General features: G+C 59.8%; 104 protein-coding genes and 5 pseudogenes (2 of these 109 running past the window's edge). 36 read left to right on the forward strand and 73 right to left on the reverse strand.

Annotated elements, in window-relative coordinates; translation table 11 throughout:
• Both JOE65_RS09180 and leuS read right to left on the reverse strand, forming a co-directional pair.
• Positions 1 to 339, reverse strand: partial view of a DegV family protein gene (locus JOE65_RS09180; RefSeq protein ID WP_205162904.1) — the beginning only. 645 nt of this gene lie to the left of the window's left edge; 339 of the gene's 984 nt are visible here — the first part of the coding sequence; the start codon lies at positions 337 to 339; its stop codon lies off the left edge, out of view.
• 9 nt (positions 340 to 348) lie between these two features.
• Positions 349 to 2847: a leucine--tRNA ligase gene (leuS, locus tag JOE65_RS09185; RefSeq protein ID WP_338021599.1), complete on the reverse strand. Its 2499-nt coding sequence runs from the start codon at positions 2845 to 2847 to the stop codon at positions 349 to 351.
• Between the two features lie 322 nt (positions 2848 to 3169).
• Between leuS and JOE65_RS09190 the strand changes: the two genes are divergently transcribed.
• Positions 3170 to 6643 carry a bifunctional proline dehydrogenase/L-glutamate gamma-semialdehyde dehydrogenase gene (locus JOE65_RS09190; protein ID WP_205162905.1) on the forward strand — a complete coding sequence of 1158 codons (3474 nt, stop codon included), beginning with the start codon at positions 3170 to 3172 and terminating at the stop codon, positions 6641 to 6643.
• A gap of 74 nt (positions 6644 to 6717) precedes the next feature.
• Here JOE65_RS09190 and glpK read toward each other — a convergent pair whose 3' ends face one another.
• Both glpK and JOE65_RS09200 read right to left on the reverse strand, forming a co-directional pair.
• Entirely contained in the window at positions 6718 to 8232 is a 1515-nt protein-coding gene (gene glpK, locus JOE65_RS09195; protein WP_205162906.1) for a glycerol kinase GlpK, read from the reverse strand.
• A 70-nt stretch (positions 8233 to 8302) separates the two neighbouring features.
• On the reverse strand, positions 8303 to 9052 hold the full coding sequence (locus JOE65_RS09200; RefSeq protein WP_205162907.1) for an MIP/aquaporin family protein: 750 nt from the start codon (positions 9050 to 9052) through the stop codon (positions 8303 to 8305).
• Between the two features lie 198 nt (positions 9053 to 9250).
• On the opposite strand from JOE65_RS09200, the gene JOE65_RS09205 reads away from it, so the two are divergent.
• The 3 genes from JOE65_RS09205 (at position 9251) to JOE65_RS09215 (ending at position 12092) form a co-directional block, all read left to right on the forward strand.
• Complete coding sequence (locus JOE65_RS09205; protein WP_239536669.1) at positions 9251 to 10102, forward strand: aldo/keto reductase; 852 nt, start codon at positions 9251 to 9253, stop codon at positions 10100 to 10102.
• A gap of 122 nt (positions 10103 to 10224) precedes the next feature.
• Complete coding sequence (locus tag JOE65_RS09210) at positions 10225 to 11001, forward strand: alpha/beta fold hydrolase (protein ID WP_205162908.1); 777 nt, start codon at positions 10225 to 10227, stop codon at positions 10999 to 11001.
• Positions 10986 to 12092 carry a glycosyltransferase gene (locus JOE65_RS09215; RefSeq protein WP_205162909.1) on the forward strand — a complete coding sequence of 369 codons (1107 nt, stop codon included), beginning with the start codon at positions 10986 to 10988 and terminating at the stop codon, positions 12090 to 12092. Before JOE65_RS09210 ends, JOE65_RS09215 begins: the two co-directional genes overlap by 16 nt.
• A gap of 10 nt (positions 12093 to 12102) precedes the next feature.
• On the opposite strand, the gene JOE65_RS09220 is transcribed toward JOE65_RS09215, so the two are convergent.
• From JOE65_RS09220 to pyrR, 13 genes are all read right to left on the reverse strand, one after another.
• On the reverse strand, positions 12103 to 14187 hold the full coding sequence (locus JOE65_RS09220) for a primosomal protein N' (protein WP_205162910.1): 2085 nt from the start codon (positions 14185 to 14187) through the stop codon (positions 12103 to 12105).
• Positions 14188 to 14191: 4 nt separating this feature from the next.
• Positions 14192 to 15397 (reverse strand): methionine adenosyltransferase, encoded by a 1206-nt coding sequence (gene metK / locus JOE65_RS09225; protein WP_205162911.1) that lies wholly within the window; start codon positions 15395 to 15397, stop codon positions 14192 to 14194.
• Between the two features lie 17 nt (positions 15398 to 15414).
• A complete protein-coding gene (gene coaBC, locus JOE65_RS09230) occupies positions 15415 to 16626 on the reverse strand; it encodes a bifunctional phosphopantothenoylcysteine decarboxylase/phosphopantothenate--cysteine ligase CoaBC (protein WP_205162912.1) in 1212 nt (403 codons plus the stop codon).
• Positions 16627 to 16649: 23 nt separating this feature from the next.
• Positions 16650 to 16916, reverse strand: coding sequence for a DNA-directed RNA polymerase subunit omega (gene rpoZ, locus JOE65_RS09235; RefSeq protein WP_205162913.1), 267 nt, complete (start codon positions 16914 to 16916; stop codon positions 16650 to 16652).
• Between the two features lie 34 nt (positions 16917 to 16950).
• Positions 16951 to 17520 (reverse strand): guanylate kinase, encoded by a 570-nt coding sequence (gene gmk, locus JOE65_RS09240; protein ID WP_205162914.1) that lies wholly within the window; start codon positions 17518 to 17520, stop codon positions 16951 to 16953.
• An 11-nt stretch (positions 17521 to 17531) separates the two neighbouring features.
• On the reverse strand, positions 17532 to 17864 hold the full coding sequence (gene mihF / locus JOE65_RS09245; RefSeq protein ID WP_205162915.1) for an integration host factor, actinobacterial type: 333 nt from the start codon (positions 17862 to 17864) through the stop codon (positions 17532 to 17534).
• An 89-nt stretch (positions 17865 to 17953) separates the two neighbouring features.
• Positions 17954 to 18802, reverse strand: coding sequence for an orotidine-5'-phosphate decarboxylase (gene pyrF / locus JOE65_RS09250; protein ID WP_205162916.1), 849 nt, complete (start codon positions 18800 to 18802; stop codon positions 17954 to 17956).
• Positions 18795 to 22094: a carbamoyl-phosphate synthase large subunit gene (carB, locus tag JOE65_RS09255; RefSeq protein ID WP_205162917.1), complete on the reverse strand. Its 3300-nt coding sequence runs from the start codon at positions 22092 to 22094 to the stop codon at positions 18795 to 18797. The genes pyrF and carB overlap by 8 nt, the downstream gene beginning before the upstream one ends.
• Positions 22095 to 23273, reverse strand: a complete 1179-nt coding sequence (gene carA, locus JOE65_RS09260; protein ID WP_205162918.1) for a glutamine-hydrolyzing carbamoyl-phosphate synthase small subunit — start codon at positions 23271 to 23273, stop codon at positions 22095 to 22097.
• The gene (locus tag JOE65_RS09265) at positions 23270 to 23770 is read right to left on the reverse strand and encodes a PH-like domain-containing protein (RefSeq protein WP_205162919.1); all 501 of its coding nucleotides are present in this window, start codon (positions 23768 to 23770) and stop codon (positions 23270 to 23272) included. Before JOE65_RS09265 ends, carA begins: the two co-directional genes overlap by 4 nt.
• Positions 23758 to 25098 carry a dihydroorotase gene (locus JOE65_RS09270; protein WP_205162920.1) on the reverse strand — a complete coding sequence of 447 codons (1341 nt, stop codon included), beginning with the start codon at positions 25096 to 25098 and terminating at the stop codon, positions 23758 to 23760. The genes JOE65_RS09265 and JOE65_RS09270 overlap by 13 nt, the downstream gene beginning before the upstream one ends.
• The gene (locus JOE65_RS09275; protein WP_205162921.1) at positions 25095 to 26093 is read right to left on the reverse strand and encodes an aspartate carbamoyltransferase catalytic subunit; all 999 of its coding nucleotides are present in this window, start codon (positions 26091 to 26093) and stop codon (positions 25095 to 25097) included. The genes JOE65_RS09270 and JOE65_RS09275 overlap by 4 nt, the downstream gene beginning before the upstream one ends.
• Positions 26090 to 26665, reverse strand: a complete 576-nt coding sequence (pyrR, locus tag JOE65_RS09280; RefSeq protein ID WP_205162922.1) for a bifunctional pyr operon transcriptional regulator/uracil phosphoribosyltransferase PyrR — start codon at positions 26663 to 26665, stop codon at positions 26090 to 26092. The genes JOE65_RS09275 and pyrR overlap by 4 nt, the downstream gene beginning before the upstream one ends.
• A gap of 118 nt (positions 26666 to 26783) precedes the next feature.
• On the opposite strand from pyrR, the gene JOE65_RS09285 reads away from it, so the two are divergent.
• Positions 26784 to 28019: a PrsW family intramembrane metalloprotease gene (locus JOE65_RS09285; RefSeq protein WP_205162923.1), complete on the forward strand. Its 1236-nt coding sequence runs from the start codon at positions 26784 to 26786 to the stop codon at positions 28017 to 28019.
• Positions 28020 to 28047: 28 nt separating this feature from the next.
• Here the strand turns inward: JOE65_RS09285 and nusB are convergent, their stop codons facing one another.
• The 14 genes from nusB to aspS all read right to left on the reverse strand — a co-directional run bounded on the left by nusB (position 28048) and on the right by aspS (position 42411).
• Entirely contained in the window at positions 28048 to 28470 is a 423-nt protein-coding gene (gene nusB / locus JOE65_RS09290; protein ID WP_205162924.1) for a transcription antitermination factor NusB, read from the reverse strand.
• Entirely contained in the window at positions 28467 to 29030 is a 564-nt protein-coding gene (gene efp / locus JOE65_RS09295) for an elongation factor P (RefSeq protein WP_205164118.1), read from the reverse strand. Before efp ends, nusB begins: the two co-directional genes overlap by 4 nt.
• A gap of 109 nt (positions 29031 to 29139) precedes the next feature.
• Positions 29140 to 30267, reverse strand: a complete 1128-nt coding sequence (aroB, locus tag JOE65_RS09300; RefSeq protein ID WP_205162925.1) for a 3-dehydroquinate synthase — start codon at positions 30265 to 30267, stop codon at positions 29140 to 29142.
• Entirely contained in the window at positions 30268 to 30750 is a 483-nt protein-coding gene (locus JOE65_RS09305; RefSeq protein ID WP_239536671.1) for a shikimate kinase, read from the reverse strand.
• A 43-nt stretch (positions 30751 to 30793) separates the two neighbouring features.
• Entirely contained in the window at positions 30794 to 31993 is a 1200-nt protein-coding gene (gene aroC, locus JOE65_RS09310) for a chorismate synthase (protein ID WP_205162927.1), read from the reverse strand.
• Positions 31994 to 32025: 32 nt separating this feature from the next.
• Complete coding sequence (locus JOE65_RS09315; RefSeq protein WP_205162928.1) at positions 32026 to 32910, reverse strand: shikimate dehydrogenase; 885 nt, start codon at positions 32908 to 32910, stop codon at positions 32026 to 32028.
• Positions 32901 to 34187, reverse strand: a complete 1287-nt coding sequence (gene mltG, locus JOE65_RS09320) for an endolytic transglycosylase MltG (RefSeq protein ID WP_205162929.1) — start codon at positions 34185 to 34187, stop codon at positions 32901 to 32903. The genes JOE65_RS09315 and mltG overlap by 10 nt, the downstream gene beginning before the upstream one ends.
• Complete coding sequence (ruvX, locus tag JOE65_RS09325) at positions 34184 to 34762, reverse strand: Holliday junction resolvase RuvX (protein WP_205162930.1); 579 nt, start codon at positions 34760 to 34762, stop codon at positions 34184 to 34186. Before ruvX ends, mltG begins: the two co-directional genes overlap by 4 nt.
• Positions 34763 to 34769: 7 nt before the next feature.
• On the reverse strand, positions 34770 to 37451 hold the full coding sequence (gene alaS, locus JOE65_RS09330; RefSeq protein WP_205162931.1) for an alanine--tRNA ligase: 2682 nt from the start codon (positions 37449 to 37451) through the stop codon (positions 34770 to 34772).
• A gap of 91 nt (positions 37452 to 37542) precedes the next feature.
• Complete coding sequence (locus JOE65_RS09335) at positions 37543 to 37761, reverse strand: hypothetical protein (RefSeq protein WP_338021600.1); 219 nt, start codon at positions 37759 to 37761, stop codon at positions 37543 to 37545.
• A gap of 20 nt (positions 37762 to 37781) precedes the next feature.
• Positions 37782 to 38156, reverse strand: coding sequence for a DUF948 domain-containing protein (locus JOE65_RS09340; RefSeq protein WP_205164120.1), 375 nt, complete (start codon positions 38154 to 38156; stop codon positions 37782 to 37784).
• A gap of 154 nt (positions 38157 to 38310) precedes the next feature.
• Positions 38311 to 38937, reverse strand: a complete 627-nt coding sequence (gene rpsD / locus JOE65_RS09345; RefSeq protein WP_205162932.1) for a 30S ribosomal protein S4 — start codon at positions 38935 to 38937, stop codon at positions 38311 to 38313.
• A gap of 241 nt (positions 38938 to 39178) precedes the next feature.
• Positions 39179 to 40567, reverse strand: coding sequence for a replication-associated recombination protein A (locus JOE65_RS09350; protein WP_205162933.1), 1389 nt, complete (start codon positions 40565 to 40567; stop codon positions 39179 to 39181).
• 68 nt (positions 40568 to 40635) lie between these two features.
• Positions 40636 to 42411: an aspartate--tRNA ligase gene (gene aspS, locus JOE65_RS09355; protein WP_205164121.1), complete on the reverse strand. Its 1776-nt coding sequence runs from the start codon at positions 42409 to 42411 to the stop codon at positions 40636 to 40638.
• 182 nt (positions 42412 to 42593) lie between these two features.
• On the opposite strand from aspS, the gene JOE65_RS09360 reads away from it, so the two are divergent.
• Positions 42594 to 43832: an APC family permease gene (locus JOE65_RS09360; RefSeq protein ID WP_205164122.1), complete on the forward strand. Its 1239-nt coding sequence runs from the start codon at positions 42594 to 42596 to the stop codon at positions 43830 to 43832.
• Here the strand turns inward: JOE65_RS09360 and hisS are convergent.
• Positions 43807 to 45162 carry a histidine--tRNA ligase gene (hisS, locus tag JOE65_RS09365; RefSeq protein ID WP_205162934.1) on the reverse strand — a complete coding sequence of 452 codons (1356 nt, stop codon included), beginning with the start codon at positions 45160 to 45162 and terminating at the stop codon, positions 43807 to 43809. The genes JOE65_RS09360 and hisS overlap by 26 nt on opposite strands.
• Before the next feature lie 208 nt (positions 45163 to 45370).
• On the opposite strand from hisS, the gene JOE65_RS09370 reads away from it, so the two are divergent.
• Positions 45371 to 46843 carry a DUF349 domain-containing protein gene (locus tag JOE65_RS09370; protein ID WP_338021601.1) on the forward strand — a complete coding sequence of 491 codons (1473 nt, stop codon included), beginning with the start codon at positions 45371 to 45373 and terminating at the stop codon, positions 46841 to 46843.
• 115 nt (positions 46844 to 46958) lie between these two features.
• Positions 46959 to 47651, forward strand: a complete 693-nt coding sequence (locus tag JOE65_RS09375) for a hypothetical protein (protein ID WP_205162935.1) — start codon at positions 46959 to 46961, stop codon at positions 47649 to 47651.
• On the opposite strand, the gene JOE65_RS09380 is transcribed toward JOE65_RS09375, so the two are convergent.
• The 3 genes from JOE65_RS09380 to secD form a co-directional block, all read right to left on the reverse strand.
• Positions 47623 to 49986: a RelA/SpoT family protein gene (locus tag JOE65_RS09380; RefSeq protein ID WP_205162936.1), complete on the reverse strand. Its 2364-nt coding sequence runs from the start codon at positions 49984 to 49986 to the stop codon at positions 47623 to 47625. The two genes, JOE65_RS09375 and JOE65_RS09380, sit on opposite strands and share 29 nt — an antisense overlap.
• A gap of 61 nt (positions 49987 to 50047) precedes the next feature.
• The gene (gene secF / locus JOE65_RS09385; protein WP_205162937.1) at positions 50048 to 51067 is read right to left on the reverse strand and encodes a protein translocase subunit SecF; all 1020 of its coding nucleotides are present in this window, start codon (positions 51065 to 51067) and stop codon (positions 50048 to 50050) included.
• A complete protein-coding gene (gene secD, locus JOE65_RS09390) occupies positions 51067 to 52830 on the reverse strand; it encodes a protein translocase subunit SecD (protein ID WP_205162938.1) in 1764 nt (587 codons plus the stop codon). The genes secF and secD overlap by 1 nt, the downstream gene beginning before the upstream one ends.
• Between secD and JOE65_RS09395 the strand changes: the two genes are divergently transcribed.
• On the forward strand, positions 52787 to 52930 hold the full coding sequence (locus JOE65_RS09395; RefSeq protein ID WP_205164245.1) for a hypothetical protein: 144 nt from the start codon (positions 52787 to 52789) through the stop codon (positions 52928 to 52930). The two genes, secD and JOE65_RS09395, sit on opposite strands and share 44 nt — an antisense overlap.
• Here the strand turns inward: JOE65_RS09395 and JOE65_RS09400 are convergent.
• From JOE65_RS09400 to pdxT, 6 genes are all read right to left on the reverse strand, one after another.
• Positions 52927 to 53421, reverse strand: coding sequence for a preprotein translocase subunit YajC (locus JOE65_RS09400; protein ID WP_338021602.1), 495 nt, complete (start codon positions 53419 to 53421; stop codon positions 52927 to 52929). The genes JOE65_RS09395 and JOE65_RS09400 overlap by 4 nt on opposite strands.
• A gap of 113 nt (positions 53422 to 53534) precedes the next feature.
• Entirely contained in the window at positions 53535 to 54587 is a 1053-nt protein-coding gene (gene ruvB, locus JOE65_RS09405; protein ID WP_420827521.1) for a Holliday junction branch migration DNA helicase RuvB, read from the reverse strand.
• A gap of 40 nt (positions 54588 to 54627) precedes the next feature.
• Positions 54628 to 55257 (reverse strand): Holliday junction branch migration protein RuvA, encoded by a 630-nt coding sequence (gene ruvA, locus JOE65_RS09410; RefSeq protein ID WP_205162940.1) that lies wholly within the window; start codon positions 55255 to 55257, stop codon positions 54628 to 54630.
• A gap of 109 nt (positions 55258 to 55366) precedes the next feature.
• Complete coding sequence (gene ruvC / locus JOE65_RS09415) at positions 55367 to 55963, reverse strand: crossover junction endodeoxyribonuclease RuvC (RefSeq protein ID WP_205162941.1); 597 nt, start codon at positions 55961 to 55963, stop codon at positions 55367 to 55369.
• A gap of 37 nt (positions 55964 to 56000) precedes the next feature.
• The gene (locus JOE65_RS09420) at positions 56001 to 56759 is read right to left on the reverse strand and encodes a YebC/PmpR family DNA-binding transcriptional regulator (RefSeq protein ID WP_205162942.1); all 759 of its coding nucleotides are present in this window, start codon (positions 56757 to 56759) and stop codon (positions 56001 to 56003) included.
• Positions 56760 to 56762: 3 nt separating this feature from the next.
• Complete coding sequence (pdxT, locus tag JOE65_RS09425; RefSeq protein ID WP_205164125.1) at positions 56763 to 57464, reverse strand: pyridoxal 5'-phosphate synthase glutaminase subunit PdxT; 702 nt, start codon at positions 57462 to 57464, stop codon at positions 56763 to 56765.
• A 108-nt stretch (positions 57465 to 57572) separates the two neighbouring features.
• Between pdxT and asnB the strand changes: the two genes are divergently transcribed.
• Together asnB and JOE65_RS09435 are read left to right on the forward strand one after the other, a co-directional pair.
• Positions 57573 to 60272, forward strand: a complete 2700-nt coding sequence (asnB, locus tag JOE65_RS09430; RefSeq protein WP_239536673.1) for an asparagine synthase (glutamine-hydrolyzing) — start codon at positions 57573 to 57575, stop codon at positions 60270 to 60272.
• A gap of 29 nt (positions 60273 to 60301) precedes the next feature.
• Complete coding sequence (locus tag JOE65_RS09435) at positions 60302 to 62314, forward strand: M3 family metallopeptidase (RefSeq protein WP_205162943.1); 2013 nt, start codon at positions 60302 to 60304, stop codon at positions 62312 to 62314.
• 103 nt (positions 62315 to 62417) lie between these two features.
• On the opposite strand, the gene pdxS is transcribed toward JOE65_RS09435, so the two are convergent.
• The 8 genes from pdxS to JOE65_RS09475 all read right to left on the reverse strand — a co-directional run bounded on the left by pdxS (position 62418) and on the right by JOE65_RS09475 (position 72259).
• Positions 62418 to 63332 carry a pyridoxal 5'-phosphate synthase lyase subunit PdxS gene (pdxS, locus tag JOE65_RS09440; protein WP_205162944.1) on the reverse strand — a complete coding sequence of 305 codons (915 nt, stop codon included), beginning with the start codon at positions 63330 to 63332 and terminating at the stop codon, positions 62418 to 62420.
• A gap of 72 nt (positions 63333 to 63404) precedes the next feature.
• Complete coding sequence (pgsA, locus tag JOE65_RS09445) at positions 63405 to 64016, reverse strand: phosphatidylinositol phosphate synthase (RefSeq protein ID WP_205162945.1); 612 nt, start codon at positions 64014 to 64016, stop codon at positions 63405 to 63407.
• Positions 64017 to 64038: 22 nt separating this feature from the next.
• The gene (locus tag JOE65_RS09450; RefSeq protein ID WP_338021603.1) at positions 64039 to 64605 is read right to left on the reverse strand and encodes an HIT family protein; all 567 of its coding nucleotides are present in this window, start codon (positions 64603 to 64605) and stop codon (positions 64039 to 64041) included.
• An 11-nt stretch (positions 64606 to 64616) separates the two neighbouring features.
• Positions 64617 to 66629, reverse strand: a complete 2013-nt coding sequence (gene thrS / locus JOE65_RS09455) for a threonine--tRNA ligase (protein ID WP_205162946.1) — start codon at positions 66627 to 66629, stop codon at positions 64617 to 64619.
• Positions 66630 to 66744: 115 nt separating this feature from the next.
• Entirely contained in the window at positions 66745 to 70131 is a 3387-nt protein-coding gene (locus JOE65_RS09460) for a DNA polymerase III subunit alpha (protein ID WP_205162947.1), read from the reverse strand.
• A gap of 7 nt (positions 70132 to 70138) precedes the next feature.
• Positions 70139 to 70453, reverse strand: a complete 315-nt coding sequence (locus JOE65_RS09465; RefSeq protein ID WP_205162948.1) for a DUF6504 family protein — start codon at positions 70451 to 70453, stop codon at positions 70139 to 70141.
• Positions 70454 to 70593: 140 nt separating this feature from the next.
• Positions 70594 to 71331 carry an SOS response-associated peptidase gene (locus tag JOE65_RS09470; protein ID WP_205162949.1) on the reverse strand — a complete coding sequence of 246 codons (738 nt, stop codon included), beginning with the start codon at positions 71329 to 71331 and terminating at the stop codon, positions 70594 to 70596.
• Between the two features lie 46 nt (positions 71332 to 71377).
• Positions 71378 to 72259 carry an alpha/beta hydrolase fold domain-containing protein gene (locus JOE65_RS09475; protein ID WP_205162950.1) on the reverse strand — a complete coding sequence of 294 codons (882 nt, stop codon included), beginning with the start codon at positions 72257 to 72259 and terminating at the stop codon, positions 71378 to 71380.
• A gap of 444 nt (positions 72260 to 72703) precedes the next feature.
• On the opposite strand from JOE65_RS09475, the gene JOE65_RS09480 reads away from it, so the two are divergent.
• A complete protein-coding gene (locus JOE65_RS09480; RefSeq protein WP_205162951.1) occupies positions 72704 to 73948 on the forward strand; it encodes an IS30 family transposase in 1245 nt (414 codons plus the stop codon).
• A gap of 330 nt (positions 73949 to 74278) precedes the next feature.
• Complete coding sequence (locus tag JOE65_RS09485) at positions 74279 to 75307, forward strand: ion channel (protein ID WP_239536676.1); 1029 nt, start codon at positions 74279 to 74281, stop codon at positions 75305 to 75307.
• Between the two features lie 328 nt (positions 75308 to 75635).
• Here the strand turns inward: JOE65_RS09485 and JOE65_RS09490 are convergent, their stop codons facing one another.
• Positions 75636 to 76208, reverse strand: coding sequence for a recombinase family protein (locus JOE65_RS09490; protein WP_205162953.1), 573 nt, complete (start codon positions 76206 to 76208; stop codon positions 75636 to 75638).
• Positions 76209 to 76657: 449 nt separating this feature from the next.
• Positions 76658 to 78181, reverse strand: coding sequence for a SulP family inorganic anion transporter (locus JOE65_RS09495; protein ID WP_205162954.1), 1524 nt, complete (start codon positions 78179 to 78181; stop codon positions 76658 to 76660).
• Between the two features lie 178 nt (positions 78182 to 78359).
• Between JOE65_RS09495 and JOE65_RS09500 the strand changes: the two genes are divergently transcribed.
• Positions 78360 to 78737 (forward strand): MerR family transcriptional regulator, encoded by a 378-nt coding sequence (locus JOE65_RS09500; RefSeq protein WP_205162955.1) that lies wholly within the window; start codon positions 78360 to 78362, stop codon positions 78735 to 78737.
• Positions 78738 to 79158: 421 nt separating this feature from the next.
• Here the strand turns inward: JOE65_RS09500 and JOE65_RS09505 are convergent, their stop codons facing one another.
• Positions 79159 to 79560, reverse strand: a complete 402-nt coding sequence (locus JOE65_RS09505; RefSeq protein WP_205162956.1) for a hypothetical protein — start codon at positions 79558 to 79560, stop codon at positions 79159 to 79161.
• A 453-nt stretch (positions 79561 to 80013) separates the two neighbouring features.
• On the opposite strand from JOE65_RS09505, the pseudogene JOE65_RS09510 reads away from it, so the two are divergent.
• Positions 80014 to 80169, forward strand: a pseudogene (locus JOE65_RS09510) (IS3 family transposase); the annotation flags it as partial.
• A 22-nt stretch (positions 80170 to 80191) separates the two neighbouring features.
• Here JOE65_RS09510 and JOE65_RS09515 read toward each other — a convergent pair.
• On the reverse strand, positions 80192 to 81481 hold the full coding sequence (locus JOE65_RS09515; RefSeq protein WP_205162957.1) for an ISL3 family transposase: 1290 nt from the start codon (positions 81479 to 81481) through the stop codon (positions 80192 to 80194).
• Between the two features lie 268 nt (positions 81482 to 81749).
• Between JOE65_RS09515 and JOE65_RS15325 the strand changes: the two genes are divergently transcribed.
• Complete coding sequence (locus tag JOE65_RS15325) at positions 81750 to 82028, forward strand: hypothetical protein (protein ID WP_205162958.1); 279 nt, start codon at positions 81750 to 81752, stop codon at positions 82026 to 82028.
• A gap of 462 nt (positions 82029 to 82490) precedes the next feature.
• On the opposite strand, the gene JOE65_RS09525 is transcribed toward JOE65_RS15325, so the two are convergent.
• Complete coding sequence (locus JOE65_RS09525; protein WP_205162959.1) at positions 82491 to 83822, reverse strand: serine/threonine-protein kinase; 1332 nt, start codon at positions 83820 to 83822, stop codon at positions 82491 to 82493.
• Between the two features lie 46 nt (positions 83823 to 83868).
• On the opposite strand from JOE65_RS09525, the pseudogene JOE65_RS09530 reads away from it, so the two are divergent.
• Positions 83869 to 83997 (forward strand): annotated as a pseudogene (locus JOE65_RS09530) (IS3 family transposase); the annotation flags it as partial.
• 457 nt (positions 83998 to 84454) lie between these two features.
• On the opposite strand, the gene JOE65_RS09535 reads toward JOE65_RS09530, so the two are convergent.
• Positions 84455 to 84790, reverse strand: coding sequence for a hypothetical protein (locus tag JOE65_RS09535; protein ID WP_205162960.1), 336 nt, complete (start codon positions 84788 to 84790; stop codon positions 84455 to 84457).
• Positions 84791 to 85037: 247 nt separating this feature from the next.
• Between JOE65_RS09535 and JOE65_RS09540 the strand changes: the two genes are divergently transcribed.
• From JOE65_RS09540 to JOE65_RS09550, 3 genes are all read left to right on the forward strand, one after another.
• A complete protein-coding gene (locus tag JOE65_RS09540; RefSeq protein ID WP_205162961.1) occupies positions 85038 to 85604 on the forward strand; it encodes a sigma-70 family RNA polymerase sigma factor in 567 nt (188 codons plus the stop codon).
• Positions 85605 to 85925: 321 nt separating this feature from the next.
• Positions 85926 to 86702 (forward strand): CHRD domain-containing protein, encoded by a 777-nt coding sequence (locus JOE65_RS09545; RefSeq protein WP_205162962.1) that lies wholly within the window; start codon positions 85926 to 85928, stop codon positions 86700 to 86702.
• Positions 86703 to 86744: 42 nt separating this feature from the next.
• Positions 86745 to 87422 carry a class F sortase gene (locus JOE65_RS09550; RefSeq protein ID WP_205162963.1) on the forward strand — a complete coding sequence of 226 codons (678 nt, stop codon included), beginning with the start codon at positions 86745 to 86747 and terminating at the stop codon, positions 87420 to 87422.
• Positions 87423 to 87514: 92 nt separating this feature from the next.
• Here the strand turns inward: JOE65_RS09550 and JOE65_RS09555 are convergent, their stop codons facing one another.
• The 7 genes and pseudogenes from JOE65_RS09555 to JOE65_RS09585 form a co-directional block, all read right to left on the reverse strand.
• Positions 87515 to 88102 (reverse strand): methyltransferase, encoded by a 588-nt coding sequence (locus tag JOE65_RS09555; protein ID WP_205162964.1) that lies wholly within the window; start codon positions 88100 to 88102, stop codon positions 87515 to 87517.
• A gap of 345 nt (positions 88103 to 88447) precedes the next feature.
• Positions 88448 to 88927, reverse strand: coding sequence for a hypothetical protein (locus tag JOE65_RS09560; RefSeq protein ID WP_205162965.1), 480 nt, complete (start codon positions 88925 to 88927; stop codon positions 88448 to 88450).
• 212 nt (positions 88928 to 89139) lie between these two features.
• Positions 89140 to 89457, reverse strand: a complete 318-nt coding sequence (locus tag JOE65_RS09565) for an SHOCT domain-containing protein (protein WP_239536677.1) — start codon at positions 89455 to 89457, stop codon at positions 89140 to 89142.
• Between the two features lie 287 nt (positions 89458 to 89744).
• The gene (locus tag JOE65_RS09570; protein WP_205162966.1) at positions 89745 to 91100 is read right to left on the reverse strand and encodes an MBL fold metallo-hydrolase; all 1356 of its coding nucleotides are present in this window, start codon (positions 91098 to 91100) and stop codon (positions 89745 to 89747) included.
• A gap of 67 nt (positions 91101 to 91167) precedes the next feature.
• Positions 91168 to 91464 (reverse strand): rhodanese-like domain-containing protein, encoded by a 297-nt coding sequence (locus JOE65_RS09575; protein WP_205162967.1) that lies wholly within the window; start codon positions 91462 to 91464, stop codon positions 91168 to 91170.
• Positions 91465 to 91498: 34 nt separating this feature from the next.
• Entirely contained in the window at positions 91499 to 92293 is a 795-nt protein-coding gene (locus tag JOE65_RS09580; RefSeq protein WP_338021604.1) for a sulfite exporter TauE/SafE family protein, read from the reverse strand.
• Positions 92262 to 92886, reverse strand: a pseudogene (locus JOE65_RS09585) (rhodanese-like domain-containing protein). Before JOE65_RS09585 ends, JOE65_RS09580 begins: the two are co-directional and overlap by 32 nt.
• Before the next feature lie 131 nt (positions 92887 to 93017).
• Between JOE65_RS09585 and JOE65_RS09590 the strand changes: the two are divergent.
• The 3 genes and pseudogenes from JOE65_RS09590 to JOE65_RS15160 all read left to right on the forward strand — a co-directional run.
• Positions 93018 to 93275: a metal-sensitive transcriptional regulator gene (locus JOE65_RS09590; RefSeq protein WP_026531430.1), complete on the forward strand. Its 258-nt coding sequence runs from the start codon at positions 93018 to 93020 to the stop codon at positions 93273 to 93275.
• A 50-nt stretch (positions 93276 to 93325) separates the two neighbouring features.
• Positions 93326 to 93736 carry a DUF302 domain-containing protein gene (locus JOE65_RS09595; protein ID WP_205162968.1) on the forward strand — a complete coding sequence of 137 codons (411 nt, stop codon included), beginning with the start codon at positions 93326 to 93328 and terminating at the stop codon, positions 93734 to 93736.
• A gap of 233 nt (positions 93737 to 93969) precedes the next feature.
• Positions 93970 to 94059, forward strand: a pseudogene (locus tag JOE65_RS15160) (recombinase family protein); the annotation flags it as partial.
• 132 nt (positions 94060 to 94191) lie between these two features.
• On the opposite strand, the gene JOE65_RS09600 reads toward JOE65_RS15160, so the two are convergent.
• Entirely contained in the window at positions 94192 to 94773 is a 582-nt protein-coding gene (locus tag JOE65_RS09600; protein WP_205164129.1) for a recombinase family protein, read from the reverse strand.
• A 549-nt stretch (positions 94774 to 95322) separates the two neighbouring features.
• On the opposite strand from JOE65_RS09600, the gene JOE65_RS09605 reads away from it, so the two are divergent.
• Entirely contained in the window at positions 95323 to 95574 is a 252-nt protein-coding gene (locus JOE65_RS09605) for a hypothetical protein (protein ID WP_205162969.1), read from the forward strand.
• Positions 95575 to 95605: 31 nt separating this feature from the next.
• On the opposite strand, the gene JOE65_RS09610 is transcribed toward JOE65_RS09605, so the two are convergent.
• On the reverse strand, positions 95606 to 95902 hold the full coding sequence (locus tag JOE65_RS09610) for a hypothetical protein (protein ID WP_205162970.1): 297 nt from the start codon (positions 95900 to 95902) through the stop codon (positions 95606 to 95608).
• 54 nt (positions 95903 to 95956) lie between these two features.
• Here JOE65_RS09610 and JOE65_RS09615 point away from each other — a divergent pair, with 54 nt between their 5' ends.
• The 6 genes from JOE65_RS09615 to JOE65_RS09640 all read left to right on the forward strand — a co-directional run bounded on the left by JOE65_RS09615 (position 95957) and on the right by JOE65_RS09640 (position 102233).
• On the forward strand, positions 95957 to 96280 hold the full coding sequence (locus JOE65_RS09615) for a hypothetical protein (protein ID WP_205162971.1): 324 nt from the start codon (positions 95957 to 95959) through the stop codon (positions 96278 to 96280).
• A gap of 180 nt (positions 96281 to 96460) precedes the next feature.
• Positions 96461 to 98125: an ABC transporter substrate-binding protein gene (locus tag JOE65_RS09620; protein WP_205162972.1), complete on the forward strand. Its 1665-nt coding sequence runs from the start codon at positions 96461 to 96463 to the stop codon at positions 98123 to 98125.
• 26 nt (positions 98126 to 98151) lie between these two features.
• Positions 98152 to 99087: an ABC transporter permease gene (locus JOE65_RS09625; RefSeq protein WP_205164130.1), complete on the forward strand. Its 936-nt coding sequence runs from the start codon at positions 98152 to 98154 to the stop codon at positions 99085 to 99087.
• A 5-nt stretch (positions 99088 to 99092) separates the two neighbouring features.
• Complete coding sequence (locus tag JOE65_RS09630; protein ID WP_205162973.1) at positions 99093 to 99938, forward strand: ABC transporter permease; 846 nt, start codon at positions 99093 to 99095, stop codon at positions 99936 to 99938.
• Positions 99938 to 101722 (forward strand): dipeptide ABC transporter ATP-binding protein, encoded by a 1785-nt coding sequence (locus JOE65_RS09635; protein WP_205162974.1) that lies wholly within the window; start codon positions 99938 to 99940, stop codon positions 101720 to 101722. The genes JOE65_RS09630 and JOE65_RS09635 overlap by 1 nt, the downstream gene beginning before the upstream one ends.
• A 109-nt stretch (positions 101723 to 101831) precedes the next feature.
• The gene (locus tag JOE65_RS09640) at positions 101832 to 102233 is read left to right on the forward strand and encodes a hypothetical protein (RefSeq protein ID WP_205162975.1); all 402 of its coding nucleotides are present in this window, start codon (positions 101832 to 101834) and stop codon (positions 102231 to 102233) included.
• Positions 102234 to 102496: 263 nt separating this feature from the next.
• Here JOE65_RS09640 and JOE65_RS09645 read toward each other — a convergent pair whose 3' ends face one another.
• Positions 102497 to 102850 (reverse strand): hypothetical protein, encoded by a 354-nt coding sequence (locus JOE65_RS09645; RefSeq protein ID WP_205162976.1) that lies wholly within the window; start codon positions 102848 to 102850, stop codon positions 102497 to 102499.
• A 94-nt stretch (positions 102851 to 102944) separates the two neighbouring features.
• Between JOE65_RS09645 and JOE65_RS09650 the strand changes: the two are divergent.
• The 3 genes and pseudogenes from JOE65_RS09650 to JOE65_RS09660 all read left to right on the forward strand — a co-directional run.
• A pseudogene (locus tag JOE65_RS09650) lies at positions 102945 to 103247 on the forward strand (IS3 family transposase); the annotation flags it as partial.
• Between the two features lie 25 nt (positions 103248 to 103272).
• Positions 103273 to 103755 (forward strand): helix-turn-helix domain-containing protein, encoded by a 483-nt coding sequence (locus JOE65_RS09655; protein ID WP_205161507.1) that lies wholly within the window; start codon positions 103273 to 103275, stop codon positions 103753 to 103755.
• 2 nt (positions 103756 to 103757) lie between these two features.
• Entirely contained in the window at positions 103758 to 104576 is an 819-nt protein-coding gene (locus tag JOE65_RS09660; protein ID WP_205161506.1) for an IS3 family transposase, read from the forward strand.
• Positions 104577 to 104579: 3 nt separating this feature from the next.
• Here the strand turns inward: JOE65_RS09660 and JOE65_RS09665 are convergent, their stop codons facing one another.
• The 6 genes from JOE65_RS09665 to JOE65_RS09690 form a co-directional block, all read right to left on the reverse strand.
• The gene (locus JOE65_RS09665) at positions 104580 to 105830 is read right to left on the reverse strand and encodes an IS30 family transposase (protein ID WP_205162977.1); all 1251 of its coding nucleotides are present in this window, start codon (positions 105828 to 105830) and stop codon (positions 104580 to 104582) included.
• A gap of 6 nt (positions 105831 to 105836) precedes the next feature.
• On the reverse strand, positions 105837 to 106202 hold the full coding sequence (locus JOE65_RS09670) for a hypothetical protein (protein ID WP_205162978.1): 366 nt from the start codon (positions 106200 to 106202) through the stop codon (positions 105837 to 105839).
• A 145-nt stretch (positions 106203 to 106347) separates the two neighbouring features.
• Positions 106348 to 106605 carry a ParB family protein gene (locus JOE65_RS09675; RefSeq protein WP_205162979.1) on the reverse strand — a complete coding sequence of 86 codons (258 nt, stop codon included), beginning with the start codon at positions 106603 to 106605 and terminating at the stop codon, positions 106348 to 106350.
• Positions 106606 to 106613: 8 nt separating this feature from the next.
• Positions 106614 to 107201: a DNA-binding protein gene (locus tag JOE65_RS09680; protein WP_205162980.1), complete on the reverse strand. Its 588-nt coding sequence runs from the start codon at positions 107199 to 107201 to the stop codon at positions 106614 to 106616.
• 63 nt (positions 107202 to 107264) lie between these two features.
• Positions 107265 to 107462, reverse strand: coding sequence for a helix-turn-helix domain-containing protein (locus tag JOE65_RS09685; protein WP_205162981.1), 198 nt, complete (start codon positions 107460 to 107462; stop codon positions 107265 to 107267).
• Positions 107463 to 107956: 494 nt separating this feature from the next.
• Complete coding sequence (locus JOE65_RS09690; RefSeq protein ID WP_205162982.1) at positions 107957 to 108166, reverse strand: hypothetical protein; 210 nt, start codon at positions 108164 to 108166, stop codon at positions 107957 to 107959.
• Positions 108167 to 108321: 155 nt separating this feature from the next.
• On the opposite strand from JOE65_RS09690, the gene JOE65_RS09695 reads away from it, so the two are divergent.
• A complete protein-coding gene (locus JOE65_RS09695) occupies positions 108322 to 108564 on the forward strand; it encodes a hypothetical protein (protein ID WP_205162983.1) in 243 nt (80 codons plus the stop codon).
• Positions 108545 to 108901: a GNAT family N-acetyltransferase gene (locus tag JOE65_RS09700; protein ID WP_205162984.1), complete on the forward strand. Its 357-nt coding sequence runs from the start codon at positions 108545 to 108547 to the stop codon at positions 108899 to 108901. Before JOE65_RS09695 ends, JOE65_RS09700 begins: the two co-directional genes overlap by 20 nt.
• Positions 108902 to 109304: 403 nt before the next feature.
• Here the strand turns inward: JOE65_RS09700 and putP are convergent, their stop codons facing one another.
• Both putP and JOE65_RS09710 read right to left on the reverse strand, forming a co-directional pair.
• Positions 109305 to 110831 carry a sodium/proline symporter PutP gene (gene putP, locus JOE65_RS09705; protein ID WP_205162985.1) on the reverse strand — a complete coding sequence of 509 codons (1527 nt, stop codon included), beginning with the start codon at positions 110829 to 110831 and terminating at the stop codon, positions 109305 to 109307.
• 500 nt (positions 110832 to 111331) lie between these two features.
• Positions 111332 to 115063 carry a bifunctional proline dehydrogenase/L-glutamate gamma-semialdehyde dehydrogenase gene (locus tag JOE65_RS09710; RefSeq protein WP_205164131.1) on the reverse strand — a complete coding sequence of 1244 codons (3732 nt, stop codon included), beginning with the start codon at positions 115061 to 115063 and terminating at the stop codon, positions 111332 to 111334.
• A 62-nt stretch (positions 115064 to 115125) separates the two neighbouring features.
• On the opposite strand from JOE65_RS09710, the gene JOE65_RS09715 reads away from it, so the two are divergent.
• Positions 115126 to 115343, forward strand: the 5' portion of a protein-coding gene (locus JOE65_RS09715; protein ID WP_205162986.1) for a LysR family transcriptional regulator. Its footprint extends 193 nt past the window's final position; 218 of the gene's 411 nt are visible here — the first part of the coding sequence; the start codon lies at positions 115126 to 115128; the stop codon falls past the right edge of the window.

Here is a 115343-nt window from a genome sequence, read left to right on the forward strand (position 1 = left end):
ACCGGTGAACCCTGCCAGTTTCAGCTCTCTGTACTTGGCTTCAAATTGGCCCGGCGACGGCCTCGAAGTGACGACGCGCTTTCCTTCCGCAAGGGCGATCGCCAACGTTGACGTCAGATCGACTTCGTCCTCGCTGAATATCCGATCGTTGATCATGACCGGCATCTGGACTGTGCTCACCGTGCCGGGTAGAACCGCGGTTGCGCCATGCGTTCCGCCCGCCGTGTCAGGTAAAGCCGCTGCAGAGTCGGTTACAACGGCGATGCGTGTCCCGCTTCCAGGCATGCTGGAGGCTGGCGCTTTCCTGATGCGCTTCGAAGCACGGTCCAGCCAGCTCATGACCAGAACCTACACGGGAACGATGTTGACCAGCTTGGGCGCTCGGACTATCACCGTGCGGATCTCCTGCCCATCAAGCGCTCGCAGAGCTGCTTCTGATCGCAGAGCCAGATCCCGGAGTTCGTCCTCGCTGATATCCGGTGACACCTCGAGGCGGTCACGGACCTTGCCCTTGACTTGGACCACGGCTGTAATACTGTCCACCGTCAACAAGGATTCGTCAACGGTCGGCCAACCTGCAGCGGCCACCGAGGGCTCATGCCCGAGGATCGACCACATATCCTCCGCAGTATAAGGGGCAAAGAGACTGAGCACGACGGCGACCGCCTCCGTTGCCTCCCGCACTGCTGGATCGGCTGCACCAGCCCCCGAATCGATTTCCTTGCGAGTGGCGTTCACCAGTTCCATGATTTTGGCAATGACAACATTGAACTTGTGCTGGTCCAGCAGCACGGAAGCGTCCGCGACTGTCCTGTGCGTTGCTGAGCGAAGGCCCCTGTTTCCCATTGATGGATCGGTTCCGGGCGTGGTGGCAACATCGCGGGCGAGCCGCCATGCGCGGGCCAGGAACTTCGCGGACCCGGATGGCGAAACGTCTGCCCAGTCCACGTCGTCTTCCGGTGGTGAAGCGAAAATCATGGTCAGACGGACCGCATCAACACCGAAAGTGTCCAGCTGCTCCCCCAGATCAACGCCATTACCCAGAGACTTACTCATGGCCTTGCCGCCGTTGAGCACCTGACCCTGGTTCAGCAAAGCATTGAACGGTTCATCAAAGTCGATGAGTCCAAGATCATTAATGACCTTGGTGAAGAACCGGGCATACAAGAGATGGAGGATAGCGTGTTCGACTCCTCCGACGTACTGCTGCACTGGCAGCCAGTTGTTGGCGGCGTCAGAGTCGAAAGGTCCATCAGTATACCCTGGCGACGTGAACCGCAAGAAGTACCACGAGGAATCCACAAAGGTATCCATGGTGTCCGTATCCCGGGTAGCACTACCGCTACAGCGCGGGCAATCCACTGCAGCCCAATCACGTGCCGCGGCCAAAGGAGAAGTGCCCTTCGGCGCGAGCTCCTCACCACGCAGGTTCTCTGGAAGGGTGACCGGAAGCTGGTCATCTGGAACCGGTACCTCACCGCAGCTGGCGCAGTGAATGATGGGAATGGGAGTTCCCCAGAATCGCTGTCGTGACAGCAACCAATCGCGGAGCCGGAAGTTGACAGTTTCTTCGCCGGCGTCACTGGAGGTAAGAATTCGGACGGCTACAGCGACCGCCTCCTCTTGCGGCAGGCCTGTAAGCGACCCTGAGTTGACAAGCGTTCCATCTCCCGTGGTCGCCATACCGGATTCAGCGGGGTGCGCTTCTCCCGTGTCCACAACGACACGCACCGGAAGATCGAAAGCCAGAGCAAAGTCTAGGTCGCGCTGGTCATGTGCCGGCACAGCCATGATGGAACCTGTTCCATAATCTGCCAGAACGTAATCGGCGGCCCACACGGGAAGACGTTCCCCACTGAGCGGGTTAATGGCATAACGTCCGGTGAAGACGCCGGTCTTTTCGCGTTCAGTGGACTGGCGTTCGATCTCGGAGAGCGACCGCACCTTGTCCCTGTACTGCTCTAGCTCGGGGCGGCGGGCCTCCGTGACCAGATCCACCGCAAGCTGGGAGTCAGCGGCGACTACGTAAAAGGTAGCCCCGTAAAGGGTGTCCGGCCGCGTTGTGAACACGGTGACGTCGTGTTCAGGCTGGTCTGGGGTGGATTCAATTCGGAACCGAACATGAGCGCCCGCGGATCGGCCTATCCAGTTTCGTTGCATGGACAGGACTCGGTCTGGCCACTTGCCCTCCAACTGCGCCATGTCATCCAGTAGTCTGTCCGCGTAGTCCGTGATGCGGAAGTACCACTGATTGAGTGACTTTTTTGTGACTGGGGTACCGCAGCGTTCGCAGGCACCGTTGACAACCTGTTCGTTGGCGAGCACCGTCTGGTCCTTTGGGCACCAGTTCACTGGCGAATCCTTGCGGTATGCCAGTCCTTTCTCGTAGAAGCGTAGGAACAACCACTGTGTCCAACGGTAGTACTCGGAGTCCGAGGTATGCAGCCTGCGCGACCAGTCTGCACTGATCGCATAGCGCTTGAAAGATGCTGCCTGAGTGTCAATGTTTGCGTACGTCCACTCGCTCGGGTGCGCATTTCTCTGGATCGCCGCGTTCTCAGCGGGCAGGCCAAAAGAGTCCCATCCAATGGGATGGAGCACATCATAGCCAAGCTGTCGCCAGTAGCGAGAGATGACGTCCCCCATGGCGAAAGCCTCGGCATGCCCCATGTGAAGATCGCCTGAGGGGTACGGGAACATGTCCAGGACGTAGCGCCGTTCCCGGCTTCCGTCGTCGAGCGGTGTGAAGACTTTGAGCTCATCCCACACCGCTGGCCACTTTCGCTCCATCGCGGCAAAGCTGTAGACGGCGTCCGGAGACCGGGAATCAGTTGGCTCGTTACTCACTGGCTATGCCCTGTCCTCTATCTGTTTCTTCAACGAACTCCTGCCCTGAACACACAAAAGCCCCTCGTGGGAACAAGGGGCGGACCGCACTCGATGTGCGGCTATCCAAGGCAAAGAATGAGATCCATGGATCCACTTTAGCGCAGATTGTAGGAACCACGGCCTGACTCAGGATACGATATTTATGGTATGTGTGTGAATACCACGGGCCGGGGCGGAGTGCGTCCACGGCGGGGATCGGCTGACTCGCGTCAGGCGGGGCCACGGACCACCGTGGTCGGCGAAGCGGCAGCCCGTCACATCGTTAGGTAATCGAATAAACATGGGTAATAGCTTTACTCCAATGGACCCTGCTCCGGAGGAATTGGCTGACGATGTGGTAGCGCTCGTGGAGCGCTGGCTGCACCTCTCAGACGACTTCCATCCAACATCCACAGCAACTCCCTTAAAAGCCAAGAAGGGCACAAAATCAGCAGCCCTGCTGGCTGAAGTCCTCAAAGATGCGTCCGGGCTAAATTTCACGATCGGATTCGTCGATCGCGTCATCCGCCCCGAGGATACCGCTGTCGCTGCGAAGAATCTCTTCCAGTTGGCCGACCAGACGCCAACGTTCCTGCCGTGGTACATGCGTGCCGCGGTACGGCTCGGTGGGCGGCTAGCACCAGCCCTGCCGTGGATCGTCGTTCCTGTGGCCAGACGCGTGCTCCGCGAGATGGTGGCGCACCTCATTGTTGACGCACGGCCGAATCAGCTGGGTAAGGCGATCAGCGAGCTCACTGACGATTCATCGGTACGCCTGAACATCAATCTTCTGGGTGAGGCAGTACTGGGCGACGCCGAGGCAGACGCCCGTCTTGAAGGAACCCGCGAGCTGTTGCTCCGTGATGATGTCGACTACGTGTCCATCAAGGTTTCCTCGGTCGTCAGCTCGCTGAACTTGTGGGCTTTTGACGACATGGTTGAGCATGTCGCTGAACGTCTGGTGCCACTATTCCAGACAGCCGCATCCTCGCCCATGCCGAAGTTCATTAACTTGGACATGGAGGAGTACCACGACCTCGACCTCACCGTCGCAGTCTTCAAACGGATCCTCGCCCATCCGGAACTGAAGTTCCTTGAGGCGGGAATTGTTCTCCAGGCGTACTTGCCAGATGCTCTTGCTGCGCTTCAGGATTTGACCGTGTGGACCAAGGAACGCAAGGCAGATGGCGGTGCAGGTATCAAGGTCCGTCTCGTCAAGGGCGCCAACCTGCCCCTGGAAATTGTTGACGCTACTCTGCACGGCTGGGAAGTCGCGACGTGTGATAGCAAGCAGGAAACGGACACCAACTTCAAGCGCGTGCTGGACTGGGCACTGCGTCCGGAGAACTCGGCCGCCGTCCGGATGGGCGTTGCCGGACACAACCTCTTCGACGTCGCTTTCGCACGAATCCTATCGGAAAAGCGTGGTGTAGCTGACAGGGTCGAGTTCGAAATGCTGCTTGGGATGGCCGAGGAACAGGCAGCTGAAATCAAAAAAGATGTCGGTTCGCTCCTGCTCTACACACCTGTGGTGCATCCGGACCACTTTGACGTCGCCATCAGCTACCTGATCCGTAGGCTGGAGGAGAACGCCAGCCAGGAAAACTTCATGTCGGCCGTTTTCGAGCTGACTTCCAACCCGACGCTTTTCATGCGCGAAAAGCAGCGGTTCCTCGATTCGCTGTATGAAGTAGACCAGATAGTTCCAGGCCCGCAGCGGTCCCAGGACACGGGCCGCTTCGAAATAGCGAACGACGGCGATTTCGTGAACCAGCCAGATTCGGATCCCTCGCTGGCGAATATCAGGCAGTGGGGCGCGGGCATCATCAGCCGCATGGAATCCTCGGACCTCGGAAATTCGTTGGTCGAGGAATCATTTCTGGCAACACATGACGACGTCGACGCCGTCGTCACACGGGCTCTCGCTGCCCAGCCCGATTGGGCAGCTCTTGGTGGGGCCGGACGCGGCAAAGTTCTCCGGCATGCTGCCGCAGCGTTGGCCGAACGACGCGGTGAGCTCATTGAAGTTGCCGGCAGCGAGACCGGCAAGACCGTAGCTGAAGCGGATCCGGAAATTTCTGAGGCCATTGACTTCGCCACCTACTACGCCTACTTGGCCGATGAGTTGGATCAGATTCCCGGCGCAAAATTTGTCCCGTCGAAGCTCACAGTTGCTACTCCCCCATGGAACTTCCCCATCGCCATCCCAGCTGGTTCCATCCTGGCTCCGCTGGCAGCTGGCAGTGCCGTCATCATGAAGCCAGCGCCGCAGGCTCGCCGCTGTGCCGCCGTGATCGTGGAAGCGCTCTGGGACGCAGGTGTTCCGCGCGATGTCCTCATTTTTGCGGACGTGGAGGAGGGCGATGTCGGACAGCACCTGATCGCTAATAAAGCAGTAGAACGGGTCATCCTGACTGGTGCCTACGACACCGCTAAACTCTTCCGGTCGTGGCGGAAGGACTTGCCGCTGCTGGCGGAAACCAGCGGAAAGAACGCCCTCATCATCACTCCGAGCGCGGATCTGGATCTTGCTGCCGCAGATCTGGTGAAGTCTGCTTTCGGGCATGCAGGACAGAAGTGTTCGGCGGCATCGCTCGGTATTCTGGTGGGATCGGTCGGAGAATCCGAACGCCTCTTGAACCAGATCGTCGACGCGGCATCGTCACTCAAGGTCGGCTATCCTCAGAATCCCGAAACTGAGATGGGCCCCATCATTGAGCCCGCCTCGGGCAAACTGAAGACGGCTCTGACCACGCTGGGTGAAGGCGAGTCGTGGCTGGTAGAACCTCGGCAACTCGACGACACTGGCAAGCTCTGGTCCCCCGGAATCCGCACGGGTGTCAAGCCCGGGAGCTACTTCCATCTCACCGAGTTCTTTGGCCCCGTACTGGGCTTGATTCATGTGGACACCATTGAAGAGGCAATCGAAGTCCAGAATGCCCCCGTCTATGGGCTGACTGCAGGGTTGCATAGTATGGATAGTCAGGAGTTGGCACAATGGATCGATCAGGCTCAGGCCGGTAACCTCTACGTCAACCGTGGGATCACGGGAGCGATCGTCAGGCGTCAGCCCTTCGGCGGCTGGAAGCGTTCCGCCGTGGGACCAGGCGCGAAGGCTGGCGGCCCCAACTACCTCATCCATCTGGGCTCGTGGGAGCCGATTCCTCTGTTCCAGGGCGATGTCCATGTGGCACTCAGCACGCCGGTGAGGCAACTGCTGAAGTCGGCGGAAATCTCACGGGGAGAGACTGCGTTCCTGGGCCGTGCCCTTGCGGACGACCAGCGCCAGTATGCCACTATGTTCGGCACCGTCAGCGACGTCTCGGGTCTCGGCGTCGAACGCAATGAATTTCGGTATGTGCCAACCGAAGTAACCATCCGCCAAAACGAGGCAGGCTCCGTCGCAGAGACCATCCGCGTGTTGGCGGCCGGACTACGCGCGGGGGCAACTGTTTCCCTGAGCACCTCCAGCCAACTCTCCGCAAAGCTCGAGAAGATGCTGGGCGTAGACGGTATCGCACACGTCGTTGAGAACGACGGCGAGTGGCTCTCCAGGGCGCCCAAGGCCAGTCTTGGCCGTGTTCGCCTGATCGGTGGCGGATACAAGGCCCTGTGCGAGGCTACGGAGGGATCCCCCGACGTGGCGATCTACGATGGTCCGGTTACCGAGGCAGGACGGATCGAAATGCTTCCGTTCTTCCTGGAACAGGCCATCAGCATCACTGCGCATCGCTTCGGTAACCCTGACAGTGTTTCGCAGACTGTTTTGAAGTAATCCATCGATAAACACAAGGGATGGCACCGCTTGACTGCGGAGCCATCCCTTGTGCGTTGATCAATCAGTAGAGTTTACTGAACGTCTTCATCAACCCAGTCAAAGGACTTGGTAACTGCCTTCTTCCAGAGCCTCATCTGACGGTCGCGCTCGGCAACGTCCATTTGCGGCTCCCACCTCTTGTCTTCAGCCCAGTTCTGGGACAGCTCGTCGGTATCCTTCCAGAAGTCGACAGCGAGCCCCGCAGCGTAGGCTGCACCCAGGGCCGTTGTCTCGATGACCTTTGGCCGGATGACGGTAATGCCGAGGATATCTGCCTGGAACTGCATCAGGGCGTCGTTGGCGACCATGCCGCCGTCGACCCGAAGATCTTCCATATCCACCCCAGAATCAGCATTCGCTGCGTCTAGGACCTCCCGAGTCTGGAAGGCCGTCGCCTCCAATGCTGCACGGGCGATGTGTCCCTTGTTGACAAACCTGGTCATGCCGACGATCACGCCTCTGGCGTCGCCGCGCCAGTAGGGAGCGAAGAGGCCGGAGAACGCTGGAACAATGTAGACACCGCCGTTGTCCTCCACGGTTTTGGCCAGCTGTTCCACCTCCGGCGCCGATTTGATGATGCCCAGGTTGTCGCGCAGCCACTGGATCAGGGAACCAGTCACCGCGATCGAACCTTCCAGGGCGTAAACCGGCTTGCTGTCACCGAGCTTGTAACAGACGGTCGTCAACAAGCCGTTTTTGGAGTGGACTATCTCCTCACCGGTATTGACGATCATGAAGTTGCCAGTGCCATACGTGTTCTTCGCGCCGCCCTTGTCGAAAGCGGCCTGACCGAACGTAGCGGCCTGCTGGTCTCCGAGTATCCCGGCAACGGGTACCTCGCGCAGGAGCTGAGAGGTATGCACAGTTCCATAGACTTCCGAGGATGACTTGATCTCCGGCATCATCGAACGGGGAACCCCGAAAGTAGCGAGAATTTCCTCGTCCCACTCCAGTTTTGCCAGATCCATGAAAAGGGTTCTGGACGCGTTGGTGACGTCCGTGATGTGGACACCGCCGTCCGTTCCACCGGTGAGATTCCATGTCACCCAGCTGTCCGTGTTTCCGAACAGCAGATCCCCAGCATCCGCTTTTTCGCGGGCACCGTCGACATTGTCCAGAATCCACTTGATCTTGGTTCCGGAGAAGTAGGTTGCCAAGGGCAAGCCCACCTTTTCCTTAAAACGCTCCACTCCTCCGTCCGCGGCGAGCTCGTCGATAATTTTCTGTGTCCGTGTGTCCTGCCAAACGATGGCGTTGTACACCGGTTTACCCGTGTTGCGATCCCAAACGACCGCGGTCTCGCGCTGATTGGTAATACCGACCGCAGCGATGTCGTGCCTCGTGAGATTCGCTTTGGACAGTGCGGTACCAATCACCTCCCGGGTGTTGTCCCAGATCTCGGTTGCATTATGTTCCACCCAGCCAGCCTTGGGGAAGATCTGCTCATGTTCCTTCTGACCACTGGAAACAATATTGCCGTCGTGGTCGAACACGATGGCCCGGCTACTCGTGGTTCCCTGGTCTATCGCAATGACGTACTTCGACATTTGATACTCCTTCGCTTTGTATGCTTGCCGGCAGAGTGCCCCGTAAGGATCACCGCTACCTCAGGGCCGATCACGCTGCGGCTGGGATGGCCATCAACGTCGCCGCGAAACCTGCAATGACGCCACCTACAATGGGTCCCGCGATCGGCACCCACGCGTAGGCCCAGTCGCTTGGGCCCTTGCCACGGATAGGCAGAATTGCATGTGCTATACGCGGCCCCAGGTCACGGGCGGGATTAATGGCGTATCCGGTGGGACCACCGAGTGATGCACCAATGCCGACAACGAGTAGTGCAACCGCAAGCGGGCCAAGCTTGTCGGGGGTACCACCGAAGACCAGAATGACAAAGACCAGGACGAACGTCCCAATGACCTCCGTCAGGAAATTCCATCCATAGGAGCGAATCGCTGGACCGGTGGAAAAGACACCGAGTTTGTTGGCGGCGTCCGGCTCTTCATCGAAGTGCTGTTTGTAGGCCAGCCATGTGAAGACAGCGCCCACGATTCCGCCGAGTAGCTGCGCACACAGATAGACCAGAGTCGAGGCGAACGTCACCGCAACGCCAGCCGCATATTCCTCCCCACCATTAGCCCAGATTCCAAACGTCACGGCGGGGTTGATGTGCGCACCGGACTGGACCGCTACATACACGCCGGCAAAGACCGCGAGCCCCCACCCCCAGTTGACCATGAGGAATCCCCCGCTGTTGCCCTTCGTCTTTCCCAGTGCAACGTTGGCGACAACGCCGCAACCGAGAAGAACCAGCATGGCGGTGCCAGCAAACTCCGAGATAAAAACTGTGCCAAGCGATACTTCCATTGATAACTCCTCAGTGCCTCATAACTGGTCCCAGCCGGGTGGCTCGACCATACCTTCGGCGGGGAACGCAGCCGGGATCCGACGTCCTCCCCAAACCGGCACCACACCGCTGTAACTACCCCAGTTGTGGAGTGACGCTGATCGCATCATACCCACCAGCAGGCGACTTGTAGAGCCCTGATTCGGTAGAGTCTGAATATGTCATCAGCATCCCCGGGCTTGGCGCCGCAGCTCACTCTCAATAACGGAATACTGATGGATCAACTTGGTTTCGGCGTGTACAAAGTTCCGCAGGCAGACACTGCAAGGCTGTGTGGCGAAGCTATAGGTTGCGGCTACCGCCATATTGATACAGCCGCGCTCTACGGAAACGAAGAAGGTGTCGGTACGGCAGTGCGCAAATTTCTGTCCACGGGAGACCACCAACGGACCGACCTCTTCGTCACGACCAAGGTCTGGAATGAGAGCCAGGGCTTTACTGCGACGCTGCGGGCCTTTGAAGAATCGAGCATCAGGCTCGGATTGGATTACGTGGATCTTTACTTGATCCACTGGCCGTGTCCGGCGAAGAACCTGTTCCCTGAAACCTATAAGGCGCTGGAGAGGCTCCAATCCGATGGCCGGGTCCGCGCCATCGGAGTGTCCAACTTCAAGCAAGCTCACCTGGAAAAACTTCTGCAGGAGACGTCAGTGGTGCCAGCCGTCAACCAAGTAGAACTGCATCCCTGGCTGCAGCAGCAAGACCTGCGACGGTTCCACGACCGTACCGGTATTCGGACCGAGGCCTGGAGCCCTCTCGGCCGTGGAGCCGTGTTGTCTGACCCTGACATTGGACGGATCGCCGTCGAACTCGGGAAAAGTGCCGCCCAAATTATCCTCCGCTGGCACATTCAGTGCGGCAACATCGCAGTGCCGAAGGCAAGCAGTCCGGAGCGAATCGCGGGAAACATGGACATTTTTAATTTCGAGCTCGATCAGGAGCACATGAGTTGCATCTCTTCGCTGGATCGCGGACAACGAATCGGCTCAGACCCGGACGACATCAATTGATTGGCGCTGAAGCAAACAGGGCTCCCAGGACGCAACAGGTCACCACCCACACGATCAATGATCGACAGGCGCAGTATTGGACTTTTCCGAGCGAAGTGGGTTCCTGCGCACCGACGATCTTCATGGTGCATGGCTTTCGTGGAGATCACCACGGCCTCTTGCGGCTGGTTGAAGAGCTCCGTGCGTACAGCGTGATCGTCCCGGATCTACCCGGTTTTGGACAGTCAGAAGCTATGGATCGAAATAGCGTAGAAGACTATGCATCATTCGTTCTAGAATCTTTCAGAGTCCTGGCCCTAGCCGCGGATACGGTGCTACTGGGCCACTCCTTTGGTTCCATTGTCTGCTCCCGCTTTGCAGTGGAATATCCCCGATTGTTCAGCGAACTCATTCTGGTTAATCCCATTTGTGAGCCAGCACTGCAGGGACCGGGACGCATTGCCTCTAAGGCTGCAGAATTTTATTATGCTGCCGGTGCCGCCTTGCCGGAGCGCGCCGGCTCGTCGCTGCTCCGAAGCGTACTGGTGGCCCGCGGGATGAGTTGGATGATGGCGAAAACTAACCACAGGGAGACCCGCCGTTATATCCATGGGCAGCATCTGGCGTATTTTGGGAAGTTCGCCAACCGAACGGCATTACTGGAAACGTTCCGGACATCAATTTCCAACGATGTACTCCAGGTCGCTTCCCAATTGTTGAACCCTGTTTTACTCGTCGTTGCTGAGAAAGATGACCTAGGCTCGGTCCCTGCCCAGCGCAGACTTGCAGAGGTCATCCCGGATTCAACGCTAAGGGTCATCGCAGGCGTGGGACATCTCATTCACTATGAGACACCCGGCGTGGCCGCCGAATTGATCAATGAGTTTCTCAGCGGAAGGCACCAGTGCACATTGTCATAGACGCACGCTTCACCCGCATCGATCGACACGATGGAATCAGTCGCTACGGCGCGTCGTTGATCGCTGCTGTGGCCGACACGATTGCCTCGGAGTCCTCAGTCGACTCCTTGACCATGCTGATCAGCGACACACGCCAGCTCGAACTCCTGCCCAAGGTGCCCTACGAAATCATCAATTCACCGCTGTCCCCCGCCGAATTGTTCGTTGCCCGCCGGATCAACAGGCTCAAGCCCGACGTCGTCTTCTGCCCTATGCAGACCATGGGCACCTTCGGGCGCAGGTATCGACTGATCCTCACCCTTCACGACCTTATCTACTACGACAATCCCACACCGCCCCGGTTCCTTCCGTTGCCGGTGCGGCTCCTGTGGAGGCTCTTCCACCTGTCCTACTGGCCGCAGCGTCTATTGCTGAACCGGGCCGACGTTGTCGCGACCATCAGTAACACAACACGCGACCTCATAGTCCAACGAAACCTCACGCATAAACCCGTCATCATTGTAGGGAATGCACCTCAGTCCGGTACGCGCGCCCGCGACCCCCACGGAAGCCGACAGAAGACGCTGATCTACATGGGGTCATTCATGCCGTACAAGAACGTCGAAACCCTGATCCAGGCTATGAGGTTCCTTCCTGGATACAGCCTGCACCTGTTGAGCCGTATCCCAGATGCGAGACGAAACGAACTCGAAGAGCTTCTGCCACCCGTCGATGCTGCTGGTGCTTCTGTTCGCTTCCACAATGGAGTCAGCGACACCGAATATGACAGTCTGCTCCGGAACTCCACGGCACTGGTGACCCTCTCCCGCGCCGAAGGCTACGGATTACCGGTAATCGAAGCGATGGCTACGGGCACCCCGGTGATCGCTTCGGATATGCCAATATTCCGAGAAGTCGGTGGCGCTGCCGCACTCTATGTTGATGCAGACTCCGCGCACGGCGTCGCCGAAGCCGTGCGGCTCCTTGATACGCCCAACGAATGGGGCGCGCGGTCACGAGCGGGGATCGAGCGTGCGAGCACCTATCAATGGGAAGATTCTGCCCGAACCTTCATTGAGGCCGCACGAAACCTGCACGCTCAGTCCCGTTAGGCACGCACGATCACACTGCATCTGATGGATCCACTCGAACGTGAACCGGCTCCGTCAGATGTTTGGTGGACTGTCCGGACTTCCGTTCCTTCAGCTGGCGAACAACGTGCGCTGCATCCTGAAAGCTGAAGAACAGCAGCAGCCTCGAAGCGGCCACGGCTCGAGAATCCTCCACAGCCACCGGACCGGCGACTCGCACTGAATGCGGCAGGTCCAGCCCATCCATGAAAATCGCCAAGCTCTCTGGTGAACCAGTCAGGGAAGCCGTTCGAACAGCAGGTGGCAGGCCAACCTCTCTCCGTTCAGCCAGCTCTCGGGAAGCTGCACCGGCAGGATCCCAACGCACCAGCGACGCGACGGACATGCTGTCCCTGGCCGTAACGGCAACGGTTCCTCCGTCTGCGGCAGAACGAACCAGCACGGCCGCATTGAACCAACGCCGCCGCGCCTCCTCGCTGGCACGCAATGATTCTCGGTTCAGCATGATGTCGCCGTCGAGCAGCAATGCGGCCGCATACCCCCGCTCCGTCTGTGGCTCAGCACCTGGCGTAGCCACAACAATCGCGGGACGATCGGGAATCTGGTCGATGATGTGATCGCCGGAGGACGACACCACCGGGAACGAAGGAAAGGCACGACCTAGATCCTCGGCAGTGCGTCCGGCACCCATGGTCGCAACCCGCACGTTAGAATCCCCACACTGCTTGCAGCGAAACGCGTTTTCCGGATGGCCACACCAGCGACATGTGGGTACGGCACCTCGAGCAGATAAGGCAAGGGGACCCGAACAAACGCTGCATCTAGCTAGTTCTCGGCACCCCACACAAGCAAGAGCCGGAGCAAACCCGGCTCTTGCCACTTGAATGAGTACCGGTCCGCTCTCAAGCCCGGTCTTGGCAACCCTCCACGCTGAGTGAGGAATACGTGCCGTCTGAGCAAGCGGATCAATGGTGCTCTGAAACGAATCCGACGTATGAAGCACGCGTGGGGCGCGTCCGCGTAGAGCGGCTCGGTCCGCTTGGAGCGAGTGTGCCCAACCGGTTTCTACCAAGCGCTGGGACTCCGCACTGCGACTGAACGCGCTCAGCAATACCGCAGATCGTTCGTACTCAGCCCTCAGCAGCAGAACCTCGCGCGCGTGTTGATAAGGCGCACGCGGCTCGCTCAGCAGCGAGTCACCGTCGTCCCACAGGCAGACGAGTCCTAGATCTCTTACAGGAGCATATGCTGCCGACCTGGTGCCGATGGCAACACGTACGTCACCATGAAGTAGCTTCAGAAAGTTCCGGTAACGCGGTGTTGGACCATCCTCTGCCGAAAGACGCACAAACCGATCGGCACCAACCCGTTCTTTCAGCGCCGCCTCGAGAACGGCAAGGTCTCGTGCGTCTGGCACAACGGCCAGGGCCCCCCGCCCCGAATTCAGCGCAACGTTGATAGCCTCAGAAATCTCCGCCGCCCAGTCGTCCTGCCCGTAGCCACCCAACGACGTCAGCACTGCCCTAGGGTTCTCTCCCGAGGCCAGATGATGCACGAACTCTCCACCACCGGTATAACGCTTGAGAAGCTCCGGCTGAAGCGAGACAGTGTCCGCGCTAGTGGCGCCGGTTCGCTCCACGGCGGAGCCATCTCTGGCCACTGGCCAAGTTCGATCTGCGAACTCTTTGTCCACACGTGCCACTCTCGGCGGAACAGCCGATCGCAACACATCCGACAGAGTCCCGGCGTAGCGGTCCGCGATCAATCGGGCGATCATCAACACGGGTTGAGCCACAGGTTGGCTGGACATCACCTTGGAAAGTGGTCGAAGTGCACCGCGGACGCTGGTATGTGTCCGGCGCTCGGAGATGTATCCGGCCATAATGCGACCGGCAAAGCCAATCTTGACCCGACACCCGGGTTGGGCGGCGTCGGAAAGCTCCTCGGGCACCACGTAGTCGAACTCTCGGTCTAGATGAGGAACCGAAGAATCAAGAACAACGCCTGCATAGGGGGCCGAACCGCTCAGGATCGTGACATCTGCAGACTTTCCGGTGACCGGAAAACCGAGCAGAAGGGACGGTTGATGCGACTCCCCCGCGTCCCGGGGCCTCATGAGCTCACGCGTTGAAGTAACGCCGGAGCTCTTCCGTCCGGTTTGTCAGTTCCCACGTGAAATCCGGATCTTCACGACCGAAGTGGCCGTGCGCGGCCGTTTTGCGGTAAATCGGACGCAGGAGGTCCAGGTCATTGATGATAGCGAGTGGGCGAAGATCAAAAACTTCTTCAATAGCGTGTTCGATTTCAACGGGATCCACCATTGCGGTGCCGAAAGTCTCAACGTAAATACCAACTGGCCGGGCCATGCCGATCGCGTAGGCAATCTGAATTTCGGCTCGACGAGCCAGCCCTGCGGCAACGACATTCTTTGCCACCCATCGCATAGCGTAGGCACCGGACCGGTCAACCTTCGACGGGTCCTTTCCGCTGAATGCACCGCCTCCATGCCGTGCAAAACCGCCGTAGGTATCCACAATAATTTTGCGCCCGGTCAGTCCTGCATCGCCGACCGGGCCGCCAATAATGAATTCACCACCGGGATTCAAGATGTACTCGACATTGTCCACGTCTAGGGCTGTTGCCGAGAGGATCGGAGTAATGACCTCGCTGACGAGCTCGGAGCGCAACCGCTCCAGAGAGACATCCTCCGAGTGCTGCGATGAAATAACAACAGAGTCCACAGAGACCGGCGTATTGCCGTCATAACCAATAGTGACCTGCGTTTTGCCGTCTGGGCGTAGGTAATCGAGAACGCCGGTTTTTCGGACAGTGGTCAGCTTCTCGGAAAGCCGGTGTGCAAGCCAGATGGGCGTGGGCATGAGCACAGATGTTTCGTCGCTGGCGTAGCCGAACATGATCCCCTGGTCCCCAGCGCCCTGCAGGTCATAGGGATCTGTTCCCGTTCCCTCACGAGTTTCCCGGGATGTGAAAACGCCAGACGCGATTTCCTGAGACTGCTGTCCTATTGAGACGTTGACGCCACAACGGGCACCGTCGAATCCCTGAACTGAGGAGTCGTAGCCGATACCGAGAATGGTCTCCCGGACAATCTGAGGAATTTCGACGTATCCAGAAGTGGTGACCTCTCCTGCGACCTGCACTAGTCCGGTGGTGACCAGCGTCTCGACGGCAACGCGCGAGTCCGGGTCTGCAGTAAGCAGAGCATCCAGAATGGCGTCGCTGATTTGATCACAGATCTTGTCCGGATGGCCCTCGGTAACCGATTCCGAAGTAAACAGGCGTAGGGAGTTACTCTCTGAAGTCACGGATTCACTCTACTGGGTTACTCCATGAGGGCAGCAATGCTTGTCACAATAGTGTTTGCGACGTTCTCCTTGGTTCCCGCCACGGACGTCGTTTCCGAAGTTCCCGCGGTGAGAATTGTCACCGTAGTGGAGTCCTCACCGAAGACGTTCCCACCGCTGACGTCATTGAGGACCAGAAGGTCGCAGCCCTTGCGTCGCAGCTTTTCGCGGGCATAGGTGAGGGCGTCAGTCTGATCATCTCCTGTCTCCGCAGCAAAGCCTGCAATGAGAACTTTCTGACCCGAACGCTCTCGGTGCTCCACGAGTTCGCGGAGAATGTCAGGGTTACGTACGAGCTCTAGGACCGGGTCCGCGTAACCGTCACGCTTCTTGATCTTGCTTCCAGCTACTTCAGCGGGTCGGAAGTCCGCGACGGCAGCGGCCATGATCACGACATCGGCCAATGGCAGCTGTTCCATAACTGCTTGCTGCATCTCGGCGGTGGTCTCGACCTCAAGTACTTCCGCCCCACGGGGAACGCGCACCTCAGTGTTTGCAGCAATAACCTGAACCACGGCACCAGCTTCGATGGCTGAACGGGCCAGAGCCATGCCCTGCTTCCCTGACGACCGATTGCCCAGAAAACGAACCGGGTCCAGAGGTTCTCGGGTTCCGCCAACCGTGATGATGACCCGCTTGCCGCTCAGGCAACTCAGGTGGCGTCCACGTTCAAGTAGCGGTTGGAGAGATTCGACAATCGATGACGGTTCCGGCAGCCGCCCCGGCCCAGAATCCGGTCCCGTGAGGCGTCCTGAGTCTGGTTCCAAAACGATGTTTCCGCGGTCTCGAAGAATTTCGACGTTCCGAACCGTGGCAGGGTGTTGCCACATTTCCGTGTGCATAGCTGGCACATAACACACTGGGGATCCAGCCATCAACAACGTGGTTGTCAGCAGATCCCCGGCGAATCCGCCTGCAGCTTTTGCCAATAAATCCGCGGTGGCAGGGGCCACCACGACGAGGTCAGCTTCCTGCCCCAACCGGACATGATTGACCTGCGGAACTGCGTCAAAGACGTTATTGGTGACAGTTTTACCCGACAGGGCTTCCCACGTTGCTGTTCCAACAAAACGCGTCGCGGTTTCAGTAGGCACAACAGTGACGTCATGCCCCGCCTCAGTCAACAGACGCAGCAGCGACACCGCTTTAAAAGCGGCTATACCGCCGCCGACTCCCAGGACAATCCTCATGCGCGCGCTTTCCGCAGCCGATGCTATTCGGCGGCTGCAACATCCATGGGCTTTGAGACAAGCATACCCTCATTGATTTCACGCAGAGCAATGGACAGCGACTTTTCGTTCAGTCGTGTCTCAACTAGAGGACCTACGTATTCGAACAGTCCTTCATGAAGCTGAGAGTAATAAGCATTGATTTGCCGTGCTCGTTTTGCTCCGTAGATCACCAACGCGTACTTTGAGTCCGCAGCTTCCAGGAGGTCGTCAATCGGCGGGTTTATGATGCCCTCGGGGTGTGTAGACACAGTTTCTCCAAATTCCTTGTGCGGGCCGCGCAGACTAATCTTCCCGCGGTTCAATGCCCATCAGTGATACAAGTTTAGCTGCCGCCCCGCGAACGTCGTCGTTGATGACGGTGTGATCGAACTCAGACTCGGCAGCAAGTTCCAGTTTAGCGGTTTCCAGACGCCGCTGCTGCTCCTCAACACTTTCGGTGCCTCGACCCACCAGCCGACGTACCATTTCATCCCAACTGGGCGGGGCGAGGAAAACAAAATTGGCGTCCGGCATTGTCTCTTTAACCTGACGAGCACCCTGGAGATCGATCTCAAGCAACACGGATCTACCATCCGACATAGCCTCCTCCACGGTTCGACGGAGCGTGCCGTAACGGTTCCTTCCGTGGACAACAGCCCATTCCAACATCTGACCGTCACTAACCAGAGACTCGAACTCCCCAGCGCTGACGAAATAATAGTGAACGCCTTCTTCTTCGCCCGCCCTCGGGCTCCGAGTAGTCGCTGAAACAGAAAGCCAAACCTCGGGATAGTTGTCCCTGATGTATGTGGAGACGGTCCCCTTGCCAACGGCCGTGGGCCCTGCAAGTACCGTCAGCCGCGAATGCGACACGTGGTTCCTTCCTAGCGTGGATCTCTTGCCTGACCGGACAAGTGTGCCACCAGCGCATTCTTCTGATGTATTCCGAGCCCTCGTACGCGGCGCGTGAGGGCAATTCCGACCTCATCCATGATGGCTTGAGCCCTGACTTCACCGATCCCCGGAAGAGCCCGGAGCAGATCAACTACCCGTAACCGACCCACGGCATCTTCGGATGCGCGTGTGTGGATCACTTCGCCAACGGTGATACTGCCGTTCTTGAGCCCAACTTTGACTTCGGCTCGAACGGCGCGGGCTGCCGTTGCCTTCTGCCTGGCATGGCTTCGTTCTGACTCCGTAAGAGGCAACAGGTTCACAGGGTTCTCCCCGGACGTTTAGCTACCGGATACTGACGGTGCTGGCGGACTGGACGTGCTCTGAACCTATCGGCAACGGAGTCCTAAAATCAATCCACCAATACTGCTCGAAGTTCTGCGACAGTCCGTTCCGTCACGTTACGCATCGCCGTGGCATCCGGACCTGAGCGGAGAATTTCCCTACTAACACTGGCCAAGACATTGGTCTTCACCGCGCCGAAGGTGCGCCCAAGATTCTCGACAGTGGCCCCTTGGGCTCCAATACCCGGGGCAAGAATTGGGCCACCCATCGTCGCGAGGTCTATTCCCAAGTCCAGCAGCGCGGTTCCGACTGTGGCGCCAACGACCAGACCGATGTTCGCTAGGTGTTCCAAATTCCCGTTCTCGACCGCTACTTTGTCAACAATGGAACGGGCGACCGAATTTTCTCCGCCACGGTGTTGGAGTGAAGCCCCATCCGGATTTGATGTCAGGGCAAGAACGAAAACTCCCCTGCCCGATCGCCGGGCAAGATCAAGAGCCGGACGCAGTGAACCAAAGCCCAGATAGGGGCTTACGGTCACGGCGTCAGCTGCGAGAGTAGAAGCGTCGCCAAGCCACGTGTCCGCGTAAGCAGCCATGGTGGAACCGATGTCTCCACGTTTAGCATCGGCAATAGTGAGAACCCCGCGCTCCCGGCATTCTTTTAGAACTCTCTCCAGAACGGCAATCCCCTGTGAGCCGTGCCGCTCGAAGAATGCCACCTGAGGCTTGAGGACGGCAACTCGATCAGCCAACGACTCAACAACAGAGAGTGCAAACCTCTCCAGCCCGGCAGGGTCATCGTTCAGGTGCCAACTAGTCAGCAACGCGGGGTGGGGGTCAATACCCACACAGACGGGCCCGTGTGTGTCCATGGCCCCCCTGAGCCTGACGCCGAACCCTTCACGCTCAGTCATGGGCACTTATCCGCATCTTCTCAGCGTGCTCCTGCAGCGAAGTCACATCCCACTCGAAAGTCCGCATGGCCTCAATGGCCTGCACGGCTGCGCCCACTTCCGCAATAGTGGTGATAACGGGAATACCATTTGAAGTCGCCGCGGCCCTGATTTCGTATCCGTCGCCGCGTGCGGCTCCGCCCGAAGGTGTATTGATCACCATGCCAACTTCGCCAGCATTGATCAGATCAACGACGGTTCCTTCACCGTTCGGACCTACACCGTCTCCGACTTTGCGGACGGTCGTGGCGCGAACACCGTTTCGTTGCAGTACCTCCGCTGTGCCCCCTGTGGAGAGGATCTCGAAGCCGAGATCGGAAAGTTTCTTGACAGGCATGATGATCCCCCGCTTCTCGCGGTTCGAGACGGAGACGAAAATCTTTCCAGACGTTGGGAGGGCATTATTCGCAGCGGACTGACTCTTCGCAAAGGCAGTATCAAAGAATTTATCAATGCCCATGACTTCACCAGTGGAACGCATTTCGGGTCCCAGCAGAGAATCAACGACCCGACCTTCAGCCGTGCGGAACCGGTTGAAGGGCAACACCGCTTCCTTGACCGAAACCGGCGCACTGGCTGGTAGATGCGAACCATCGCCGGACTCCGGAAGCAGGTGATAAGCGCTGCGCAGTTGATGAATGGTTACACCGGTACCGATGAGCGCAGCAGCCTTTGCCATCTGGACGCCAGTGGCCTTGGACACGAAGGGAACGGTGCGCGAAGCGCGGGGATTGGCCTCCAACACATAGAGGACATCGGAGGCAAGGGCAAACTGAATATTGATCAACCCGCGCACACCGACTCCCTCGGCAATAGCGCGCGTTGCAACCCTGACTCGGTCCAGGACGTCGCGACCCAGCGTGATAGGCGGAAGTACACACGCCGAGTCGCCGGAATGGATCCCAGCTTCTTCAATGTGTTCCATGATTCCGCCTAGATACATGTCTTTGCCGTCGTAGAGCGCATCCACGTCGATCTCTACTGCATCTTCCAAGAAGCGGTCGATCAACACTGGATGGTCTTCGGTGATCTCCGTGGCGTTGGCTATATATCGCGAGAGGTTGGCCTCGTCGTAGACAATCTCCATGCCCCGCCCACCCAACACGTAGGAAGGACGAACGAGCACGGGGTAGCCGATCTCATCCGCAATCTTCCTTGCGTCTTGGAAGGAGACAGCGGTACCGTTCTTCGGCGCAATAAGTCCGGCATCATCGAGTACACGACTGAATGCACCCCTATGTTCGGCGAGGTCGATTGCGGCCGGAGATGTGCCCAGTATTGGGACGCCCGAGTCCGCCAACGCCTTCGAGAGTTTGAGAGGGGTCTGGCCTCCCAACTGCACAAAGACGCCCATGACACCGCCCGTTCGTTCTTCAGCCCCAATGACCTCCAGAACGTCTTCGAGGGTCAGCGGTTCAAAATAGAGGCGCGTCGAGACGTCATAATCAGTGGACACCGTTTCGGGATTGCAGTTGATCATCACTGTCTCATACCCAGCTTTGCGCAGCGCCATGGTGGCGTGTACACAGGAGTAGTCGAACTCAATCCCCTGTCCAATTCGGTTTGGACCAGATCCCAGAATGATGATTGACGGTTTCGCGTGCAGCGCCACCTCGTCCTCTTCGTCATAAGACGAGTAGTGATAGGGCGTGAAAGCCGCGAACTCGGCAGCGCAGGTATCTACAGTCTTGAAGACAGGCCGAACACCGAGAGCATGCCGCACTCCGCGCACAACATCCTCCTTCATATTTGATAGCGCCCCGATCTGTGCGTCGGAGAAACCATGACGCTTGGCGCGTCTAAGCATGGCCTCAGTAAGGGTCGCGGCTGTGCGAACCTCTGTGGCGACCTCGTTGAGCAACACCAATTGGTCAAGAAACCAAGGGTCGATCCCCGTTGCCGCGTAAAGCTGCTCGATTGTCCCTCCGCCAAGCAGTGCCTGCTGCACTTGGGCGAGTCGCGCGGTCGTCGGGATCTTCGCGGCTTCGATCAGATCCGGAACATCAAGGGAGTTGACCGGTTGGAATTCGAGTTCCGACCCCTTCTGTTCAAGTGATCTAAGGGCCTTCTGTAGCGCCTCACTGAAGTTCCGGCCGATCGCCATAGCCTCCCCCACCGACTTCATGGTGGTCGTCAGAGTGGTGTCCGCGGCCGGGAATTTCTCGAACGCGAAGCGTGGAACCTTCACAACAACATAATCGAGGGTCGGTTCGAAGGCCGCCGGAGTCTTCTGCGTGATGTCATTGGGAATCTCATCCAGCGTGTAGCCCAACGAGAGTTTCGTGGCGATTTTGGCGATCGCAAAACCGGTGGCCTTTGAGGCTAAAGCCGAAGAGCGGGAGACTCTCGGATTCATCTCGATGACAATGACCCGGCCAGTGTCCGGTTCGATCGCGAACTGGATATTACAACCGCCAGTGTCCACGCCCACCTCACGGATGACAGCTATCGAGATATCACGGAGGTTCTGGTATTCGCGGTCGGTCAGCGTCATCGCAGGTGCAACCGTGATCGAGTCCCCTGTATGTACCCCGACGGGGTCAATATTTTCGATGGTGCAGACCACGACGACGTTGTCGTTGCGGTCTCGCATCATCTCCAACTCGTACTCTTTCCATCCGAGGATGCTCTCCTCGAGAAGGACTTCGCTGCTGGGACTGTACTGAATGCCGGCACCGGCAATGCGCCGGAGGTCCTCCGCGTTGTAGGCAAGCCCTGAGCCTAGACCGCCCATGGTGAAGGATGGCCTGACAACCATTGGGTAGCCGAGCTCGTCAGCAGCGGCAAAGGCTTCGTCCATGGAATGGACAATGACGGACCGTGCCGATTCCGCGCCGCACCGCTCAACAACGCCCTTGAACTTTTCGCGGTTCTCACCGAGCTCGATCGCCGCCACGTTGGCACCGATCAACTCGACGTTGTACTTTTCAAGGACACCGTTCTTGTCCAAGGCGATGGCGGTGTTGAGGGCTGTCTGACCGCCAAGTGTCGGCAGAATGGCATCTGGTCTCTCCTTGGCGATAATCTTCTCCACAACCTCTGGGGTGATGGGTTCGATGTACGTTGCGTCGGCGAACTCAGGATCCGTCATGATAGTGGCGGGGTTTGAGTTCACGAGAATGACGCGCAGGCCCTCCTCCCGAAGTACCCGCAGTGCCTGGGTGCCGGAGTAATCGAATTCGGCGGCCTGCCCAATCACGATAGGTCCGGAACCGATCACCAGAACGCTTTTGAGGTCTGTACGCAGTGGCATTTACTTCACTTCCTGGCTCTGTGCAGTCGACATCAGGTCAATGAACCTGTCGAAAAGGTAGGCGGAATCATGGGGCCCAGCCGCTGCCTCCGGGTGGTACTGGACCGAGAACGCAGGTAAGTCCAAGCAGGACAACCCTTCAACGACTTGATCGTTCAGGCTGACATGGCTGACCTCAACCCGCCCGAATCTTTCCTCTGGAGCCTGTACGGGGCCATCCAAGGGCGCGTCCACCGCAAACCCATGATTTTGAGAGGTGATCTCAACCTTGCCGGTTCTGCGATCCAGTACGGGCTGGTTGATACCGCGGTGCCCGAATCTAAGCTTGTAGGTACCGAAACCCAGAGCACGTCCTAGAATCTGGTTCCCAAAGCAGATACCGAAGAACGGAATCCGGTGTTCCAGCACTTGCCGCAAGACGGCGACCTGTGGGTCCGCGGTTGCCGGGTCGCCTGGACCGTTGGAGATGAACACGCCGTCCGCCCCCGTTTCACGGATTTGCTCATACGTCGATGCGGCCGGCATGACATGGACACGAATTCCGCGTTCGGCCAACCGGCGAGGAGTCGTGGCCTTGATACCCAGATCCAGCGCAGCGACGGTGAACTTTGTCTCGCCCTCCCAGCCATGATCTGAGGGCTCAATGGTGTGAACTTTATCAACGCTGACTTCCTCAGCGAGCCTTGCCCCCTCCATCGACGGTTGTTCACGGACCGTTCTCAGCAGCGCGTCGGCGCTTTGCTCGGCACTGTCACCGGAGAAGATACCCGCATTCATGGCTCCACGCTCACGTAGATGACGGGTCAGTGCACGAGTGTCCACACCCTGGATGCCGACAACACCCTGTTCCAAGAGTTGGTCATCGAGACTCTGTTGACTCCGCCAGCTAGAAGGACGTCGTGCGGCGTCTCGGACGATGTAGCCGGCAACCCAGATGCGCTGGGATTCGGCATCGTCAGCGTTGACGCCCGTATTGCCAATGTGGGGTGCGGTCTGCACCACCAACTGACGCGCATACGAGGGATCGGTGATCGTCTCTTGATAGCCGGTCATTCCGGTAGCGAACACTGCCTCACCCAAGGCGGTGCCCACCGCACCGTAGCTGGTTCCCACAAAGGTTCTGCCGTCATCGAGTACCAGTACGGCAGGGAGTTTTTGCGTTGCCTCTTGCTCAGTCACAGTTGTCCTTCGTCTTGGAAGATTGATTCGATTGCATCCCGCAGCGTGTTTCGTTCCATGGCGTGTCTGGTCCGGAAACCGGTATCAAGCAGGTGTTCCCCCAGTCGCCAGCTGACAATGACGAGCCCGTCCTTCTCGACGAATTTCCCGGCCATCCCGCTGCTACAGTGAACGGCTGCTATGGCGTTGACCGGAATGAACACATCCGGGGCTCCTGTGCGAACAAAGTGGATACCCGAGGTAAGAACCACGGCAACGGCTTGAGATTTCGCTCCCAGACCGTGGACGGCGATACGGTCCAGCCAGTCTCCGGAGGTAGTGCTCACCACATACTGTCCCTCAACCTCGCATAGTTGCGCTCCACCATCGGCAGGAACAGCAGGAAGAGGTCCGACGTCGGACTGGCGGGCAGCACGCCCTCGCCAACCACGCCAGATCATGAAGAATATGAGAACGATCAGCCCAACCGACAGGGCAACGGGCATCAACCAATCCATGATCGCTCCGAGTCCGTCATGGGCCGTCTGGTAGCCAACTCGCCGTTAAGGACCGTAGGATGCCCACGGTAGAACACGGCGTGGACTTTTCCGGGAAGTTTCATCCCACGGAAGGGACTGTTTCTGCCCTTGGTGGCCATACGCGTTGGGTCCACCGGCCACCGTGCTGCGGGGTCCACCAACGTGATATTGGCTGGCTCGCCGACCGCCAGCGGACGCCCCTGCGTAGATACCTGGCCGATTGCCGCCGGAGCGGTGGACGTTACACGGGCAAAATCGTTCCAGCTCATCAATCCAGTGTCGATCATGGCGTGCTGGACGACGGACAGAGCTGTTTCCAGTCCTGTCATTCCCATGGCTGCCTGCGCCCACTCGCATTCCTTATGCTCGCTCGGATGCGGGGCGTGGTCGGTTCCAACAATGTCAATGGTTCCGTCGGCGAGAGCTTCTCGGAGTGCCGTGACGTCCTCACTCGTGCGCAACGGAGGATTGACCTTGTAGACCGGATCGTAGCTGCGGACCAGTTCATCTGTTAACAACAGGTGGTGCGGAGTGACTTCAGCGGTCACTTTCACTCCCCGCTCCTTCGCCCAGCGAATGATCTCAACCGACCCTGCCGTCGATACATGGCACACGTGAAGGCGGGAATCCACATGCTTGGCCAGCAAGACATCGCGGGCGATAATGCTCTCCTCGGCAACTGCCGGCCACCCGCCCAGACCGAGCACGGCGGAGACGTCGCCTTCGTTCATTTGCGCCCCAACTGTGAGCCTCGGGTCCTGTGCGTGCTGGGCGACTACACCGTTAAACGACTTCACGTATTCAAGAGCACGGCGCATCAGCACCGGATCGTGGACACAGATTCCGTCGTCGGAAAAGACACGGACCTGTGCTCGGGAGGACGCCATAGCGCCGAGCTCCGCGAGCCGTTGACCCGCGAGCCCAACCGTTACCGCTCCGACAGGGCGAACATCGACCCATCCAGCCTTACGGCCCAGGCTATGAACCTGTTCAACAACACCAGCCGTATCAGCAACCGGTGTGCTGTTGGCCATTGCGTGCACCGCCGTAAAACCGCCAAGCGCAGCAGCCCGGCTACCTGTCTCTACCGTTTCCGCGTCTTCGCGACCCGGTTCGCGCAGGTGCGTATGGAGATCAACCAGACCCGGAAGTGCCACCAGGCCATCCGCGTCGATAACTACCGCAGCCGCATCAGCCAGACGGTTGCCCAACTCAGCGATAACGCCCCCGCGTACCAACAGATCCGTGGTTTTTCCATCGGGCAGAGTGGCTCCGCGGATAAGGTGAACATTGTCTTCGCGGCTCAAAGCACGGCCTCCTGCTTGTTGACGAGATTACTGCCACGGTCCCCCGACAGCAGATGATAAAGCACAGCCATTCGGACAGCCACGCCGTTCCGGACCTGTGCCAGAACAGTGGACCGAGGGGAGTCAGCGGCCGCCGAAGAAATTTCCAGTCCCCGGTTCATTGGACCCGGGTGCATGATGATGGCATCGCTTCCTGTGGCGGCGTCAAGCCGGGCAAGGCGGGCATCATTGAAACCCCACAGCCGCGAATACTCATTGGTGCTCGGAAAGAACGCTGCTTCCATTCGTTCGCTCTGTACTCTCAACATCATGACCGCATCCGGTTCCATAGCAAGGACTGCATCCAGGTCATAGCTGACTTCACATGGCCATGTGCTAATACCAACCGGCAGGAGCGTCGGTGGTGCCACGAGCGTTACTTTGGCACCGAGCGATGTGAGGAGCCACAGATTGGAACGAACAACCCGTGAGTGGAGGACATCTCCGACAATGGCCACCCGCATACCCGAAAGATCAGTACCAGTTGACGCACGTCCAGCAATTGTGGACCAATGCCGCCGCATGGTGAAAGCGTCGAGTAGCGCCTGCGTGGGGTGCTCGTGCGTACCGTCTCCAGCATTGATCACTGGAGCATCGATCCAGCCCGAGGATGCCAGCCGCTCAGGCGCCCCGGACGCCCAGTGTCGGATGACGACGGCGTCCGCGCCCATCGCTTCGAGAGTCTGCGCCGTATCTTTCAAGGATTCGCCCTTGGAAACCGATGATCCTTTGGCGGCAAAGTTGATCACGTCCGCTGACAAGCGCTTCGCGGCCGCTTCGAAGGAGATACGCGTCCGGGTCGAATCTTCGAAGAACAGGTTCACGACGGTGCGTCCACGCAGCGCAGGAAGTTTCTTGACCTCCCGGTCTGAGACGGCCGCCATCTCTTCAGCGGTATCAAGAAGTTGAACGGCATCATCCCGTAGAAGATCCCGGGTGGATAGCAGATGCCTCATGACCCCGCCTCGATGACCACTTCGTCCACATTATCCGTTTCCTGCAGATGCACGCGAACCTTCTCGCGGGACGACGTGGGCAGGTTCTTTCCAACATGGTCTGCCCGGATAGGGAGCTCGCGGTGCCCGCGGTCCACGAGCACTGCCAGGCGCACCGCTGAAGGCCGTCCTAGGTCCACAATCGCGTCCAGGGCGGCGCGGATAGTGCGACCCGAGTACAGGACGTCATCCACCAGAACTACGACCTTGCCGTCTATCCCGCCCACAGGTTCGAGCGTATGCAAGGGTGCGCGGGTTGGATTGTGCCGGAGATCATCGCGAAACATGGTGACGTCCAGTTGTCCGACGATGTGGGCGGCGTGAACGGTTGGATCGGCTGAAGCGATCTTCACAGCCAAGCGCTGCGCCAGCGGAAATCCTCGGCGTGGAATTCCAAGGAGTACAAGATCTTCACTCCCCTTGTTAGCCTCAAGAATTTCGTGGGCTATACGGGTCAAGGCCCGGTCTATATCTGCTTCAGCAAGAACTGTTCGGCTGCTGACCGGTTTTTCCGGAGATGCGGGCACGGACATACTCTGCTTCCTCCTTCCCCGCCTCACAGGACGGAATTTAAAGGTTGGCTGCAAGCTCAAAATTACCACAGACGTACCCCTTACTCGTGATCTGTGACGGCCAGCATAAGCTGGAACCATGAATCAGCCCGGCCCGCAGGCCAGTCTTCCTTTCGAAGCGTCCAGACCCGTAGCGGGCTCGGGTGATCACCGCATTCAACCCACCCCTGCATGGCAGGGACACCAACCGGTTCGCCAGCTCTGGCAGAACCTTCCCCCATCAAGACACCATGCCCTGAACATCATCTTGATCATTGTTGCGGCTCTGGTCACGTTTGTCGTGGCCCTCTACCTGACGTTGGCCCTAGGTCCAACGGCATTCGTTACCTGTGGACTCCTTGCGCTGATTCCGCTGGGAATCTGTCTGCTCGGTTTGAGATGGGTAGACAGGTGGGAGCCGGAACCCAAGGGAGCAAAATGGTTCGCTTTTCTCTGGGGTGCAGGAGTGTCGATTGCCTTGACCCTTGTGCTTGGTCCGGGCATCAATGCCCTGCTGGTGACCGCATTGTCCACTTCACCCGATGTCGTCGGTCCCGTCATTCAAGCACCGCTGGTCGAGGAGTTCGCCAAGGGGCTGGCTGTGCTCATCCTGGTGTATTCACGTAGGAGCCAATTCGACGGCCCGGTGGACGGGATTGTTTATGCCGGTCTCGTGGGCGCAGGATTCGCGTTCAGTGAGAACATTCTCTACTTCGGCTCCGCTGTCATGGAAGGCGGAGTAGGGCCCGGGCTCGCCTGGATCTTCGTGATGCGAGGACTACTGTCCCCGTTCGCCCACGTGATGTTCACTGCCGCAACGGGTTTAGTACTCGGTTGGGTCATCATGCACAAAGGTCACTCGTGGGCACTGCCCGGGTTCATCGCCGGCCTGGTCCCCGCTATCGCAGGGCACATCCTATGGAACGGGGGGTTGTTGCTCGTCTTCGACAACTTCTTTGGTTTCTATATCCTGCTTCAGATGCCACTGTTCGCCGCCGCCGTTAGCGGAGTCTTTCTTCTCCGCCGCGCCGAACGCCGGCTCACGCACCGACGACTGCTCGATTACGCCTACTCAGGATGGCTGACTGAAACAGAAGTCGGCCTGCTGGCCACACCGGATGGACGACGTCAAGCGGTTGCGTGGGCGTCCCGATACGGGGCACGCAAAACGATGAAATCCTTTGTGCACACTGCCACCCGCTTGGCTTTCATTCGGCAGCGGATAGTCCTCAGCCACCATCTGGCAGAGAATACAGCCTGCGAAAGGCAGTTACTGGAGGAAATGACCGTGACCCGCTCAGTGCTCTTTCAGCAGGCTGGAGCTGCTGCACGGTGACACGTTGAATGCACCGCGCAACCAGCGCTCAAGCAAGCAGCGTAGGCTTCAGCTTCTGCAACCTGCCAAGGAGTCCATTGACGAAAGACGGGGATTCGTCAGTCGATAGTATTTTGGCAAGGGACACAGCTTCGCTGACTGCCACACCGTCCGGGACGTCGTCATTGAACAGAAGTTCCCATGCACCCAGTCTGAGAATGATTCTGTCCACCGACGGCATTCTCTCCAGCGTCCAACCCTGGGCATAAGTGGATAGAAATTCATCTATCTGTATCTGTTGCGATACAACGCCCTCAACGAGGTCAACAGTGTACGGATTGATGATCTGATCCGTCTTTTCGCGGCGGTCCCGCAGGGCATCGAACGCCGAGACCGAGCGTTGCTCGGCCTCGAACAGGATGTCAAGGGCTCGGCGCCGCGCTTTTCCACGGGCGGAAGTGGGAGCGCTCACTCGTTGACGCGCCCCAGATAGTCGCCCGTGCGGGTATCAACCTTGACGCGCGTTCCCTGTTCGACGAACAACGGAACCTGGATCTCATACCCGGTTTCCAGTGTGGCCGGCTTGTTGCCGCCCGTAGAACGGTCCCCCTGTAGCCCTGGTTCCGTGTAGGTGATCTCCAGAACCACTGACGGAGGTAGCTCAACATACAGCGCGGAGCCTTCATACATGGCGATGTTGACGTTCAGATTCTCCAACATGAAGTTTGCATTCTCGCCGATCGTTTCGCCGGGAACTGTTAGCTGGTCATAGTCGGCGTTGTCCATGAAAACATAGTCAGCACCGTCCTGATACAAGTACTGGTAGTCACGGCGATCTACGGTGGCGGTCTCAATTTTAAGCCCGGCATTGAAGGTCTTGTCGACAAGCTTTCCCGACCTGACGTTGCGAAGCTTCGTACGAACAAACGCACCGCCCTTACCCGGCTTCACATGCTGAAACTCGATGACGGACCAGAGGTTGCCCTCAAGTTTTAGAACGGTGCCGTTCTTGATGTCGTTGGTTGTCGCCACAATGTCACTTTCGTTGGTTATCATCGTCAATAAATTGCCGCGGGACGCCAGGGCAATTGTTCACCAGCCATTCTAGCGCGACGTCCGTCGGTGACCGCAGGCTCGTGTCCTACAGGCTGACACGCAGTCCAGAATTTGGAGCCTCATCTTCGGCAATTTCCTGGTAAGCCGCGAACAGGAGGGACGTATCCGGAACTTCTAGGGTTGTCGGTTTGGCAATCCCGTCAAGGATCACAAACCGCAGTAGGTCTCCTCTGGCTTTCTTGTCCCGGCGCATACCGTCAAGCAACGCTGACCACCGATCGCGGCGGTAGCTCACAGGCAACCCAAGTAAAGAAAGAATATTCTTGTGACGATCCGCCGTGGCATCGTCAAGCCGTCCGACCATGCGCGCCAGCTCCGCTGCAAAGACCAGTCCCACAGATACCGCGGCACCGTGGCGCCATTGATACCTTTCTGCGAGTTCAATGGAGTGGCCCAGCGTGTGCCCATAATTCAGGGCCTCGCGTGGTCCTGCCTCCCGGAAGTCGACAGACACCAATGTGGCCTTGACCTTCACTGCGCGGATGATCAGGTCACGGAACACGTCCGACGACGGGTTTGTGGCCTCCTCAGTATCGGCTTCGATCAGGTCCAGGATGCCGGGATCAGCAATGAAGCCACACTTGACGACTTCAGCGAAACCGGCAATGAGTTCGTTACGCGGCAGCGTGGCCAGGGTATCCAGGTCAGCAAGAACTGCGGCCGGTGAATGGAAGGACCCGACAAGATTTTTGCCTTCCGCCGTGTTGATTCCAGTCTTGCCACCTACTGCGGCATCGACCATCCCCAGAAGGCTCGTTGGCATGTGGACCACCCGGATGCCACGCAGCCACGTGGCAGCCACGAATCCGGCAAGATCCGTGACTGCCCCTCCTCCAACCGCGACCACCGCATCAGAGCGTGTGAAGTCGTTCTGACCCAAGACCTGCCAGCAGAAAGAGGCCACCTGGATGTGTTTGCCCTCTTCGGCATCCGGGATCTCAGCCGTCAAGGCCGTGAATCCCGCGCGCTCAAGATCCTCGCGGACGGCGTCGCCGGTTGCGCGCAAGGCCCGAGGGTGCACAACGAGAACCCGCCGTACGCGTTCTCCGAGGGTGTCCGGAAGCCGGTCGAGCAGCTTACGGCCAATGACAACGTCGTAGCCGTCCGCTGCGCTGCTACCGCCGACGCTTATGACCGTGGGTTCGGTGAACATCTAGCCTCCACTTTCCGTGAGAATCAGCCCAAGTTCTTCCACCAGGGCGGAGACGCTCTTTCGGCGTGCATCAAGCACAATATCCGCGAGCCGTTGATACACCGGCAAGCGCTGCTGAAAGAGCTCCTCCCAACGATCCATCGTATCCCCGTTGAGTAGAGGTCGTGCCGATCCCCGTTTCAACCGTGGCCCCACGGTTTTTGCATCCACACTCAGGAACACGACGACGGTGGAAGCGAGTAACTGCTGTGTGCCAGAATCCAAGATGGCGCCGCCGCCCAGGGACACCACCTGGTACGCGTCAGATTCAAGGCATTCGGCCGTCATCCGCGCTTCCATGCCTCTGAACCACGCTTCGCCGCGGCTCGTGAAAATGCCTTTAATGGGTCCGTGCAACGCCACAATCATTCTGTCCGTATCCACGAACTTTTGTCCCCGCGAGAGCGCGAAGGCCTCACCGACCGCGGATTTGCCCGAGGCCATTGGTCCAATGAACACAATTTTGCAACCCGGGCTCTTCGCCAGGTCAGCTGCCACTGGGGTGAGTTCGTGGATCGATGCTCGCGAGGTAAGACTCGAAGTTCCTGCGGATCTCTGGGACAGAATCCCCACCAAACTTTTCGACGACCGCATCAGCCAAGACAAGCGCTACCATCGCTTCAGCAACAACTCCCGCAGCTGGAACAGCGCAGACATCAGAACGTTGATGATGAGCCTTGGCTTCCTCACCGGTACGGACATCGAAAGTCCGCAGGGCACGTGGGACAGTGGCTATCGGTTTCATCGAGGCACGCACCCTGAGCAGCTCTCCAATGCTCATTCCGCCCTCAATACCTCCGGCGCGATTGGATGTGCGGACAACCCTACCTTCGGCGTCACGAACGATCTCATCGTGAGCTTCCGATCCACGCCGGGTTGCGGTCAGAAAGCCGTCTCCTACCTCGACGCCCTTAATCGCTTGGATACCCATGAGGGCAGCGGCTAGCCGGGCGTCCAGTTTCCGGTCCCAGTGGACATAGCTCCCAAGGCCCGGCGGTAGACCGTAGGCAAGGACCTCTACCACTCCGCCAAGGGTCTCACCGTCTCTGTGAGCGGCATCAACTTCAGCCACCATCGCAGCGGACGCGACAGGGTCAAAGCATCGAAGCGGATCCTGATCGAGCGCAGCTACGTCCTTTGCCTGCGGAACGGGACTACCCTCGGGCACGCTGGCCGAGGCTATGGCGACAGTATGGCTGAGGACTTGGATACCCAGCTCCGCTAGGAAACGGGCTGCCACTGTCCCGAGCGCAACACGGGTGGCTGTTTCACGGGCGCTGGCCCTTTCGAGAACTGGTCGTGCTTCGTCGAAACCATACTTTTGCATACCCGTGAAATCAGCATGGCCAGGACGTGGGCGCGTGAGCGGAGCGTTACGGGCCTGTGCATCGAGTATCGACTGTTCGACGGGGTCAGCGGCCATGACCGTTTCCCATTTTGGCCATTCCGTATTCGCGATCTCGATAGCGACTGGTCCGCCCTGTGTCTGGCCATGCCGGACGCCCCCCACGAAGGAAACGCGATCTTCCTCAAACTTCATGCGGGCACCGCGACCGTAGCCCAGCCTGCGTCGGGCCAGTGATTTCTGGACATCCGAACTGGTCAGAGGGACGCCCGCGGGAACACCCTCAATGATTCCCACAAGGGCGGGACCGTGCGATTCTCCGGCAGTCAACCATCTCAACATGATTCCCATACTGCCACGGACGTCCGTCCCAACTAGCGCCGGGGAGCACCCACTGCCCCACACATAGCATTTATGACGCCAGGGAGGAGGGCCCGTGGCGCTTCAGTGAATAAGAGAGCTTGTTCCGCAGCCTGATACACTAGCATGTCCAGACCGGAAACCGTCACCCCTCTCTGTGCCTCCCAAACGGAGGCCAGACAGCTGGGCCACGGGTCGTAGGCCACGTCAAGTAGAACTTTTCCAAACAGGTCCGTGCAGGCATGTAGTAGGTGGTCTGCCACCGAATCCGCCGCGCGAGGAGGTAGTGCGGAGATGGTCGCTGTTGCACCGGCAATGACCTTCAGCGCGCCATCGAATGTGGAAACGGAAAGATTCACGCCCAGTGCCTGAGCCACCCGCATCAGAGAATCAGCCTTGTCCGGGTTTCGAATGATCAACGTCGCGCTCCGCACGTGCAGCATTGCCAATGCCGAAAGGGCTGCCGCAGCAGTACCTCCCCCTCCGAGAACCACTGCATCTCCAGCGCCCTTGTAGCCAGCGAACCGTAGCGCCGACACGATGCCCTGCACATCGGTGTTATATCCTTCCAACCGAACCGGATGATCAGACGTTCTTACCGCCCGCACGGTGTTGACGGCGCCAAGAGTCAGGGCGGGCTCGTGGATCTGGTCTAAGTACGCCACCACAGCCCGCTTATGGGGCATTGTGACCGATAAGCCGCGCCACGCCAGATCCGTTCGAAACTGGTGTAGGAATGCATCCAGTTCCCCGGGCTCAACATCGACGGCTTCATACTCCCCGAGGGCCGCGAGGTACGAGTACGCTGCCCGGTGTAGATCCGGTGAACGCGAATGCGAAATCGGGTGGCCGATGACCGCCGCTCTAAAAGGTCGGCCCTCCGGTTGCGTTAGTTGCACCTGCCGGCGTCCTGCTCACTGCACCACTTTAGATACTCCTGAACATACCTGTTGTGCTCAGCGAGCGTCTCAGAAAACTTGGTTTCACCGGAGTCAAGGTTCACCGTCACCCAGTAGTAGTAGGGAACGTCTGCCGGATTGACCGCTGCATCGATCGCCTCTTCGCTGGGCGAGCCAATCGGTCCAACGGGTAACCCCATGTTCGCGTACGTGTTGTAGGGATTGGACTTGTCCTTCTTTTCCGCCTCGGTCAACTCATAGCTCTTCCGACTCAGACCGTAGGTCACCGTTGCGTCCGACTGAATACGGCCCGCAGTCTCAGTGTTCTCCGGCGAGAGTCGGTTCTCAATCGCTCCGGCAACAGCCGCGTAGTCGGCCTCGCCTGCTTCCGCCTGGACGATGCTCGCAATCGTCAAAATGCGGTACTGCTTGTCAGGGTCGGTGACACCGGCAGCTTCTAACCGTTCAAAGGTTGTGTCCACCAACTTCTGAATCATCTGTTCGGGCGAAGCCCCAATATCGAACCGGTACTCCCCCGGAGCCAGGTATCCCTCCAGCTTTGGTGCCTGATCAGGCAGACCGAATGCCTGTGGATCCTCAGCCAGCTTTTCCAACTGGGCCTTGTCAACCCCGGTGGATTCGGCTAGCACGTGCAGGACCTCGTCCTGACGCAATCCACTGGCGATTGCCGCGTAGTGGACACCTGGCTCTTCCTCAAGCAGCACTTCAGCAGCACCAGCAGATGACATCTGCTTTTTCATGACATACTCGCCCGGTTGAATCGGTCTGCCATCAGCCTTCTGCTGGAACGTATCCAGGAACGTACCGCCGTCAGCGACGATGTCTTTGCTTTCAAGATTCTGGCTGATGAGCATAGCTGCGGCACCGGGTTCGACGATGAACGTCACTTCGCCGGTTCCAGGGCCGGCATAGTCCTTGATTTCGTTCATGCCAAGGAGATCCCGCAGGAACAGTGTCAGACCAAATACAACGACAGCGAAAAACACCAGAACAAGCACCAAGATCACCGTCTGACGGCGGTGACGACGACGCTTGGCTTGAGAGGGCCGACGACGGCGACGCAGCGGAAGGTCCTCATGGAAGAACTGGTCCACGGGCGGCTCGGTGTCAGAACCGGTGAAGTGTCCGTAATCGTTCGGACGAGAATATGTCCCAGCGTCGTCATGATCTACACCGTATTCGTCCGCGTGATCGCCGTTGTGGCCGGGTTCGTTCTCCCACGGCTCCAATGCGTCGGTACGAGTATGCCGACTCATCGGCTATCTCTCTCGCCGGCGTTTGGCTGCGAAATGTTTAGCTCCTTGCTAGGCGCCCCGCCCAGGTCCTGTGGACGAATGGCAGCGCGGATTCTGACAGGCTCCCCCACGTCCCGCTGCAGCGAACGCTGCGTGTCCATAGCGTGCTGCAAAATGCCCACAGCTGCTACTTGATCCACCACCTTACGGTGATCCTTGGTCTTCCTTCCAGCCTCAGAGAGCACGCGGTGCGCCGAGACTGTTGTGAGTCGCTCGTCAAAGAGTACAACAGGCAGCTCGATGCCGCTCTCCGCCAAAAACCCGACGACCATCTGCGAATACTCCCGCGCCATGGTGGTCGACGCCGTGTCCGTGCCCTTCAAACTCTGTGGAAGTCCAATGATAATCCTTACCGCCGACCGCTCTTGCGCCTCTCTGAGAAGTAGCTGGATGTCGGAGTTCTTCTTCGTGTCCCGACGGAGTGTCCGCACCGGAGTGGCTAGGAGTCCACCGGGATCGCTGGCCGCCAGACCAACGCGGACAAGGCCGACGTCGACCCCCAACCACACGCCGTGAGGCTCTACGTGAGAGGACACCTGCAGCCTAACCCCGGTCACAGACTGCTTGGCGGATCGCTGCCAGAGCCGCTGGGATCATGGCGGCATTGGATCCACCACCCTGGGCGACGTCGTCCTTCCCGCCTCCGCCACCGCCGAGAATTCCTGCTGCTGTCCGAACGAGCGCCCCGGCCTTGACTGATTCAGTCCGCGCCGCGTCGTTGGTCGCGACAAGAATCAGTGGACGGTTGTTCGACACACCGGCAATAGCTACGGCCGCCGAACTGTTGCCGAGCCTTGTCCGCAGGTCTAGAGCCAGCATCCGGAGATCATCTGCTCCGGATACCTCCCCAGCGTTGTGCAGGATCAGCTTGACGCCACGTGCATCGACCGCGGTCTTTGCAATGTCGGCAGCCTCATGGGCGAGCTGCTCTCTGCGCATTTTCTCCAGCTGCTTCTCGGCGTTTTTCAGCTTATTGAGAGTTGCGGCTAGTCGCTCGGGCAACTGGTTGGAAGGAACTTTGAGCATGTCCGAGAGCTCCGTGACCAGTGCCCGTTCCGCAGCCAGGTGCCTGAAGGCGTCCATACCAACAAACGCCTCGACCCGACGGTTGCCGGAACCAACTGACTGTTCTCCAAGGAGTGTCAGACTGCCGATGTTGGACGTGGACTGGACATGCGTGCCGCCACAAAGTTCGCGCGACCATGCGCCATCGATCTCCACGACACGGACATTCTCCCCGTAAGCCTCACCAAAGAGAGCCATCGCCCCCAAGGCCTTGGCCTCTTCCAGCCCCATGACCCGGGTTTCAACCCTGAAGTTGTTTCGGATGGCTAGATTAGCCACCTCTTCAACCTCTGACTTGGCCGCCGCACTGATTGCTTCGCCCCAGGCGAAGTCGAAACGAAGATAACCGGCTTTATTGAACGAACCGCTCTGCAGCGCCTCTGGACCAAGAATCTGGTGCAAGGCCGCATGCACAATGTGGGTGCCGGAATGCGCCTGCTCGCCAGCATGACGCCGCTGGACATCAACGGCAGCTTCAACCCGGGTTCCTGCCGCGATCTCTCCCTCACGAACGATCGCCTTGTGCACGCTCAGACCACGCAACGGCCTTTGTACATCGGTGACTTCGACCACGAAGCCGTCCCCGGTGATGAGCCCGGTATCAGCTGCCTGTCCACCGGCCTCGGCATAGAACGGCGTTTCATTGAGAACAAGCTCAATTTCGCTGCCGACGCCTGCCGACGCGAGTGCCTTACCGCCACTGACCAATCCCCGGACCGTGGAGTCCGTCGTTAACTCGTCGTAGCCGGTAAAGACCGTCTCTCCCACAGCGAGCAGGTCCTCAAAGGCACGCAGATCGGCGTGTCCGCCCTTTTTCCCCTTAGCATCCGCGCGGGCCCTGAGACGCTGTTCCAGCATGAGCGAACGAAATCCCGACTCATCCACGGACACGCCAGCTTCCTCAGCCATTTCAAGGGTGAGATCAATGGGGAACCCGTAGGTATCATGCAACGCGAACGCATCCGCGCCAGAGAGGGACGAACCAGTCTTCCTCGATTCGCGCACAGCGTCATCGAGCCTCGCGGTGCCGGAGGCGATGGTCCGCAGGAATGACTTCTCCTCGGCGTACATGACACGGCTGATCCGCGCGAAATCCTCCTCGACCACCGGATACGTGCCCTTCATGGCGTCCCGCGAAACCGGCAGCAGATCCGGTAGGCATGGCCGATCAACGCCCAGGAGGCGCATGGAGCGCACTGCGCGGCGAATGAGTCGGCGCAGGACATAACCGCGGCCCTCATTGGAGGGCGCGACGCCGTCTGAAATAAGCATGAGCGCTGATCGGATGTGATCAGCGACAACCCGAAGCCGGACATCATCGGTGTGGCGGCGGTCTTCGGAGGATTCTGCGCTGGTGTAGGTCTTCCCGGACAACTCGGCAGCTCTGTCTAGTACGGGACGGACCTGGTCGGTCTCGTACATGTTCTCCACGCCTTGAAGAATCATGGCAAGCCGTTCCAACCCAAGCCCAGTATCGATGTTCTTCTGAGGCAGTTCCCCGGAAATATCAAAATCACTTTTGCTGCGAACCGCGGATAGTTGGTACTGCATGAATACAAGATTCCAGATCTCGATGAACCGCGGCGAGTCCGTCTCCGGGCCGCCGGGAGGACCGTAAGAAGGCCCTCTGTCATAGAAAATTTCAGAACAAGGGCCTCCGGGGCCAGGCTGACCGGTACTCCAATAGTTCTCGGATTCACCAAGCTTCTGGATACGTTCGGCAGGCACGCCAACGACGTCGCGCCAGATAGCCAAGGCCTCTTCGTCGTCCCGATAGACCGTCACCCAGAGACGCTCAGGATCCAAGCCATAGCCACCGTCGGCCACCTTGGATGTCAGCAGGCCCCACGCCAACTTGATGGCGCCCTCCTTGAAGTAATCGCCGAAGGAGAAATTGCCGCACATCTGGAAAAAGGTGCCGTGACGGGCAGTCTTGCCCACTTCTTCGATGTCTCCAGTCCGTAGGCACTTCTGGACGCTCGTTGCCCTGTCGTAGGGAGCTGGTTCCTTCGCCGTCAGGTACGGAATGAACGGGACCATTCCGGCGATGGTGAACAGTAGCGATGGGTCGGTGGAAACCAGAGACGCAGAGGGCACAACCGTATGGCCATTCTTCTGAAAGTAATCCAGCCAGCGGCCGACGATTTCATGGGACTTCATGGGGATTAATCAACCCTTCGGAGATGGCAGCACGAGTGCTGACCCTAAGCATTTAAGTAGTGATGTCGGGGGCCACAGCGCCTCGGGTTGGTCAGTGGCTGTCCAGCCCCAAAGCAGCGCGAAGTTCAGTTTCACGCTCATCCATGCTGGTTCTAAAGGTTTGGGTGAACCCACCGACGCTGTCGGTCATGGAACCCACCATGCGGTTCAGGCCCTGGGGCCCGGCAGCTTCCTTCAGCGCCGACACTCTACGGACAGCAAGGACTCCGATAGCTATACCTGCCGACATCCAAAAAACTCTTCTGATCACGACCAGACTCCTTAGGGGGTTCAGCGACTGCGACGGCCGCGGCCGCCAACTGGTCGGTTGGACAGAGCGGAACGCACACCGTAGGAAAACGCAGCAATCTTGATCAGCGGTCTCCCCAGTGTTGCCGCAGTCAGCGCAGTAAGGGCCGAAACATTCGCGGAAGCATCAGAGACATTGCTGGAAATTCCATCCACCTTCCTCAGCTGCTCATGGGTAGTGGACACCGTGCTTGTCACTTCATCAATTAGCGGCGTCGTTCCGTCACTGACGGCGCGGACGGCCCCACGAAGTTCATCGAATACCTTGCCAAGCTTCCAGATGGGAACGGCGAGCAAGGCGACCAGCACTGCGAATACTCCAGCAGCGATGAGGCCGGCAATATCTCCACCCGACATGTTGGCTCTCTTTCTCATTTAAATGTACGTAACCGGGATCAATGGTCGTTTCTGATAAATACCCTACAACCACAACAGCCCGCGGCGTCTGCCACGGGCTGTTGGTGAGCGAAGCCGCCGAAGTAGGAGCGGCATGCTAAAGAACTGCGCCAGCTTAGCGGGCGTAGTACTCCACTACGAGCTGCTCTTCGCAGGTCACGGGGACCTCTGTACGCTTGGGGCGGCGGACCAGGCGAGCCTGGAGCTTCTCGAGCGTGACGTCCAAGTATGCAGGAACTGCGGGCAGAACATCCCGGTGGGCGCCGGCTGCGGCAACCTGGAATGGAGTCATGACCTCGCTGCGGACGTGGACGTGAATCAGCTGTCCTTCGGAGACGCGGAACGACGGACGGTCCACTCGTGCGCCGTCAACCATGATGTGACGGTGCACAACAAGCTGGCGGGCCTGCGAGATGGTCCGGGCAAATCCAGCGCGGAGCACCAGCGCGTCCAGACGCATTTCAAGAAGCTCGATGAGATTTTCACCGGTCAGACCGGAAGTGCGCCGAGCTTCTTCAAAAACGCGTGCCATCTGCGCTTCGCGGATGCCGTACTGCGCGCGTAGACGCTGCTTTTCGCGCAACCGTACAGCGTAATCGCTGTCCTGCTTGCGACGGGCGCGTCCGTGCTGGCCGGGACCGTACGGACGACGCTCCATGTACTTCTCGGCCTTGGGGGTCAAAGCTACGCCGAGGGCACGCGAGATGCGAACCTTCCGGCGGGCACGTGTGTTATTAGCCACGAATACCTTCCAATAATGGCGACAGAATTTTTATCTCTGGCCTCCTTTGTGGAGAGCTTAGGCCTGTCGCTGCCTTCGGCTACAGTGCACTTCCGTTTATCCCCCAAACCGCACCTGAATCATGGTTGCGTCGCGTGAGATAAATAGCAGGAATGAGACTTGCCAGTCGACCAACCATCCTAGCATGCTGAGATCGTTGGACTGGATGCCAAGGTCCTCGTCATCGCCGTGGGGAAGATTGTTACTGACCCCGAATGATACTCCGGAGCTTCTCGATACGTGCCTGAAGCTCACGCTCAGCGCCGTTGAGCGTTGGCTCGTAGTAGTTGCGTCCCACGAGATCATCGGGCGCATACTGCTGGCGAGCTACACCGTGGGGCTCATCATGCGAATACACGTAGCCGTTGCCATGCCCAAGCTGCGTGGCTCCGGGATAATGAGCGTCCCTCAAGCCGGGAGGTATCCCCTGACCACGCCCGGCACGGACATCGGCAATCGCAGCGTTGATTCCCATATAAGCTGCGTTGGATTTTGGTGCCGTCGCCAGATGGACCACAGCCTCAGCGAGGATAATGCGCCCTTCCGGCATACCGATAAGCTGCACGGCCTGTGCCGCGGCAACTGCGGTCTGCAGCGCGGTTGGGTCTGCCATACCGACGTCCTCAGAGGCTGAGATGACGAGCCGTCGCGCAATGAACCGCGGGTCTTCCCCCGCTTCGAGCATGCGAGCGAGGTAATGCAGAGCCGCATCGACGTCGGAGCCGCGCAGTGACTTGATGAAGGCACTGGTGACGTCGTAGTGCTGGTCTCCAGCCTTGTCATAGCGCAAGGCCGCTACATCGAGGGCCTTTTCAGCATGTTCGAGCGTGATCTCCACTGGTTCGGTGGCTTCGGGAGCAGCAGAGTATGCCACGCCAGCAGCGGCCTCGAGCGCAGTCAGCCCCCGGCGTGCGTCCCCTGCAGCCAGCCGGACCAGGTGTTCAAGCGCTTCATCGGTGAGACGAACCTTTGACGCAAGCCCCCGTTCCTGAACGACAGCGCGCTGCAGAAGGTCGCCGATGTTCTGCGTCGTCAAAGGTTTGAGCGTGAGGAGCAGCGACCGCGACAATAGCGGTGAAACCACCGAGAAGGAGGGGTTCTCGGTGGTCGCCGCAATGAGAACAACCCAGCGATTCTCGACTCCCGGCAACAGCGCATCCTGCTGAGCTTTGTTGAAGCGATGGATCTCGTCCAGAAATAGAACGGTGGTTCGCCCATACAGGTCTCGCTCCGTCAGGGCCTCTTCCATGACTCGGCGTACGTCTTTGACTCCGGACGTTATTGCGGAGAGCTCCACGAACTTCCGGCCAGGGCCATGCGAAATGACGTGCGCGAGCGTCGTCTTGCCCGTTCCCGGCGGACCCCAGAGGATAGCTGATGTGGGTCCGGCCGGACCCACATCAGCGGACCCCGCTGCAAGTGACCGCAACGGCGAACCGGGGCCCAGCAAGTGCTCCTGGCCCACGACGTCTTCCAATGAACGTGGACGCATACGAACTGCCAGCGGACTTCGCGCCCGCGAGATGCCACCGGAGACCGTGTCCTCCCCGGAGTCCGGATCCGGTTGCGCAGCACTGAATAAGTCACTCATCGGATGAGACTATCCCTCGAAGCGCAGATGCTGCTCACCCCACCCGGCGCACCAGTTCGAAGCAACCGTCACTGACCGCTGCTGCCCTTTTCCGGCCTCGCGTCAACGCCAGCTTCCTTACGCTGCTGAGCCGTAATAGGCGCCGGCGCGGCTGTTAGTGGATCGAAGCCGTTGCCCGTCTTGGGAAAAGCGATGACGTCGCGGATCGAGTCTGTGCCTGCCAGCAACGCCACCACGCGGTCCCAGCCGAAAGCGATACCACCGTGTGGAGGTGCGCCATACTTGAAACCTTCCAGCAGAAAACCGAATTTCTCCTGCGTCTGCTCCTGGGTCAGTCCCATGACAGCGAAAACCCGCTCCTGCATGGCTCGGTCATGGATTCGGATTGAACCGCCACCGATCTCGTTGCCGTTGCACACGATGTCGTAGGCAAATGCCAGTGCTGATTCGGGATCCGAATCGAAGGTATCCACGAATTCCGGCTTCGGTGCCGTGAAGGCGTGGTGAACGGCAGTCCATTTACCCGATCCAACGGCGACGTCTCCCGATTCAACGGCAGTGGCCGCTGGCTCAAACATCGGCGCATCAACGACCCAGACAAAAGACCATGCATCAGGATCGATCAGCCCGGTCCGGTGCCCGATTTCCACGCGGGCGGCGCCAAGCAGCCCACGCATTGGAGCACGTTCGCCCGCACCGAAGAACACGCAGTCCCCGGGGGCTGCGCCCACCGCCTCGGCGAGACCTGCCCTTTCACTGTCCGTCAGGTTCTTCGCCACGGGGCCGGTCAACTCGCCATCGTCCTGGATCAGTACATACGCCAGGCCTTTGGCGCCCCTCTGCTTGGCCCACTCCTGCCAGGCGTCAAGCTGCCGGCGCGCCTGCGACGCACCGCCCGGCATGACAACCGCACCGACGTAGGGTGCCTGAAAAACGCGGAATGTGGTGTCCTTGAAGAAGCCGGTCAGCTCCGTCAGCTCCAGATCAAAGCGCAGATCCGGTTTGTCGGATCCGTACTTTGCCATCGCCTCGGTGTAGGTGATTCGCTGAATCGGGCGCGGCACCTCGACGTCGATAAGAGACCACAGCGCAGAAACAATGCGCTCCCCCAGTTCGATGATGTCCTTTTCCTCCACGAAACTGGCTTCGATGTCCAGCTGAGTGAACTCCGGCTGACGATCCGCCCGGAAGTCTTCGTCCCGGTAGCACCTGGCCAGCTGGTAGTACTTCTCCATGCCGCCCACCTGCAGCAACTGCTTGAACAGCTGTGGGGACTGAGGAAGGGCGTACCAGGAACCCGGAGCAAGGCGTGCAGGCACAACAAAGTCCCGCGCTCCCTCAGGGGTTGACCGTGTCAACGTAGGAGTCTCGATCTCGATATAGCCCTCCTGATGCAGGAGTCCTCGCGCAATGCGGTTTGCCTCAGAGCGCAGGCGCATATTGTGAGCTGGGCCGGGTCGTCGGAGATCCAGATACCGGTGCCGCAAACGCGCTTCCTCGCCCACCTCGACGTGTTCATCTATCTGGAACGGCAAAGGCTCCGATGTGCTGAGGACCTTGACATTCTCGGCGATCACCTCGACATCGCCGGTCGCCAGGGCAGCATTCTCATTACCGGCTGGCCGTTGCTGTACCGCTCCGGTGACCTGCAGGACGAACTCATTGCGGAGGGCATTGAAGGCCTCCTCCTCGCGGACGACGACCTGCGCAAAACCGGACGCATCCCGTAAGTCAAGGAAGGCCACTCCACCGTGATCGCGACGACGGGCGACCCAGCCTGTCAGGGTTACGGTCTGTCCAATGTGCTCGGCCCGCAGGGTGCCGAGTTCATGTGTGCGCAGCACAATGTTCCTTTCGGATTGCAGCAGCGGGTCCCAGGCATGGTCAATCATGCGCGTCCGCCGATAGAGTTGAATCGATCCTGACCGAGTTTACCTTTGTGCAGGGAGTTCAAGCACAAAGGTGTCGACGACGACGGTCAGGTGGCACTGATCGGGCACCGGCAAAGGAGATATCTGGCGTGGCGATGACGAGCGCATCACATCCATCGCGGCGCCTCGGTGGCTTCGATGCAACCACCGTGGGGATCGGCTCCATGATCGGAGCCGGAGTATTCGTTGTTTTTCCACCCGCCGCCGCATCCGCCGGGACTCTCCTTCCATTGGCGCTCCTCTTGGCAGCTATCGTGGCGTTCTGCAACGCGGCAGCCACTGCCCAACTGGCGGCAATCCACCCACAAAGTGGCGGTACGTACATTTACGGCCGCCGGCAACTGGGTCAATGGCCTGGGTTCATCGCAGGTTGGAGCTTCGTCACCGGGAAAACGGCATCGTGTGCCGCAATCGCCTATACGCTTGGCATTTATTTGCTGCCAGGAAACGAACGCGCAGCAGCTGTAGCCGCCGTCGTTGTAGTGACGGCCATCAACATGTTGGGTATCACCCGGACGGCTTGGGCGACGCGGATCATCGTTTCCATTGTTGTTGCGGTGCTCGCATTTGTTCTTGTGGTGGCATTCACGTCACCGGCCGTCAGCGAAGTTCCCACCCTCTCGACGTCGGCCTACGGAGTCCTGCAGGCCGCAGGGCTATTGTTCTTTGCCTTTGCCGGTTACGCACGCATCGCGACCATGGGCAGCGAAGTCCATGAACCCGAGAAGAATATCCCGCGCGCTGTCCTCGGCGCCCTCGGCTTCACCCTGGGCCTGTACGTGCTGCTCGCCTTGGCTCTGACTCATAGCCTCGGCCTCGACGGACTCGCTAGCTCAAGGGCGCCCTTACTGGCTGTTTTCGGAACGGCCGACGACGGCGTCAGCACCACAGCAGTAACTGTCGCCGCGGTACTCGCTTGCCTCGGCGGACTCCTGGCACTCGTGGCCGGGATAGGCCGCACTGTCTACGCCATGGCCTCTGAGGGCGATCTACCTGCGGTCATGGGGCGCTTGGGGAAGCGGTTCCATGCCCCTGTCATCGCAGAGCCCCTCATCGCTGTCATCGTCATTATTTTGATTCTGACCACCGATGTACTCACCGTCGTCGGCTTCTCCAGCTTCGGCGTTCTGCTGTACTACGTGATCACCAACGCCTCAGCCCTGACACTGGGCAAACGGCCCTGGTATGCGCCGCGTGCCCTGAATGTGCTCGGTTGTACCGGTTGCCTCTTGCTGGCCTTCACGCTTCCTATAACCTCGGTACTCGTCATGCTCGCAGTACTTGTTGTTGGCATACTGGGTCGCGCTGTCAGGCTGTCGGTTCAGCGGAACTGATAGTGGGCAGCAGATCTTCGGCCGGTGGGCTCCAGAGATCCGGGTCGGCTTTGGTCTGTATGCCGGAGCGGATGTCCTTGACCTCGTGCGTGCCGTCATCGGAGGTAAACCAGACGAAAGGAATGCCACGCCGGTCCGCATATTTGATCTGCTTTCCGAATTTTTCAGCCTTGCCCGCAACTTCGACGCAGATTCCCCGCGTGCGCAGCTTGGCTGCGACGTCCTGGGCATCCGACCATGACTCTTCATCCGTGAGGGCAACGAGCACCGCGCTGGGAACGGATCTGGATGCAGTGGCAGCTCCTGTCGACAGGATCCGGGACACCAGGCGTGAGACACCGATGGACAGTCCCACCCCTGGGAAGGTGCGGTTGCCCTTGGACGCCAGCGAATCATAACGTCCACCCGAACACACCGAGCCCAGCTGCTCGTGGCCGACAAGAACCGTTTCGTAGACCGTGCCCGTGTAGTAATCAAGGCCACGGGCGATGCTCAAATCCGCAACGACCTTCCCTGGAGCCCTTCGGGTTGCTTCCTCTATAACGGCGGAAAGCTCTGCGATCCCCTGTTCCAGCAGGTCATTGCTCACACCAAGGGCGCGGACCTGGTCCGCGAAACTCGAATCCTCAGTACAGATCGATGCCAATTTCAGGGCCGACTGAGCCTGCTCCTCGGACGCCTCCAGCTCCTCCCGGAGGAGAGCCGAAACCTTGTCCGGGCCGATTTTGTCCAATTTGTCGATGCTGCGCAAAACACCAGCGGTGTCCGTCAGTCCCAGGCCACGATAGAAGCCCTCCGCCAGCTTGCGGTTGTTGACCCGCACCCGAAATTTAGGCAATGGGAGAGATTCGAGTGCCTGAACAACCACAAGCGCCAGCTCAACGTCGTAACGGAACGCCAGAGTGCCGTCGCCCACCACGTCGATGTCAGCTTGAACAAACTCACGGAACCGGCCATCCTGCGGACGCTCGCCACGCCACGCCTTCTGTATTTGGTATCGCCGGAAAGGGAATGCCAAGTGCCCGGAATTCTCAACCACATAGCGCGCAAAGGGAACCGTTAGATCGAAATGAAGCGCTAGCTGATCCGATCGGGAACCCGCGTCCCCACTACTCGTGGCGTCGTCATGAATTCGCCCCAGAACGTAAACTTCCTTGTCGATTTCACCCTTGCGCAACAGCTGAGCCACAGTCTCAACCGAGCGGGTTTCAATGCTCGAGAATCCGTGAAGCTCAAAGACACGCCGCAGGGTATCGAGGACGTGCTGCTCGACGATGCGTTCCTGGGGCAGGAGCTCCGGAAATCCTGACAATGAAGCCTTGCGAGCCATAGGGCGTGTTCTCCTTGCCGATAATGAAAGTGCTGATGCGCTCTTCATTTTATGGGCCTCTCTCGACGCCGCCTAATAGTCGGTGGTTCGGCTCGGCCCACGGTTCACTCAGGGCCGGGCCGATAGGTAAGGTAACCTCAGTCAATACCCAAAGTGCCACGGTATCGGTACCGGCTGCCGAAACATTACGAGTGAAAGAGTTCCAGCGGTGACAGAGAGTCAGCAATCCGACGAAACCACACCCAATGCTTCTGCGGAATCGGCAGAGCGCACTGAAGAAGCTCCGCAACCTGCGCCGTCAAATGGCCAGCCCAAGCCCTCGACGCCCTCAGGACCAACGCCGGCGGCCATGGCAAAGCGTCTTGTCGCACCCACGGCAGGGACACCGTCATCTCATCCAGTCGGCACTCCCCCGTCGCACACGACATCCCTCGAAGAAGCGAGACGGTTCGCCCGCGTTGAGGACGACGGTCATGTTTTCCTCCTGGTCCAGGGTGAGGAACACCCCGTCGGGCAATACCCGGATGCCTCTCGCGACGAAGCGCTCGCCTACTTTGCCCGTAAGTACGACGACGCTGCGAGCCAGATCGCGCTACTGGAACAACGCGTGGCGGCCAAGGCACCGTCCACTGATATGCGCAAAACCGTTTCTCACCTGCGCGAAACTGTCGCAGAACGGCACATGGTCGGAGACGTTACTTCACTGGAGCAGCGGCTCGAACAGCTGGATACCGACATCGGTGGACTGGAAAAGTCTGAGCAACAACAGCACGAAGCCGCACGGTCCGCCGAGTTGGCAACACGTGAAAATATAGTTGCTGAAGCCGAAGCGCTGGCCTCCAAGGACCCGGCTTCCGTCCAGTGGAAAACCACCAGCACCCGAATGAACGAGCTCTTCGATGCGTGGAAACTGGCACAGAAGTCAGGAACCCGCCTCGGACGGTCCGCTGAGGACTCGCTCTGGAAACGCTTTCGTTCTGCGCGCACAACCTTCGACAGGCACCGGCGAGCATATTTTTCACAGCTGGATAGCGACAACGCTCAAGCTAAAGCTACGAAAGAAAAACTCATCACCGACGCTGAGGCGCTGTCTACATCGACTGACTGGGGACGGACAGCCGCTGAGTACCGCCACTTGATGGACGAGTGGAAAGCCTCACGCCGTGCAGGACGCAAGGACGACGACGCGTTGTGGACCCGATTCAGGGCAGCGCAGGACAAGTTCTTTACTGCACGCAAGGCTGCGAACGAAGTCATCGACGAGGAATTCGCAAAAAACCTTGTGGTCAAGGATCAGCTCCTCAAGGAAGCACAGAGCATTGACTCAACCAAGAACCCGGTAGCCGCCAGAAAAGCGCTCCAGAGTATTCGTGACAGGTGGGAGGAGGCCGGCAAGGTCCCTCGTGGAGACATGGGACGGGTAGAGGCCGGATTGCGCTCTGTCGAAGATGCGGTCAAGGCAGCCGAAGACGAGAAGTGGGAACGGACGAACCCTGAAACCCAAGCCCGCACCAACAGTGCCTTGTCGCAACTCGAGTCGGCTATTGCCTCGCTCGAAGCCGACCTTGAGAAGGCTAGGGTTACCGGAGACGCAGGGCAGGTCCGGAAAGCGCAAGAAGCCCTGGATGCCCGCCAACAGTGGCTCGACATGTTGCAGAAGTCTGCCCGCAATTTTGAGTAACCAGGGCACGGTCGTTCGTCCTATATCCAACGATTAGGCACAGCCTGGGTGCAGGTTATCCACAGTTCCTGTACCCAGGCTTTTCATTTGGCCCGATCTTGGGAAAGCTTGGACTATGCCCCGCCACGTCCCTGGTAATTTGTCCGCCGAGCCCTTTGGCACCGGAACCTCTCGAGCCAGTGGCGGCGTCGGTCCCGTGGCACGCACAGTGCCCGGATCTCAAATGTTCACCGCTGGCGCAGTCTTCAGCTATCCGGAGCTTCAGGCCATGGCGATGGACGGACTGCTCCGCCGCGTATACGGCAAGTCTTATCTCATGACCGGCACAGCGGAAAGTCCCGCGCTGCGTGCGCTCTCCGCATTGAATGCGTTGCCGCCGACGCTCAGAGACAGAGCCACCCTGGGCCGTGGAACCGCCGCATGGGTTTTGGACTGTGCCGGCGCTCCGGACAAGCTCAGCATTCTCACCGACCGCAGGAGACGTACAAGTGCCCTACGTCCGTTCAGCGACGCAGTCATGCACGAGGTGGCTCTGGGACCCCTGGATGTAGTCACCATCGGCGGCGTTCGCGTGACCACGCCCATGAGGACAGCTATGGACATCGCGCTGCACGGAAACGATGCCACGTGTGGAGAGACCCTCCGACGACTGGGTCTTCATCCGCAACTGGGCTGTTCACTCAAACGCGTGTCACTCATGCTGGAAACGGTTTCGCGCGCGCCCGGGAAAAGCAGGGCGCTGGCTCGGCTCCGGGAGGCTACAAAGCAGGTTGAGCAGGCTAAGGCAGCCGACGACGACCATCAGTAGCGCGATAGACGTCGAAGACGCCGTCTATTCGTCGAACCGCTCCGAGAATGTGGCCAAGATACTTTGGATCGCCGAGTTCGAAAGCGAAGCGCGACATGGCCACTCGGTTGCTCGTCGTAGTGACACTGGCAGAGAGGATATTGACGTGGTTCTCCGACAAAACCTTGGTCACATCTGTCAATAGACTCTTTCGGTCTAGTGCTTCAACCTGGATATCCACGAGGTAAACACTGGACTGCGTGGGGGCCCACTCAACGTCGACCATTCTCCCGGTCTGTGCTTTGAGGTCCAGTACGTTCTTGCAGTCGGAGCGGTGCACTGAAACACCAGAACCACGGGTCACGAAACCGATGATCTCGTCCGGCGGGACAGGTGCACAACAGCGCGCCAGCTTGACCCATACATCTCCCACACCACGCACCATGACGCCAGCGTCGGAGAAACGTGGACGTTTGGTTGTTGTGGTTACCGGAACCTGGGTCATCTGCTCTTCGGCATCATCGTGCCCGCCGGCCAGAGCGATCAAATGCTCGATGACATTCTGAGCAGAAGAATGTCCATCGCCCACAGCGGCATACAGGGCCGCAATATCCTGATGACGTAATTCCTCCGCGACCGCCAACAGTGCGTCGTGGGTCATCATTCGCTGCAAAGGAAGGTTCTGCTTGCGCATGGCCCGAGTGAGAAGGTCCTTCCCCTTCTCGATCGCCTCTTCGCGGCGCTCCTTGGTGAACCACTGGCGGATCTTGTTCCTCGCCCGTGGGCTCTTGACGAAACCCTGCCAATCTTGGCTTGGACCAGCTCCTTCAGCCTTTGAGGTGAAGACCTCAACCCAGTCGCCATGGTTGAGCTCGCTGTTCAGCGGAACGAGTTTACCGTTGACGCGCGCGCCAATAGTTCGATGCCCCACTTCAGTGTGGACAGCATAGGCAAAATCGACGGGGGTCGATCCCGCGGGAAGCGCCATGACCTCGCCCTTGGGGGTGAAAACGAAGACTTCTCGGGCGTTGATTTCGAACCGGAGGGAGTCCAAAAACTCGTCTGGATCCGATGTTTCTTGTTGCCAGTCCACCAAGCTCCGCAGCCAGCTCATTTCACCGTTCTCTGGTGCATCAGCTTGCTTGGTGCCATTTGACTTGTACTTCCAGTGTGCTGCGACACCATACTCCGCGCGCCGGTGCATGTCGTGGGTGCGAATCTGGATCTCCACGGGTTTACCTGATGGGCCGATCACCGTGGTGTGAAGAGATTGGTACATATTGAACTTGGGCATCGCGATGTAGTCTTTGAAACGGCCCGGCAAGGGATTCCACCGAGCATGAAGTGTTCCGAGAACGGCATAGCAGTCTCGCACACTGTCAACGAGAACGCGGACACCCATCAAGTCATGGATATCGTCAAAATCTTTACCCCGAACAATCATTTTTTGATAGATCGAGTAATAGTGTTTGGGGCGCCCTGTGATCGTTGCCCTGATTTTGACGTCTTTCAAATCCTCGGCGATCTTACTGCGCACTGAGGAAAGGTACTTTTCACGCTCTGGAGTTCGGTCCCCCACCATCCGGACAATCTCTTCGTACACTTTCGGATGCAGAGCGGAGAATGAGAGGTCTTCAAGTTCCCATTTGATCGTGTTCATGCCCAATCGATGGGCAAGCGGCGCGAAAATTTCGAGCGTTTCCCTCGCTTTTCGTGCGGACGACTCCGGGGAGACGAATCGCCAAGTACGGGCATTATGCAGCCGGTCACACAGTTTGATCACTAGAACACGGATGTCCTTGGCCATGGCGACGACCATCTTCCGTACCGTCTCCGACTGAGCGGCATCGCCGAACTGGACCTTGTCGAGCTTGGTGACACCGTCAACCAGCATGGCAACTTCGTTGCCAAATTCCTTGCGCAGTTGGTCGAGGGTATAAGAGGTGTCCTCCACGGTGTCGTGAAGTAGGGCAGCCGCAAGCGTGGTTCCGCTCATACCGAGTTCGGCCATGATGGTAGCCACCGCGACAGGATGCGTGATGTAGGGATCTCCGCTTTTGCGTTTCTGGCCCTGATGGCTTTGTTCAGCCACCAGATACGCGCGCTTGATCAGTTCAAGATCTTCTTTTGGATTGTTGACCCGGACCGTGCGCAGAAGTGGTTCCAAAATGGGAGAGTAGTCAGCCTGACCTCTGCCGGTTAGGCGAGCAAGCCTCGAGATGGTCCGCTCACGCCGTCCACCCGTGCCGTCCGACGCCGTACCTTGCCGGTCAGCACCCTGATGCTCCCGAGGCGCCACTGCCCCGGTCCGCTCTCCCGTTCCGGAACTATCTCCAGCTCTGACATTCTCAGCCATCTACGCTCCTTTCCGTTGCCCGGTTTCTGCGGCCCATGCTGCTTATAGCATAAGCCCGTCCCTAGACTACGGCGCCGTTACCTGCGAGCCCATCCTCGTTGCGTCTGCGGTTATTGACCCGTTTGGACTGACGCTTGATGTCCGGTTCACGCAAACGCAACCCCGCGTAAAGCGGTGCTGCGATGAAAACAGTAGAAAGTGTACCCACAATAATGCCGACAAAAAGTGCCAGCGAAAGATCCCGCAGCGTTCCAGCGCCAAGCAGCAAGGCGCCGATAAAGAGCACGGACGCCACCGGAAGCACAGCCACTACGGACGTGTTGATGGAACGGACCAGTGTCTGGTTGATGGCAAGGTTGACCTGCTCGGCGAAACTCCGTTTGGTAGAGACGTCAACGTCTTCAGTGTTTTCCCGGACCTTGTCGAACACCACGACCGTGTCATAGAGGGAGTAACTGAGAATGGTCAGGAAGCCGATCACCGCTGATGGTGTCACTTCGAAGTTGCTCAACGAGTAGATCCCAGCCGTCACGAACATGACGACAAAGAGACCCACCATGGCGGCAAGGGACATTTTCCAGGTTCTGAAGTACAGCGCCATCAGAACTGCTCCCAGGAACACGAAGACGAAGAACCCCGTGATCGCCTTGCCGCTGACGTCCTGACCCCACGTGGGACCGATGTAGTTTGACGTCACCTCATCTTGAGTGACTCCGTAGGCATCGATGAGGTTTTCCTTGACCTGCAGGGTCTGATCGTCGTTCAGCCGGTCCATCTGGATGCGCATCGTGTTTGGCGCGATGTTCGTAACAGTTGGCTCAGCACCGGTATTGACGCCGGAAATAGCTTCCTCGCCAATGCTGACCTCCGTGTTCTCAACTGAGGATACGGTAAATTCCGACCCACCTCGGAACTCGATGCCGAGGTTGAAACCACCCTTGGCGATAGGGATCAGAATGGAAGCCAGGACGGCAATAGCTGCGATCCAGTACCATAGCTTGCGTTTTCCCACGAAAGGGTACGAGCGCTTGCCCGTGTACAGCTCGTTGCCGAAGGTGGCGAATTTCGATGTAGCCGACATTAGTTGTTCTCCTCCTTCGGAGCAGAGTCGCTCCCGGCGTAAACGTTCGGTTCCGCACCCTCTGCTTTTCGCCTCTCGGCGATCGTCAACCGGCGCTCCGCCTCTTTTGAAGCGGGCTTGTTACGCGCGCTGATGGGTTTGGCTCCGGCCCTTCCCTTGTTGGCATCTACCGCAGCCGTCGAAGGCTCCCGCAATCGTCCAGCTCCACGGTAGATGGGCACAACATCGAGCAGACTCGGATCCAGTCCCGACCATCGGTGCCCACCTCCGAAGAACTTGGTCTTTGCCAACAGCTGCATCGTCGGGTGGGTGAAGAGGAAGACCACAATGAGGTCGGCGATAGCAGTCAGGCCAAGGGTGAAGGCAAAGCCGCGCACGCTACCGACCGCCACAAAGAACAGCACGACTGCCGCAAGAAGGTTGACAGCCTTCGATGCCAGAACCGTCTGCTTGGCACGCCGCCAACCATTCTCAACAGCGGATACCATGTTCCGACCATCGCGCAATTCATCACGTATTCGTTCGAAATAGACGATGAAGGAGTCTGCTGTCTGGCCGATCGCCACAATAAGGCCTGCCACGCCGGCCAAGGACAACCGGTAGTTCTGTGTCCACCCGAGAATGGCGATCGCAAGATATGTCAGCACTCCGGCGACCACGAGGGACACGATCGTCACCAAGCCGAGCATGCGGTACTGGAACATCGAGTACACGGCGACGAGGGCGAGGCCGATAACACCGGAGATGAGGCCCAGCCGCAACTGATCTGCGCCCAGTGTCGCGGAGATCTGTTGTTCGCTCTGGATTTCGAAGCTGATGGGCAAAGCACCGTACTTCAGTTGTTCCGCAAGTGCGGCCGCGGAGTCTTCGGTGAAGCTACCGCTGATGGACGGTTTGCCATCGGGGATCACAGCGTTGGTCGTTGGTGCCGAAATGACTGTGCCGTCCAGCACGATGGCGAACTGGTTGCGCGGGTCCTGCTGGCCGAAAGAGTAGAGGCGGGTAGTGACCTCCTTGAACTTCTCGGTTCCATCGCCGTTGAAGTCAATGTTCACCGCCCACTCGTTCAGGGTCTGCCCCTGGGAGTTGGAGCGGAGCCCAAAATCAGCTGATTCAATATCGGTTCCGGGTACCGCGACCGGACCAAGAATGTACTTACTGCCGGTATCAGGCTCACACGAGATCATCGGCTTGTCTGGATCCGCAGGCTCAGCGGCTGGTTCCAGCGCCTTGGGGTCGGTGCAGTCTAATTTTTCAAACTTCTGCTGAAGCTCTGGAGTCACCCAGTTGAGATCACTGCCGTTGGTTGGCTTGGCCGTCGGGGTGGTCAGCTGATCTTTGGGTGTCGGTGTCTCCGCTGCCGGAGCGGGGGCCCGCATCAGTACTGGTCTGAACTCCATCTGGGCTGAGGCCTGGATGAGATCACGGGTGTCCGAGTCCGGGATGCCCGGAAGACTAACCACAACATTGCGTCCGGACTGGGTAGTGATTTCTGCTTCCGAAACGCCACTTCCGTCCACACGCTGACGGATGATAGACACCGCCTGGTCTAGCTGCTCCTGGGTGATTTCCTCACCCCCGCCTTGAACCTTCGGCGCGAGAATCATTTGGGTACCGCCCTCAAGATCCAAGGCTAGCTTTGGGGTCCAGGAGGCTTCGCCCCACATGGTTCCGCCGCCAAGGGTGAGTGCTAGGGCAGCAAATATTACCCCTAACCAAATGAGAGTTCTCCGTGCAGCCGTGACCGGGCTTTTACGTGACATGGTGGTTCTTTCCGTTTTCAGCGGTCAGCAGACAGTAACCGGCTCCGGCCCCACACTTGGTGCGTGGGAAATCCGCGCGCTGCCCGACAGCGAGGACTAGTTGTCTTTGTTCTTGCTTTCCTGGTTTAGCCGGTCCGCGGATTCCTGCGGTGTTTCCGTGACATCCGCAACGTGCCCTGGGTGTTCCAGAGAAGACGCATCATCGGGGACCGTGGGTGTTTCCTCGTTCGGATCTGACGGTGCGGTTTCCTCAACCACCTTTGTCAAAACCTGCATATGAACCGTGGCATGGGTACCGGGCGAGATTTCGAGAACAGCCTGATTTGCATCCTGATCAATCGAAACAATTGTGCCGAATAGACCGAAGTTGGTCATGACAGCGGTGCCGGGCACCATCTGGGTACGCTGTTCCTGCACGTGCTTCTGAGCGGTCCGCTGCTTTCGAAACATGAGGACGATCAGGACAACGAGTGCCAGGGGCAGGAGGAGATTGATGAAGTTGAAACCACCGGATTCGGGGGTTCCACTCTCGGCAAGGACATGTAGGAGCACGTCGGCTGCTTCCGTTTCTGTTGCTGATGGCTTATTCACCGGGATATTCCCGGCATGCACGGGCACGCAGACACGCCCCGTTGGGCGCGCTTCAGTGCCGAGCGTCAGATCAGTCTACGCCGATCGCGCCGATTCAAACGACGACCAATGCATTAAAGCCAATTCGGCGCTTCTTCATCCTCATCCAGCAGCAGGCTCCTGACGGCATCTTGCTGCGCGCCTCCAATACGCTCCAGCCCGAGGTGGTCCCAGGCAGCGGCCATGGCGATTCGGCCACGCGGCGTACGCCCCAGAAGGCCCTCGCGGACAAGGAATGGTTCCGCGACCGATTCAACAGTTTCGGGCTCTTCACCCACCGCAATCGCGATGGTGGACAGGCCCACAGGGCCGCCGTCGAACTTGGTGATCAGTGCGTGAAGAACCGCTCGGTCCAGCCGGTCGAGCCCGCGTTCGTCAACTTCATACATATCCAGCGCCGCACCGGCCGCTGAGTCGTCAATCTGATGAACCTTATGGACCAGCGCCCAGTCCCGGACGCGGCGCAGCAGCCTGTTTGCGATACGAGGAGTCCCCCGAGAGCGCCCTGCAACCTCCGCGAAGGCAGCCGATGTCACTCTCATGTCCATGAGCATCGCCGAACGCCTCAGGACAAGCTCCAGCTCCCCACTCGAATAGAACTCCAGATGACCTGTGAATCCAAAGCGGTCTCGCAGCGGACCGGGCAGCAGACCGGCACGGGTTGTGGCACCCACCAGCGTGAACGACGGCAATTCCAGAGGAATAGCCGTGGCACCAGCCCCTTTGCCCACCACGATGTCCACCCGAAAGTCTTCCATGGCCATGTACAGCATCTCCTCGGCAGGCCGGGACATTCGGTGTATTTCATCCAGGAACAGCACCTCGCCCTCGGTCAAAGACGAGAGGATGGCCGCAAGATCACCTGCGTGTTGGATTGCCGGTCCGGAGGAAATCCGCAATGGTGCGTTCATTTCGCTGGCGATTATCATCGCCAGAGTTGTCTTGCCCAGCCCAGGGGGACCAGAGAGCAGCACATGATCGGCGCTCCTCCCCCGAATCCGCGATGCCTCCAACATCAAAGAAAGTTGACCCCTGACCCGTTTTTGCCCCACGAAGTCATCCAGGGTCCGCGGCCGCAGCGCGGCCTCAACGGCCCGGTCCTCTGGGTCCGACCCGGCTGAGACCACGTTGGAATCAGGTTCCGTTTGTCGGTCAGCACTCACGTCTTCATACCTTTGTCCGCGATCCGGCGCGGGCACCGTCTTGGCCCAATAGCCGCAAGGTTAGACGAAGAATCTCCGCGACGTTGCCAGTATCCGCCGTATCTGGTTCGTTCTTCACCGCTTGGTCGATGGCCACTTCGGCGTCTTTCTCCGACCACCCCAGCCCGGTCATTGCCAGAAGGACCTGCGAACGCCAACCAGACTGCGCCGCTGGTGAGTCGGTTGGTCCACCGATCGGTACAAGTTTGTCTGCGAGCTCCAAAACTATTCGGCGTGCGCCTTTGGGCCCAATCCCGGGGACTTTGCTGAACGCTTTGTCGTCACCACTGGACGCCGCGATGCGGATCGCTTCCGGTGAGTGAACCGCGAGAACTGCGAGCCCGAGACGCGGTCCAACTCCGCTGACTCCGATCAGCGTTTCGAATACCGTGCGCTGTTCGACGTCCGCAAACCCGTAAAGCGTCATGGAATCTTCTCGTACGATCATGGACGTGTGGACCAAAGCCGGCTGTCCTGGGACCAGACCGGCCAGAGTTTGTGGAGTCGCGTGCACCAACATGCCCACGCCATGAATATCAAGGACGGCACTGTGGAGACCGACATGCGCCACGTCACCCCGAAGCGAACTGATCACGCCAAACCTCCTGCATTACGGCAGTATCCGAACATATCTACGAATACCCTACTTGTTGTTGCGTGGACTTCGCTTCAGGCACACCGGCCTGTTATGGCAACGAGTTTTCTCAGCGCTTCCGTCCTGCGGGTGAACGTTTGGCCTCAGCCTCGGCCTGCACCCACGCCCGCTGCGCTGCAGTCTGACCAGATCCGGCTGCGCCTCCCGGCCGTGTCTTGGCAGAAGCTCCACCGGATCGCCATGCATGGGTGATGGCCAGGGCAAGAGCGTCGGCGGCGTCGGCGGGCCGGGGCGGTGCATCAAGGCCGAGGATGCGGGTGACCATTCTTGTCACCGCTTCCTTTCCTGCCTGGCCGTCCCCGGTCACTGCCGCCTTCACCTCTGTCGGCGTGTGCAGGGCTACGGGCAGTCCCCGCCTGGCGGCCGCCGCAATCACAACACCGGAGGCCTGAGCCGTTCCCATCACCGTGCTGACATTCAACTGGCTGAAAACGCGTTCGACAGCGACGACGTCGGGTTCATGCCTGTCCAGCCACTCGTCAATCGCCAGGGCAATCACCAGCAGGCGCTTGTCCAGACTCTCATCGGCGGCAGTTCCGACAACGCCAACGGCAACGAGCGTTGCGGATCGATTTGCCGCCACATCAACGACGCCAATTCCGCAGCGTGTAAGGCCCGGATCCACTCCGAGTACACGAAGGCTCACAGAGGCTCTTTCCTTGATCGAATCACAGGCGCGACTGCTAGTCCGCGCTGTCGAGTTGGGCCATGACTTCTGGGGAAATGTCCGCGTTGGAGTAAACGTTCTGCACGTCATCAAGTTCTTCCAGGGCATCGACGAGTTTGATGAATTTCTGTGCTGCGTCCGCTTCCAGTTCAACTGACATGGACGGGACAAACTCAGCCTCGTCCGTTTCGTATTCGATACCGGCTTCCTCAAGGGCTGTGACTACCGAGCGGAGGTCTTGGGGCTCGGAGATGACGTCAAAGCTCTCATAGGATGCTTTGACTTCTTCGGCGCCTGCATCGAGGACAGCCAGCAGGACGTCCTCTTCCGACAGGTCCTTCGCCGGAAGATTTACAACGCCCTTGCGCGTGAACATGTAGGCTACGGAACCTGGATCCGCCATGGTGCCCCCGTTACGGGTCACCATGAGGCGGACCTCCGAGGCCGCACGGTTCTTGCTGTCCGTCAGACATTCAATGAGCATCGCTGAACCCTGAGGGCCGCGGGCCTCGTAAATGATCTCCTGATAGTCCACGGCCTCGCCCAGTAGACCGGCGCCGCGCTTGACAGCACGGTTGATGTTGTCGATGGGGACTGAGGTCTTTTTTGCCTTCTGCACTGCGAGCTCAAGACCGGGGTTCCCCGCCATGTCGGCTCCGCCGGCTCGGGCGGCGACTTCAATATTCTTGATCAGTTTGGCGAACGATTTGGCACGCCTCCCATCGATAACAGCCTTCTTGTGCTTGGTCGTTGCCCACTTTGAATGTCCCGACATGCTCTACGATTCTCCTCTGATCATCTGGATAAATAGTTCATGGATGCGTCGATCTCCCGATACCTCCGGGTGGAACGAGGTGGCCAGAAGGCTCCCGGAACGGACTGCGACAATTCTAGCGACACCCGGGCCTTGCCCTGCTGCGGATTCCGTCAGCGGCTCTACCGAAGCCAATACCTCTACGCCGTTGCCCACACTTTCAACCCAGGGTGCCCGGATGAATACCGCATGTACCGGCGGTACCGTCCCTGAGCCGGCGTCGTACCGGTGAAGACGTTCCAGCCCACCAAAGTGGAGGTCAGTTTCAAAGGACTCCCGTTGCCTGCCGAAAGCGTTCCGACGCACCACCATGTCGATTCCCCCGAATGTCTGTTGAGGCTGCCCATCCCGGCCAACGGCAGCGTCGGCGATGTGATCGGCCAGCATGATCATTCCGGCACACGACCCATAGACAGGCAGGCCACTGGCAATCGAGTCTCGCAACGGCTCCGCAAGGCCGAAAATTCTTGAGAGCTTATCCATGACGGTCGACTCACCACCGGGGATGATCAGTCCGTCAACACTCTGGAGATCTTCCGGCCTGCGCACCGGAACCGCCACTGCGCCACACTTGGTGACCGCAGCAGCGTGCTCACGGAAATCGCCCTGAAGCGCTAAAACACCCACCGTTGTGAGGCGTCGAACGGAAACGGTTTCGGGGCGCACGTGTGCGCCTGCAGAGGGGGAAGCAGTCACCAGACCATCATAGTTGCCGTTGAACCGACAGACGCCTGTGGGCGGTGAAGCCCGTCTCCGCGATCGCAGCAAGTAGCATTGACACGGACGTCAAAGGCAACAGATAAGGGTTTCAACATGTGCGGCATCGCCGGGTATTACGGTTTCGGGGACGACATGGCGCTCCTGAAAACGATGAACAGCTGTATGGAACACCGCGGACCCGACGGGGAGGGATACTTCACTGAAGGTGAAACCGGGCTCGCCCACAGGCGGTTGTCCATCATCGACATCGAGCATGGTCAGGAGCCCATGATCAGTGCCGATGGGAGGACCGTACTTGTCTACAACGGCGAGGTGTACAACTACCTGGAGCTTCGTGCTGAGCTCGAAGCCCTCGGCCGTACTTTCCGCACCGAGTCGGACACGGAGGTAGTTCTGCAGTCTTACGAGCAGTGGGGAGATAATGCTTTCGACCGCTTCAACGGCATGTTCGGTCTGGCGATTTTTGACGGTGTACGAGGGCGAACGGTGCTGGCCCGCGACCACTTCGGGATCAAGCCCCTCTACTACGCCAATGCCGGAACCGAGAGCTCCCCCAAACTACTGTTCGCTTCCGAGATTTCCCCGCTTCTAAATAGTGGATACGTTCCCCGGGCTACCAATGAGCGCATCCTGTACAGGTACCTACAGTTCCGCATCCACGACGACGAAGCCGAGACCTTTTTTGTCGGAGTCAAAAAACTCCTGCCGGGTGAGCAGATGGTCATTGACCATTCAACCGGTACGTACAACATCACGATGTTCACCAGGCTCCGTGACGAGCTCCTTGAACTGTCATCGACCAATCGTCCGTATGACGATGATGTGGTGGATGAATACCGCGAACGCTTCACGGAAGCGGTTCGGCTACGGCTACAAGCAGACGTTCCCGTGGGCTCTGCGCTGTCCGGTGGGCTGGATTCCTCAGCCGTGGTGGTCACGATCAACAAACTCATGCAGGAACACGCGGCGGCCACTGACTCCGTGGGAGCCTCGCAGCAAACGTTCAGTGCCGTCTTCCCCAACTCAATCAACGACGAGGAAAAGTACGCCGACGCTGTCCTGGACAAGTGCCGCGGGACGGTCACCGGACACAAGATTCTTCCGCAAGCCGATCAGTTCGCGACGGATCTGCAGGACTTCGTGAAAACCATGGAGGAGCCGATCATCTCCTCCGGCCCCTACGCTCAGTACTGCGTCATGAAAGAAGCGACCCAGCACGTCAAGGTCCTCCTCGATGGGCAGGGCGCCGACGAAATGATGGCCGGCTATATTCCGTACTACTTCACCTACCTGCGTCAGCTTCAACGCGCCGGCGATTACTCCACGCTCCTCAGGGAAACCGCATCGTCCGCCGACGTGTTGTTGAGACTGGCTCGGTTCCGCATTCTTGCGAAGCTCACCGCCCGAAAGGGAGTGGCCATTTCCCAGTTGCTGAACCGCGACTTCGCTCACCGCTTTCGCAGCGAACAATTCGGTACCATTCGCAACAACATGAAATTGCGTCTCGTCGACGACCTCTTCCGCTCTTCACTGCCGTCTCTTCTGCGCTACGAAGACAAGAACACGATGCGCTTCTCCCTCGAAGGCCGTGTGCCATTCCTCGATAAGGAAGTAGTCAAATTCCTGTTCACTCTGTCCGATGAAGCGATCATCAAGGCTGGCTGGAACAAACGTGTCCTGCGGGATTCAATGCGCGAGCTGCTCCCGTCCATGATCACCAACCGACGAAACAAGATCGGTTTTACAACTCCTGAAGCAGAGTGGTTCAAGCTGATGAAGGAGGACATCTACAAGATTTTCATGTCCAATTCGTTCGCCGAGCGGCCCTATTGGAACAGGGAAGCCGTCCTGACTGCCTTTGAGGGCTACCTCAACGACAAGAACAGCGCCGACACCATGATGTTCTGGCGGTTACTCAACACGGAACTGTGGTTGCGGCAATTCGTCGACGGACCTGTCCAGAGCGACGGTATTGAGAACAAGAGCGACTACGAACCGAATCCGGATAAAACTCTTGATCTTGAACTGCCCGACGGCAAAACCTTTCGCCGCTACCCGTTGCAGACCGATGTTTTCCGGCGGGAAACCAAGCTGGAGCCTGAGGTGGTCAGCTACGTCAACCGCTTCTTCGAGGGTCTACCTGATGCCGGAGAAATTCATGGTCAGGTTGCTTCCGACGCTCGCTGGTACCTTTTTGTCAGCGAAAAGATCGTAGCGATCACCCAGGGACGATCCTTCCCCGTATGGGACATCAAGGTCTCTCCAGCTGCCAGGATCCTCAGCAAGTTTGTTACCCGGACGCCGGCAGGGATCGGCCTGGGCAGCCCATGGTCCATGCAGATCGCCATCAACGAAGTAGGCCTGCAGCGGATCCTCAAGGCGTCCGCTGCCGGACTTGTTGGCAAGCTGCGCGGACGATCGGGTGATTTCTACCGCGCGGTGGGTAACGACATCAACGCTATCGACGGCGCCACCCCCTACAGCCTCGGTTCCTCATCGAACAGCGTCAAGCTTGCGCCGAAGGACCCAGAGGGCGTGGCCCGACGGCTCAGCGCACTGGTTCGCGAGAAAGTGCCTGCAGAGTTCGTAGCAACGTTCGGTGGAACGTCCATCATGGACGCGAACGACCTTGGAGTGGTGGCCATGGGGCACGACACCCATCTGGACAAGGCCACCATTGAAGCGATCTTCAAGGACAATCCTCAGGGACAGGGTTCCCAAGCCACTCCGATGTCCATCATCTTCGGTCGATAGGACCACAGCATGTGAAAGGGTTGCTCACTATGAGCAACCCTTTCTTATCACCCAGCCCTCTTCCCTACGGACTGCCTCCTTTCGAGGCCATCACGGAAGATCACTATGCGGAAGCATTCGACGCCGGCCTGGCCGAGAAGGCGGCCGAGACCAAACGCATCGCCGAATCAACGGAGCCGGCCACCTTCAGGAACACGGTTGTGGCTCTTGAGACCTCGGGCGCCATTCTGGACCGTGTCAGTGCGGTCTTCTTCACGTTCGCCGCGGCACATTCGACGCCGGGGATCCAAGCCCTTCAGAGTGACATTGCTAGCCGCCTCTCTGAGCTCGACGACGACATTCACCTCAACGCACCGCTGTACGCCAGGATCAAGGATGCCGTCTCCACAGTGCCGGACGACGCCGAATCCCAGCGCCTCTTCAGCGAATACCTAGACGCGTTTACCCGGTCAGGGGCCAACCTTGACGACGACGGACAGACGCGGCTGCGGCAAATCAACGGCCAGCTCTCTACCCTGTCCACGCACTACCAGCAGCGGCTCCTCAGCGACACTAACGCAGCAGCGCTAGTGGTTGAATCCGAGGAAGAGCTCGACGGCCTTACCCCAGATTCCATTGCCTCAGCGGCGGCTGCCGCGAGTGACGCAGGGCACGACGGCAAGTTTCTCCTGCCGCTTGTCCTTCCAACCTCGCAGCCTGCCCTCCCCCAGCTACACAATCGCAACACTCGCCGTCGGTTGCACACCGCGTCCGTCAGTCGTGGAGCCTCAGCCTCAGCCGAGAGCATCCTCGCCATTGGCGCTGAGATCGCTGAACTGCGCGCCGAGAGAGCCTCCCTCTTTGGATGCAAGAGTCACGCAGAATATGCCACTGACAACCAGACAGCACCGTCATTGGAGGCCATTCACGCGATGACTGACGCTCTCGCTCTGGCAGCAGTGCGGAACGCAGAATATGAGGCCAGCGAGCTCAGCTCTGCGGCGGGCCACGACCTTGAACCATGGGACTGGAGCTACTACTCCGAGCAGGTCCGTGTGGACAAGTACGACGTCGACCTCGCAGCGCTTCGCCCCTACTTCGAGCTCGAGAGGGTCATACACGACGGCATCTTCCACGCGGCGAACCTTCTCTACGGCGTGACGTTCCAGGAACGCACGGATCTGGTGGGATATCACCCTGGCGTAAGAGTGTGGGAAGTCTTCAACGCGGACGGTAGCGGACTTGGCCTCTTCCTAGGCGACTACTACACCCGGCCCACGAAGAGTGGCGGCGCCTGGATGAACTCCTTCGTGCATCAGTCTCGCCTGCTCGAGAACCGCCCCGTGGTCATCAACAACCTGAATATCTCTCGTCCGGCCGACGGTGAACCGACCCTCCTGACGTTAGCTGAGGTGACAACGGCTTTCCACGAATTTGGACACGCCCTCCACGGACTCTTCTCCGCTGTTGAGTACCCGAGCCTGTCCGGTACAGCGGTTCCCCGGGACTTCGTTGAGTATCCATCCCAGGTCAACGAAATGTGGATGCTCTGGCCGGAGGTAGTTCAGAACTACGCGAAACACCACATCACCGGTGAAGTACTGCCCCAAGAGGTCATCGACCGCATTGAGGCAGCGAGCACTTGGGGTGAAGGCTTCGCCACCACGGAATATCTGGGTGCGGCATTACTGGACCTCGCCTGGCACGAGCTGGAGCCCGGTCAGAGTGTCGAAGATCCGTTGGACTTCGAGAGGGATGCCCTTGAGAAAGCCGGAGTTTTAGTGTCGCTGATTCCGCCGCGGTACCGGACGGGGTATTTCAAGCACATTTTCGCTGGCGGCTACGCAGCAGGCTACTACTCCTACATCTGGAGTGAGGTTCTGGACGCCGATACCGTGGAATGGTTCAAATCCAACGGTGGCGCTACCCGAGCCAACGGCGAGCGTTTTCGCGAGCTGCTCCTGTCGCGGGGGAACAGTCAGGATCCGCTGGAGTCCTTCCGCCAATTCCGCGGTAGGGACGCCGAGATGCAGCCGCTGCTGGTCAGGCGCGGACTCGCCTAGAACGGCTGTCTGAGCGGCTCTCGAGCGGCGGCCACGAATTTCCTGCGGGCTAAGTCCCGGGAATATTCAAACCGCTTACTTCGAGAGCCGCTCCAACTACCGGCTACCAGCCACGTTCGGACAGCTTGTGCGACTGCGGCAGTTCGTCCACGTTAATGCCGACCATCGCTTCACCCAGACCGCGGGAGACCGATGCCAGAGTGTCGGGGTCATCGTAAAAGGTGGTGGCCTTGACGATGGCGGCCGCTCGTTCGGCAGGGTTGCCAGCCTTGAAGATTCCGGAACCCACGAAGACTCCGTCTGCGCCAAGCTGCATCATCATGGCGGCATCAGCGGGGGTGGCGATACCACCGGCTGTGAAGAGCACCACCGGAAGTTTTCCCGCGGAAGCAACTTCCTTGACCAGTTCATACGGTGCCTGAAGTTCCTTCGCCGCAACGTACAGTTCGTCTTCGGCCATAGAGGACAAACGATTGATTTCAGAGCGGATCTTGCGCATGTGCATTGTGGCGTTGGAGACGTCTCCCGTGCCTGCCTCACCCTTGGATCGGATCATTGCCGCGCCTTCGTTAATGCGGCGCAGAGCCTCACCGAGGTTGGTGGCACCACAGACGAAGGGAATCGTGAACTTCCACTTGTCGATGTGGTGGCTGAAGTCGGCTGGGGTCAAGACTTCAGATTCATCAATGTAGTCAACGCCCAGGGATTGAAGGATCTGCGCTTCCACGAAATGACCGATGCGTGCTTTAGCCATGACGGGGATGGATACGGAATCAATGATGCTGTCAATCATGTCTGGGTCGCTCATGCGCGAGACACCGCCCTGTGCACGAATGTCCGCGGGGACCCGTTCCAACGCCATGACGGCTACAGCCCCGGAATCCTCCGCGATCCGTGCCTGTTCCGCCGTGACGACGTCCATAATGACGCCGCCCTTCAGCATTTCCGCCATGCCTCGTTTGACGCGGTTGCTGCCGGTGGTGGGTTCAGTGGATGAATTTACTTCGGCCGTGGACACAAAGAGCCCCTAAAACTCGGTGGAATGGTTATGTTCAATGGTAATCGAGTGCGCTGCATCCGTTGACTAGCATTACGTCCTAACGCGTGACTGCCGGTAGACCGTAGCCACCCGTTGGCACACGGTGATGAGGCTAGCGGCTGCCAGCGCTAACAGCACCACGAGCAGAAAAACCGTCGGCAGGCCAAGTCCAGTGAATCCTGTGGCGACAAGGACTGCAACGAGCCGTTCCGCGCGCTCTGCTATCCCGACGTTAGCGTCAAGGCCCAAGGATTCTGCTTTGGCGCGCACGTAAGAAACCAGCATGCCCAAAACGAGACAGGCAACGGCGGCCGTGCCAATCGAGGGATTCGCTCCGCCGGTATAAAACCAGATGGCGACACCGGCAAATACTGCGCCGTCGGATATCCGGTCAAGAGTTGAATCCAGGAAGTTCCCCCAAGCGCTGCTCCGCGATGTTAGCCGTGCCATGAGCCCATCCACCAGATCCGCGAACACAAAGAGAGTAATGAAGACCGATCCCCACCACAGCTGTCCCATGGGATAAAAAATCAGCGCTCCCGCTACCACTCCCAGTGTGCCCACGATGGTCACGGCATCCGGGGAGATTCCCGCGCGTAAAAGCATTTTTGCCAGAGGCGTGAACAGCCGACTGAAGAAGTGACGCGTGTACCGGTTCAACAATGAGGGAGCTCCTGTACCTGCACTACTGTCCCGTGGGCCAGGCAGCAGCGACTTTTTCGCGCACCTCACCCAGGGTCTGTGTTATGGCTTTGGTCTGGGCGATGATCGGGAAAAAATTGCCGTCTCCGCTCCAGCGCGGCACGACATGCTGATGAAGGTGCGCCGCAATGCCGGCACCGCCACTGGCACCCTGATTCATACCAAGGTTGAAGCCGGTGGCATGGGAAACTTCACGAAGAACCCGCATACTGATCTGCGCCAGCTTAGCGATTTCTGCAGTCTCCTCCACATCTACATCTGTGTAGTCCGGTACATGACGGTACGGACAGACCAGCAGATGGCCGGGGTTGTAGGGAAAGAGGTTCAGTACAACATACGCATGCAGGCCACGATGGACTATCAGAGATTCTTCGTCCGTTCGCTGGGGCGCAATACAAAACGGGCAATCCTCGACGTCATTGAACTGATTCTGACCGCCCTGGATATATGCCATCCTGTGCGGCGTCCACAGACGCTGGAAAGCGTCTGGAACGCCTGGGACTGTGAAGTCATCAACTACAGCGTCGTCGTGAACGTCTCCCCCTGTCACCGCGACCCCGCCTACTGCTCGCGGTTTCGCACTGCGGCAACGATCCGCTGGACGGCATCATCCACTGGAACGGTGTTGTCCTGGCTGCCGTCACGGAAGCGGAAGGAAACCGCACCTGCATCGGCATCTTCTCCCCCCGCTATCAGCACAAACGGAATCTTGTTTTTACTGGCGGTCCGGATCTTCTTCGGGAAGCGGTCGCTGCTGATATCCACTTCGGCGCGGATCCCCTCAGCCTTGAGCTTTCCGACAACGTCGAAGAGGTAGTCGTTGAATGCGTCCGCAACTGGAATGGCAACGACCTGCACTGGTGCCAGCCATGCTGGGAAGGCTCCGGCATAGTGTTCGATCAGCACCGCCATGAAACGTTCGACAGAACCGAACAGCGCCCGGTGGATCATGACTGGCCGCTGCCGTGTACCGTCAGCTGCTTGGTATTCAAGTTCGAAACGATCCGGAAGGTTGAAATCCAGCTGAATCGTGGACATTTGCCAGGTCCGGCCAATCGCGTCGCGGGCCTGAACGGAAATTTTCGGCCCGTAGAAGGCCGCGCCACCCGGGTCCGGTACCAGTTCAAGACCTGAGGCCTCAGCCACTTCGGCTAGGGTGCGTGTCGACTCTTCCCAAGCTTCATCGGAACCAACGTACTTTTCAGGATCCTTCGTGGAGAGCTCGAGATAGAAATCGTCCATCCCGTAGTCCTTCAAAAGGTTCAAGACAAAATTGAGCGTCGTGGTCAGCTCGTCTTTCATCTGCTCGCGTGTGCAGTAGATGTGGGCATCGTCCTGAGTCATGCCACGGACACGTGACAGCCCGTGCACCACGCCTGACTTCTCGTAGCGGTAAACGGAGCCAAACTCGAACAACCGTAGCGGCAGCTCCCGGTAGGAACGCCCGCGGGAACGGAAGATGAGGTTGTGCATGGGGCAGTTCATCGGCTTCAGGTAATAGTCCTGGCCGGGCTTGATCACTTCTCCGGTCTCAGGGTTCCGGGTTTCGTCCACATGCATGGGCGGGAACATGCCGTCCCGATACCAGTCAAGATGACCCGATAATTCGTACAGGTGGCCCTTGGTGATGTGCGGCGTATAAACGAACTCGTAGCCGGCTTCCTCGTGCCGCTTGCGTGAGTAGTCCTCCATGGTCCTGCGGATGACTCCGCCTCTGGGGTGGAACACCGGCAGGCCTGAGCCGAGTTCGTCGGGGAACGAAAACAGGTCCAGTTCCGCACCCAGCTTGCGGTGGTCGCGGCGTTCAGCCTCGGCCATACGCTCCTGGTAGGCCTTCAGTGCTTCCTTGGTGGGCCATGCCGTGCCGTAGATGCGCTGGAGCTGCTTGTTCTTTTCGTTTCCAAGCCAGTAGGCGGCGGCCGAGCGTGTCAGCGCGAAGGCATTGGAGATGAGTTTGGTGTTGGGCAGGTGCGGTCCACGGCAGAGATCACACCACACAGTGTCACCGGATTTGCGGTCCACATTGTCATAAATGGTGATCTCTCCGGCGCCAACTTCGATGTTTGCGCCCTCGCCCACCGCATCGGCGTCCTCTGACTTGCCCAGCAATTCCAGTTTGTACGGTTCCTCGGCCATCGCTTCGCGGGCCTGCGCCTCGCTGACCACCCGTCGGGAAAACAACTGGCTCTGATTGACGATCTTGAGCATCATCTTCTCGAGCTTCTTCAGGTCCTCCGGGGTGAAGGGCTCGGCGACGTCGAAGTCGAAGTAGAAGCCATCCGTGATGTATGGCCCGATACCCAGCTTGGCATCGGGGCGTAGTTGCTGGACAGCCTGAGCCATGACATGCGCGGTCGAGTGTCGCAGGACGTTGAGTCCATCCGGGGACTCAACGGTGACTGCCTCAACGGTGTCGCCGTCTGATAGCGGCTGATTCAGGTCCTTCAAAGAACCGTTGACTCGGGCTACGACCACGTCGCGGTGATCAGCATAGATTTCCGCTCCGGTTGTCCCCGTGGTCACCATATTCTCTTCGCCATCGACGATGAGGGTGATCTGTGAGGATTCGGACACGGGGTCTCCTTGCATTGTTGGTTACCTGCGCGACGCCCTACATTGGCGCAACGGCTCTTTGATGGTATCCGCTGGTCTTCGGCGCCACCAACCTGCCATGCCCAAAGGGCTCGATTCATTCACCAGCCACTAGTTGCGGCACAACCGGCAACGGAAGCGAATCCCTGACCGTTAGATCCCAGGCGTTGGTGGCCTGCAGCGACATTCCCCGTGGACCTGTCCGCCGCGTCACCCCCTTGATGAGCAGCATTTCGGTACCGAATAATTTTGAGCCGGCACTCTCCTGCGCCTGATGAAAGAAGGTGCAGTCTATGCATCCTGTGCCGTCGTCGATACTGATGAACACCACCCGGCGGCCCCCACGCATGGGAGGTGTCTGGGTTGCCACCCGGATACCGGCAACCAGGACTTCCGTCCCGTTATGCAGATCCAGCAATTTCTCCGCCGGCGTGGCCCCCAGTTGCTGCAGCAGTGGACCATAACTGTCCATGAGGTGGGCCGTTGTGTCCATAGCCATCAGATCCAGTTCCGTCCGGACCTTTTCGAAGACTTCCGGTTCCGGCCGTTCGGCCCTGAGGTTGCGCAGTTCCAGATCCCCCAGCGGCAGCGAAAGTTGCCCGGGAATCATCTCGTGCCGTCGGGCAGGAGTCCTTCCAGCAACCGAATTCAGGTGATGGATGAGGTCTGTTCGGCTTCCCCGGGATCCTGACGCACGGTTCAGGGAATCAAAAGCTCCCAGCTGTGCCAGCCGCTTCATGGTTGGACGGCTCACTTTTGCCCGGTCCCGTACATCAGCCAACGAATCATAGGGCTGTCCCGCAACAATACGTTTGAGCTCGGCAGCGGAAAGCCCGTAGATACCCGCGAGGCTGAGACGAATCCCCAGCTTCTCATCTTGTTTTTCCCTTTCCACCCTGTAATCAGCAGCACTGCGGTTGATATCCAGGGGCAGAATGGGAATTCCCATGCGTCGCGCCTCCGCAACCAGCAGCCGGCGCGGGTACATCCCTGGGTCGTGTTCCCACAGTCCAGCAAGAAAAGCTTCCGGATGATGGGCCTTCAGCCAGGCGGACTGATAGGTGGGAACAGCGAAAGCCGCACCGTGGGCCTTGCAGAAACCAAAGCTGCCAAACGCTTTCATGGTCCCCCACACCTGATCGATGACGTCCTGCCCGTATCCGCGGTTTTCTGCATGAGTCCGGAAGTAGGCCTCCACTTCCCTCTCCTTCTTTTCATCCCCCAGCATGCGTCGAAACACATCCGCCTTGGCTAAACCGCAGCCCGTCATGATGTCAAAAGTTCGCAGGATCTGCTCATGGAAAACCGTGACTCCATGCGTTTCCTTCAGGACCGGTTCCAGATCTTTGTGCGGATATTTTGCCGGCGCCCAGCCGTGCCGGTACTCCAAGAATGGCCGCACCATATCCGATTTCATGGGGCCAGGGCGGAAAAGAGAAATATCAATAATGAGATCGTTGAACTCGCGGGGAGCCATCTTTCCCACCAGCTCACGCTGCCCCGGAGACTCGATCTGAAAACAACCAAGAGTATGGGTGCTACGAATCAGATCAAACGTAGCGGGGTCATCCAGCGGAATGGCATCCAGTTCTATCCGGCCATCGCCGGCAATGTAATCCGGTCCCCGTCCGCCGTCGTCCACGCGATGTTGCCCTGCTTCGGTGACTTCCTGACGGGAAGGATGAATACGAATGATCTCGCGCACCGCGTACGCCATGGCACTTTGCATCCTGACCCCCAGCACATCAAGCTTGAGCATTCCCATGGGATCCATGTCGTGTTTGTCGAACTGGGACATGGGCAGACCGAGGCCACTGGGTTGGACGGGAGTACGGTCCAGCAGATTTTTCGACCCCAGAATGACTCCGCAGGGATGCATTGAAATATGTCGTGGCAGTCGGTCCAGCCGCTCCGTGATATCCACCAGTAGGTCCAGCTGCCTGTTCTGCCCAACTTGGGCGGAAAACTCTCGCAGCTCCGGTTTCTCCACCATCGCCTCACGGAATTTGCCGGCAGAGAACCTCCACAGCTGTTGGGCTATCAGGGAGATCTCTTCCTGGTCCATGCCCAGAGCCTGACCAGCATCGCGGACCGCACCGCGCGCCCGGTACCCGTTCTGCATGCTCATCAACGTGACCCGCTCGGCGCCGAAGCGCTCAAAGATTCGGTGATAGACCTTATGCCGTTCTGCGCTCTCCACATCAATATCGATATCCGGCAGGGTGGATCTGTCCTTGGAGAGGAATCGCTCGAACACCAGATCATGCGCTAGCGGGTTGACCTGGCTGATATTGAGCAGATAATTCACCAGGCTCGAGGCTCCAGACCCCCTGGCGGCGGCGCGAACTCCCATGTTCCTGATCATGGTTGATACCTCGGCCACGGTGAGGAAGTAGGAGGAGAAACCCAACCTGTCGATGATGCCCAGCTCGTGTTCCAGCCGGTTACGCAGCCCGTGTTCCTCTGACATCCCTGCGTTGGGGAAACGGATTGTCAGTCCTGCATCACACCGTTGGCGGAGTTCCACGAGGGGGTCCTGGTCAATCCCGATCACTGTGGCTTCAGGGACCACTGGCTGTTTCCAGCCCATGTCCAGTACTGGGTCTATCCGGCAGATGTCCGCCAGCTCTGCAGTGGACGCCAGCATCCGGGCCGCTCCTGCCGTTCCGCTTCCGGCTTCCCTGGCCAGTTCGCCTGCGAGCGCTTTCATTTCCTTGCTGCTTTTGAGCCAGCCTTGCCCGTTGGGTTGGAGTTCGGGTAGGCCGGAGAGTGAGGTCAGTGCGCGGGCGGAGTCGAGAACGTCTGCGGTTGCGGCGCCGTCTACTTCGCAGTATCTGACGGCGTTGGTGAGGATGACGGGGTTTCCGGCTTCTTCGGCGATGCGGAGCATTCGTACGGCGTGGGCGTTACTGAGGTGTTCCCCTGGCGGGCTGAGGTGGCTTGCGAGTTCGACGGCGAGGGAGCCTGTGGGCAGGATGTTGCGCCATTGGTTGAGGAGTATGCGTCCTTGGCGGTAACTTCTGTGGCGCATTGCCAGTCCGACGTCGGAGGAGGGGCCAATCAGTGTGGTGAGGACCGGGCTGCCGTTCCCTGATGTTCTGTGGGCTAGTTGTTCTGGGGTTATGCCTATGGGTTTGCTGGCTCGTTTGTGGGTGGTGTCTGTGTGGGCGTCTGAGATCAGCCGGCAGAGTGCTTTGTAGCCTTCTCCGGCGATGTGTCCGTGGGCGAGGATGACTACTCGTCCTGTTGTTTTCCATCCGGTTCCGTGTGGTTCGATGGTTGCGAGGTTGACGCCGATGATGGGGTCGAGGTTGTTCTCCAGGCAGGCTTTGAGGTGTTTTACGGTTCCGTAGAGGCCATCTCTGTCCGTGCAGGCGAGGGCGTCTGCGCCGTCTGCTGCTGCTGCTGCGGCTAGGGTGTCTGGCCAGGAGACTCCATAGTGGGAGCTGAAGGCTGTGGATACGTTGAGGTGGGTGAAGCTCATGGTGTTCTCAGGCGCTGAGGTCTCGGATGGCGTCGTGGATTCGGATGATCCGCCAGTTTCCGGTGTTTATTTGTCTGGAGATGTCCAGCGTGAGGATTTGTGAGGCTTTGTTGATTCTTGCCTGTACCCGCCAGATTTCGTGGTCCACCAGGCCTGCCCCTCTGCCGATTTCGGCGCGGGTTTCTTCTGCCCACCAGTTGCGCCGTTCATACCAGCGCAGTGGCTCGGCGGCCATCTGGTAGCTGTGTCCGCGCCACTGTAGTTCCAGTGGTCTGCCAGAAGGTGCGCACACCACTTCGACTGATTCGCTGAATAGTCCCACTTCAGCCACCTCGCCCCTTGTTTGACTCCCGGCGGATTTCTGGTGCCGGGTTGGGGCTTCCAGGTTTTTCCGTTTACGGGTGTTGATTGCTTGAGCCTCTAGTGTATTCGAATATATGTTCGAAACAATACGGGCGGCAATTAGGTCACTGGTGTGATGAGGTCCTGCGAATCGTTGCGCACGTTCCCTACCTCGGAGCCCACCCTGTCCAGACGCCATGCGGACGCGGCGTCGAAGGCGCCGTTGCGCACCAGGTCAAGCAGTGTTGCTCCGTCACCGTTACCCGGGTGGAGCCATTCGCTCATGGTTTCAGTGGACATGGGTATGGGCAGCCGGTCATGCAGGCTAGCCAGTTCGTCGAGGACCCCAGGTGCCCCTGGTTCCGGTGACGCCATGGTGATCACGGAGGTGGAGAGCAGCCAGCGCTCTGGATCGCTGTCCTCTTTCGTGGGATCCTTCCACCAGCTGTACAGCCCCGCGAAGAAGGTCAGGCGGCCGTCCCCGCGGTGGACAAAGAAGGGGGTTTTGCTACCGCCAGGTTCCTTGCGCCATTCGTAGTAGCCCTCTACCGGCACAGCGCAGCGCCGGGACTTCACGGAGGATTTGAAGGTGGGCTTCTCCGCCGCGGTCTCGCTACGGGCGTTGAAGGCACGCACACCCACGGACATATCCTTGGCCCAGCTGGAAACAAGGCCCCACCTGGCCACGTGCACCTGACGGGTCACAGTTCCGTCAATCAGACGCTCCAGAACAATCGGAACATCCGAGGTGGGAGCGACATTCCATGACTGCCTCAGCTGAAGGGCGTCGTCGGTCTCTGCCTCCGCCTCAGCGATGAGGTCTCCTGCAGCACGAGCCATAACGTAACGTCCACACATACTGCCAAGTCAACCACCCGTGCTTCGTGCGTGCCAATGGCCCTAATCAGGGCCGTTCAGTAGCGGTTCCAAAACGCTCCACGATGATCTTTCGAGCAGCCCGTCCTTCGGGGGTTGGTGTCAGCGGGTAAACGTGCACCAACCCGTCTCCTTCGTGGAACTCGACGACGACGTCGGCCCTTGAGGCCTTGTCAACCAGGAGGCGTGTGTCCGGGTGGACCATGTCGCGTGTTCCACAGAAAATGGTCAGCGGACCGATTCCGGACAGCTCAGCATTGAGTGGACTGACCAGCGGATCCTCAACAGAGCGCTCGCCGCGCCATTGTTCAATGAACACCTGAGTTCCTTCGCGTCCCAGCCACGGATCGGTGCGCAGGACGACGTCGATCTGCGGGTTCTTGAGCGAAAGGTCCAGGGCTGGAGCGATCAAAACCGTTTGTGGAAGGACCATCTCATGCTCATCGCGTAGTAAGACTGCAGCGGATAACGCGATCTCGCCGCCGGCAGAATCTCCGCCCAGCGTTGTTTCGCCATACAGCGCAACGCTGTTGAGAACGAGCTCGACGACTTTGCGGATGACCTCTTCCGCGGTGCCGAACGGCACCAGCGGGTAAATCGGGACAGTGACAGCTACCTTTGCCTCCGCGGCGATCTGTGCTGCGAGCTGCCAGTGTTGTAATGCAATCTCGTTCACCCATCCACCGCCGTGGAGGTAGACCGCTCCCCCAACGACACGACCGGTTTTGGGAGTCAGCGTATAAACGGGCCAGCCTTGAGCGTGATCCACCGATACAGACACATCCCGACGCAGCAGTGACGGCGGCCCATAAGAGCTTGGACGAATACTGCGCTTGGCCATGTGCTCTCTGGCCTTTTCTGGGCTCCTGAACACCGCATTGGCCTGGGTGAGCTTGAGGAAAACTGGCATGAGACGACTGGCGAAACTTGGCAACACGGTCTCCTTAGGGGTGACTCACTCGATGAGGATCTGCCTCAGAGCCTAGTGGTAGCGTGGCACCCAACGGGGCCAAACTCTTAAACGGTCACTACGAAGAGTTGCACGTCGCCGACCTGAGCCAGCCACGTTCCTCCGAACCACTTGCTGAGCTGCGGCCGGTCCCTTCTCCCCTCGACGCACCCAAGGAGATACTCCCGCCGAACCTCGAAGGTCGTCAATCGTTTATAGGTTTTATCTTCTTCGTGCTGAACGCCGACTAGGCTCGTGAAAATGAGCACTACGATTGACGCAAGTACAACAGATCCCTTTGTCGCCAGGCCCGTGATTCACGGCCTACGGTCACTCCTTCGTCCATTTACACCGGATTGGCCTTGACCCCGGATGGTGGACACCTCACAAGAGAGAATGTTCACTATGGCAAGAGCACGTCGGGAGTTCACTCCTGAATACAAGGACGAGGCAGTGAGGCTGGTCCTCACCACTGGTAGGCCGGTTGCGACTGTTGCCCGGGAGCTCGGTATCAACGAGGCGACCCTGGGCCGGTGGGTCAACAGCTTCAAGGCCCGCAATGACACCGGTGAGACCGATGTGACGGAGTCCGAAAGGGCTGAGTTGCTGCGACTGCGGAAAGAGAACGCGGACTTGAAACTTGATCGGGCGGACATTGCGATGGGGATCCGGGCTGGTCATACGGACCGGCAGATCGGGGTGGAGATCGGCCGGGACCATACGATCGTATGGCGGGAACGGAACCGGAACTCCACGAGGACTCGTGGCTACAAACCGGTGACCGCGGACTGTGAGGCAGAGGATCGTCGGAAGCGCCCGCAGGCCCGCAAAATCGATACGGACCCGGTCCTCGCTGCCCGGGTGAAAGCGGACCTGTTCCGCTCCAGGACACCACGTCAAGTAGCTGGGCGTTTGCTTTTGGAGGCCACGGACTCCAGCGTTGAACCCATGGTCAAATCCCCCGACGCGCAAGGCCGGACTGTGTCTCACGAAGCGATCTACCGGTGGATTTACGCGATGCCTAAAGGCGAGCTCGCACGGGAAGGAATCCTGCTGCAATCCAAGCGCACCGCTAGGAAGCGTCGCAAGCCCCTTGGTGAGCGTACCGGCGGGAGGATCATCGGGATGGTCAGTATCGATGATCGGCCCGAGACCGCAACGGACCGTCGTGTTCCTGGGTCCTGGGAAGGGGATCTAGTGATCGGCAGGGCGGGCAAGACCGCTGTGGCTACTCTGGTGGAGCGCTCCAGTAGGTTCCTGATCATGCTGGGTCTGCCCGAGGGTAAGAAGGCCGCTGGCCTGGCTGATGTCCTCATCGATCGGGTCAACGATCTGCCGGCGCTGATGCGCGGCTCTTTGACCTGGGATCAGGGAACCGAGATGGCCCGACATGCGCAGCTGACCGTGGCCACGGAGCTGCCGGTCTACTTCGCCCACCCCCACTCTCCGTGGGAGCGGGGCTCGAATGAGAACACGAACGGACTGATCAGGGAGTATCTACCCAAAGGCATTGAGATCACCAGCCACCAGCCCTACCTCGACGCTATCGCCGATGAACTCAATGACCGCCCACGCGCCACCCTGGGATACCTCACACCACGAGAAGTATTCACCAAACTACTCAACGACGATGTTGCTACCACCGCTTGACACCAAGAATCGTCCGTTTTGGTAACGCAGGCGTAGTTGCGAGACGCTTTGAGACCACGGCTGACAGGTGAACAACCTGGCATACCGCCCAGTCTTCGTTAAAACTCGGGATCAGTGTTCGCTGTTCCTGTTGTGGGTCATCCCCCTGTGGGCGGGTGGAGCCCTTGTGGTCCAGCTCGAAGCCGTCCATCTGGGGGTGAGCCGCAGCATCTACACTAGCTCAACACCCTGTCCTGGCTTCGTGGCGACAAACTCGGGCGCCGTCCGCGGCGGATTTTTGAGGGTATGGTCAAAAGGTATTGTCCCGCGAGAAAGAAGGGGAACACAGGGATGCCATTTGTACTGTCCCGTCTGATCCGGCGGCTCAGGCGTTCGCGTTTCTGGGTGATGCCGGCGCTCATCATCATCGTGGTGTTCCTCACCAGTTGGCCCCTCATGATTTGGGCTGAGCCGTCCAGCAACACAATCACTTCGGCGGAGAGTTACTGGTGGTGGTTTTTGGTCACCTCCGCCACGGTCGGATACGGCGACTTTTTCCCGACCACGGTCGGCGGTCGCCTCGTCGGGGTTTACGTCATTGTCGGCGGCATCGTTACACTGACCACCCTGTTTACCCGGATCGCAATGGCGATCGAGAATTCGAAGGGACAACGCATGAAGGGCCAGTTGGATCTGGATATGTCGGACCACCTCGTGATCGTGGGCTACACCCCCGGGCGCACCGAACGGCTGCTTCACGAGATTACCGCCGATGATGCCCCTGCGGTTGCCCTGTGCGCTTGGGAGGATGTTCCGGAGAATCCGGTGCCCGAGCAGCCCGATCTTGGTTTCGTCCGCGGTGATCTTGCCGAGGAAAGCGTGCTGCGGCGTGCCGGGGTGCACCGTGCCGCGCGCGTGCTCATCGACGCCCGCGACGATAATGAAGCACTTGCCGTCACCGTGGCAGTCACGCATGTGAACCCCAACGCGCACACAGTCGTTACGCTGCGCGATATGAACCGCGCCCTCAACTTCTCCTATGTCGACGCAGACGTCCGCTGTGTACAGTGGCACTCGCCTCGCCTTGCGACTGAAGAGCTGCAGGATCCCGGCATCGCTGTCGTTTACGCTGACCTCATGAGCCACGGCGGCCGGAATACCTACAGCACGCCCCTGCCAGAGGCGCTCCCGCAGGTAAATTTCGGACAAGTCCAGGAAGCAATGGGACGGAGCTTCACCACCACGGTGCTCGCTGTCCAGCACGAAGGGGCTGTGATCAACCCCGGTTGGGACACACAACTGCCCGAAAGTGCTGTCCTGTACTACGTGGGAGAGCGCAGGCTCTCCCCTGAGGAGATTATCCGCGCCCTTGCACGGTAGCCCGCGGACGTATCGCGGTAACGCGAAACCGGCCCCAGATCAAATAGCTGCGGGGCGCCTCACTGATGCGGCCATTTCGTAAAACAACAGTTCAACGAGACACGCAAACGAACCATTCGACTGGGCATGCTGGCCCGGTGTGAATCGAAGCGGTATTTGGAGGCGTTCTGTCAGCGCTATGTGGCGGGTCCAGCTCAGTGCTCAGAGCATTTCCTATGGCCGCGGCGACCGCCATGGCCGGTGTTCGGCAAGAGTAGTGCCCCGCAGAAACGTATATCGCGCGCCACGCGCCCATTCCGGCCGCCCGTGGCGTCGCCTTCGGTCCCAATCAGAGCACGTCGTTGCTTCCCATGCTCAGGTACCGGTACACGGTGGCGCGGCTTACCCCGATGATCTTCCCGATATCGGCAGGGGCGAGGCCCTGAACCTTCAGATCACGGGCGCGCTTGACCGTCACATGGTCTGCGGTAACTTCCCGCCGGCCGGCCTTCCGCCCGTGTTCGGCGGCTGCGGCCATGCCAGCCCTTGTCCGCTCGGCCAGTTGGTCGCGCTCAAGCTGGGCGAACGCGGACATGACGGTGAGCATGGCTCTGCCCATCGACCCGGTTGTGCTGATGCCTTCCGTGACGCTGCGGAAGTGCACACCCCGGTGTTCCAGATCATCGATGAGAGCCAGCAGGTTGCGAATGTTTCGCCCCAGCCGGTCTAACTTCCAGACCACGACCTCATCGCCCTCCCGAAGATGGTCGAGCATCTTGTCCATTTCGGACCGACTGGCCCTCGTTCCGCTCACACCATGATCGGTAAAAATCCGCTTACAGCCCGCAGCAGTCAACGCCGCACACTGCAGGTCCGCGTTCTGTTCCAGCGTGCTGACCCTGGCATACCCGATACTTCCCACGCCCACTCCCCTACCAGCTCATCAAAGGCCCTAATCTGCTTTGTTGAGAATAGCTCACGTGAGACACATTACTGAGACAAGACACGACCACGGGAACCGCCGCGAACACTGGGCTTCAACCAACCGTGTGACTGTTAACCGAAAATGGCGGTTAATCGCAGCTTGAATTGGCGGTTCTTGTGTCCTGCAATCGGATCAATCCGTTACTGGTAATGATCAAGCGATGGGTCCGAAGAGAGTGTTTTTTCCCAGGAAGGCTACCAAGGCAACAACACCCCCGGTAACCGAAACGCGGAGCACTGACGCAGGCGCAATTCATACGGTTATATGACGCCCGACCGCCCAGTGAGGATCTTTGGGACTCTATCGACGCCCACCGAGCTTTTAGCGGAGGGCCATCTGCTTATCGGACCCAACGGTCCCGGATTCGTGCCAGGGAATCAGCGGGATCAGTGGCCAGCGCCGAGTTTGCCGCCGAGGCGTTCGCGCATGAGTACGCTGGCGTCGTTGAGTCCGATGATCTCTACGGTCTTGCCGTGGTGGTGGTATTTCTCGGTGATCCCGTCCAGTGATGCGATGGTGGAGGCGTCCCACAGGTGCGATCCGCTCATATCGATCAAGATCCTATCCGGGTCCAACGCGTAGTCGAACTGCGTATAAAGATCATTGGAAGACGCGAAGAAGAGTTCTCCGTCGACCTTGTAGGTGGCGGCTTGTTCACCGTTGACCTCCGTTACGGTCCGGTCCACGGTTACGAAGTGGGCCACCCGGCGGGCGAAGAGCACCATGGCCACCAGCACACCGACGCCAACGCCGATGGCGAGGTTGTGGGTGACCACAACCACGACCACGGTGGAGATCATGACGATGGTTTCACTCTTAGGCATCATCCGCAGCGTGGAAGGGCGGACGCTGTGCCAGTCGAAGGTCGCCACCGCGACGAAGATCATCACTGCGACCAGGGCGGCCATGGGAATGACCGCGACAATGCCGCCCAGGGCAACCACCAGGATCAGCAGGAACATTCCGGCCATGAAGGTGGAGATCCGCGTCCGCGCACCGGAGGCTTTCACGTTGATCATGGTCTGACCGATCATCGCGCAGCCGCCCATGCCTCCGAAGAACCCGGTGATGACGTTCGCTGCCCCCTGGCCCCAGGACTCACGGGTCTTGTTGGAGCGGGTATCGGTCACGTCGTCCACCAGCTTGGCCGTCATCAAAGACTCCAGCAGCCCCACAAAGGCCATGGCCAGTGCGAAAGGAGCAATGATCTGGAAGGTTTCCAGGCTAAACGGCAAGTTCGGGATGAACAGCGAAGGCAGATTGTCGGGCAGCTCACCCTTGTCCCCGACGGTCGGCACCGCAACCGCGGCGAACACCGTAAAGAAAGTGAGAACGACAATGGCAACCAGTGGTGCGGGCACGACTTTGGTCATTTTAGGCAGACCGAAAACGATCAGCAGACCCAAGGCCACCAACGGATACACGAGCCAGGAGACACCGAGCAGTTCCGATACCTGGGACATGAAAATCAGGATCGCCAACGCATTGACGAACCCAACCATTACCGAACGCGGAATGAACCTCATCAGTTTCGCAACACCGGTCAGGCCAAGGATCACCTGGAAGATTCCCGCCAGTATGACCGCGGCGATAAAGTAATCGACGCCGTGACTTGCCACCAGCGGTGCGATCACCAACGCTATCGCACCGGTAGCGCCGGAAATCATGGCCGGCCGGCCACCAAGGAAAGCGATGGATACTGCCATGGTGAAGGAGGCAAAGAGACCGATGCGCGGGTCTACCCCCGCAATGATGGAAAATGCGATCGCTTCGGGAATCAACGCCAGAGCCACCACCAGGCCGGCCAGCACCTCGGTTTTCAGGCGCCGCGGGGATTTCAGCGTCCCTGTAACGGATTGCAGCTGCTCAGGAGTCAGCACCGGTACGTGTCCGGTGGTTGTGGTCGCCATAATGGCTCCGTTCAAGGTCAAGAAGACGCACAGCAGCGCCTTCACTTTTCAGAAGAAATAAAGGGGGCGCGGCACCGCGCCGGGAAGAGGGGAACGACTTTGAAGGTTCACCGCTCACAAACAACTCTACCCTAACGTGATGGTAGAGTTTGAGCCGGTATCAGGACGGAGAGCTTTGATGACAGCTAAAACCAGCAGTTCCACTATGCATATCGGCGAGCTGGCAGACAGAACCGGGCTGTCTCTGCGGACAATCCGGCACTATGACGACGTCGGACTGCTCCCGGCAACGGCACGCACAGACGGCGGCTTCCGCGTGTACTCGGAAAACGATTTCGACCGTCTCGTGGTCATCAAGCAAATGAAGCCTTTGGGGTTCTCGCTTGAGGAAATGGCCGAAATACTCAGCATCCTGGCAACCTATGACATATCAAGTAATGGCATGGATGGCAGGATGGCTGAGTTTCTGGAGAAGGCCGTGAACCAACGGACTAAAATGGCCCGCAACCTGACCCAGGCTGACGATTTCATTCAAAGGCTCAGCGGCCAGTCCTGATCAATCGTGCGTGCGGGCTGTAGTTGACTCCTCTTCCCGGCACGCACCCCACACTGGGCACTTTGGCCACCATGGCCGGTCGCCGAGGAAAGACCAGTAACGTTCGTTTTCGCTACAAACCTCCAACATGCGCAGATGTCATTTTCAGAAGTCGGCTGCATTGGGTTTCCTCGCAGTAGCGCACGAGTGAAGCTGGCTTCTGAAAATGACAGGATTTCTGCGGGTGGGGGAGTCTCGTAAATGTGTCGCGGTGGGGGAATCCCCTACCGCTGCACCAGCCCGGGCCCGAAATCCGACGGAACTAGGTGGGCTCAGCACCGGCACTGTTGCTGGTTCGTTGGCTGTTACGTATGAAGAGCCGGTGCGTGCGCGTCGGTTCTTCGGTTGCCATCCCTTCTCTGAGCGATTGGCCGTAGTTAAGTCAGGCGATCCGGTTTGTTTCCTGCGGACGGCTGTTCAGCCATTCCGTGAGGATCCTTCGGGCCAGTGCACTGGTGGTCAGGCCAAGTGTCCTTGCCTGGGCGGCCAAAGCCTCACTGACCGGCTCCGGGACCCGGACGTTTAGCTTGGGCGAGTGCGCGCCGGGGGCGGCGTTGGGGTCCAGACTGGGACGCCCGCCAATGAGCCGGGCCAGCTCCCCGGCGTCGACGCCGGCCGCCTCGAACATTGCCCTAGCATGTGCGGCCGCGTCAGCGCCGCGCAAGGCAGTGGTCGAGTCCGGCTTCAGTTCCATCTCATTCTCTGCCCAGTTCGCCAGCTGGTGGAAGCGCTCCTGCACTTCTCGCTCCTTGGTGTGGCCGCCCGTGGCCTTCATCGCAGTCATTACGTGGTTCCTCCCATTCTGTCCAAATGCTTCTGTCGCGCCTCCATGACGTGAAATATCCAGATCGTCCTTGGCGGTACGGTTCGATCATCACTTCCAACAAGGGTCCCTTAATCTGGCGGGGCGGGCCGATGTAAAGCGTCGGCTTGGACCGCCCGGGAACCCGAGCTTCATCGAATTCCGGTTCGACGTAACACGCATTGTGGATGGCATGTATAGCATCTTCCCGCGCCACACCATGCTTATCTGCCGAGTCCGCGAACTCCACTCCCATGTAGGTAATGTACCACACAACCTATTGTGGCACACAGCAAGTGGACGACATCCAGATCGGCAGCCTAGTTGAACCGGGTGTCCGTAAGCCGATCTGCTAACGGGATGACAGAACCGCCAATTGAAGTTGCGATTAGCCGCCATTTCTGGCTAACAGTCACAACAGTATGGCGGAATCTTTTCTTCTCAATGCTCAAGAACGAGCGTTCTTACCGGACCGTTTACGCGACGAAATCACAAGCACGCAGCGACGTAATCCTCTACACCGAGGGGTTTTTCAATAGTCGGCGGCGACACTCCACGCTCGGTTATCGGGCTCTTCGCGTTTCGTGGTGAATATCAGCCCGCTGAGATGAATTCATGCCACCGTCCGGGCGGCACTTCTTAGTAGGATACGTGATTGATAGTTGGTCGGGTTGCGGAACCCTCGAGCAATCCGTTTGATGTTTTTGATCATCGTGTTGGCTGCCTCGACTTTCGCCGTGGTGACCCGGGTGTCGAGCAGTGTTTGGATCTCTGGCCACCACTTGGTCACGGTGGTCAGCAGCCGGTCAGTTTCCTTCATCGCCGCCGCCTTGACCTGGCGCTCAAAGAACTCTTGGCGCTCTTGAACGCTGGCCGGATTGCTACTGGAAAGCATCAGTCGCAGTGCTTCCTTCACTCCCCAGGCGGCGGCGAGTTCCTGGGTCGGGTCATCGGTGGCGAAGACATCATCGAGTCGTTTCTTGCCAGCCTCGGAGAGCGTGTCGTAGCCGCGCAGCAGCAACCGCCTGTGGGCCCAGGCCTTGTCCGTTTTCAGGCCGCGGCGCCCGTGTTGCTCCCGGGCGACGCGCTGGCGGACCCCGGTGAGCATGTCATTGGCCAGCAAGACGAGGTGGAAGTGATCCACGCTGACGGCGGCATCGGGCAGGTGCTCGCGCAGGGCTTTGCGGAACGCCGCCGACGGGTCGATCCCGACCGTTTCGATGCCGGCCAGCCAGGCGGCGGGTCGGGACTTGAGCCAAGCCCCGACGCCGTGTCTGTCGCGGCCGTTCACGATGCCCAGTACCTGGCCGGAATCGACATCGACGATGGTGGACATCCATGGCTCGAACCGGGACCATTTCCCGCTCTGCTGGTCCTTGAACCAGCGCACGGATCGGTAGCGGTGCTCATCGATCCCCAGCCGTGCCGGGGTCAGCAGGTCCACCGATGGCAGCGCCAGGGCGGCAGCGACAACAACAGTGTTGACCAGCCACCAGGAGACCCCGAACGCGGCCGCGACCTCGCTGGCCGCTCTGCCGGAGGAGACGACGGCGTCTTTGAGCGTGTCCTTGAGTCTGGCCGTAGACCGGGCGAAGCGGGGCACTTGCGGGGTCGACTCGGCAAAGGTCTTCCGGGTGCAGGCAGGTTCGTCACAGAAGAACCGGCGCTTGGCCCACCACACGCTCACCAGCCCGGCGACAAGGATGTCGCGAACTCGCTGTCTCCGTCTCGAATGCACACGGGTGGAAATCATGCCGCAGCCAGGGCAGCCCGGCGGGAAGTCCGAGGCGATGGTGACAACACGGATACCGTCACCGTTCGTAACGGCGGTGACGATTCGGTAGTCGGGCAGATTGAACAGTGTCGTCGCCGCATCCGGGCATGACTGGGTAGGCTGGTTCAAGGCTCGTGGTTCCTGACTTGAGAAGAATGCTAGACACATCCATCTCAACAGGGCCACGGGCCCTTACTTTGCTACGACACGAACCCCGGATTCACCACCAACCGTGAAGAGCCGGTTATCGACGGCCTAACGAAGTCCACGACAGTTACCAACAGCCAGCCCTGGCAGCGTAGAGAAAACCATCAAATCCGCTGTCCGAAATCACCGCAGCAGCTCAAAACAGGGAAGCGTCTGTTACTCCCGCAGACGACTCAGGGACCGGCAGGCGGTGGTGGTACTGGTTCGCTGGGCGGCGGTGGTGGTACTGGCTCGCTGGGCGGCGGCGGTGGTACTGGCTCGCTGGGCGGCGGCGGTGGTACTGGCTCGCTGGGCGGCGGTGGTGGTACTGGCTCGCTGGGCGGCGGTGGTGGTACTGGCTCGCTGGGCGGCGGTGGTGGTACTGGCTCGCTGGGCGGCGGTTCAGTCGGCGGCGGCGGCGGTGGTGGTGGTTCGCTGGGCGGCGGTTCAGTCGGCGGCGGCGGCGGTGGTGGTGGTACTGGTTCGCTGAGCGCTGGTTCGCTCGGACCCGGCGCTGGAACCTGTGGGGCAAGGGCAGGAGGAGGTAGGGGCGGCAGTTCACCAGGTGCCGGTGCGGATTCTCTTAGTGACGGTGACGGTGACGGTGTGGGCGTTTGTGGTTCGGGTGCCAGTTGGGTTGGATCTGTCTGGTCACCTACCCTGTCTTCGAGGTAAGTCCGGACGGCCGCGATGGCGTCTTCTATGCGCTGCTGCCGGTCGGGTGCAACGGATCCGCTGGACGCCAGGGCGTCCAAGCGGACACTGAGCTCATCTAAAACATTTAGGGCTTCTTCGTAGTTTTCATCAACAGAGAATTGCGTCACGGCCAGCACATCGGATTGGAGTTGCCGGGCTGCGTCCGGGCCGTAGCCAGCTGAGGTACTGCTGCATCCGCTGAGCAAGGCCACACTGACGCTTACCGCCAGGGTGCGGCGCCTGAATCTGATCTTTTTCATCGTGGTGCCACGCTGTCCTGTAGCTCCTCCAAAAGATCCCCGAGTTCTCCGGGGGCTGCGGGATAATCAACGGGAACGGGGTCGGGCCCGTGTCCGATATCGAGGGCCGGCACTAGGATCACAGCCATAACCAACAGCGCCACTGCCAGGATAAGAGCTATCAGCACCCATCGCATGGCCCTTGGTCTGCGGCGTTGCCCCGGCTGGCCTTGCTTTCCTTCCGGATGCGGGTGAGTCGACCCCCCTTCCGTTAGGGTAATGACGGAATGCGAGGGTAATTTACCTGTCCGGCTGGCGGTGGGTATGGCTGAAGTCGGCTGGCCGTCCTGCGACGCGAAATCTCGCTGGAGAGCAGGCGTTGAGCCAACCGGCAAAACGGTCTCCGGGTACGGTGTCCAATAATTGACAGTGTTCAATCCGCGCGGAGCGCCGGGGCTCGGGAGGGAACGTAGCACTGACGCTGTATCGGCCGAGGTGGGACGGGCCAGAGGATCCCGGGCGGTCATGGCATGGAGTAGTTGGGTCCAGTCGCTGCTCAGCGCTGCAGGGATCTGCGGGCCGCGATACAACCGTGCCGCAGCAGATGCCGCTGCGGGACCCGGAAAGGCGGTGTCCCCGGTGAGGCATTCCAGCAATACAAGCCCCAGAGAGTAGACATCGCTGGCTGGAGTAACGGAAATTCCCTCAGCCTGTTCTGGGCTCAAATACGCCGCAGTACCGATGGACTGTCCCGTGGCGGTCAACCGTGCACCGTCCATCAGCCGGGCAATACCGAAATCCGTGAGTTTGGGGTTCCACGCCCGCTGCACGTCCCCGCGCCCACCGAGGAGGATATTGGCAGGTTTCACATCGCGGTGGACTATGTCGCGGCCGTGAATATAAGCAAGGGCATCGGCCACTCCGGCACCCATGGCCGCCGTCTCTTCTTCGGTGAGTGATGAATTGTATCTGGCACGGTGGAGATCCTCGCCTTGGACCAGTTCCATGACCAGGTAGGTCTGAGGGTGGAACGTTGCGGTTTCCGTGCCGACGTCAAAAACCGTCACAAGGTTGCGGTGGCTCAGCCCGGCCAGGACTCTTGCCTCGCCCAGCTGCCGGTCGGTCTCATCGTCTCCGATTACGCCCACACGGAAAAGCTTGACCGCCACCTCTCTGCCGAGCACCTCATCGCGCGCCTCATACACCGACGCCATCCCGCCCTGCCCGATGAGAGTGCCAAGCTTGTACCGCCCACCAAAGATCACACCGGATGCCACGCCGCCGGGCGTCCTTTCCGCTTCAACAGCGCCTCCCACCACAGATCCCGTATTGACATCCCTGCTGTCCATTTTCCAAGTCTACGATCGAAACGCCGGATCCGTTCGAAAACCGGCGCAGGAACTGCGCCTGATCATCATCACCCTGATCGAGCGGACCTACCACCGCCGGCGACGGCAGGAAGCACTCGGTAAACTAACCCCGATCGAGTTTGAGACCATCAACAAAATGGCGCTAGCCGCCTAAGAAACTATCAACCCCACGTGACCTGCCCCAAGACTTGGTTACCCACAATGGTTTGAGTTTCGGCCCTCGCCTGAGAGGTGAGGTGCCGCAAACTTGGCGGCTCACGACACCTTCAGGAGAACCGGGCCTTTAGGGGAACAACTGTTTTGGCCGTCAGTCGACGTGACGCGCCGTTGCCGGAAAACCACCGCCGCATGATATTCGTCACCTACAGCGTGTTGGATTGCCTTTTTCGAAGACCAATGAGCGACCAAAATGACCGTTGTGTTTTGGCGGTCAAATCCCGTGACCCACTCATAAGCCATTGACTGCCGGTGGTGGCATGACAAAAGCGTCGGAGAACACACGGTGAGGGCCGCTAGTTGTGTTCTCCGACGCTTTCGGCCGGGAGAAAAACTCCGGCCATCAGTCACTCGCACATGAGGATAGCTAAGTCACTACGCACATCGCCTGAGCTTTACCTGATGATGCAAGATTCATTTTCTTGTCGTGCTTGCTCAAGGAGGGCATCGGTTTCTTCCAGTTCCCGAACCGCCGCGCACAACAACCCTTGAGCGTGCTCCTGATCGGCGGAGGCGGGACCGGTCTGCGCGGAGCCGCCATCAACCGGCGAAACGTTGGCTTCTTCACACACCTGGCGGGCCGCTAATACCCTGTGAACACAATGATGGCGGCGTGCTTCGAGGTCGATCACCGTGTACTTCTTCGCGTCGGCTAGCAAGAAACCGGTATCCTCATCCGCTTCAACATTTGTCATCCCAAGATCCACCCCAGCAGCATCCTCACAGGTCACACCCGCACCATATCTGACGCGGGCAAAATTCGGCGCCTGCAAACTGGTCCGCCCTCTGGGTGCAAGGGTGCGGGCTCGAGCGTGACCACGGACCCTGGTGACCGTGTTCTGAAGCTACCAGAGCAGTGTCTCTAGAACAATATGGTTTACGCTCAGTGATTATGGACCCTCAGCGCCGGGTAGTGGAGGGAAACCGCATGGCTGGCATCGGTACGCCAATAGATGCCCTGGCTTGCCTGGCTTTCACATGAAGACAGCTCAGCTCACGCACCGCACCAGGGTGAGAAGATTACTGACCCTTACGGCAGCTGGCGATCAGGACGCATTCGCTGACCTTTACCGGGTGATGTCCTCCCGGGTTTACCGGCTCGCCCAACAGATGATTGTCGACTCGGCCCTGAGCCAGGAAATCACCCAGGACGTCTTCCTGCAGGTATGGCAGAAAGCCCATACCTTTGAGGCATCCAAAGGCCACCCTGTCGCCTGGTTGATGATGATTACCCATCGCAGGACCTTGGACCGGGCGCGGGCCGAGCACACATCGTCGAATCGCAACACCGCCTACGCCGTGGCAACCTACACACCGGATTTTGACCAGACAGCCGAAACAGCAATCAACCGGCTCGAAGAACAAGCCATCACCCGATCCCTCAAAACCCTCAGTCCCACCCACCGTGAAGCGATCAATTTGGCCTTCTACGACGGGCTCACCTACCAGCAAGTCGGCGTCCACCTCGGCATTCCATTATCAACAGCCAAAACCCGCATCCGCGACGGGCTCATTCGCTTGAAAAGCAGTATGGAACACACCTAACCCACCTGGTTTGGCTGCTTACTCTCACTCCGCGAACAGATAACCCGCAGTGGATTGAATGGACAGCTGTCCCCTGCTGGTAAACCTCACCCGCACCATGTGTCACACCACGGCGCTTCACACCACGGCGCTTCCCAACAGGGCCTTGTCACAGGGCCTTGCCCTGATTACAGTGAGCAGAAGCCACTCTCAACGAGCGGTGGAGCGTGCTGCAGTGTGAATTGTGTGGGGGAAACCAATCCACACAGCAGCCCGCTCCGAACTACCTAGCAAGCGCACCAACTCTGGTGCATATGAACGCACAGTGAAGGAATTGATCTTATGAATAAGGCAATGCGTTTCCTTGCAGTACCCACCCTCGCTCTTGGCGCCCTGGCAATGGCATCCTCGCCAGCCATGGCCGCGGAGGGGTCCCACTCCGCAACTTTGAATGAACTCAACGGCAGCGGCGGCACGGGAAGCATCACCCTGGACGTCCACGGCGACACCGCTTCTGTGGACCTGAAGGTCTCCGGCCTTGCCGAAACCTTCAAGGACGCCCCGTACCCCCACGTCCAGCACATCCACACCGGCGAACAGGCTGCAGGTGAGTGCCCCACCCCCGCCGCTGACGAAAACGGCGACGGCGTCATCAACACCACCGAAGGCAATCCCTCCTACGGCCCCATCACCAACACGCTGACCACCAGCGGAGACACCAGTCCCGCAGCAGCCCTGGACCTCGAGCTGGCTGGCATGGGCGGCAGCTACCAGATCCAGCGCGACGATGTGCAGCTGAGCGCCGAAACCAAGGCAGGACTCGAAGCCGGCACGGCCGTCGTCGTCGTTCACGGCCTGGACCCAGCAACACTGAGCGCCGAAGCCGCAGCAGCACCGAGCGACATCGCCCCAGAACTGCCCCTGGCCGCAACCTCACCATCACTGTGTGGCGTACTCTCAGCACAGCAGATGGGTGCCATGCCTGAAGGTGGCGCCGACACCGGTGTCGCCCAGGAAACCGGATCCAACACCGGCGTCCTCGCCCTCGGTGGCGGCCTGGTCTTGGCAGCAGCAGCCGGCGGAATCTTCATGGTTCGCCGCAGCAACGCCAAAGCATAATTTCCACCAAACACCACGAACTGATCGGACATAATTCCTCACATGATTAGTTCACCCAGCGACCGTCGCAGAAGCTATCTGGCCTCTGCGGCGGTCGCCGTTTTAATCCTCACCGGCTGCGCCACCAACACTCCGGCCCAAAGCCAAGGAACGCCAGCGCCGACCGTCTCCGCTTCCGCTACGCCCGCGGTACCAGCCCCGACTCAACCACCCACAACCCCCGCACCCGGAACACCCGCGCCCGCACCGGCCCAGGTCCCGGTCCTGCCGGCGTCGGACCCGGTATCGTTCACCATTCCCGCCATCGGCGCGGGATCGGAGCTACTTAGCCTCGGGCTGCGCGATAACGGCTCGCTCGAGGTTCCACCCGATGGTCCAGGCGCACCCGCCAGTTGGTACAACGACTCCCCCACACCCGGTGAACGCGGACCCGCGGTCCTCCTCGGACACGTCAACGCCACCGACAGCGGCCCCGGAATCTTCGCTGACCTGCGCAAGCTCAAGGCCGGTGACACCATCGACGTGCTCCGTGAGGATGGCACCACAGCAACCTTTACCGTCGACCGCGGTGAGCAATACACTAAGAACACGTTTCCCACCCAAAGGGTCTACGGCAACACCGAAGGATCCGAACTACGCCTAATCACCTGCGACGGCTACGACCCGGACACCGGCGAATTCGACGACAACTACGTCGTCTACGCAAAACTGGTCACCTAAAATTATGAATTCAATAGTCACTGCTGCTGTCGCGGTCACGGATCGGCTTGTAAGACACCCGGAATGAGGCTGATCAGCTGGGCGTGACTGCACTAGCTGCCGCGATGGATTAGCTGGTTCTTGGTGAGCCGATCCAACGCGCGGTGGCGGCTTGATACGTGGTGTACTCGGTGCCGAAGATTCGGGCAAGGTGGTGTTCCTCGGTGGGAATCCAACGACGATAGACCGCCAGTAAGCCTGCGGCGAGCAGCACAGCGAAAACCGATCGCGGCGCCAGTGGCAGCCAAAACAAGACCCAGATACTGCGGGTTCCGGCTGTACCGGTAAACGCCGGCCATGTGCAAGCTGCCCGGTGCTATGCCCGAGATCTGCTTGCCGACCCCAAAGGGGCTGGCACCAGCTAACGTCGCTGCGCCGCCCCCGATCGCCAGGCTGCTGCCGACGATTCGTGACGGCCGTGTGGGGCACGGCACCGGCCAGACACGACCAACACAGGCCCACGCCAGGGCGGCACCATGGGCGCCGTAGGTCGCATACATCACAGCGACCGTGGTCGATGACAGCGTGTCAGTGGAGTCGTATTCGCGTTCCATTCGCCGCAACACACCGATAGCGGCACAACCGAGCGTGCCAGCAAGCAGCGCCGGCACCAGCCGACGACCCACCTTCGTCATCGTCACACGTATCACCTCTACGATCACGCTACTACGAACGTCCGCTCAGGGATCGGCGATCCGCTACTCAGTTGGAAGACTGGGATCATGGGCGGATGAGTGGAAACGAAATTCTGCAGGCGTCCGGTCTCACCCTGGCATTCGCGTTCGTCATATTATTGGTTGGCTTGGCAGTAGGAATCGATCCGGGGATTCTCGCAATTGTCATCGCTTCTCTTAGCGTTTTCATCTCACTTGGGGCGATGGAGTGGTTAAGGAGAAGGTCCGCTCCTTCCCGCGAATGATCTGACCGGCAGCCGATCCCCCACCGGACATCCGGATGAATCCGCGACGGCTGAGCGTGATCTCTGCCTAGAGACTTACTTCGCAGTGTTTTCCTGTTGATTGGCCGTCGACGCTGAAATCAAAACGGAGGGACCGAGCATTCAGTGGTGGGGCAGGCAGGTAGAACCAGGTCGCGTCCCATTCCGTTCCACCGCCTGCCACCTGACCTCCTGCCCGTCGGTATTCGGTGCCAAGGTCATCCGTGACCTGTGTTGTGATCCGCTCGAAGACAACAACTCCGGGCATCTTAGAAAGATTCTCGTTGCTATCCCGTCCCGCAGTCTTCCGGCGCTCCGCCCATTCTTGAAGGTCCTGCTGAAACTGGCTGTCCCGCGCCATTGTTTCCTGCCCGCGCACTCCATTGAGATAAAACTGAATGCTTGGCTCGCCGGCTCCGATGCCGACTGTGCTAGGTGCATTCTCGAGAGTGACGCCTGCAAAGCGGATGTCGATGTTGTCGCAGGTCGCTACGACTAGATCTTGAGGGGCGTAGGTTATCGGATTCATGAAGACACCCTAGTAGGTCTGTAAAAACTGAGTCTCATCTAAGGCTAAGAATTGGCACAAGCAGGCAGCCTGAAAAGGTCCCGGAAGCCGATCCTTCACCGCAACACTATTCTTGGGACCGACTGGCAACGAAGATCTGTCATTTCCAAAAGTCGATTGCACGGAATGTCTGTACGAGGCGTGTGTTGAGTGGTTCGGGGTTGGATGTGTGTCTACTCGTTGAGAGTTTCGAGGCGTTCATTGTACTCGTCGGTGGTCAGATCACCGCGGGCATATCGTTCGCCGAGTATCTCACGGGCACGGTTCTGACCCCCTTCAGCTCCTGCGCCGGTGGGGGTGCGTGCTTCGGGCCGGGAACGGGTATTACGCAGCCAGACGACCAACGCCCAGATTCCTAGGATGATGAGAGCCAGTACCGCCAACATCATCAGTCCCCCAAAAACCATCATTCCACCGCCGAATCCCATCATTCCGTCGCCCATCATTCCGCCGAATCCAGTGGTTCCGTCACTCGAATTGTCGTTGAACATTCGCTTTCTCCTTCACATTATATTTCGTCCGGTCCCTCCGTTCCGCGGAGGTGTCCATTGTGGACTGGTCCCGGTGATGTTTCCGCGGGTACCCAGTGGTAATACACGGTCCCCTTTGTGCTGGTCATCGCTGTTTGGTTCCTGGTTCCTGGTTCCTCCTTGAAAGGGTTGCACCTGACCGGTCAGGTGTGAAGAACCAGCACTGTCGGGTTTGGTTTATTCTTTCTGGGGCGGGCAGGGGTGTCCTGTCCGCCCCGCATCTGGTGCAGAGGTGCGCCTGAAGCGCGTCAGGACTCCAGTGGAACGCCTGCTTTCTCGGCTTCGCCGAACATGGCGTCGATGTGGACAACGTCCATGCCGGCCCGTTGCAACAGACTGGCGCCGACGCCGGAGCGGTAGCCCGAGCCGCAGTGAATCCAGAGCTTGCCTGCAGGAACTTCATCCATGCGGGTGAGCAGTTCGTGCAGGGGAATGTTCACGGCTCCCGGAATGTGGGCTGAGGCGTATTCATCGGTACGCCGGACATCCAGGATGGTCTCGTTCTCGGGCCTGTCGGTGAGCATTTCCTCCCAGCCAAGACGGGGGTAGGAGACTATGGCGGTGTCCGCGGCGAGTTCGTGCGGGTCTGTACCCAAGGCGGCGTCGGGGGAATCGATACCGATCCGGGAGAGGTCGCGAATAGCGCTTTCGACGTCGTCGCGGTCTCCGACGAGGGTGAGCTCTTTGTCCCAGGGCAGAACCCAACCCAGGAAGGTGGTGAAACTGGAACCGTCGCCGTATTCAAAGCTTACCGATCCCTGCAGGTGGTTACTGGCGTAAGCCACCCGGTTACGGAGGTCCACCACCCACTCGCCGTCCTCGAGGCGACGCGAGAGCTCAGCGGGTTCCAGCGAATCGGGAACCGATAGGTCCGCAGGACCTGGACCCCGCGTGTTCGCGGGTTGCATGTGTGCGTAGTAGGAGGGGTACGCGGTGAGATTCGCGATGAGTTCGCGCACGAAGTGCTCTTCATCCGGATCGGTGAGTGCGTGATTCGTAGAGAGCTGTTCACCGACCGTGGATTCCCCAGCGCCGCTGGCCGGGCCGGAGGAACAGAACGATCCGAAGCCGTGGGTTGGATACAGTGCCGCTTCATGGGCGGCTTCCTCGACCAGGCGGCGGACGGAACCATACTGGTCGTGCGTCAGCGCGACGGTGTCATCGGCGCTGACCAGGTCGGTGCGGCCCACGGACCCGTAGAGAAGGCTGCCGCCTGAGAAGACAGCCTGCTCGCCGCTTTCGGACGTAACAATGTACGACAGGTGGGTGTGGGTGTGGCCGGGGGTCGCCACCGCCATGAGTAGGAAACCTCCGATTTGGATGGTTTCGCCGTCGCTGATCGGGGTGCGCTCATAGGCCACGGGATCAGCGGCGTTGACCAGATAAACTGCGCCGAGCTGGTTGGCGAAGGCTAGGCCGCCGGTGACGTAATCGTTGTGGATGTGGGTTTCGGCGATGTGCGTGATCCGCACCCCAGCTTCGGCCGCGGTCTTCTCGACGCGGTCGGTGTCGCGTTGCGGGTCGATGACCAGTGCCACCTCGCCGTCGTGGATCAGGTAGCTGCGGTCCCCGAGCTGGGGAGTCTCGATGATGACGACGTCCATGGTTCTCTCCTAGGTGGAATTATCGATCAGGTGCAGTGTTTGGCAGATCAGATTTTCGTGCGGGTGTTCAGGTGGTTGGCAGTTCGGCGCGCTGCCAGGCGATCATGCCTCCTGTCATAGTGGCGGCGGTGAATCCCGCCTGGTTGAGTGCATCCGCGGCGGTGGCACTACGGTTACCGCTGCGGCAGACCGCGATCACAGGGATGGCGGGGTCCAATTCATTCAGGCGCGCGTGCAGCTCCCCCATGGGGATGTGCACGCGCGCCTGAATCATGCCCTCGGCCACCTCGGAGTTCTCGCGGACGTCGAGTATCTGGTCGACGCCGCGGCGTGCGTTGGTTTCTGGAACGGTGACTTCAGGCATCGGGTTCTCCTTCACGGTAGGTTATCGGAACGTGTCAGGCGGTGAGCAGGCTGGGGATGGTGGTGAGCAGGATCCAGGCGGCGACGAGGAAGATGAGAACGGCGAACGCCGTGCGCACGTGATGGTCTTCGAGTTTGCCGGCGAATCGCCCGGCCACAAGGGATCCGAGAATGGCTGGGATGGCAAAGGACAGGACGATCGGCCAGTCGATGGTGAACCCACTCAGGTGGGCACTGAATCCTGCTGCGGAATTGATGACGATGATAGCCAGGGATGTGCCGACGGCCTGCTTCATGCGCAGCCCAAGGAACAGGGTCAGGGCGGGAGTGATGAGGAATCCACCGCCGACGCCAAGGAGCCCGGTCAGGAAACCGACGGCCAGCCCGACGACGACCGCCTTGGGAGCGCACGCACGCCATACCGTGTTCCCGGTGGTGCAGGACCCACCCATTTCGCTGGTGCTGCCCAGCATGCGGATGCCAGCGAACACCATGATGACCGCGAAGGCGAGCATCAACACCTCAGGATTCAGGAACCGCCCAACGGCCGCACCGGCCCACGCGGCGGGAATACCGGCAGCACCGACGATCAACGCGACCGGCCAGCGGATACTTCCTCGCAACCTGGGGATGAGCGCCGCCAGCGAGGAAGCGCCGACCACCAGCAATGAGGTGGGGATAGCCTCCGTGGTGCTCAGGCCCACCCCGTAAACCAGCGCGGGGACGGCAATAATTGATCCTCCACCCCGACCAGGCCCAGCACGATCCCGACGACGAGCCCCAGGATCAGTGCCGGAATCACGACGCCCGTAGTCTTTCGGTGACAGCATTTTTGGTCGGTAGCTGCAGGATGGCCGCTTCGCGGGTGGGTTCCTGGGCCGCTTTATTCCATGGCATAACCGAGAGTGCCTTCCCCATCGCGCAGGTGTTGGTCGCCGCGGAGAAGGTCAAGCCGGTAGCGATAGTGCCAGCCAGCAGGCGGAGCCGGGGGGGAGACGAACCTGCCGCCGGCCAGACCGAGGACGACGGCGGAGCCTGCCACGAGGCGGACCTGGCGTTCAAGATCCCAGCGAACCCGTCCGCGAACGACGTCACCGCCGATCTCAGCGAAGCCGGGTACCCCTCCGGTGAGGACATAGGCCGTGTCAATGCCGGCTCCTGCCAGGCGCTGGCGGGCCTGTTCGGCACGCACACCGGACTGGCAGACCAGGACAACGCGGCTGTCCAGACGCGCGGCGAGCTCATTGGCGTGCTCCGAGAGCAGGGGCAGCGGCACGTTGTAGGAACCACGGATATGCAGAGTCTCGAATTCCGCGCCGGAGCGCACATCGAGAACCGTCAGGTCCTCATGGTGGGTGATCCAGGACCGCAGTTCCTGCGGATCAAGGGAAGTCACGGCGGGTGGAGACGGAAGGAGGGACATCATGGTGTCCTTTCAAAACAGACGCGGGAAATCCAACAACAAGAAACAAGTCTGCCATATACCCCCGGGGGTACACAAGTACACCCCAGGGGGTATGATTGGGCTAATACTTATCTAGTGGGAGACTTGGCATGAAGCTCGATTCAACAGAACTGACCCCCGTGATCAATCGGCTCAAGCGTGCGCAGGGACAGCTGGCGGCCGTGACCCGCATGCTCGAGGAAGGACGCGACTGCAAGGACATCGTCACTCAACTCGCCGCTGTGTCCAAGGCACTGGACCGGGCAGGGTTCGCCATCATCGCCACAGGACTTGAGCAATGCATCGCCCGCGAAGACACCACCATGGATAAAAAAGAGCTCGAAAAACTCTTCCTTTCCCTGGCCTGAGCAGCAAAGCCGCAAAGTCAGCAGCAAAAACGATCTGAAGGAGCGCACACATGTCCTACACCCATACCGTCGTCCTACCACTTGGATACGGCGAGGCCGTGGAGCAGACCCGCGCCGCCCTCGGCGTGCAGGGCTTTGGAATCCTCTCCGAAATCGACGTCCGAGCCACCTTTGAGACGAAGCTCGGGGCACAGGCTGCCCAAGACCTGGGTGACTACGTCATCCTCGGGGCCTGCAGTCCGCAACTGGCCAGCCGGGCCCTCGCCGCAGACCCGGGCATGGGCGCACTGCTGCCGTGCAACGTAGTCGTCCGCCGGGCAAAGGATGCAACCGAAACCACAGTCGAGGCTATCGATCCGCAAACCATGGTCCAACTCACTGACACTCCGGAAGTGCGGGAAGTCGCCGACGATGCAGACACCCGCCTCCAAGCAGCACTGAAAGACCTCGCGGCAATTTGATTTGGGCCACAAACGCGCCAGTCACCGCCAAAGCGTGTGAACCGCAGAGTTAGGTGGCGCGTTTTTCGCAGCAGTATGTGGCGTGCTTCGTTCTCTGCGTCCCGTTTGCCGAACCCCCACCGAACACACCCCGCTCTGACCTGTACCGCTGAAATGTAGGGCCAGGCGGTGTGTCAGATAACCAGTACGATGACCTGTCCGGTGACGGGGCCATAACTGGGACACTGTTTGGTATGACCCAATTACTTATCGGCTACGCAAGATGCTCCACTGACCAGCAAGACCTTACCGCCCAGCGCGACGCCCTGACCAAGCTCGGTGTCATTTTCAGAAGTCGCCTGCACACGCTCCCGCGGAATTCCGGGGTTGTGCAGACGAGTATGGACACGGAAGTGTCAGAAGTCCCTTGCGCAAACCGTCACTTTTCAGAAGTCGACTGCACGAATCAGTAGAAATTACTGCGTCAAAGCTTCAGCAGTGACTGTTGCGGGGACCCATCGGTAGAGGGTGGGCACGGAGACGCCGAGGCTGCTGGCAACTTCCCGGGGTGGTGTTCCCTGTTTGAGGAGCTTGCGTGCGGATCGGATCTTGGCTTCAGTCATGACGCGTTTGCGCCCACCGACCCTGCCTTGTTCGCGCGCGGCCTGCAGACCGGCCTGGGTACGTTCGACCATGAGCTCTCGCTCCATCTGGGCCAGGGAGGCCATAACGTTGAAGAAGAAACGCCCGGAGGCCGTGGTGGTATCGATCGCATCGGTGAGGCTGACGAAGCCTATCCCTCGTTCGCTCAGGCCGCCGGCGAAGTCCAAGAGGTCTTTTACGCTCCGGCCGAGACGGTCCAGCTTCCACACCACCAGAGTGTCACCCTCGCGCAGATTCTCCAGCGCCTGGTTAATGCCGGGGCGCCGGGACTTGGTGCCGCTGATCGTGTCCTGGTAGATGCGGTCGCATCCGGCCTTCTTCAGCGCCTCGAGCTGCAGGTCGAGGTTCTGGTCCTGGGTGGAGACTCTGGCGTAGCCGATGCGGTGTTCAGCCATAAGGGGGTCTCTCTTCTCGAAACTCATTTCGGGGCCTTGGCTCGACTGTACCGTTTCGAGAACTATTTGTGAGAATCAAGGGTCCGGCGCCAGTTTCGTTTCCGTTGAGCCGATTTTCTGCGGCGGGACGCTGCAGTGCCCTGGGGTGTGGCTGTCTCGAAGATTCTCGATTCGAACCATTCTCGAAATCCTTCGTTTCCGAGAGGAGCTGTCGGACCGCAGCTGTGAAGACGAATTCTGACATTCTGTGCAGTCCACTTCTGAAAATGACAGTCACTTTCAGAAGTCCTCTGCACAAATTTTAGTACTCGTCTGCACAGCCTTCCCGTTTCGCAGTAAGGGGAATGCTCTGCGGGACAGGGTCCGCGACCACCCCGCTACCTCCCTTTTCGTGCAGAGGAGTAGTGATAAACCAGTGCTCAACACTCGCCTGCACAACCCCGAGAACACGCGGCCCGTTGTGCAGGCGTGTAGTGAAAATGACAAAGGAAGGGTCTCGGGGATCGTTCCCCGAGACCCTTCCCCTATTCTCTGACGTATCTACTCCTAGTGGTTCTTAACGCAACGCTCGTCTTCGCATCCCTGTCCAGGACTCCGTGCTGCCATAGCGCCGTTGACGTCGACACAGCAGTCATCCTCATCCTCGCGGGCATAGTCGTCATCCTCATCCTCGTGGGCATAGCCATCACCATCGTCCTCGCTGGAATAGATCTCATCTTCGTCAAGCTCATCCGCGGACGTCCCTGTCCTGCAGTGTCCCCGGCAAGCCTAGGCCCACCCCTGGAACGCGAAGATCAATGACTTCAACGCCATCGGCCGGCACGAACTCCTGTTACACAACCTTCCCGGACACGGTCACCGAACCATCTGTCGCGAAGGTTGCGTCGGTCAGTGTAGCGGGTTCTGTAGTGGCCACCTGTGTGTCGTCAGCCGCCGTCATCACGACTTCTACCCGGACCAGCAGCCCGACCGGAGTAATAGGCGAAAATCCTGCAACCAGGATACCGCCTGCGTCGACAACAGGGACGGAGCCAGCTACCGGGCCCACCGTCACTGTTTCCTTCACCGGATCCGTTTTCTGTACACCTACCCCGTCCTTCAGGACGATGGCTTCGGGTGCGAGGTTCACACTGGACTCCTCATCGGGCAGTGAGTACCTGTAGAAATACGCCGCCACGGCACCGTGACATCCAGTCTTCCGAGTGCATCGGGGTACCAGTCGTCGGCACCTGTGCGCTCGGCTCCTGCGATCAAGGACAGTGCGACGCGGGCCGCCCGGATCCGCAGTCCTGCACGGTGCACCGCGGCCTATGAAGCAGGCCAGATCATCGACCAGCAGCGGGTTGAGTGCGTGACGCCGACAGAGCCATTTCCGGCTGTTCGCCGCTCTGGGCCCACTTTGAACGAGTTGCAGTGGCGTGTGCGTTCCGGCGCGTTCGAGCAGGGCGATATCGGCTTCTTCCCCAGGAAATACTCCAAGGCGCGGGTTCTCCGCAACACTATGTGAACAGCGCATCGTGAGCGCCGCAAGACGGACACACGAGAGCTAACGCATCTCAATAAGTCATACAACTTGGACAAGCGGACGAACACTTCTAGAGTTTGGACGTAAGGAAGGGCCGTTCCGCCCGCAGCAGCCTCGATGACCGTGGCCCGCTGTTCCCCCGTAGTTTCAGGATGATGAGATATGTCCACTCAAATCAGGTCTGCCTCTGCACGGTTTTCGACGGCGGTGGGCACCATTTTCGTGGCCGCACTACTGCTCACCGGCTGCAGCTCGACAGAGCCCGAATCAAACCAGTCCAGCCAGACGCCGGTATCCGGCGGCAACCTCGCGTATGCCACGGGGGACGCAGAACCCACCTGCCTCGATCCGCACGTCGGTGGAAACTATCCTCAGGCACTGGTCTCCACCCAGTACCTCGAACCGCTGGTCTCGCTTAATAACGACGGCGAGATCATCCCCTGGCTCGCCACTTCCTGGGAAGAGGCCGAAGACGGCCTGAGCTGGACGATCACCGTGCGCGAAAACGTGCAGTTCACCGACGGAACGCCGTTGAATGCGGAGGCGGTCCGGGCCAACATTGAGCACCTCAAGGATCCGGAGACCGCGTCCTCCACCGGGTTCCTGGCCCTGGCGAAAGTCACGGGCACCGAAATCGTCGGCGGATACACCATCCGGCTCAACCTGAGCGAACCGGACAGCGCGCTGATGGAGTCACTGTCGCAGCCTTGGTTGGCGATACAATCCCCCACCGCCCTGGAACGGTCGAAGGCCGAGAACTGTGAATCGCCCGTCGGTACCGGTCCGTTCATCGTGGACGAGTGGGTCAAGCAGAATTCGATCACCCTAATCCGCAATGAGGACTACAATTCCCCGCCGGCCGACGCCGGTCACAAGGGTCCGGCCTACCTGGAATCAATCACCTGGCGGTTCATTCCCGATTCCGCTTCACGCTACGCCGCGCTGCAGGCAGGTGAGATCGACGTCATCGACAATGCGCAACCGGACACCATTGACTCCGCCGCGAAGAACGATTCCATTGAGCACCTCGACGCTCCGCGGCCCGGAGCTTCGAACCGGATCGAGCTCAATTCCAGTAAACCGCCGTTCAATGAGCCGCTGGTCCGTGAGGCATTCATTCACTCGGCCAACGTGGACGCCGGCATTTCCAGCCTGTTCTTCGACACCGCCGAACGTTCCTATTCCCCGCTGTCTAGCGTCGAAGAGCTCAGCTACGAGGACGCGGAGCTGTTCACTTATGACCCGAAGGAAGCTAACCGGCTCCTGGACAAGGCCGGCTGGGACCAGCGAGATTCGCAGGGCTACCGGGTCAAGGACGGCAAGCAATTGAGCCTTGAATTCCCGGTCAGCACCAACCAGTCGATTCCCGCAGAGGTGTCCCTGTTCGAGCAGATCCAGGCAACCGCTAAGGAAGTTGGTTTTAAGATCGACCTCAACCTGCTGGATCTGTCCAGTTGGTACGGTGCACTGGCGGAGAACAACTATGACCTGGTCAGCGCTCCCTACACCAAGGTTGGCCCGGACGTGCTGCGGACTCTCTACCACTCGGACGGCATTGTCCCCGCTCCCAGCGGCTACTTCGCCAACCTCACCCAGGTTGACAGTCCCGAACTGGACAAGCTGCTGACAGAGGCAAGCCGACAAACGGATCCAGATCGGCGCGCCGCCCTGTATGAGGAAGCGCAGAAACTGATCCTGGAGGGCTACTACATTCTGCCGCTCTACGACCAGCAGAACCACTTCCTGTACCGCTCCAGCGTCGAGGGCCTCCGCGCCCTGCCGACCGTTTCCACGCCGACCTTCTATGACGTGTGGCTCAATCGGTGACACGTCCGGCCGGCATCGGGGGGCGGATGGCAACAGCCGCCCGCTGGTTGCTGGCGAAAGTGTTGGGCGCCGTCTTTGTGCTGTGGGCTGTCACCACCCTGATTTTCTTCGGCATCCGGATGATTCCCGGAGACCCCGCTGAAGCAATCCTTGGCGGACCAGGGTCTCAGGCGTCAGCTGCGGCACTGGCCCAGGTCCGCGCCGAATACGGGCTTGACCAGCCGTTGGTTGTGCAGTATTTCGCGCAGCTCGCACGGCTGGCCCAGGGCGATCTCGGGAACTCCTACTCGCTGCGGCTGCCGGTCTCCTCCCTGCTCGGCGAACAGCTCCCCGCAACACTGATTCTGGCCCTGCTCTCACTGGTGCTGGCATGGATTGTCGCCCTCGGCCTCGCCACCTGGTCCACGCTGTCCGGACGCGGCGCGTCTCTGGTGTCCTCCGGTCTGGAGATTATTGGCGCCGCCGTGCCGCACTTCTGGCTTGCCAGCGTGTTGATTCTGCTCTTCAGCATAAATTTGGGCTGGCTGCCGCCGGTGAACACAGGTTCCGCCGAGGGACTCATTCTTCCCGTCGTGACGCTGGCACTGCCACTGGCCGGATTCCTGGGGCAGGTCATGCGGGAGTCGATGCTCAACGCCACCACCTCACCGTTCGCGCTTTCGGCGCGCGCGCGGAGCGAAACCGAGGGTGGTGTGCTCTTCCGGCATTCGCTGCGCCATGCCGCCATTCCCGGTATCGCCCTCTCCGGCTGGGCCTTCGGCTCGCTGATCAGCGGCGCCGTCGTTGTCGAAACCATCTTCGCCCGTCCCGGGCTCGGCCGGACACTGCTCAGTGCAGTCACCCTGCGTGACATCCCGCTGGTAACCGGTGTGGCTCTGGTCTCGGCCCTGGCCTACGTGCTGGTGATGGCCCTCAGCGACCTTGCCGAACGGATAGCAGACCCACGGGTGGGGAACTTGTGACCATCATGGCCAATTTTCGACGTCGGGTCCCCGGCCGGGATCCCCGCACGCGCCCGAAGGTGACGGTCCCGGAGATGCTGGCCGGCGCCGTCGTACTCTTCCTCGTGGTTGCCGTGGCCTTTCCCGCGTTGCTGGCCCCCTACAACCCGCTAGCCATCTATCCGCCGGACGCGTTCCAGGGGCCGTCGCTGGAGCATTGGTTCGGCACGGATGAGTCCGGCCGGGACATCTACTCCCGGGTGGTTTTCGGTGCCCGGCCCTCGCTGCTGATCGGAGTGGCGGCGACCGCGATCGGTGTTGGACTGGCACTGGCATTGGGCTCGCTGGCAGGACTCGGCGGTCGGGCTCTGGACTTCGGCGTCGGACGACTGCTGGAAGTTCTCTTTGCCCTGCCCGGCCTGCTCCTCGCGCTGGTCTTCATTGCCATCGCCGGGCCCGGCGTGCTCACCTCGACCGTCGCCGTCGGACTCTCAACAGCGCCCGGCTACGCACGGATTATCCGCGGCCAGATCATCCAGGTCCGCGGCTCCGGCATGGTCGAGGCCGCCGTCGTCCTCGGCCGCACGCGCTGGCAGGTTGTGCGCCGCCATCTGCTGCCAAACGCGTTATCGCCGGTGTTCGTGATCGCCACCCTCGGGCTCGGCCAGGCCGTGGTGTGGGCCGCTTCGCTGAGCTTTCTGGGACTGGGTGAACCGCCGCCTGCGGCCGAATGGGGCGCCATGCTCGCCGCTGGCCGGACGTATCTGACAACCGCATGGTGGATGACATTCTTCCCCGGTCTGTTCATCGTGTTCACCGCCGCCGGCAGCACCGTTCTGGGCCGCGGGCTGCAGCGTAGGATGGCGCGCTGATGGGTACTTTCCGCCGGGAGGCCTACGACGGCGGGAACCCGGGCAGCGTGCCGCGCACCGGCCAGGACGTCCTCTTGCGGGTCGACGACCTCACGGTGGGATTCGGCGCCGGCCCGGTGGTTAGCGACGTCTCCTTCTCCATCGGCGCCGGGCAGTGCCTGGCCCTGGTCGGCGAATCGGGTTCCGGCAAGAGCGTCACCGCACGAGCGCTGATGGGTCTGGCCGGGGACACCGCGGAAGTCAGTGCCGGCAGCATGACATTAGCTGGCCGGAGTCTCAAGGACTTGAGTCCGCGCCAGTGGCGCAGTGTCCGCGGCCAGGAGATCGGCTTCGTGCTGCAGGATGCGCTGGTCTCCCTCGACCCGTTGCGCACTGTTGGCCGCGAGATCGACGATGCCCTGCGGCTGCGGACCAACTTGAGCCGGAACGACCGCCAGGCGCGCGTCCTCAAGCTGCTGCACGACGTCGGTATGGACCACCCCGCACTGCGGGCGGGTCAGCGGTCCGGCCAACTTTCGGGTGGACTGCGGCAGCGGGCCTTGATCGCGTCGGCCATCGCGCTCAACCCTGCGCTACTCATCGCCGATGAACCGACGACGGCCCTGGACGCCACCGTCCAGGCGCAGGTCCTCGAGCTGCTGGAATCGCTTCGGGATGCCGGCACCGGTCTCCTGCTGATCAGCCATGATCTGGCGGTCGTCAGCCGGATCGCCCAGCAAGTAGCGGTCATGAGTGGCGGACGCATCGTCGAGCAGGGGCCAACAGCAGCCGTACTCGGCGATCCGCAGCACGAGTACACCAAACAGCTGCTGAAGGCGGTACCTTCCGGGCATCCCCGGGGCACGCGCCTCTCCGCGGAAAGGCTCCATGTCCACGACCGCGCCGGCGCGCCGGAGGCTGATTCGGACGCTGGATCTGGCCATGGCACTGGATCGGACGCTGGATGTGGCCTTGAACCGGACGGGCGCACGTCCGCCGCCCTCGCGGTTCGCTGGGACGGAATTCGAGCTGGCGAACCGGTTTTGGAAGCCAGGAACCTCTCGAAAAAGTTCTCCACCAGCAACGACCCATTTACCGCCGTCGACAATGTCTCCTTCACCCTTTCCGCCGGCTCCACTCTGGGTCTGGTCGGTGAATCAGGCTCCGGCAAGACCACGGTGGCGCGGATGACGCTCGGCCTGGCCGTTCCGGATGCCGGTGATGTGCGGCTGTTCGGGGAGCCGTGGAGCGGTATCAGTGAGAGGGAACGACGACGGCGGCGGCCCTTGGTAGGGGCGGTCTATCAGGATCCGCTCAGCTCCTTCGACCCGCGGATGACCGTGGAACAGATCCTCATCGATGCCGCTAGCGGCGGAAAAACTGTCCGAGCTGGCGCGCGGAGGAATGAAACCGGACGGCTGTTGGATATGGTCGGTCTGCCCGGCACTGTTGCGTCCCGCGGACCCCGTAATCTCTCAGGCGGTCAACGCCAGCGGGTGGCGATCGCCCGCGCCCTTGCCCCTGAGCCTCGGATCGTCATTTGTGACGAGCCGGCATCATCGCTGGACGTTTCAATCCAAGCGCAGGTGCTGGACCTCCTCGATGAGCTGCAGCGCGAATTTGGCCTCAGCTACCTGTTCATCTCCCATGACCTGGGCGTTGTCCGGCATATGAGTGACCACGTTGCCGTTATGCAGCGCGGCCGGATCGTTGAACAGGCCGGATCGGAGCAGATCTTCACCGCTCCGGAGCACCCGTACACCCGCCGCCTGCTCGAGGCATCTCCGCGCCTGGAAACCTCCTGACACGGCTCACGAGGTCGCCTGGGCTAGAGCTTCTATGCCCGACGGTGCTGCAGGACGTCGTCGAGATTGACCGCCAAGGCTATTTCGCGGAGTTCTCCCGCCGTCAGCGGTGCTTGCCCGGCTTGGCTTCGCTAGTGTTGCTGTCAGCTGTAGCTGTGCCCTGTCCGGGCTCACCATCGACGTCCCCGGCGTCGAAAAGTTTGTATCGCGATTCGGTGCGGATGTCTTGGTGACGGCTGGCTCGTCGGCTGGCCTCGTCAGCCCTGAGTTGGCCGTGGGCGCAGTACGTGCAGCGATCCTCCCGGGATTCGTCGCCTTGCGGAACGCGTTATTCGCCCGGCCGGGCAGACCGTTTGACTTGGTCGCGCAAGTCTCGATATCAAACACAGAAGTCGGTGGTTCTAACGTGAATAGGTCTCAGTTCTGTGCTGATCCTCCACGACTGGACAACGCCGTGTACTTCAAGGCTGTACCAGCTGCTGGCAATTACCCATCGGCGACGTTCGCGTAGCAGCGGCACCCCTTCACCCCCTGAATCACCAGCGACGACATCGAGTGCTACGTCGATACCCACCGGGGCGGCTGCAGTTAGTCCATCGCCGGAGCTTGGAGGATTATCCTTCCCTGTGAGTAGCGAATTGCGGAAGCTCTACCCGCGGTGGTGCTGTCATTGCAGCCCGTAACGCCACTGACGTATCGGCGGTCCTGGTACCTGACGGCACCGACACCCGCTGGAACACTTCGAGGCCAGGTCCGCGCTGTACGCCGCGGACTTCACCAGGAGTCGGCAGCGAGGTGCACGGCATGAAGGTATCGGTGAATCTCCTCAGCACCGGCACCGGAACGCATGATCACCTGTAGCCCCAGCAGGGAGGTTGTCAGCAAATCAGAGCGGGCCTGGATGAGAGCAGACCCGTCGTCGGGTAGCGCCTGGGCGACGAGGGTTTCGATCTGCCCGCCCATTTGCCGCCGGTAGTCAGCCGAGAAGTCGTAGCCGGGCAGGGTGCCGCGTAGTTCGTTCGAGGCCATCACCATCAGGCAACCGTCCCGACCGCGTTCAGAGACCGCGTCAGCCTCAAACAGGTTCAGGAAGGTATGGACACCCTCGATGCCAGAGAATCCGGGCACTGGAGGACGAACTGGCGATCGTCAAGGCCGCCAGCGCGTTGTATGACGACACGTCGGTGGTGCCCCCAAAAAGAAAAACCGCAGTCGTCGACGGACTCATCACCGGCAATCCGGCGACACCTACGGATGGCGCCGGATCAGGGCCGAACTCTTGGATGAGTACGAGATGATCGTCAACCGCAAACTCATCAAGGTCATCATGGCCGAGCACGAAATCGCCGGCGTTCCGCGGGCCAGCGCTGTCCGTCACCCGCTAGCAGACAAACGCACTGATACCGATCTGGTCAATCGGATCTTCACCGCTGACGGACCGAACAGGCTTTGGCTGACCAATACGAAGTACTCTGAAACGATCTCAATAATGGAGTGGTCCCCGAAAGTTGGACACCGAAATTAGGGATCCTTCTTAAGGGAGTAGTCAGATGTACTCGAAAAGCACGTTGAGTCACCCCGACGCCGTGTCTGCTGTCGAATTGTTCGAGCAGGGCTTCACCGCCAGGTCGGTGGCCCTCTCTCTTGACCTTGCCGGGGCTCCGGTCCAAATGTTGTATCAGCGGTGGCAACTACGAGGATCGGGGGCTCTGGTGACGAGAGACCGTAAGCAGTACGACTTCGAGATCAAGCTCGAGATCGTGCTTCGCCATACCCGGGGTGAGTCTGGAAGGGCTCTTTCCGAGGAGTTTGGTCTTCCCTCGCCGAGCACCGTCGCCAATTGGACGAGCATCTTCCGCCGCGACGGGGAAGACGGGCTGCGCCCGAAGCGGCGTGGCAAACCGCCAACCATTCGCGGGGATTCCCCTCCGGAAAGCGAGACCGAGACGCTGCGCACGGAGAACGAGCGGCTTCGCGCTGAGGTAGCGTACTTGGGAAAATTGCGGGCCTTGAGGTCACCGGAACGACGCTGAAAGTGCGAGCTGTCGACGACCTCAAGGCGCACTACCCGCTTCCCCTGTTGCTGCAACTCGCGGATCTTCCACGGTCCACGTTCTACGACCACCGGCGCCGGCTCAGTCGTGGGGACACCCGAACGGCGGCGAACAGCGCATACGGGCACCGGCGCATCCTCGCCGTCCTGCTCCGACAGGGATGGCAGGTGTCGAAGAAGACTGTGCTCAAACTGATGCGCGAGCTCGGCCTGCAGTGCCCGGTGCGGCGCCGCAAACGGTACAACTCCTTCCGTGGTGAGGTCGGGGAGGCGGCCGAGAACGTGTTGAACCGCCAGTTCGCGACGGAGTCTCGGCACACGAAGTGGGTCACGGACGTGACCGAGTTCAACATCGGTGCCTCCAAGGTCTACCTGTCGCCTGTTCTCGATCTCCACGACAACCGGGTCATCTCTGCCACGGCCGGGCCTTCTCCGAGCGTCAAAATGGTCACCGACGGCCTCCGCATGGCAATCGACACTCTCCACCCTGACGAGAAACCTCTCGTCCACTCCGACCAGGGATTTCAGTACCGCCACACCCTCTGGCGGGATACGTTGCGCGACGCGGGGCTCACTCAGTCGATGTCTCGCAAGGGCACGTGTCTTGACAACGCCGTCATGGAAGGGTTCTTCAGCCACCTCAAGGAGGAATGGTTCCGCATCCAGAAACCCGAAACTCTCGCCGAGTTCCACGCGGGGCTCACTGACTACCTCGGATGGTGGAACACCACCCGAATTCAAGGACGACTTGGCTACCTCAGCCCGGACGAGTACCGCGCCCAAACAACCGCCATCGCCTAGGGTTCAATTACAGAGTCCAACTTTCGGGGACCACTCCACTAGGCCGTTGAAGTTTTCGTTTGCACCGCGTTGCCATGGGCTGGATCGTTCGGCAAAATACACCGGAACCCCGCTGGCTTTGGTGAGTTCCTCGTGGCTGGCCATTTCCACTCCTTGGTCCCATGTCAATGAGCGTTTCAGGGATGGCGGCAGCTTGGCGAACGCGCTGATGGCTGCGGCGTTGACGCTTGCCGCGGTATGGTCCTGGGGCAGGTTGACGATGATTCCATACTGGGTTTTCCGTTCCCTCAGAGTCATCATTGCCGAGACGGACCCGACCCCCACGACGAGGTCGCCTTCCCAATGGCCAGCTTCCAACCGTGTTTCCACCTCTGCCGGGCGCTGGTCAATCATTGTCATGTTGCGGATCCGTGAGCCTTGCCCCGTGCGGATGCGCCAACGGGTCTTACGGATTCGTCGACCGGTGCGCAGCTTGGTGGCGTAGCGCTTGTGCAGGCCTTGGCCCTCGCGCAGCAGCAGCGACCGGTAGATCGTTTCGGGACAGAGCCGCAATGACGGGTCATCGGGGTAGGTCCTCTTCATCCATCCGCAGATTTCATCCGGGGACCAGCAGCGGTTGAGTTTGCGTTGCACGAGCCCGCGCAGCCCGGGGTTGGCGGCGAGTTTGTGGGCTTTGGGTCGGGCCCGTTGCCGCCGGGCATCGTGGTCGGCCGTGCGGGGCAGGTACCGCCCTTCGCCGTCGCGGTGGCGGTCCAGTTCTCGTTTGATGGTGGAGGGCTGACGGCCCAGTTCACGGGCCACCCGGCGCATGGAATGTCCCAAGTTCAAGAGGTCCGCAATCCGTAGCCGTTCCCGGACATCGAGGTAGCGACCAGCCGCTACCGGCGGCGGTTGGAGGGAAGGGATCTGGTAGTTATTGGCGCGCCGCAGCAGCGTGCCGGTTCGTCTGTGCATACCGAGAAGTCTGCATGCTTCGGCGTTGCTTTTGCCCTCGCGCATCAGCTGCCAGTACTTCGCGGCCCGTTCAGCGCGGTGCTGTTGCGCCTTAGAAATTGTTGAGGCCAGTACCTGGTCCGCGTAGCGGCTCGATGACATGACGGCGGCGTGCTGGGCTGCCGCTGCCGCGTTGCGTACCTTGGCAAGCCGGGCAAGGCGTTCGCGTTCGCAACTGCGGCAGCGCTGGTCTGTCAGACGCAGCAGTGCTTGGCAGCGCCTCAAGGTGACCTTCTGGCCGCGGAGCAGGTCAAAGCGCACGTGAACTCACCGATACGCGGTCGAACGGCTCACCCCGCTGGCCGAGGCCGAGAGTTCAAGGCTGCCGCCATTTTCAAACGCGGCCCAGAAAGTGGCCTCGTCCGCGACGTTGACCTGCAGATGGTGGCGGTCCGTGGCCTCGCTGACTGTCGCCTCCCACGATGGGAGCCTGGACGTGGTGAACCCAAGTGCCGCCCTCGCTTCTGCTGTACTCAAACCCTGACGGCGCAACTGAAGATAGCTTTCACGCAACCAGCGGTATCCAACTTCTTGGTGGATGCCGGCTGCGCGGACGGATGATCTAAGACTGCTTCCTTGCTTGATCGAGGCCAAAAACCGGAGACCAGCTGGAGAGGAAGACTTCAAATACATATCGAATCACCTTGAAATAGGTGTTGCTTCGATCGATAGAATCCCGCGTCCCTAGCCTGGTCGGTCACTGACTGAAGACGGGTTGGGAACCGCACTACACAGTTTCCAGCCCCTGGTTTTCCTTGTTTTCCCTGGATAAGGAAATCTACCGGTCCCGGTTCTTCTCTTCTTCGAGGGTCCGTCGGCCTGGGCGCAGTGCCCCGGGTTGTACCGGGCCCCACGTCCTGCCCTGGTTATGTTTGCGCTGTAATCGTTTCACTTCCCGCAGAACGGCCGCTTCGATCAGGTCCGTTACCGACCGATACCCCTCAGCGTGCCCTGCGGCGAGGAACGCGGCGCGCACCTGATCGGCGTCGCCCTGAGTGAAGTAGGGGGTGAAGGACACCGGTTTACGTTTACTCATGTACTCACCTACTCATCATGTGCTGGTTGTGCCGGTGGGGTGATGCGTTCCAGGAGTGCTTCGTGTGCCTGGCTCAGGGTAGTGTTCCTGGCCTCCGCTGCAGCTAGTTGGGTTGCTGCCGCCTGTACTTGCCCGACGGCGGCTTGTTCAGCCGTGCGGGCATCCTGCAGTTCGGCGCCAAGATTCGCGAGCTGTTGTTCCAGGTCGGTGATCCTCACAGCAGCCTTCGCTGCTACCGTGTCTTCTTCTGCGGTGGTTTTGTCCAGATCGGCGACGAGTTCCGAGATTTCAGTGTCCTTGTCTTTACGTTCCTGCACCCACACGGCCTCCACGGCGGCGTGCCGCTCCCCCGCCAGGGTGGACGCTTCAGCCCAACAGGCACCAGCCAACCGGGTGGCCTGCTCCAACAGGGCCGGCGGCGTCGCGGCGACCTGACCACCGACAGCGGCTTTCTCCTCCGCCCATTCCTTCAAGTACCGGGTGGCATCCGCGTTGGACACCCCGGCCGCGGAACGCACCGTGGACACCGTGGGGCGGCGCTCGACGCTGATCTGCTCGGCAGCGGCATACACACGGTCTTTGACACTCTGAGCCACAACGGACCCTCCTCAAAATAGGAACAGTAGTAGGAGTAGTAACAATACTACTACTGTTCTGTGTTAGAAGGGTGGTTTGCTGCTGTCTGCCGGGCCGGTGCCCCATCCGTCGCTGGTGCCGGTATTCGCGGGTACTGCCCAGGGGTCGGGCCGACTGATTCCCAGGTGTTGGCATAACTCGGAAACGCTGGGTCCGTCGGCGGCCATGGGATCGAATTCGACGATCTGGCGGCGCACGGAAGTAGTGAGGGATTTAGGCATCCTCCATTATCAAAACCCGGTCATCCCCGGGACTCCGCAAGCCGACGAACCTGTAAACAAGGTGGTGAGACATGCTGTAAGCAGGGCCTTGAGACATGGTGTAAACAAGGTCATGAGAGAGACTGTAAACAAGGCACTGAGACATCACACCTGAACACCGTGCCCGGCTGGTACCAACCACCCAAGACCGAAAAGGAAACCCGGTTATGGGATCAACGTCTCGAAGAAATCACCACCTACATGACCACCCATGACCGGTGGCCAACATACCGCAAAGGACAAAAAGACCTACCCAACGTGTTGGCCGCCTGGCTCTGGGCCCAACGCCGCCGCCACCGAGGTGGAACACTCCCCCAGGCCCGGGTCGAGTCCCTGAACGCGCAGCTTCCCACATGGTACCAACCACTGCCCACCCAATAACCGGTGTAATGCGCATCACGCTGGCGCTGTTAGGATCACTTCCGAGAAGCGTTGATAGATGACGGGTTAAGCAGCTAGCCCATGGAAAACGCCGTAGCGATGGAGTGACAGAATCCATGGAACATAAAGTACAGGTGCTGGTGGGATTGGATATCGATCACCAGGTAGCCACCCTCGATGTCACCGGCTGCCTGACGGAAAGTTCTGTCCCGGTCCTTTTCCCGCTCATCCGACGCGCCGGGGCGATGATAGACAGTCCAAGGGTCGATGTGGTGCTCAATCATGCCAGGCATGTCGACCAGGCCGGCCTGGATCTGTTGAAAGAGTTCGCTGCGGATCCGACTCGCTCAGGGTGTGGGCGCGCGATCAGTATTTCAGCCCCGGCAGCACTACCACCCTGCCCAACCCTGCAGCCAGCACCAGCAGAAACGGTCGCAGCATGAACACCGTCCGACCCCTTCCAGCGGTGCCGCCGAACAAGGGACACCAGCTGTTTACCTTTGATCTCTCCTCCGTGTCCAGCAGTCGTCTGACTACCCTGAGCGACAAGCTGTACAAGGAACTCGATACTGTTGCCCCGGACGCACGAGCCCGGGATCGTGACGATGACCTCATCGAGGAAATCGGACTTCGGAACGGCCCTTCCACTGATAGGGTCGACGATGTCCAGAGTTCAGCATAATTTTGCCGCTTCACGATTCGATATTTACTCCGACGGGATCGTGGCCGCAAGTGTCCATTACCGGATGAACGGCGCCGAAATGTCCTTCATCTACACCGAAATCAACGACAGCCTCCAAACGCCTCCGCTGGTTCAGAGCCTGATCCGTGGCTGCCTGGATAATGCCCACCGCCACCGCCTGGCAGTGCTGCCGTTCTGCCCCACCATGTGCGCATACATCAAACACCACACCCAATACACGGCACTGGTCCCCTTGGCACAACGTGAACGGTTTTACCTTCCAACAACTCCGCGTCCACCACGCCAGGCACACCTGACCGTAGTGCGCCCGCAATAGCTGCAGGTGGAGGGCGGGTCGAGGAAACCGCTACCAAATACTGGAGGGACCCTCTGAACCCGCTGGACAGAGAGTCAGCGGAGTCATTTTTTACTTCCTGCCTCTACTGTCCAGAATCACTACGATGGCTGTTCTGTACTGGACGAGGGATACACCGGTGCCGCTGACTGACACGGGTATTCTGAGCTGCTGTCCTTGCCGTCGCGCGCCCTTAGCATACGATTTTTTTCCGTTTTCTGAAGTGCCCCCAAGATGGCCATCTGAGTTTTGAAATAGGAAAGCGAAAGTCCCGCACGTTTAGCGGCTTGCTCGGTCGTCAGCTATCTAGCTTTTCGCATTCTTAATTTCCCCAATTTAACGGTTAACGTACGTTTCACCCGCAGGGTGGCAGGAACGGAGGCTCTTACCGGACGACGGCCTCCTCGGTGTCCTTCGGAGGTTTAGGAGCCTCGACACGGCGGACCGCTTCGTCGAACTCGGCTTGAACCACAGCGCTGCGCTTGTACGTAAACTTGCTCACGACAACCGCGACGATCATGTTAAGGATGAACCCGGGAACGATCTCATATAGCAAGCCGGACAATTCGGAATTGCCCCAGGTGAAGACGACGACGGCGCCGGCGACCATACCGGACAATGCCCCAGGCATGGTGAGCTTCCTCCAGTACAGCGACAGCAGCACTGTCGGTCCGAAGGAGGCGCCGAAACCAGCCCAGGCGAATGCCACGAGCGCGAGAATCGACTCGTTGCGATCTGCCGCCAACACAAATGCCATGATCGATACGACGAGCACACCGATGCGGCCAAGGATGACTCCCCGCTTCGGTGTGAGTGACTTCTTGGCAATCATGTTGTAAAGGTCCTCCACCAAAGCGGAGGAACTAACTACAAGCTGAGAGGAGATGGTGCTCATAATCGCAGCGAGAACAGCCGCCAAAACGATGCCCGCAATCAGCGGGTGGAAAAATGCTTGTGAGAGCGCCAGGAAGACCGCTTCCGGGTCCGACAATGTCAGCTGCGGGTTCTGCTGGAAATAAGCCACACCGACCAGGGCCATGAGGATCGCACCGATGACGGAGATGACCATCCAACCAATACCAATACGGCGGCCAGCCTTGGCATCACGGGGAGAGCGGAGCGCCATGAACCGGACGAGGATATGGGGTTGTCCAAAGTAGCCCAGTCCCCAGGCAGCTGCCGAAACAATCGCGAGGAAGCCGGTTAATGTTCCCGCCCCTGCAACAATATTGAGCATCGAGGCATCAACCTGTCGGACAGACTCTGCCATGCCGCTGAAACCACCGACTTGAGTCAATCCGATGATCGGAACCACGAGCAGCGCGACCAGCATCAAAATGCCTTGGACGACGTCGGTGAACGTGGCGCCCATGAATCCGCCGAAGAGGGTGTAGAGGACCGTCACACCGGCGACCACGATGATGCCCAAGTAGTAGTTGGAATCAAAGGAGCTCTCGAAGAAAGTTCCGCCGGCTACCATCCCGGAGGAGACGTAGAAGGTAAAGAAGGCAAGGATAATGACTCCAGAAATGATCCGCAGCGCACGGGAATTGTCTTTGAGTCGGTTTTCAAAGAAGCTCGGGATGGTGATGGAGTTATTGGATACCTCTGTGTAGCTACGAAGGCGTGGTGCCACGAACTTCCAGTTCAGCCACGCACCGACGGTCAAACCAATGGCAATCCACGCCGCGGTGAGGCCGGAAAGGTAGATTGCTCCGGGCAGGGCCAGCAACAACCAACCGGACATATCCGAGGCACCGGCGCTGAGCGCGGCAACACCCGGCCGGAGTGTGCGCCCTGCAAGCATGTAGTCGTCGAGGTCGCTGGTCCGTTTATAGGCATACCAGCCGATCCCCAGCATGACGATCATATAGACAACCATGGCCAAGATCTTAAACGTCTGATCGTTCATCACATGTCCTTACCTTTCAGGGAAAGCGCCCCTGTACAACCGGTGGTTGCCCTGCGGCCACCACCCGACCTGCTTCAGAGGGAAACCCGATTCCTCAGTCGTCGGGAATGAATCGTGTTCCCCGGCACTGAGGGCGATTCGTTGCCCTCAGTGCCGGGCTGTGAAGGCTATTCCTCTTTCTCCTCGCTCGGCGGTGATTGGGTGTCCTCGACCAGCGCTGAACCGCTCCCTTTATTCGGGAGGATTCGTTCCCCTGCTTCGTCCTCCTCGGGCCCGTTCGTCTGCTGGGTTTCCTCGTTTAGCCTGAGGGCGCCCGTGCCGTGCAGAGTCTTGAAGTTTTGCAGCGGATTCTCAGGTGCAAGAATTAAGTCGGCCAGCTTGCCGACTTCAATCCTGCCTTTTCTGTGTGTTTACCACTGCACGCTCCTTTTTACTTGCTGTCAATGGTGGTGCGCGTTGACAGCAAGCCCTATGAGGAACCGATTTTTAGGCGCAGGACACTAGATGATCGTGTCACTGAGGTGGTCCGGCGTCCCGAAACGGTGCGCGGTGATCGAGATGGCCTGTTCACGCAGGAACGGCAACAGCTCGACGCGTCCCGCGGCGACGACCGGGTGGTCATAGACAGCGACGTCCGGCTTGCCCTGCGCCGCAGCATAGGTCTCCTGCGAAGAGGCGCCAATGAAGCGGATCCTGGTCCCGGAATCAGGGCCGGTCCGTGCAGCCAGACGGCCCACATGTGCCCGCCAGGCCTGAGCATCCTCGACAGCGACTTGGACACCCTCGGAACGCAGGCCGGCCAAGACGCGGGTCGACAGCTCAGTGGTGACGCTGACGCTGATCCCCGCCCCCGGGCGTTCGCTGGTGCCGATACGGCCGCTGGCCCCGCTGCTGACCGTGGCCTTGTGGGCGCGGAGCCCGGCGGAGACCACGCGCAGCAGCTCGGCCACGCCGTGTCCGGAGGTGTCCTGCTCGTAGCGCACGGTCACCGGCACCGGACGGTAGCGGAAGACGTTGCGCTCGGACTGCAGCGCCGAAACGTCCTTGACGACCCCGAACTCCTTCACCAGCTGATAGTAGTCCGTGGCCCGGGCGCCCTGCAGCCAAGCGAAATCAGCCGGGTCGATGGCATTGCCGGTCGCCGGGCCTGCTTCAGCAGCCACGACACCGAGGATGTCGCTGCCTCCCGCGACTTCCGCGTTCGAGGTGGCCGAGGTGTCGGTTCCCGTCGCGGTGCGCACGGTGGCGTGGGAGACCGCTGCATGGGATTCGGCAGCAGCTTCCGCCTCTGGACTGACCGGCGCGTCGGTCCAGGACCCCATGCCGACCAGATAGTTCGGGCCGCCGGCCTTGGCCCCTGCCCCGATGGCAGACTTCTTCCACCCGCCGAACGGCTGCCGGCGCACGATCGCCCCGGTGATGCCGCGGTTGATGTAGAGGTTGCCGGCCTTGACGTTATCCAGCCAGTATTCGAGCTCCTCGGGGTCCAGCGAGTGGAGTCCGGAGGTGAGCCCGTATTCGATGTCGTTGACCATCTCCACAGCCTCCTCGAGCGTCTCAGCGGTCATAACACCGAGGATCGGGCCGAAGTACTCGGTCAGGTGGTACTCGGAGCCACGCTGCACGCCGGTGCGCACGCCCGGGCTCCACAACTTGCCGGAGTCATCGAGTTGGCGCGGTTGCAGCACCCAGTGTTCGCCGGCGCCCAAGGTGGTCAATCCGCGCAGCAACTTGCCCTGGGCCGGTTCGATGACCGGGCCCATCTGGGTTCCCGCGTCCTGCGGGTAGCCGACCTGCAGTGAGCGGACGGCGTCGATGAGCTGGCTGTGGAAACGCGGCGACCTGGCGACCGCGCCCACCATCACCACCAACGAAGCCGCCGAGCACTTCTGTCCCGCGTGACCGAAGGCGGAGGCGGCGACATCACGTGCGGCCAGGTCCAAGTCAGCCGAAGCCGTCACGATGAGAGCGTTCTTTCCGGAGGTCTCGGCCAGCAACGGCAGGTCTTCGCGGAAGGAGCGGAACAGTTCAGCGGTTTCGTATCCGCCGGTGAGGATGAGCCGGTCTACCTTGGGGTGCGAGACCAGCCGCGTGCCCAGATCACGTTCGGAGAGCTGGACGTAGGAGAGCAGTTCACGACCAATCCCGGCAGCATCGAGCGCCTCCCAGATGGCCTGGACCATGATGGCACCGGAACGGGCTGCCTGCTTGGCGGGTTTGAAGACGACGCCGGAACCGGCAGCCAGTGCCGAGAGGGTGGAACCGGCGGGGATGGCGACCGGGAAGTTCCACGGAGGGGTCACCACAGTCAGCCGCGAGGGCACGAACGTGGCACCGTCGACGGTGTCCAGCGCCCGGGCCGATTCGGCGTAGAAATGGGCGAAGTCGATGGCCTCGGACACTTCCGGATCGCCCTGGTCGAGGGTCTTTCCACATTCGGAGGCCATAACCTCAAGCAGCTCCCCCCGGTAGGCGGCCAGCCGTTCCCCGGCGTGGTGCAGCACGGCGGCGCGCTCGGCCCCGCTGAGCCGGCCCCAGGACTCGGAGGCGGCGTGGGTGGCCTCGATGACGGCGTCCACTTCCCCGGTGGTGGCGAGCGTGTGGGCTTCGATGGTGTCGCAGCCCAGTGTGCTCTGCGGAACCCGGGTCAAGATGTCCCGGCCCCAGGCACGGTTACCGGCCAGATCGGGGTCGGTATTGGGGGTGTTGGTGAACTTTCGCTCTCCCGAAGCGTATTCGTCGACCTTCGCAGCAGCAGCCTCGGCGTCGTACGTGCGGCGATCCTGGTTGCGGTTCGGCGTGGGAACGACGTCACCAATTTCCTCCAGGGAGGCCAGGAAGCGGTCTGTCTCACGCTTGAAGAGGGCTTCGTTGTCGTCGAGTTCGAAGACGGCGGACATGAAGTTCTCCTGGCTGGCTCCTTCTTCAAGCCGACGGATCAGGTAGGAGATCGCCACGTCGAATTCCCCGGGGTGGACCACCGGGGTGTAGAGCAGCAAGGATCCGACGTCGGCCTTCACGGCGGCCGCCTGCCCGGTGGCCATGCCCAACAGCATTTCGAAGTCGATGCCTTCGGAAATGCCGCGGGCCTTGGCCAGCAGGTGGGCCAGAGCGACGTCGAAGAGGTTGTGTCCGGCGATGCCCAAGTGCACATTGGCCGTGTGCTCGGGGCGCAACGCGTAGTCGATGACCGCCTTATAAGAAGTGTCAGTGGCCTGTTTAGAATGCCAGGTCGCTGCCGGCCAGCCGTGGATGTCGGCTTCCATGATCTCCATGGGCAGATTGGCGCCCTTGACCAGGCGCACCTTCACCGGTGCGCCACCGGCCGCCACACGTTCGGCGGCGAACTCCTGCAATTCGATCATCGCCGGGAGGGCATCGGGCAGGTAAGCCTGCAGCACGATGCCACCTTCGACATCGCGGAACTCAGGCAGGGCCATGAGCCGTTTGAACACGGCCATGGTCAAGTCCAGGTCCTTGTATTCCTCCATGTCCAGGTTGATGAACTTACGCGGGGACGAGTCGCGGGCCTGCCGGTAAATCGGGGCCAGCTTCTCCACGATGTTCCCGACGGCTTCGTCGAAGTCCCAGTGGTTGTGCGGGGCGACGCTCGAGGAGACCTTGACGGAGACATAGTCGACATCCGGGCGACGCAGCAGCCGGGAAATGCCCTCAAGCCGGCGGCCGGCCTCCTTCTCACCGAGGATGGCCTCACCGAGCAGGTTGATGTTCAGCCGCACGTCCTTCTTTTGGATCTTCTCGATGGCGGGGCCGAGCTTGGCATCGGTGGCATCGACGATCAGGTGGCCGACCATTGCCCGCAGGACGCGCCGGGCGATCGGGATCACCAGACCGGGGACGAGCGGGGCGATGACCCCACCAAGGACGACGGCGGAGCGCATGTACCAGGGCAGGAACCCGGGGACCTTAGGGGCCAGGGCACGCAGATTGCGGGCGGCGACATGCAGGTCTTCAGGGCGGATCACGCGGTCGACGAAGCCCACAGTGAAGTCTAAGCCGTTGGGATCCTTCAAGACCCCGGCCAGTTGACGGGCCGACGCATCGACAGGCTGTTTGGAGCCCTCGCTCAGCCAGTGGCGGACCAGGGCGACGGCATCGTCGGCCAGATCCTTCGGGGAAACGGTGTTCGTCCCGGCGGACGGGGAAGTAGTGGTCACGTCGGTGGTGCTCCTAGCAGGAAACGACCGGTGGGAAACCGGCCTGCGCGACATGGGGCAGAGTCCCCCATGACTTAAGTATCCACCTCCCATGGGTTAAGGAAAAGCCACGAATAATGAGAAATCGTCTTGTTGGAGGTCAGGAGGTTGCGCCTATCGCGGGAATTGAGCATCCGCGGCACGGTCTCCGGAGTCGCTGCCACCCTGAATTTCAATCCCGCGAACGCAGCTTCGAGCAGCAGCTCTCACTGCTCGAGGAGGAACCCGGTGTTGTCTTGTTGCGACGCAGTGGACGGAAGCTGGCCCTCACACCGCAGGCCCAGATGCTCGTCGC

The sequence above is a fragment of the Arthrobacter roseus genome (assembly GCF_016907875.1).
GTDB lineage: Bacteria > Actinomycetota > Actinomycetes > Actinomycetales > Micrococcaceae > Arthrobacter_J > Arthrobacter_J roseus.

What these genes read in the sequence shown, in the direction of transcription:
- JOE65_RS09190 (WP_205162905.1), top strand. Translation starts at nt 3,170, where the DNA reads ATGGGTAATAGCTTTACTCCAATGGACCCTGCTCCGGAGGAATTGGCT.
- glpK (WP_205162906.1), bottom strand. Translation starts at nt 8,232, where the DNA reads ATGTCGAAGTACGTCATTGCGATAGACCAGGGAACCACGAGTAGCCGG.
- JOE65_RS09200 (WP_205162907.1), bottom strand. Translation starts at nt 9,052, where the DNA reads ATGGAAGTATCGCTTGGCACAGTTTTTATCTCGGAGTTTGCTGGCACC.
- JOE65_RS09205 (WP_239536669.1), top strand. Translation starts at nt 9,251, where the DNA reads ATGTCATCAGCATCCCCGGGCTTGGCGCCGCAGCTCACTCTCAATAAC.
- JOE65_RS09210 (WP_205162908.1), top strand. Translation starts at nt 10,225, where the DNA reads ATGGTGCATGGCTTTCGTGGAGATCACCACGGCCTCTTGCGGCTGGTT.
- JOE65_RS09220 (WP_205162910.1), bottom strand. Translation starts at nt 14,187, where the DNA reads ATGAGGCCCCGGGACGCGGGGGAGTCGCATCAACCGTCCCTTCTGCTC.
- coaBC (WP_205162912.1), bottom strand. Translation starts at nt 16,626, where the DNA reads ATGAGGATTGTCCTGGGAGTCGGCGGCGGTATAGCCGCTTTTAAAGCG.
- pyrF (WP_205162916.1), bottom strand. Translation starts at nt 18,802, where the DNA reads ATGACTGAGCGTGAAGGGTTCGGCGTCAGGCTCAGGGGGGCCATGGAC.
- carB (WP_205162917.1), bottom strand. Translation starts at nt 22,094, where the DNA reads ATGCCACTGCGTACAGACCTCAAAAGCGTTCTGGTGATCGGTTCCGGA.
- JOE65_RS09265 (WP_205162919.1), bottom strand. Translation starts at nt 23,770, where the DNA reads ATGGATTGGTTGATGCCCGTTGCCCTGTCGGTTGGGCTGATCGTTCTC.
- JOE65_RS09275 (WP_205162921.1), bottom strand. Translation starts at nt 26,093, where the DNA reads ATGAGGCATCTGCTATCCACCCGGGATCTTCTACGGGATGATGCCGTT.
- pyrR (WP_205162922.1), bottom strand. Translation starts at nt 26,665, where the DNA reads ATGTCCGTGCCCGCATCTCCGGAAAAACCGGTCAGCAGCCGAACAGTT.
- JOE65_RS09285 (WP_205162923.1), top strand. Translation starts at nt 26,784, where the DNA reads ATGAATCAGCCCGGCCCGCAGGCCAGTCTTCCTTTCGAAGCGTCCAGA.
- aroB (WP_205162925.1), bottom strand. Translation starts at nt 30,267, where the DNA reads ATGTTCACCGAACCCACGGTCATAAGCGTCGGCGGTAGCAGCGCAGCG.
- JOE65_RS09305 (WP_239536671.1), bottom strand. Translation starts at nt 30,750, where the DNA reads ATGGCCTCGGGCAAATCCGCGGTCGGTGAGGCCTTCGCGCTCTCGCGG.
- aroC (WP_205162927.1), bottom strand. Translation starts at nt 31,993, where the DNA reads ATGTTGAGATGGTTGACTGCCGGAGAATCGCACGGTCCCGCCCTTGTG.
- mltG (WP_205162929.1), bottom strand. Translation starts at nt 34,187, where the DNA reads ATGAGTCGGCATACTCGTACCGACGCATTGGAGCCGTGGGAGAACGAA.
- alaS (WP_205162931.1), bottom strand. Translation starts at nt 37,451, where the DNA reads ATGAAGTCCCATGAAATCGTCGGCCGCTGGCTGGATTACTTTCAGAAG.
- JOE65_RS09340 (WP_205164120.1), bottom strand. Translation starts at nt 38,156, where the DNA reads ATGTCGGGTGGAGATATTGCCGGCCTCATCGCTGCTGGAGTATTCGCA.
- JOE65_RS09350 (WP_205162933.1), bottom strand. Translation starts at nt 40,567, where the DNA reads ATGAGTGACTTATTCAGTGCTGCGCAACCGGATCCGGACTCCGGGGAG.
- JOE65_RS09360 (WP_205164122.1), top strand. Translation starts at nt 42,594, where the DNA reads ATGACGAGCGCATCACATCCATCGCGGCGCCTCGGTGGCTTCGATGCA.
- hisS (WP_205162934.1), bottom strand. Translation starts at nt 45,162, where the DNA reads ATGGCTCGCAAGGCTTCATTGTCAGGATTTCCGGAGCTCCTGCCCCAG.
- JOE65_RS09375 (WP_205162935.1), top strand. Translation starts at nt 46,959, where the DNA reads ATGCCCCGCCACGTCCCTGGTAATTTGTCCGCCGAGCCCTTTGGCACC.
- JOE65_RS09380 (WP_205162936.1), bottom strand. Translation starts at nt 49,986, where the DNA reads ATGGCTGAGAATGTCAGAGCTGGAGATAGTTCCGGAACGGGAGAGCGG.
- secF (WP_205162937.1), bottom strand. Translation starts at nt 51,067, where the DNA reads ATGTCGGCTACATCGAAATTCGCCACCTTCGGCAACGAGCTGTACACG.
- JOE65_RS09395 (WP_205164245.1), top strand. Translation starts at nt 52,787, where the DNA reads ATGAGAGTTCTCCGTGCAGCCGTGACCGGGCTTTTACGTGACATGGTG.
- secD (WP_205162938.1), bottom strand. Translation starts at nt 52,830, where the DNA reads ATGTCACGTAAAAGCCCGGTCACGGCTGCACGGAGAACTCTCATTTGG.
- JOE65_RS09420 (WP_205162942.1), bottom strand. Translation starts at nt 56,759, where the DNA reads ATGTCGGGACATTCAAAGTGGGCAACGACCAAGCACAAGAAGGCTGTT.
- JOE65_RS09435 (WP_205162943.1), top strand. Translation starts at nt 60,302, where the DNA reads ATGAGCAACCCTTTCTTATCACCCAGCCCTCTTCCCTACGGACTGCCT.
- JOE65_RS09460 (WP_205162947.1), bottom strand. Translation starts at nt 70,131, where the DNA reads ATGAGCTTCACCCACCTCAACGTATCCACAGCCTTCAGCTCCCACTAT.
- JOE65_RS09470 (WP_205162949.1), bottom strand. Translation starts at nt 71,331, where the DNA reads ATGTGTGGACGTTACGTTATGGCTCGTGCTGCAGGAGACCTCATCGCT.
- JOE65_RS09475 (WP_205162950.1), bottom strand. Translation starts at nt 72,259, where the DNA reads ATGCCAGTTTTCCTCAAGCTCACCCAGGCCAATGCGGTGTTCAGGAGC.
- JOE65_RS09480 (WP_205162951.1), top strand. Translation starts at nt 72,704, where the DNA reads ATGGCAAGAGCACGTCGGGAGTTCACTCCTGAATACAAGGACGAGGCA.
- JOE65_RS09485 (WP_239536676.1), top strand. Translation starts at nt 74,279, where the DNA reads ATGCCATTTGTACTGTCCCGTCTGATCCGGCGGCTCAGGCGTTCGCGT.
- JOE65_RS09495 (WP_205162954.1), bottom strand. Translation starts at nt 78,181, where the DNA reads ATGGCGACCACAACCACCGGACACGTACCGGTGCTGACTCCTGAGCAG.
- JOE65_RS09500 (WP_205162955.1), top strand. Translation starts at nt 78,360, where the DNA reads ATGACAGCTAAAACCAGCAGTTCCACTATGCATATCGGCGAGCTGGCA.
- JOE65_RS09505 (WP_205162956.1), bottom strand. Translation starts at nt 79,560, where the DNA reads ATGACTGCGATGAAGGCCACGGGCGGCCACACCAAGGAGCGAGAAGTG.
- JOE65_RS09525 (WP_205162959.1), bottom strand. Translation starts at nt 83,822, where the DNA reads ATGGACAGCAGGGATGTCAATACGGGATCTGTGGTGGGAGGCGCTGTT.
- JOE65_RS09540 (WP_205162961.1), top strand. Translation starts at nt 85,038, where the DNA reads ATGAAGACAGCTCAGCTCACGCACCGCACCAGGGTGAGAAGATTACTG.
- JOE65_RS09545 (WP_205162962.1), top strand. Translation starts at nt 85,926, where the DNA reads ATGAATAAGGCAATGCGTTTCCTTGCAGTACCCACCCTCGCTCTTGGC.
- JOE65_RS09550 (WP_205162963.1), top strand. Translation starts at nt 86,745, where the DNA reads ATGATTAGTTCACCCAGCGACCGTCGCAGAAGCTATCTGGCCTCTGCG.
- JOE65_RS09560 (WP_205162965.1), bottom strand. Translation starts at nt 88,927, where the DNA reads ATGAATCCGATAACCTACGCCCCTCAAGATCTAGTCGTAGCGACCTGC.
- JOE65_RS09565 (WP_239536677.1), bottom strand. Translation starts at nt 89,457, where the DNA reads ATGTTCAACGACAATTCGAGTGACGGAACCACTGGATTCGGCGGAATG.
- JOE65_RS09570 (WP_205162966.1), bottom strand. Translation starts at nt 91,100, where the DNA reads ATGGACGTCGTCATCATCGAGACTCCCCAGCTCGGGGACCGCAGCTAC.
- JOE65_RS09575 (WP_205162967.1), bottom strand. Translation starts at nt 91,464, where the DNA reads ATGCCTGAAGTCACCGTTCCAGAAACCAACGCACGCCGCGGCGTCGAC.
- JOE65_RS09580 (WP_338021604.1), bottom strand. Translation starts at nt 92,293, where the DNA reads ATGCTGTCACCGAAAGACTACGGGCGTCGTGATTCCGGCACTGATCCT.
- JOE65_RS09590 (WP_026531430.1), top strand. Translation starts at nt 93,018, where the DNA reads ATGAAGCTCGATTCAACAGAACTGACCCCCGTGATCAATCGGCTCAAG.
- JOE65_RS09595 (WP_205162968.1), top strand. Translation starts at nt 93,326, where the DNA reads ATGTCCTACACCCATACCGTCGTCCTACCACTTGGATACGGCGAGGCC.
- JOE65_RS09600 (WP_205164129.1), bottom strand. Translation starts at nt 94,773, where the DNA reads ATGGCTGAACACCGCATCGGCTACGCCAGAGTCTCCACCCAGGACCAG.
- JOE65_RS09620 (WP_205162972.1), top strand. Translation starts at nt 96,461, where the DNA reads ATGTCCACTCAAATCAGGTCTGCCTCTGCACGGTTTTCGACGGCGGTG.
- JOE65_RS09625 (WP_205164130.1), top strand. Translation starts at nt 98,152, where the DNA reads ATGGCAACAGCCGCCCGCTGGTTGCTGGCGAAAGTGTTGGGCGCCGTC.
- JOE65_RS09630 (WP_205162973.1), top strand. Translation starts at nt 99,093, where the DNA reads ATGGCCAATTTTCGACGTCGGGTCCCCGGCCGGGATCCCCGCACGCGC.
- JOE65_RS09635 (WP_205162974.1), top strand. Translation starts at nt 99,938, where the DNA reads ATGGGTACTTTCCGCCGGGAGGCCTACGACGGCGGGAACCCGGGCAGC.
- JOE65_RS09655 (WP_205161507.1), top strand. Translation starts at nt 103,273, where the DNA reads ATGTACTCGAAAAGCACGTTGAGTCACCCCGACGCCGTGTCTGCTGTC.
- JOE65_RS09670 (WP_205162978.1), bottom strand. Translation starts at nt 106,202, where the DNA reads ATGTATTTGAAGTCTTCCTCTCCAGCTGGTCTCCGGTTTTTGGCCTCG.
- JOE65_RS09675 (WP_205162979.1), bottom strand. Translation starts at nt 106,605, where the DNA reads ATGAGTAAACGTAAACCGGTGTCCTTCACCCCCTACTTCACTCAGGGC.
- JOE65_RS09685 (WP_205162981.1), bottom strand. Translation starts at nt 107,462, where the DNA reads ATGCCTAAATCCCTCACTACTTCCGTGCGCCGCCAGATCGTCGAATTC.
- JOE65_RS09690 (WP_205162982.1), bottom strand. Translation starts at nt 108,166, where the DNA reads ATGATTGAGCACCACATCGACCCTTGGACTGTCTATCATCGCCCCGGC.
- JOE65_RS09695 (WP_205162983.1), top strand. Translation starts at nt 108,322, where the DNA reads ATGAACACCGTCCGACCCCTTCCAGCGGTGCCGCCGAACAAGGGACAC.
- JOE65_RS09700 (WP_205162984.1), top strand. Translation starts at nt 108,545, where the DNA reads ATGTCCAGAGTTCAGCATAATTTTGCCGCTTCACGATTCGATATTTAC.
- putP (WP_205162985.1), bottom strand. Translation starts at nt 110,831, where the DNA reads ATGAACGATCAGACGTTTAAGATCTTGGCCATGGTTGTCTATATGATC.
- JOE65_RS09710 (WP_205164131.1), bottom strand. Translation starts at nt 115,063, where the DNA reads ATGTCGCGCAGGCCGGTTTCCCACCGGTCGTTTCCTGCTAGGAGCACC.